102 protein-coding genes, 2 pseudogenes and 1 riboswitch (2 of these 105 cut by a window edge) are annotated in these 113,952 nt (G+C 71.0%); of the genes and pseudogenes, 49 read left to right on the top strand and 55 right to left on the bottom strand.

The window, feature by feature from the left end; all coding sequences use genetic code 11:
* A protein-coding gene (locus H9Y04_RS09955) for a recombinase family protein (protein WP_308800930.1) crosses the window boundary here: on the bottom strand, positions 1-484 show its 5' portion. The gene continues 404 nt to the left of window position 1, outside the view; the window shows 484 of its 888 coding nt (coding positions 1-484); it begins with the start codon at positions 482-484; its stop codon lies beyond the left edge, outside the window.
* A 325-nt stretch (positions 485-809) separates the two neighbouring features.
* On the opposite strand from H9Y04_RS09955, the gene H9Y04_RS09950 reads away from it, so the two are divergent.
* Positions 810-1,091: a metal-sensitive transcriptional regulator gene (locus H9Y04_RS09950; protein WP_010358257.1), complete on the top strand. Its 282-nt coding sequence runs from the start codon at positions 810-812 to the stop codon at positions 1,089-1,091.
* A 115-nt stretch (positions 1,092-1,206) separates the two neighbouring features.
* Here the strand turns inward: H9Y04_RS09950 and H9Y04_RS09945 are convergent, their stop codons facing one another.
* The 4 genes from H9Y04_RS09945 to H9Y04_RS09930 all read right to left on the bottom strand — a co-directional run bounded on the left by H9Y04_RS09945 (position 1,207) and on the right by H9Y04_RS09930 (position 4,431).
* On the bottom strand, positions 1,207-1,782 hold the full coding sequence (locus H9Y04_RS09945) for a rhodanese-like domain-containing protein (protein ID WP_187813368.1): 576 nt from the start codon (positions 1,780-1,782) through the stop codon (positions 1,207-1,209).
* Positions 1,783-1,919: 137 nt separating this feature from the next.
* Entirely contained in the window at positions 1,920-2,663 is a 744-nt protein-coding gene (locus H9Y04_RS09940; protein WP_187813367.1) for a sulfite exporter TauE/SafE family protein, read from the bottom strand.
* Entirely contained in the window at positions 2,660-3,025 is a 366-nt protein-coding gene (locus tag H9Y04_RS09935; protein WP_187813366.1) for a rhodanese-like domain-containing protein, read from the bottom strand. The genes H9Y04_RS09940 and H9Y04_RS09935 overlap by 4 nt, the downstream gene beginning before the upstream one ends.
* A 41-nt stretch (positions 3,026-3,066) precedes the next feature.
* Complete coding sequence (locus H9Y04_RS09930; protein ID WP_187813365.1) at positions 3,067-4,431, bottom strand: MBL fold metallo-hydrolase; 1,365 nt, start codon at positions 4,429-4,431, stop codon at positions 3,067-3,069.
* Positions 4,432-4,610: 179 nt separating this feature from the next.
* Between H9Y04_RS09930 and H9Y04_RS09925 the strand changes: the two genes are divergently transcribed.
* Entirely contained in the window at positions 4,611-5,003 is a 393-nt protein-coding gene (locus tag H9Y04_RS09925) for a DUF302 domain-containing protein (RefSeq protein ID WP_187813755.1), read from the top strand.
* Positions 5,004-5,053: 50 nt separating this feature from the next.
* Here H9Y04_RS09925 and H9Y04_RS46115 read toward each other — a convergent pair whose 3' ends face one another.
* The 4 genes from H9Y04_RS46115 to H9Y04_RS09915 all read right to left on the bottom strand — a co-directional run bounded on the left by H9Y04_RS46115 (position 5,054) and on the right by H9Y04_RS09915 (position 8,056).
* A complete protein-coding gene (locus H9Y04_RS46115) occupies positions 5,054-6,139 on the bottom strand; it encodes a Tn3 family transposase (RefSeq protein WP_438818092.1) in 1,086 nt (361 codons plus the stop codon).
* Between the two features lie 42 nt (positions 6,140-6,181).
* Positions 6,182-6,775, bottom strand: a complete 594-nt coding sequence (locus H9Y04_RS46110; protein ID WP_214661069.1) for a hypothetical protein — start codon at positions 6,773-6,775, stop codon at positions 6,182-6,184.
* A 135-nt stretch (positions 6,776-6,910) separates the two neighbouring features.
* Positions 6,911-7,060 carry a DUF4158 domain-containing protein gene (locus tag H9Y04_RS46105; RefSeq protein WP_214661068.1) on the bottom strand — a complete coding sequence of 50 codons (150 nt, stop codon included), beginning with the start codon at positions 7,058-7,060 and terminating at the stop codon, positions 6,911-6,913.
* 285 nt (positions 7,061-7,345) lie between these two features.
* Positions 7,346-8,056: a polysaccharide lyase family protein gene (locus H9Y04_RS09915; RefSeq protein WP_187813364.1), complete on the bottom strand. Its 711-nt coding sequence runs from the start codon at positions 8,054-8,056 to the stop codon at positions 7,346-7,348.
* A 119-nt stretch (positions 8,057-8,175) separates the two neighbouring features.
* Here H9Y04_RS09915 and H9Y04_RS09910 point away from each other — a divergent pair, with 119 nt between their 5' ends.
* The gene (locus H9Y04_RS09910; protein ID WP_308800929.1) at positions 8,176-9,468 is read left to right on the top strand and encodes an MFS transporter; all 1,293 of its coding nucleotides are present in this window, start codon (positions 8,176-8,178) and stop codon (positions 9,466-9,468) included.
* Here the strand turns inward: H9Y04_RS09910 and H9Y04_RS09905 are convergent.
* Together H9Y04_RS09905 and H9Y04_RS09900 are read right to left on the bottom strand one after the other, a co-directional pair.
* Positions 9,439-10,398: an aldo/keto reductase gene (locus H9Y04_RS09905; protein ID WP_187813754.1), complete on the bottom strand. Its 960-nt coding sequence runs from the start codon at positions 10,396-10,398 to the stop codon at positions 9,439-9,441. The genes H9Y04_RS09910 and H9Y04_RS09905 overlap by 30 nt on opposite strands.
* 70 nt (positions 10,399-10,468) lie before the next feature.
* Positions 10,469-11,431 (bottom strand): NAD-dependent epimerase/dehydratase family protein, encoded by a 963-nt coding sequence (locus H9Y04_RS09900; protein ID WP_187813753.1) that lies wholly within the window; start codon positions 11,429-11,431, stop codon positions 10,469-10,471.
* A 100-nt stretch (positions 11,432-11,531) separates the two neighbouring features.
* On the opposite strand from H9Y04_RS09900, the gene H9Y04_RS09895 reads away from it, so the two are divergent.
* Both H9Y04_RS09895 and H9Y04_RS09890 read left to right on the top strand, forming a co-directional pair.
* Complete coding sequence (locus H9Y04_RS09895; protein WP_187813362.1) at positions 11,532-12,458, top strand: LysR family transcriptional regulator; 927 nt, start codon at positions 11,532-11,534, stop codon at positions 12,456-12,458.
* A 190-nt stretch (positions 12,459-12,648) separates the two neighbouring features.
* The gene (locus H9Y04_RS09890) at positions 12,649-13,896 is read left to right on the top strand and encodes a TolB family protein (protein WP_187813361.1); all 1,248 of its coding nucleotides are present in this window, start codon (positions 12,649-12,651) and stop codon (positions 13,894-13,896) included.
* Positions 13,897-13,977: 81 nt separating this feature from the next.
* On the opposite strand, the gene H9Y04_RS09885 is transcribed toward H9Y04_RS09890, so the two are convergent.
* Positions 13,978-14,478 (bottom strand): hypothetical protein, encoded by a 501-nt coding sequence (locus tag H9Y04_RS09885; protein WP_236070702.1) that lies wholly within the window; start codon positions 14,476-14,478, stop codon positions 13,978-13,980.
* Between the two features lie 275 nt (positions 14,479-14,753).
* On the opposite strand from H9Y04_RS09885, the gene H9Y04_RS09880 reads away from it, so the two are divergent.
* Positions 14,754-23,879, top strand: coding sequence for a golvesin C-terminal-like domain-containing protein (locus tag H9Y04_RS09880; RefSeq protein WP_187813360.1), 9,126 nt, complete (start codon positions 14,754-14,756; stop codon positions 23,877-23,879).
* Positions 23,880-23,957: 78 nt separating this feature from the next.
* Here H9Y04_RS09880 and H9Y04_RS09875 read toward each other — a convergent pair whose 3' ends face one another.
* Positions 23,958-25,079, bottom strand: a complete 1,122-nt coding sequence (locus H9Y04_RS09875; RefSeq protein WP_236070701.1) for a hypothetical protein — start codon at positions 25,077-25,079, stop codon at positions 23,958-23,960.
* Positions 25,080-25,159: 80 nt separating this feature from the next.
* Here H9Y04_RS09875 and H9Y04_RS09870 point away from each other — a divergent pair, with 80 nt between their 5' ends.
* Entirely contained in the window at positions 25,160-25,765 is a 606-nt protein-coding gene (locus H9Y04_RS09870; protein WP_308800928.1) for an SUKH-4 family immunity protein, read from the top strand.
* Here H9Y04_RS09870 and H9Y04_RS09865 read toward each other — a convergent pair.
* The 6 genes from H9Y04_RS09865 to H9Y04_RS09840 form a co-directional block, all read right to left on the bottom strand.
* Complete coding sequence (locus tag H9Y04_RS09865) at positions 25,735-26,397, bottom strand: hypothetical protein (protein WP_187813359.1); 663 nt, start codon at positions 26,395-26,397, stop codon at positions 25,735-25,737. The two genes, H9Y04_RS09870 and H9Y04_RS09865, sit on opposite strands and share 31 nt — an antisense overlap.
* Before the next feature lie 206 nt (positions 26,398-26,603).
* Positions 26,604-27,371: a hypothetical protein gene (locus tag H9Y04_RS09860; RefSeq protein ID WP_187813358.1), complete on the bottom strand. Its 768-nt coding sequence runs from the start codon at positions 27,369-27,371 to the stop codon at positions 26,604-26,606.
* A 119-nt stretch (positions 27,372-27,490) separates the two neighbouring features.
* The gene (locus tag H9Y04_RS09855) at positions 27,491-28,408 is read right to left on the bottom strand and encodes a hypothetical protein (RefSeq protein WP_187813357.1); all 918 of its coding nucleotides are present in this window, start codon (positions 28,406-28,408) and stop codon (positions 27,491-27,493) included.
* Between the two features lie 139 nt (positions 28,409-28,547).
* Positions 28,548-30,980 (bottom strand): polysaccharide lyase 8 family protein, encoded by a 2,433-nt coding sequence (locus H9Y04_RS09850; protein ID WP_187813356.1) that lies wholly within the window; start codon positions 30,978-30,980, stop codon positions 28,548-28,550.
* Between the two features lie 95 nt (positions 30,981-31,075).
* A complete protein-coding gene (locus H9Y04_RS09845; RefSeq protein ID WP_187813355.1) occupies positions 31,076-33,529 on the bottom strand; it encodes a polysaccharide lyase 8 family protein in 2,454 nt (817 codons plus the stop codon).
* 98 nt (positions 33,530-33,627) lie between these two features.
* Positions 33,628-33,912, bottom strand: a complete 285-nt coding sequence (locus tag H9Y04_RS09840) for a hypothetical protein (RefSeq protein WP_187813354.1) — start codon at positions 33,910-33,912, stop codon at positions 33,628-33,630.
* Positions 33,913-33,917: 5 nt separating this feature from the next.
* Here H9Y04_RS09840 and H9Y04_RS09835 point away from each other — a divergent pair, with 5 nt between their 5' ends.
* The gene (locus H9Y04_RS09835) at positions 33,918-34,127 is read left to right on the top strand and encodes a LamG domain-containing protein (protein ID WP_187813353.1); all 210 of its coding nucleotides are present in this window, start codon (positions 33,918-33,920) and stop codon (positions 34,125-34,127) included.
* 27 nt (positions 34,128-34,154) lie between these two features.
* Here H9Y04_RS09835 and H9Y04_RS09830 read toward each other — a convergent pair whose 3' ends face one another.
* Positions 34,155-34,649, bottom strand: coding sequence for a DinB family protein (locus H9Y04_RS09830; RefSeq protein ID WP_187813749.1), 495 nt, complete (start codon positions 34,647-34,649; stop codon positions 34,155-34,157).
* A 94-nt stretch (positions 34,650-34,743) separates the two neighbouring features.
* Here H9Y04_RS09830 and H9Y04_RS09825 point away from each other — a divergent pair, with 94 nt between their 5' ends.
* From H9Y04_RS09825 to H9Y04_RS09810, 4 genes are all read left to right on the top strand, one after another.
* Positions 34,744-35,577, top strand: a complete 834-nt coding sequence (locus H9Y04_RS09825; RefSeq protein WP_187813352.1) for a hypothetical protein — start codon at positions 34,744-34,746, stop codon at positions 35,575-35,577.
* Positions 35,578-35,729: 152 nt separating this feature from the next.
* Complete coding sequence (locus H9Y04_RS46625) at positions 35,730-36,566, top strand: IS1634 family transposase (protein WP_308800927.1); 837 nt, start codon at positions 35,730-35,732, stop codon at positions 36,564-36,566.
* Complete coding sequence (locus H9Y04_RS46620; RefSeq protein WP_236070699.1) at positions 36,563-37,327, top strand: hypothetical protein; 765 nt, start codon at positions 36,563-36,565, stop codon at positions 37,325-37,327. Before H9Y04_RS46625 ends, H9Y04_RS46620 begins: the two co-directional genes overlap by 4 nt.
* 115 nt (positions 37,328-37,442) lie before the next feature.
* Complete coding sequence (locus H9Y04_RS09810) at positions 37,443-37,826, top strand: hypothetical protein (RefSeq protein ID WP_187813351.1); 384 nt, start codon at positions 37,443-37,445, stop codon at positions 37,824-37,826.
* A 162-nt stretch (positions 37,827-37,988) separates the two neighbouring features.
* On the opposite strand, the gene H9Y04_RS09805 is transcribed toward H9Y04_RS09810, so the two are convergent.
* Positions 37,989-38,849 (bottom strand): bifunctional 5,10-methylenetetrahydrofolate dehydrogenase/5,10-methenyltetrahydrofolate cyclohydrolase, encoded by an 861-nt coding sequence (locus H9Y04_RS09805; protein ID WP_187813350.1) that lies wholly within the window; start codon positions 38,847-38,849, stop codon positions 37,989-37,991.
* A 28-nt stretch (positions 38,850-38,877) separates the two neighbouring features.
* Positions 38,878-38,974, bottom strand: a riboswitch (ZMP/ZTP riboswitch).
* A 74-nt stretch (positions 38,975-39,048) separates the two neighbouring features.
* On the opposite strand from H9Y04_RS09805, the gene H9Y04_RS09800 reads away from it, so the two are divergent.
* Positions 39,049-39,810 carry a GNAT family N-acetyltransferase gene (locus H9Y04_RS09800; protein WP_187813349.1) on the top strand — a complete coding sequence of 254 codons (762 nt, stop codon included), beginning with the start codon at positions 39,049-39,051 and terminating at the stop codon, positions 39,808-39,810.
* A gap of 27 nt (positions 39,811-39,837) precedes the next feature.
* On the opposite strand, the gene H9Y04_RS09795 is transcribed toward H9Y04_RS09800, so the two are convergent.
* Complete coding sequence (locus H9Y04_RS09795; RefSeq protein ID WP_236070736.1) at positions 39,838-40,266, bottom strand: acyl-CoA thioesterase; 429 nt, start codon at positions 40,264-40,266, stop codon at positions 39,838-39,840.
* Positions 40,267-40,551: 285 nt separating this feature from the next.
* Positions 40,552-41,187, bottom strand: coding sequence for a hypothetical protein (locus tag H9Y04_RS09790; protein WP_187813347.1), 636 nt, complete (start codon positions 41,185-41,187; stop codon positions 40,552-40,554).
* Positions 41,188-41,495: 308 nt separating this feature from the next.
* Between H9Y04_RS09790 and H9Y04_RS09785 the strand changes: the two genes are divergently transcribed.
* Positions 41,496-41,957: a LysM peptidoglycan-binding domain-containing protein gene (locus tag H9Y04_RS09785; protein ID WP_236070698.1), complete on the top strand. Its 462-nt coding sequence runs from the start codon at positions 41,496-41,498 to the stop codon at positions 41,955-41,957.
* On the opposite strand, the gene H9Y04_RS09780 is transcribed toward H9Y04_RS09785, so the two are convergent.
* Positions 41,944-42,582 (bottom strand): cysteine peptidase family C39 domain-containing protein, encoded by a 639-nt coding sequence (locus tag H9Y04_RS09780; protein ID WP_187813345.1) that lies wholly within the window; start codon positions 42,580-42,582, stop codon positions 41,944-41,946. The two genes, H9Y04_RS09785 and H9Y04_RS09780, sit on opposite strands and share 14 nt — an antisense overlap.
* A complete protein-coding gene (locus tag H9Y04_RS09775) occupies positions 42,579-43,787 on the bottom strand; it encodes a pyridoxal phosphate-dependent aminotransferase (RefSeq protein WP_187813344.1) in 1,209 nt (402 codons plus the stop codon). Before H9Y04_RS09775 ends, H9Y04_RS09780 begins: the two co-directional genes overlap by 4 nt.
* 116 nt (positions 43,788-43,903) lie before the next feature.
* On the opposite strand from H9Y04_RS09775, the gene H9Y04_RS09770 reads away from it, so the two are divergent.
* Entirely contained in the window at positions 43,904-44,536 is a 633-nt protein-coding gene (locus H9Y04_RS09770; protein WP_187813343.1) for a winged helix-turn-helix transcriptional regulator, read from the top strand.
* 16 nt (positions 44,537-44,552) lie between these two features.
* Here the strand turns inward: H9Y04_RS09770 and H9Y04_RS09765 are convergent, their stop codons facing one another.
* On the bottom strand, positions 44,553-44,693 hold the full coding sequence (locus H9Y04_RS09765) for a hypothetical protein (protein ID WP_187813342.1): 141 nt from the start codon (positions 44,691-44,693) through the stop codon (positions 44,553-44,555).
* A gap of 8 nt (positions 44,694-44,701) precedes the next feature.
* On the opposite strand from H9Y04_RS09765, the pseudogene H9Y04_RS09760 reads away from it, so the two are divergent.
* Both H9Y04_RS09760 and H9Y04_RS09755 read left to right on the top strand, forming a co-directional pair.
* Positions 44,702-45,062 (top strand): annotated as a pseudogene (locus H9Y04_RS09760) (formylglycine-generating enzyme family protein); the annotation flags it as partial.
* A 22-nt stretch (positions 45,063-45,084) separates the two neighbouring features.
* The gene (locus tag H9Y04_RS09755; RefSeq protein ID WP_187813341.1) at positions 45,085-45,999 is read left to right on the top strand and encodes a HipA family kinase; all 915 of its coding nucleotides are present in this window, start codon (positions 45,085-45,087) and stop codon (positions 45,997-45,999) included.
* Between the two features lie 120 nt (positions 46,000-46,119).
* On the opposite strand, the gene aceB is transcribed toward H9Y04_RS09755, so the two are convergent.
* Positions 46,120-47,745, bottom strand: coding sequence for a malate synthase A (gene aceB, locus H9Y04_RS09750; RefSeq protein ID WP_187813340.1), 1,626 nt, complete (start codon positions 47,743-47,745; stop codon positions 46,120-46,122).
* Positions 47,746-47,980: 235 nt separating this feature from the next.
* On the bottom strand, positions 47,981-48,589 hold the full coding sequence (locus tag H9Y04_RS09745) for a nucleotidyltransferase family protein (protein ID WP_187813339.1): 609 nt from the start codon (positions 48,587-48,589) through the stop codon (positions 47,981-47,983).
* Positions 48,590-48,684: 95 nt separating this feature from the next.
* Between H9Y04_RS09745 and H9Y04_RS09740 the strand changes: the two genes are divergently transcribed.
* Complete coding sequence (locus H9Y04_RS09740) at positions 48,685-50,709, top strand: serine/threonine-protein kinase (RefSeq protein ID WP_187813338.1); 2,025 nt, start codon at positions 48,685-48,687, stop codon at positions 50,707-50,709.
* A gap of 155 nt (positions 50,710-50,864) precedes the next feature.
* Positions 50,865-51,176, top strand: a complete 312-nt coding sequence (locus tag H9Y04_RS09735; protein ID WP_187813337.1) for a DUF5955 family protein — start codon at positions 50,865-50,867, stop codon at positions 51,174-51,176.
* Positions 51,177-51,184: 8 nt separating this feature from the next.
* Here the strand turns inward: H9Y04_RS09735 and H9Y04_RS09730 are convergent, their stop codons facing one another.
* From H9Y04_RS09730 to H9Y04_RS09720, 3 genes are all read right to left on the bottom strand, one after another.
* Positions 51,185-51,571, bottom strand: a complete 387-nt coding sequence (locus H9Y04_RS09730; protein ID WP_187813336.1) for a VOC family protein — start codon at positions 51,569-51,571, stop codon at positions 51,185-51,187.
* Positions 51,568-51,861: an ArsR/SmtB family transcription factor gene (locus tag H9Y04_RS09725; protein WP_187813335.1), complete on the bottom strand. Its 294-nt coding sequence runs from the start codon at positions 51,859-51,861 to the stop codon at positions 51,568-51,570. The genes H9Y04_RS09730 and H9Y04_RS09725 overlap by 4 nt, the downstream gene beginning before the upstream one ends.
* A 298-nt stretch (positions 51,862-52,159) precedes the next feature.
* Positions 52,160-52,957, bottom strand: coding sequence for an IclR family transcriptional regulator (locus H9Y04_RS09720; RefSeq protein ID WP_187813334.1), 798 nt, complete (start codon positions 52,955-52,957; stop codon positions 52,160-52,162).
* A 388-nt stretch (positions 52,958-53,345) separates the two neighbouring features.
* Between H9Y04_RS09720 and allB the strand changes: the two genes are divergently transcribed.
* The 4 genes from allB to H9Y04_RS09700 all read left to right on the top strand — a co-directional run bounded on the left by allB (position 53,346) and on the right by H9Y04_RS09700 (position 57,961).
* Complete coding sequence (allB, locus tag H9Y04_RS09715; protein WP_187813333.1) at positions 53,346-54,683, top strand: allantoinase AllB; 1,338 nt, start codon at positions 53,346-53,348, stop codon at positions 54,681-54,683.
* A gap of 4 nt (positions 54,684-54,687) precedes the next feature.
* On the top strand, positions 54,688-55,809 hold the full coding sequence (gene alc / locus H9Y04_RS09710; protein WP_187813332.1) for an allantoicase: 1,122 nt from the start codon (positions 54,688-54,690) through the stop codon (positions 55,807-55,809).
* Between the two features lie 243 nt (positions 55,810-56,052).
* Complete coding sequence (locus tag H9Y04_RS09705; RefSeq protein WP_187813331.1) at positions 56,053-57,087, top strand: hypothetical protein; 1,035 nt, start codon at positions 56,053-56,055, stop codon at positions 57,085-57,087.
* A gap of 49 nt (positions 57,088-57,136) precedes the next feature.
* Positions 57,137-57,961 carry a hypothetical protein gene (locus H9Y04_RS09700; RefSeq protein ID WP_187813330.1) on the top strand — a complete coding sequence of 275 codons (825 nt, stop codon included), beginning with the start codon at positions 57,137-57,139 and terminating at the stop codon, positions 57,959-57,961.
* Positions 57,962-58,011: 50 nt separating this feature from the next.
* Here H9Y04_RS09700 and H9Y04_RS09695 read toward each other — a convergent pair whose 3' ends face one another.
* Positions 58,012-58,743, bottom strand: a complete 732-nt coding sequence (locus H9Y04_RS09695) for an SDR family oxidoreductase (protein ID WP_187813329.1) — start codon at positions 58,741-58,743, stop codon at positions 58,012-58,014.
* A gap of 267 nt (positions 58,744-59,010) precedes the next feature.
* Between H9Y04_RS09695 and H9Y04_RS09690 the strand changes: the two genes are divergently transcribed.
* A complete protein-coding gene (locus tag H9Y04_RS09690) occupies positions 59,011-60,000 on the top strand; it encodes a DMT family transporter (RefSeq protein ID WP_187813328.1) in 990 nt (329 codons plus the stop codon).
* Between the two features lie 68 nt (positions 60,001-60,068).
* Positions 60,069-60,392, top strand: coding sequence for a hypothetical protein (locus H9Y04_RS09685; protein WP_187813327.1), 324 nt, complete (start codon positions 60,069-60,071; stop codon positions 60,390-60,392).
* A 35-nt stretch (positions 60,393-60,427) separates the two neighbouring features.
* Here the strand turns inward: H9Y04_RS09685 and H9Y04_RS09680 are convergent, their stop codons facing one another.
* Together H9Y04_RS09680 and H9Y04_RS09675 are read right to left on the bottom strand one after the other, a co-directional pair.
* Complete coding sequence (locus tag H9Y04_RS09680) at positions 60,428-61,087, bottom strand: response regulator (protein ID WP_187813326.1); 660 nt, start codon at positions 61,085-61,087, stop codon at positions 60,428-60,430.
* Positions 61,084-62,277: a sensor histidine kinase gene (locus H9Y04_RS09675; RefSeq protein ID WP_187813325.1), complete on the bottom strand. Its 1,194-nt coding sequence runs from the start codon at positions 62,275-62,277 to the stop codon at positions 61,084-61,086. The genes H9Y04_RS09680 and H9Y04_RS09675 overlap by 4 nt, the downstream gene beginning before the upstream one ends.
* 160 nt (positions 62,278-62,437) lie before the next feature.
* On the opposite strand from H9Y04_RS09675, the gene H9Y04_RS09670 reads away from it, so the two are divergent.
* Complete coding sequence (locus H9Y04_RS09670) at positions 62,438-63,361, top strand: ABC transporter ATP-binding protein (protein ID WP_187813324.1); 924 nt, start codon at positions 62,438-62,440, stop codon at positions 63,359-63,361.
* Complete coding sequence (locus tag H9Y04_RS09665; RefSeq protein ID WP_187813323.1) at positions 63,358-64,218, top strand: ABC transporter permease; 861 nt, start codon at positions 63,358-63,360, stop codon at positions 64,216-64,218. Before H9Y04_RS09670 ends, H9Y04_RS09665 begins: the two co-directional genes overlap by 4 nt.
* 50 nt (positions 64,219-64,268) lie before the next feature.
* Here H9Y04_RS09665 and H9Y04_RS09660 read toward each other — a convergent pair whose 3' ends face one another.
* Together H9Y04_RS09660 and abc-f are read right to left on the bottom strand one after the other, a co-directional pair.
* The gene (locus tag H9Y04_RS09660) at positions 64,269-66,011 is read right to left on the bottom strand and encodes an ABC-F family ATP-binding cassette domain-containing protein (protein ID WP_187813322.1); all 1,743 of its coding nucleotides are present in this window, start codon (positions 66,009-66,011) and stop codon (positions 64,269-64,271) included.
* Positions 66,012-66,090: 79 nt separating this feature from the next.
* A complete protein-coding gene (gene abc-f / locus H9Y04_RS09655) occupies positions 66,091-67,725 on the bottom strand; it encodes a ribosomal protection-like ABC-F family protein (protein ID WP_187813321.1) in 1,635 nt (544 codons plus the stop codon).
* Between the two features lie 331 nt (positions 67,726-68,056).
* Between abc-f and H9Y04_RS09650 the strand changes: the two genes are divergently transcribed.
* Positions 68,057-68,437, top strand: coding sequence for a guanyl-specific ribonuclease (locus H9Y04_RS09650; protein ID WP_187813320.1), 381 nt, complete (start codon positions 68,057-68,059; stop codon positions 68,435-68,437).
* Between the two features lie 52 nt (positions 68,438-68,489).
* On the opposite strand, the gene H9Y04_RS09645 is transcribed toward H9Y04_RS09650, so the two are convergent.
* Entirely contained in the window at positions 68,490-68,690 is a 201-nt protein-coding gene (locus H9Y04_RS09645) for a hypothetical protein (protein WP_187813319.1), read from the bottom strand.
* Between the two features lie 148 nt (positions 68,691-68,838).
* Between H9Y04_RS09645 and H9Y04_RS09640 the strand changes: the two genes are divergently transcribed.
* Positions 68,839-70,131: a sensor histidine kinase gene (locus tag H9Y04_RS09640; protein ID WP_187813318.1), complete on the top strand. Its 1,293-nt coding sequence runs from the start codon at positions 68,839-68,841 to the stop codon at positions 70,129-70,131.
* Between the two features lie 130 nt (positions 70,132-70,261).
* Here the strand turns inward: H9Y04_RS09640 and H9Y04_RS09635 are convergent, their stop codons facing one another.
* The 5 genes from H9Y04_RS09635 to H9Y04_RS09615 all read right to left on the bottom strand — a co-directional run bounded on the left by H9Y04_RS09635 (position 70,262) and on the right by H9Y04_RS09615 (position 75,633).
* Positions 70,262-70,858 (bottom strand): TetR/AcrR family transcriptional regulator, encoded by a 597-nt coding sequence (locus tag H9Y04_RS09635; protein WP_187813317.1) that lies wholly within the window; start codon positions 70,856-70,858, stop codon positions 70,262-70,264.
* 8 nt (positions 70,859-70,866) lie between these two features.
* Positions 70,867-72,228, bottom strand: coding sequence for an outer membrane protein assembly factor BamB family protein (locus H9Y04_RS09630; RefSeq protein WP_187813316.1), 1,362 nt, complete (start codon positions 72,226-72,228; stop codon positions 70,867-70,869).
* A 161-nt stretch (positions 72,229-72,389) separates the two neighbouring features.
* Positions 72,390-72,533, bottom strand: a complete 144-nt coding sequence (locus H9Y04_RS09625) for a hypothetical protein (RefSeq protein ID WP_187813315.1) — start codon at positions 72,531-72,533, stop codon at positions 72,390-72,392.
* Positions 72,530-74,083 (bottom strand): outer membrane protein assembly factor BamB family protein, encoded by a 1,554-nt coding sequence (locus H9Y04_RS09620; protein WP_187813314.1) that lies wholly within the window; start codon positions 74,081-74,083, stop codon positions 72,530-72,532. The genes H9Y04_RS09625 and H9Y04_RS09620 overlap by 4 nt, the downstream gene beginning before the upstream one ends.
* Complete coding sequence (locus H9Y04_RS09615) at positions 74,080-75,633, bottom strand: outer membrane protein assembly factor BamB family protein (RefSeq protein ID WP_187813313.1); 1,554 nt, start codon at positions 75,631-75,633, stop codon at positions 74,080-74,082. The genes H9Y04_RS09620 and H9Y04_RS09615 overlap by 4 nt, the downstream gene beginning before the upstream one ends.
* 130 nt (positions 75,634-75,763) lie before the next feature.
* On the opposite strand from H9Y04_RS09615, the gene H9Y04_RS09610 reads away from it, so the two are divergent.
* On the top strand, positions 75,764-76,432 hold the full coding sequence (locus H9Y04_RS09610; RefSeq protein WP_187813312.1) for a response regulator: 669 nt from the start codon (positions 75,764-75,766) through the stop codon (positions 76,430-76,432).
* Positions 76,433-76,538: 106 nt separating this feature from the next.
* Positions 76,539-77,045 carry a GyrI-like domain-containing protein gene (locus H9Y04_RS09605; protein ID WP_187813311.1) on the top strand — a complete coding sequence of 169 codons (507 nt, stop codon included), beginning with the start codon at positions 76,539-76,541 and terminating at the stop codon, positions 77,043-77,045.
* Between the two features lie 3 nt (positions 77,046-77,048).
* Here H9Y04_RS09605 and H9Y04_RS09600 read toward each other — a convergent pair whose 3' ends face one another.
* Complete coding sequence (locus H9Y04_RS09600; protein ID WP_187813310.1) at positions 77,049-78,086, bottom strand: helix-turn-helix domain-containing protein; 1,038 nt, start codon at positions 78,084-78,086, stop codon at positions 77,049-77,051.
* Positions 78,087-78,203: 117 nt separating this feature from the next.
* Here H9Y04_RS09600 and H9Y04_RS09595 point away from each other — a divergent pair, with 117 nt between their 5' ends.
* Together H9Y04_RS09595 and H9Y04_RS09590 are read left to right on the top strand one after the other, a co-directional pair.
* Positions 78,204-79,103: an alpha/beta hydrolase gene (locus tag H9Y04_RS09595; protein ID WP_187813309.1), complete on the top strand. Its 900-nt coding sequence runs from the start codon at positions 78,204-78,206 to the stop codon at positions 79,101-79,103.
* A gap of 120 nt (positions 79,104-79,223) precedes the next feature.
* Positions 79,224-80,324: a serine hydrolase domain-containing protein gene (locus H9Y04_RS09590; RefSeq protein ID WP_438818097.1), complete on the top strand. Its 1,101-nt coding sequence runs from the start codon at positions 79,224-79,226 to the stop codon at positions 80,322-80,324.
* A gap of 45 nt (positions 80,325-80,369) precedes the next feature.
* Here the strand turns inward: H9Y04_RS09590 and H9Y04_RS09585 are convergent, their stop codons facing one another.
* Genes H9Y04_RS09585 through H9Y04_RS09570 form a run of 4 tightly spaced genes read right to left on the bottom strand, consistent with a single transcriptional unit; the run spans position 80,370 to position 84,938 of the window.
* The gene (locus H9Y04_RS09585; protein ID WP_187813307.1) at positions 80,370-81,734 is read right to left on the bottom strand and encodes a GH1 family beta-glucosidase; all 1,365 of its coding nucleotides are present in this window, start codon (positions 81,732-81,734) and stop codon (positions 80,370-80,372) included.
* Positions 81,735-81,764: 30 nt separating this feature from the next.
* Positions 81,765-82,634: a carbohydrate ABC transporter permease gene (locus H9Y04_RS09580; protein ID WP_187813306.1), complete on the bottom strand. Its 870-nt coding sequence runs from the start codon at positions 82,632-82,634 to the stop codon at positions 81,765-81,767.
* A complete protein-coding gene (locus tag H9Y04_RS09575) occupies positions 82,627-83,592 on the bottom strand; it encodes a carbohydrate ABC transporter permease (protein WP_438818096.1) in 966 nt (321 codons plus the stop codon). The genes H9Y04_RS09580 and H9Y04_RS09575 overlap by 8 nt, the downstream gene beginning before the upstream one ends.
* A 26-nt stretch (positions 83,593-83,618) precedes the next feature.
* Positions 83,619-84,938, bottom strand: a complete 1,320-nt coding sequence (locus H9Y04_RS09570) for an ABC transporter substrate-binding protein (RefSeq protein ID WP_187813304.1) — start codon at positions 84,936-84,938, stop codon at positions 83,619-83,621.
* 182 nt (positions 84,939-85,120) lie between these two features.
* On the opposite strand from H9Y04_RS09570, the gene H9Y04_RS09565 reads away from it, so the two are divergent.
* Genes H9Y04_RS09565 through H9Y04_RS09550 form a run of 4 tightly spaced genes read left to right on the top strand, consistent with a single transcriptional unit; the run spans position 85,121 to position 88,584 of the window.
* Positions 85,121-86,338 (top strand): ROK family transcriptional regulator, encoded by a 1,218-nt coding sequence (locus H9Y04_RS09565; protein ID WP_187813303.1) that lies wholly within the window; start codon positions 85,121-85,123, stop codon positions 86,336-86,338.
* 50 nt (positions 86,339-86,388) lie between these two features.
* Positions 86,389-87,570: a cytochrome P450 family protein gene (locus H9Y04_RS09560; protein ID WP_187813302.1), complete on the top strand. Its 1,182-nt coding sequence runs from the start codon at positions 86,389-86,391 to the stop codon at positions 87,568-87,570.
* Positions 87,571-87,623: 53 nt separating this feature from the next.
* Entirely contained in the window at positions 87,624-88,070 is a 447-nt protein-coding gene (locus tag H9Y04_RS09555) for a PaaI family thioesterase (RefSeq protein WP_236070696.1), read from the top strand.
* Position 88,071: 1 nt separating this feature from the next.
* Positions 88,072-88,584 carry a hypothetical protein gene (locus H9Y04_RS09550; protein ID WP_187813301.1) on the top strand — a complete coding sequence of 171 codons (513 nt, stop codon included), beginning with the start codon at positions 88,072-88,074 and terminating at the stop codon, positions 88,582-88,584.
* A 23-nt stretch (positions 88,585-88,607) separates the two neighbouring features.
* Here the strand turns inward: H9Y04_RS09550 and H9Y04_RS46615 are convergent, their stop codons facing one another.
* Complete coding sequence (locus tag H9Y04_RS46615; protein ID WP_187813300.1) at positions 88,608-89,204, bottom strand: SMI1/KNR4 family protein; 597 nt, start codon at positions 89,202-89,204, stop codon at positions 88,608-88,610.
* Positions 89,201-90,199 carry a Gfo/Idh/MocA family protein gene (locus tag H9Y04_RS09540; protein WP_187813299.1) on the bottom strand — a complete coding sequence of 333 codons (999 nt, stop codon included), beginning with the start codon at positions 90,197-90,199 and terminating at the stop codon, positions 89,201-89,203. The genes H9Y04_RS46615 and H9Y04_RS09540 overlap by 4 nt, the downstream gene beginning before the upstream one ends.
* A 34-nt stretch (positions 90,200-90,233) precedes the next feature.
* Between H9Y04_RS09540 and H9Y04_RS09535 the strand changes: the two genes are divergently transcribed.
* The 5 genes from H9Y04_RS09535 to H9Y04_RS09515 all read left to right on the top strand — a co-directional run bounded on the left by H9Y04_RS09535 (position 90,234) and on the right by H9Y04_RS09515 (position 95,353).
* Positions 90,234-91,082 (top strand): GntR family transcriptional regulator, encoded by an 849-nt coding sequence (locus tag H9Y04_RS09535; RefSeq protein ID WP_187813298.1) that lies wholly within the window; start codon positions 90,234-90,236, stop codon positions 91,080-91,082.
* 176 nt (positions 91,083-91,258) lie between these two features.
* Positions 91,259-92,254 (top strand): substrate-binding domain-containing protein, encoded by a 996-nt coding sequence (locus H9Y04_RS09530; RefSeq protein WP_187813297.1) that lies wholly within the window; start codon positions 91,259-91,261, stop codon positions 92,252-92,254.
* A 185-nt stretch (positions 92,255-92,439) separates the two neighbouring features.
* Entirely contained in the window at positions 92,440-93,450 is a 1,011-nt protein-coding gene (locus tag H9Y04_RS09525) for a sugar ABC transporter substrate-binding protein (RefSeq protein ID WP_187813296.1), read from the top strand.
* Entirely contained in the window at positions 93,447-94,478 is a 1,032-nt protein-coding gene (locus tag H9Y04_RS09520) for an ABC transporter permease (RefSeq protein ID WP_187813295.1), read from the top strand. Before H9Y04_RS09525 ends, H9Y04_RS09520 begins: the two co-directional genes overlap by 4 nt.
* A complete protein-coding gene (locus tag H9Y04_RS09515; protein WP_187813746.1) occupies positions 94,445-95,353 on the top strand; it encodes an ATP-binding cassette domain-containing protein in 909 nt (302 codons plus the stop codon). The genes H9Y04_RS09520 and H9Y04_RS09515 overlap by 34 nt, the downstream gene beginning before the upstream one ends.
* 187 nt (positions 95,354-95,540) lie before the next feature.
* On the opposite strand, the gene H9Y04_RS09510 is transcribed toward H9Y04_RS09515, so the two are convergent.
* On the bottom strand, positions 95,541-95,978 hold the full coding sequence (locus H9Y04_RS09510; RefSeq protein ID WP_187813294.1) for a CoA-binding protein: 438 nt from the start codon (positions 95,976-95,978) through the stop codon (positions 95,541-95,543).
* 119 nt (positions 95,979-96,097) lie between these two features.
* On the opposite strand from H9Y04_RS09510, the pseudogene H9Y04_RS09505 reads away from it, so the two are divergent.
* From H9Y04_RS09505 to H9Y04_RS09490, 4 genes and pseudogenes are all read left to right on the top strand, one after another.
* Positions 96,098-97,225, top strand: a pseudogene (locus tag H9Y04_RS09505) (ROK family glucokinase); the annotation flags it as partial.
* Between the two features lie 300 nt (positions 97,226-97,525).
* Positions 97,526-98,107, top strand: a complete 582-nt coding sequence (locus H9Y04_RS09500; RefSeq protein ID WP_187813293.1) for a sugar kinase — start codon at positions 97,526-97,528, stop codon at positions 98,105-98,107.
* Positions 98,108-98,316: 209 nt separating this feature from the next.
* Positions 98,317-101,145, top strand: coding sequence for an SCO1167/SCO6262 family helicase (locus tag H9Y04_RS09495; RefSeq protein WP_187813292.1), 2,829 nt, complete (start codon positions 98,317-98,319; stop codon positions 101,143-101,145).
* Between the two features lie 428 nt (positions 101,146-101,573).
* Positions 101,574-103,769 (top strand): SWIM zinc finger family protein, encoded by a 2,196-nt coding sequence (locus H9Y04_RS09490; RefSeq protein WP_187813291.1) that lies wholly within the window; start codon positions 101,574-101,576, stop codon positions 103,767-103,769.
* 600 nt (positions 103,770-104,369) lie between these two features.
* On the opposite strand, the gene H9Y04_RS09485 is transcribed toward H9Y04_RS09490, so the two are convergent.
* A complete protein-coding gene (locus H9Y04_RS09485; RefSeq protein WP_187813290.1) occupies positions 104,370-106,373 on the bottom strand; it encodes an elongation factor G in 2,004 nt (667 codons plus the stop codon).
* 308 nt (positions 106,374-106,681) lie between these two features.
* On the opposite strand from H9Y04_RS09485, the gene H9Y04_RS09480 reads away from it, so the two are divergent.
* Entirely contained in the window at positions 106,682-107,866 is a 1,185-nt protein-coding gene (locus H9Y04_RS09480; RefSeq protein WP_187813289.1) for a zinc-dependent alcohol dehydrogenase, read from the top strand.
* Positions 107,867-107,910: 44 nt separating this feature from the next.
* On the opposite strand, the gene H9Y04_RS09475 is transcribed toward H9Y04_RS09480, so the two are convergent.
* Together H9Y04_RS09475 and H9Y04_RS09470 are read right to left on the bottom strand one after the other, a co-directional pair.
* On the bottom strand, positions 107,911-109,521 hold the full coding sequence (locus tag H9Y04_RS09475) for a phytoene desaturase family protein (protein WP_187813288.1): 1,611 nt from the start codon (positions 109,519-109,521) through the stop codon (positions 107,911-107,913).
* The gene (locus H9Y04_RS09470) at positions 109,514-110,038 is read right to left on the bottom strand and encodes an SRPBCC family protein (protein WP_187813287.1); all 525 of its coding nucleotides are present in this window, start codon (positions 110,036-110,038) and stop codon (positions 109,514-109,516) included. Before H9Y04_RS09470 ends, H9Y04_RS09475 begins: the two co-directional genes overlap by 8 nt.
* A 197-nt stretch (positions 110,039-110,235) precedes the next feature.
* On the opposite strand from H9Y04_RS09470, the gene H9Y04_RS09465 reads away from it, so the two are divergent.
* Positions 110,236-111,231 (top strand): SDR family oxidoreductase, encoded by a 996-nt coding sequence (locus H9Y04_RS09465; RefSeq protein ID WP_187813286.1) that lies wholly within the window; start codon positions 110,236-110,238, stop codon positions 111,229-111,231.
* Between the two features lie 93 nt (positions 111,232-111,324).
* On the opposite strand, the gene H9Y04_RS09460 is transcribed toward H9Y04_RS09465, so the two are convergent.
* Positions 111,325-112,890 (bottom strand): FAD-dependent oxidoreductase, encoded by a 1,566-nt coding sequence (locus tag H9Y04_RS09460; RefSeq protein ID WP_187813285.1) that lies wholly within the window; start codon positions 112,888-112,890, stop codon positions 111,325-111,327.
* A gap of 88 nt (positions 112,891-112,978) precedes the next feature.
* The gene (locus H9Y04_RS09455) at positions 112,979-113,437 is read right to left on the bottom strand and encodes a DUF4383 domain-containing protein (RefSeq protein WP_187813284.1); all 459 of its coding nucleotides are present in this window, start codon (positions 113,435-113,437) and stop codon (positions 112,979-112,981) included.
* A gap of 166 nt (positions 113,438-113,603) precedes the next feature.
* On the opposite strand from H9Y04_RS09455, the gene H9Y04_RS09450 reads away from it, so the two are divergent.
* Positions 113,604-113,952: the start of a hypothetical protein gene (locus H9Y04_RS09450; protein WP_187813283.1), read on the top strand. The gene runs 857 nt beyond the window's last position; 349 of the gene's 1,206 nt are visible here — the first part of the coding sequence; its start codon is at positions 113,604-113,606; the stop codon falls past the right edge of the window.

Raw genomic sequence — 113,952 nt, 5'->3', positions numbered from 1 at the left:
CGGGCAGGGGCCCGGCGAGCATCTCCAGGACCAGGCCGTGGGCGGTGAGGTGGTCGGCGAGCGCGGTGAGCTCGGCGGCGTCGCGGCCGAGCCGCTTCATCTCGTACACGGTGAAGATGACCCGGCGGTGCGGGGCGTGCGCCTTGACCTCCCGCGCCGCCCGCAGCGCCTTCTCGAACTTCGGGCGGACTCTGACCCGGGTGCTGATCTTCTCGCTGAAGATCGTGTCCCTGGGGATGCCGTGCCCCGCGAGCGCGTCGAGCTGGGAGTCGAGTTCCTGCCCGAGGGTCGAGCAGCGTGCGTAGCCGATGCGGAGGTCCGCGCTCGGCAGGTCCGGGTCGATCGGCGCCGGCGGCGGGGTGCCAGGGCGCCACGGCCTGCCCGGGCCGCGGTCGGCACCCGCAGCGCCTCCTTCAGCCGGGGCGCCATGGTGAAGCGGCGGGTGTGGTAGGCGGAGGCGACCGCGCCGCCGCGCGAGCGGCACGGCGAGCCGGGCTGGGCGTCACACTTCGGACGTTCTGCGAACGAATCCGGTATCTGCGGGGGTCCGGCGGCTCGTGATTGATCTTGCTCGCGCAAAGGACCGTTTGTACGAGCACCGGAGAACTCCTCTGTGTACCTCGCTCGTGGCACTTCCGGTATCGCGGCTGTGCACACGTGTTCGCCGGGGGTGTGCACGTCGATGACGGTCAGCGCGTGCGGGCGGGCGTTGTGGGCGGTGGTGGGGCGACGGGGATTTTCCTTTGCTCGAATTGGGGTTACCCCCTTCGGTACGATACCCAAGGGGGTATCTCGAAGGAGTGTGGGCTGTGGAACTGGCGATGGCGGCTGAGGAACTGAAGACGGTGGTCAACCGGCTGCGCCGGGCGCAGGGCCAGATCGCCGGTGTGATCAAGATGATCGAGGAGGGGCGGGACTGCGAGGACGTCGTCACCCAGCTCGCCGCGGCGTCCAGAGCTCTGGACAAGGCCGGTTTCGCGATCATCGCCACCGGGCTGCAGCACTGCCTGACCGATGCGGACATGGCTGCTTCCGGTGACCGGGAGCAGATGCGTACTCGGCTGGAGAAGCTGTTTCTTTCTCTGGCCTGAGCTGTGGTGCCGCGGTGTCGGATCAACCGGCCCGGTTAGGAGCGGTTGGCCACATGGCCTGGCATGCGAAAGGGGAGGGATCCGGAGCCGGGTCCCTCCCCCTTTGTGGTGCGGTTCAGCGGTTACGCAGTGCGGCGAGCGTGTTGTCGAGGTCGGCGGCGCGGGGGCGGTTGTGGGGGAGCTTGGCGAGCATGGCGGCCATGCCGCAGGTGTTGGTCAGGGCGGAGAAGACCAGACCGCCCGCGATGCCGGCGGAGAGGAGCTGGAAGGCGGGGTGGACGACGAGTCCGAGCAGCAGGCCGAGCAGCACGATCGCTCCTGCGGTGAGCCTTACCTGCCGCTCCATGCCCCAGGTGGCGCGGGAGGCGCCGTGGGGGCGGTGGAGCTCTTGGCCGTCGGCCGCCCAGGCGCCGGTGCCTCCCGACAGGGTGGCGGCGGTGATGCCGTTCTCCGCGAGGATCTTGCAGGCGTTCTCGGAGCGGGCGCCCGAGGCGCAGACGACCAGGACGTCGCCGCGGTCGGTGGCGTGACGGATGTCGGGCAGCGCGCGCTGGACCTGGTCGAGAGGGATGTTGAGCGCGCCGGGGAGATGGCCGCCGGCGTATTCGCCCGGGGTACGCACGTCGATGACGGTCAGTTCGTGCAGGCGGGTGCGCGCCTCGTCGGTGGCGAGGGTTGTGGGTGTGGTCATGGCGGATGTCATCCTTGCGTGTCGCAGTGTGCTGGGGCTTGGTCCGACGGCAGCCGGACTGAAAACGGTCCTGAGATGCGCGGCCGGCCGGGGAAGCGCGCCTGGTCCCTGGTCTGAGCCGGTGGCGGCCCTCGTTTTCAGACGATCACGTCAACGAGCATGAAGGCCGCCACTGCCAGCAGGACACCGGCGAAGATCTTCTGAAGGGTGGTGCCGGGGATCTTCGTCGCGAGGCGTTTGCCGTCCCAGGCGCCTAGGATCGCGGCTCCGGTGAAGGGGCCGATGATCTCCCAGTGGAGCCCGCCACCGGTGCCGGTGCGAGCGGCGAGCGCGGCGAGTGAGTTCGCCGTGATGACGAGCAGGCTGGTGCCCACCGCCCGCCGCATGGCCAGTCCCAGGACGCTCACCAGGGCGGGCACGGCGAGGAATCCCCCACCGACTCCCAGAAAGCCCGTCACGGCGCCGAGTCCGGCACCCGCACCGGCCGCCTTGCCGGGACGGATCCGGTCCGGTGGCTCGGACGCGGACGGACGCAGCATACGCAGGGCCGCCAGCGCGGCGATGACCGCGAACGCCGCCGTCAGCACCGCTTCGGGCAGGCGCCCGGCGACAGCGCCGGCGAGGAAGGCGGGGACGATGCCCGCCGCGGCGAACAGCGCCCCTGTCTTCCATGCCACGTTCCCGTCGCGGGTGTGGGCGTACAGGGCGGTGGCGGAGGTGGCGGTGACGATGATCAGGCCGGCGGTGGTGGCGGCGGCCGGAGTGAAGCCGAGCAGGTAGATCAGTGCCGGTACGGCAAGGACGCTGCCACCGCCGCCGAGGGCTCCGAGGGCGAGACCGATGACGGCCCCGGCGATGAGGGCGAGAACGAGTACGGTCACGCTATCTGGCCGCTGTTTCCGCGTTCGTCGACGACCGGGTGCCCGGCGGCGGCCCACGCGTTCATGCCGCCCTCAACATCCACCGCCTGGGCTCCGCGCTCGGCGAGGAGCGTCGCGGCCTGCTGGGAGCGGTGACCGCTGCGGCAGATCACCACAAGCGGACGGCCCTGCGTCTCGGCGGGCAGGGTGGCGCCGGCGACCAGTTTCGTCAGCGGTAGGTGGACGGCGCCGGGGGCGTGGCCCGCGGTCCATTCGGGCTTCTCACGGACATCCAGCAGGACCGCGTCGGGCTGATCACCACTGGTACGGCTGCGTGCCTCGTCGACCGTGACACGGGGCCCGTTTCGGCGAAAGAGGAACATCACACGCTTCCTTCCTTGCGAGGGGGGGGGACGGCCGACATTCAGCCGGAGGCCAGGGACAGCCCGGCATCCGCCGCCGCGTCGAAGCCGTCATCGACGGCGACCACGGCGCGGCCGGCGGCATCCAGCAGGGAGGCGGCGATCGCCGCGCGCATCCCGCCGGCGCAGTGCACCCACACCGTCCCGTCCGGCACCTCGCCGATGCGGCCGTGCAGCTCGTGGATGGGTATGTGGACCGAGCCGTCGATGTAGCCGCCCGCGCGCTCCGAGTCCCGGCGCACGTCCAGGACGACCACCTCGTCGCCGCGCTCACGGACATCGGCGAGGTCGGCGAAGCGGGCACGCGGGAAGGAGGCGAGCTGCTCGCCCTCGCGGATCCAGCTGGCCGGGTCGCCGGTGGCGGCGGCGGCCGGGCGGTCGATGCCCACCCGCGCCAGTTCCCGCTGCGCCTCGGCGATCAGCTCCGGGGTGTCGGCGAGCAGGGTGACGGGCTTGCCCCACGGGATCAGCCAGGCCAGGTAGGTGGCGAGCTTGCCCTCGCCCTCGAAGTTGAACGATCCGGCCACGTGCCCCCCGGCGAAGGCCATGCGGCTGCGCAGGTCCACCACCCACTCACCCGCGGCCAGCCGCGAGGCGATCTCGCCTGCGTCCGCACGCCTCGGCGGGGTGAGGTCGACCGGTGCGGGGCCCGCGGCGTTGGCCGGGCCCATGTGCGCGTAGTAGGCGGGCACGTCCTCCAGTCCGGCAAGCATCCGCTGAACGAAGGTGTCCACGTCCAAAGTCAGCGCGTCGTTGGTCTTGCGCTCCTTGCCGATCGTGGTCGCGTCCCCCTCGGCCTGGGAGGAGGAACAGAAGCTGCCGAACCCGTGGGTGGGCAGCACCGGCACCTCGTCGTCCAGCTCGTCGGCCAGGCGGTGGGCGGAGGCGTGCTGGGCGCGGGCCAGCTGCTCGGTCAGCCTTGGTTCGACCAGGTCCGGCCGGCCCACGGAGCCGATCAGGAGCGAGCCGCCGGTGAACGCCGCCACACCCCGCCCGTCCTCTTCCAGCACGTAGGAGGTGTGGTGCGGGGTGTGCCCCGGGGTGGCGATCGCGCGCAGCACCAGGCCCTCGTCCACCGTCACCGTGTCGCCGTCGGCGACGGGGGTGCGGGCGAAGGCCACGTGCGCCCCGGCCGGCACCAGGTACTGGGCGCCGGTGACGCGGGCCAGCTCCAGGCCGCCGGTGACGTAGTCGTTGTGCACATGGGTCTCGGCCACGAAAGCGATGCGCACCCCGCGGCGGGCCGCCGCGGCGATGACCTGGTCGATGTCACGCGGCGGGTCGATGACCACCGCGGCACTGGGTCCGCCAGCCAGGTAGCTGCGGTTGCCCAGGCCCTCGAACTCCAGGGTGTCGACGAAGAACACGACTCACGACTCCTTTCGGATGCTGTACCCCGGGGGGTATCTGACGCTCACCCTAACAGCTATACCCAGGGGGGTATTCCGTGGACGGAAGGCACCCCGCCCAAAGCATTGCCTGACGCCCTTCGGGTACCCGGTGGGGTATGGAGGAATCAGCCGTTCCGCACTATCCGGGAGTGTCCGTGCCCTACGACCGCACCATCCGCCTCGACGCCGGCTTCGACACCGCCGTCACCGCCGTACGCAAAGCCCTGGCCGATCAGGGCTTCGGCATCCTCACCGAGATCGACGTCAAGGCCACCCTCAAGGCCAAACTCGGCCACGACATGGAGGACTACCTGATCCTCGGCGCCTGCAACCCGCCACTCGCCCACCAGGCCCTGGAAGCCGACCGCAGCATCGGCCTGCTCCTGCCCTGCAACGTCGTCGTCCACCGCGACGGCGACACCACGCTCGTCCAGGCCCTCGACCCGGGCGCCATGGTCACCCTCACCGGCCTCGACACCCTCAAGCCCGTCGCCGACGAAGCCACCACCCGACTAGACGCCGCACTCAGCGCCCTGGCCGTCACCTGACCCCTCCCCGGTTCAGCACCCGGCCGACCCCGGCACACGGTGCCGCAGTCTCATCTCCCGGCCGGTGCCGCCTGGCCCTGCGGACTGCGTGGACCAGGCACGGCCGTGGCGGACAGGTCCAGCTGCAGGCGGCTGTTCATGTCCAGCTCGAACCGGCCGTAGGGGTTCACGTGCGTCCAGAACAGCGGTGACAAGCCCCGCCGGTCCGCGTCCGCGAGCCGCTTCTGCCACTTCTCCTCGCTCGGGATGTCCTGGAGCAGCAGGGTGTTGACGTGCACCAGTGCGGCCTGGAACAGGTTCAGGGCGAGCATGGAGACCTCCTGGGACTCCTTGTCGGAGCCGGTCAGGTCACCGTCCTTGCCGTAGAACAGGTCGTGGTTGGCGGAGTTCCAGTTCTCCACGTCCTGGAGAGCGTCGTTGATCTCGCGGCGCAGGCCTGCGTCCGCGAGGTAGTCGCAGATGAACGCCGTTCGGACCGCCCGGCCCAGTTCCTCGACCGCCCGGTACGTCGGGTGCTTCGGGCCGCCGCGGGTGAAGCGGCGTAGGACCTGCTCGGCCTCGGCGGTGCCCAGGCGCAGGGCGGTGGTGCACTTCACGATCTGGTCGTACTGCTGGCGGATCAGGTCCCAGTCGATCGTCTTGGTCGACAGCACCGGCGCCAGGTGCGGCCACTTCTCGTCCTCCCCGGCCGACGGCCGGTACAGCCGCGCCGAGCCGACGTTCTTCAGCCGGGGCAGCAGGTTGAAGCCGAGCATGTGGGCGAAGGCGAACCCGACGATGGAGGGCCCGCGGTACCGCTGGTGCCACTCGGTCATGAAGTTCGAGGACCAGGAGCCGAACTTCTTGGAGTCGCTCGCGCAGGCTGTGCCCTCGCCCCACCACGCCGCATCTCGGGCGGCGAAGGTGGCGTTGACCAGCCGCACCAGCGCCGCGCGCAGATTGACCCGGTTGACGAACAGGTGCCGCACCCGCCGCAGCACGGCCTCGCTCTCGCCGTGCTTGCCGGTGAACGCGAGCGCAGCACCGTACGCACCCGGGCCCGGTAACGGGCCTCGTTCGCCGCAGCCTCCGCCGCCAGGGCCTTCAGCGTCGACTCCCCGGCCACCGGATAGATCACCTTGCGGACCGTGCCGCACGGCTCGGCGACCGCCGCCTCCGCCAGCCGCAGCAAGATGCCCTCATTGCCGCGGACCCGCTTCCTCTCCTTGTCGAACTCGCCCTCGACCTTCTTCTCCGCCCGCGTGTTGATCTTCTGCACGCTGGATGAACAGCTCCACCAGCGAGTCAGTGATCTCCGTCTCCCGCATATGGCACAGCGTGGCCAGCAGCGTGTACCGCACCGGGCCGGCTGCCGCCCGAAGGTCCGAGGGATAGTCCTTCGACGCCCGTGCCCGCCAGACAGCCACCAGCCGACACAGCCCGAACAGCTCCGGCGGCAGCTCCAGCGCGCGGACCCGCTGAACCCAGTTCACCTCCGCCAGAAGGCTGTCCAGCCCCAGCGCGCCTGGGTCGGCCTTCAACTCGGTGAAGAACGTGCCCCCGCCGCCCGCGCTGTCCTCGCTCGCATCGGCATCCTCGGCAATCAGGTTATCCAGCCGGGACCGGGTCGCCGCCGACAGCCGGCCCACCGTGGTCGCGCAGAACCGTTCCTCGAAGGCGCTGAGGGCCGATCCCACCAGGTGGGCGATACGCCCCGGCGTCGGCGGCTCCAGCCTGCCTTTGCGGCAGCGGGCCACCACCGCCTCCGCCAGCGGGTCACGGGACAGCCCCACCCCGCACAGCTCCACCGCCAGCTACTCGGCGAGCTGGGCCTGGTCCTCCTCCGTGCACTCGCGGAAGCCGAACGCGCCTCGGATCTCCACCCGGTGCCGCTTGGTCGCCCGCCCCGCCCAGTCGTACGCGGCCCACTACTCGACGGGCACCTTCACCTGCTGGGCGACGTACGCCACCGCCGGCGCCGGGATCCCCTCGGTGTTCTCCGGGAACCGGGCCTCCACCTCGAAGAACTTCAGTAACAGCGCGAACCCAAACCGGTTCGCCCCCGACTTGTTCCGCAACCCGCTCCTGGTCCTCCTCCAGCAGTGTCCAGACCTCGATCAGGTCCTCCGGTTCCCACTCCTGCCGCACCTCGGGCTCCTTCCGGTCGTCATGACCGGACCAACGTCGCCGAGCACGACCCCGATGAACCCAGAAGATCGAAAACGCTGACAAGCACACCCCAGATCCGCTACAGAGAGCTACTTGTCACTTCGCGGCAGCTTCGGGAGAACAGGGCCGTCTCCGGCGCCGATGACGAGGAGACTGACGGGGCGTGCGGCGAGCGGCTCGGTGCTGTTCATGTCCTAGTCCACATCTCCGTAGGTCGTACCGACCTTCAGGCCGTCGATCCAGTTGATGACGCGCTTGTCCTGCACCTCGGACCCGTACGTACCGAAGCGGGTGTCGTTGCCGAGGTCGTCCCAGGTACGGCCCGAGAAGGAGGCCACCTTGGTGCCGTTGTAGTACGCCTCGACCCAGCCGGACGAGGCGTCGGTCGAGGTGTGGATGCCGAGCACGATGCGCTTGTACGTGCTCACCGCGACCGGCGTGGACCACTTGAGCGTCCACTTCTCGCCGACCTCGATGTGGAACAGCTTGAGCACGCCGCCCTCGACCTTCATCAGGACCGGGTAGTTCTGCTGCTGCTGATCGCCGGTGCCGTACGACTTCCACTGGAAGATCGTGGCGGCGTCGTCGGTGTTGGTCGAGGTGTCCCAGCCGATGTAGTAGGTCGAGTTGTTCTTGAACGTGTAGCGCGAGCCGCCCACCGTGATGCCGTGCGCCTCGCAACGCTCCAGGCCCAGCGGCTTGTTGAACTTGAAGACCGTGCCGCGGCCGTCGTTGTTGTCCTGGGCGACGACGCTGCCGGGGGAGTCGCAGAGGATGGAGGAGAAGACTCCGGTGCCGCGTGAGGCGTCGCCGTCCCAGATGACGGAGGCGTTGGCGGGGGAGGAGGCGAGGAGGATCAAGGCCGATGCGGCGGCCGGAACTGCGGTGCCGAGACGTGTGCGCATACGTAGGCTCCTTCGTCGGAGGGGGCGACGAGCGGGCGCCATCTAACCGGTAGATGATTGAACGCTCAATACAGCAAACGGAATTGAGCGTTTCGATCGAAAGAGCGAGGAGTGTTTGCGTGCCGTCAGAGGACATATCCGGGACCCGCAAGAAGCCGCACGAGGGCGGAGGCGGGGGGAGCGGAGACTCACCGGGCCTGTGGCGGAACCCCTCGTACCGTGTCTTCCTCGGTGTGCAGACCCTGTCCGCGCTCGGCGACTCCTTCTCGTACGTGGCCCTGCCGCTCCTCGTCCTGCACACCACGGGCTCGGTCCTGCAGATGGGCCTGGTCACCGCGCTCACGGGTGTCGCCTCGATCGTGACGGGGCTGTTCGCGGGCGTGATCGCCGACCGTTTCGACCGCAGACGGCTCCTGATGCTCGCCGACGGAGCGCGCTGTCTGCTCTATCTGTCGATTCCGCTGGCCTGGCTGAGCGGGGAACCGGTCTGGCTGATCTACGCGATCGTCCCGGTCGCAGGCTGCTTCTCCATGCTGTTCCAGGTCACCTACGTGACCGTGGTGCCCTCCCTGGTCGGGCGCGATCAGATCACCAAGGCCAACGGGCATCTCTTCGCCACCTACGCGGCCGCCGGTGTCGCGGGCCCCGCGCTGGCCGGTTTCGTCGCCGCCTCCGCAGGGCCGGACGCGGCGATCGGCATCGACGCGGCCACGTTCGCGGTCTCGGCGCTCGGCCTGCTCTTCGTACGCTTCGACGGCAGGCCCAGGCCCGAGGGAGAGGGCGAGGACGCCCGGCGGGGCGGTGTGCGCGAGGAGTTCCTGGCCGGGGCCAAGTTCCTGTGGGCCCACCCCGTCCTGCGTCCCCTGACGCTGCTGCTCTCGCTCTACACCTTCCTCACGTACGGCCTGACGGATCTCGTGATCTACCTGCTCAAGAACGACCTGGACCGTCCGGACACCACGGTCGGCTATGTCCTGACGGCCGGCACCGTCGGCTCGTTCATCGCCGCGGCCGTCGTGGCCCGGGTCCGCAAGCGGCTCTCGTTCGGTGTGGTCTGGATCGGCGGAGTCACCGTTGCGGGTCTGGCCATCGCGGGCATCGGCCTCGCGCACAGCGTGCCGGTGGTCGGCGCGCTGATGCTGCTCACGATGATGTCCGGCGGTGTCGCGGGGATCAGCTCGATGTCCCTGCGCCAGGAAGTGACGCCGAGCCATCTGCTCGGCCGCGTCACCTCGTCGTTCTGGACCATCCACACCGCACTCGGCCCGCTGGGCGCCGGCGCCGTCACCGCGGCGGCCGCCGGCCTCGGGGTGACGGGCACCTGTCTCCTGATCGGGCTCGCGATCGTGGCCGTCGCATCGGCGGGCACCCGGACCGGACTGCTACGCCGGCGGGACGAGCAGGCCGCTTGAGGGCTCCTCGGCGGGGCGGTCGTCCGGGCTTTCCGCGCCGGGACGACCGCCCGGGCTCCAGGCGTCGAGCAGCGCCAACTCATCGGCCCCCAGGTGTAGTTGCGCCGCCTCGGCGGAGTCGCGGATCGAGGACGGCCGGCTCGACCCGGGGAGCGGAATCACCGTGGGCGAGCGGGAAAGCAGCCAGGCCAGCGCCACCCGGTGCGGGCTCACGCCGTGCGCGGCCGCGACGTGGTGGAAGGCCGTACCGGACGACGTCGTGCCCGACGGGCCGTCCAGCGAGCTGCGGGCGATCCCGCCCAGCGGGCTCCAGGGCAGGAAGGCGAGCCCGAGCTCGGCGCTGAGGCGCAGCTCCGCCTCGCTGTCGCGGACGGCGGGGGAGTACTGGTTCTGCACGGACACGAGACCGTCGCCCAGGAGGGCGTGCGCGGTGCGGATCTGCCCGGTGGTGACATTGGAGATCCCGGCCGCGCGGATCGTGCCCGCGTCGAGCAACTCGCGCAGCGCGCCCACGGATTCGGCCCACGGGACCGCGGGGTCCGGCTTGTGCAGCTGGTAGAGGCCGATGGCCTCGACACCCAGGCGGCGCGCCGAGTCCTGGGCGGCGCGCTTGAGGTGGCCGGGCGCACCGTTCACGGTCCAGCTGCCGTCGCCGGGCCGCCCGCGCCCGCCCTTGGTCGCGACGAGCACGGCGGAGGTGTCGCCGCCGTACGAGGCGAGGGCGCGGGCGACCAGGAGCTCGTTGTGCCCGCGTTCGTCCGCGTGCCAGTGGTAGCTGTCGGCCGTGTCGATGAGCGTCACACCGGCGTCGAGCGCGGCGTGCACCGTCGCCACGGCCCGCGTCTCGTCCGGCCGGCCCTCGATGGACAGCGGCATGGCGCCGAGCCCGATGGCCCCGACGGCGGTGCTCCCTATACGGCGGTACGGCATGGTGGCTGTACGGCGGTACTGCATGGTGGTTGTCCTTCCGGCGGTGCGAGTGGTCGGGTCGGCGGTCACGTCACCGGCCGCGCGCGGTGAGTGCTTCGCCGACCGCTTCCGGCAGCCAGTCGCTCGTACGGGAGAAGACGAAGCCCTCCTTCTCGGCGCGGGCGTTGCTCATCGCGTAGTGCCGGTCGAAGGAGAAGGGCGAGGCGGGCTGTCCGGCGGCGACGGTCTCGTACACCGGGGTCCGGCCGGCACGGGACGCGATCACCTCGACCAGGCCGTACACGTCGAGCGGATCGCCCGAGCAGGCGTTGAGCGGACCCGTGAACGCGGTCCCGGTGGCCGCCCAGTCCAGCAGCGCGGCCAGCTCCGCGTAGTGGACGAAGACCGTGGGCAGCGGCTCGGCGTGCACGGCGACCGGCTGCCCGCCGAGCACCCGGTCCACGTAGTGCGCCAGCCGGCCGGTGAACTCCAGGGCGCCGCCGCCGAGTACGTGCGCGCTGCGCACCACGGCGAACGCGAAGCCGCCGTCCTGGGTGAACACGGCCTCCGCCTGCCGCTTGCCCTCGGCGTAGTGCGACTCCAGATAGGCGGCGTCGTGCCAGGGCAGGTCGGACGCCACCCGCCACGACGCCGGGTCGACGGCCGACTCCGGCACGGGGACGTCCCGGCTCGGCTCCGGCAGGCCGGCGGTGGCCGGGTCGTACACCTCGATCGTGGAGGTCATCACATAGCGCCGCGCGCGGCCGCGGAAGGCGCGGGCCGCGATCGCCGCCTGCACGGGCGTGTAGCAGACCTGGTCGATCACCACGTCGAAGGTGCGCTCGCCGAGCGCCGCCACGAGCGCGGCCTCGTCGTCCCGGTCGGCCACGAGATGCTCCACCCCGGCGGGCGGCCTGCCCGAACCCCGGTTGATCACCGTCACCTCGTGTCCGGCCGCCTGGAGGCGCTCGACCAGGAGCCTGCCGAAGTACCGGCTGCCGCCGATCACGCAGATCCTCCGCGTCTCTGCCTTGCGTGTCCGTGCCGTCTGCATCTCGGCCTTCTGCATTTCTGTCTTTTGCATGGCTTCATCCTGGGGATCTACAGTCACCAGCAGAAGTGGTCACTTGCTGAATCTGTATTAAGGAAAACTGTTGATCGATGTGCAGCGGCTCCGTGTCCTGCGGGCAGTGGCGGAGCAGGGCAGCTTCAACCGGGCGGCGGCCGAGCTGCGCCTGACCCCCTCGGCCGTCTCGCAGCACATCGCCGCGCTCGAACGCAGCCTCGGTGCCGAGGTCGTGGCCCGCAGCACCCGCGGGGTCACCCTCACCGAGGCCGGCCGGATCATGGTCGAGGCCGCCGAGTCCGTGACCGCGGAACTCGCCCACGCCCGGCGGCAGATCGACCGTCTGGAGACCGGCCGGCCCCAGCTCACGATCGCCACCTTCAGCAGTGGCGGGCGCCTGCTGCTCCCCGGCGCGCTGGCCCGGCTCGCCGCGCGGCACCCCGGCACGGTGGTGCACGTACGGGAGGCCGAGCCCGAGGACAGCCTGCCGCTGGTTCGCCAGGGCGCCGTCGACCTGGCCCTGGCCTACTCGTTCGACGGTCCGCCGCCCGGCTGGTCGGGCCCGCGCGACCGCCTCGCCTGGAGCCCGCTGATGGAGGATCCGCTGCGGGTGGTGCTCGAACGACGCCACCCGCTGGCCCGCCGCGCGGAGCTCGATCTGGCCGAGCTCGCCGGGGAGCCCTGGGTGCTCGGCTGTCTCAAGACGGCTGATTTTCTGCGCCGGCATGCGGAACAGGCCGGCTTCGAGGCGGATGTGCGCAGCACCACCACCGACTACTTCTTCGCCCGCTCCCTGGTCGCCGCGGGCCTCGGCATCTCCTTGATTCCTTCGATCGCGCTGCTGCCGAAGGTCCCGGGCGTGCGGACCGTGCCGCTCCGGGCGCCCGCACCCGCCCGGCACCTCGGCGTCGCCACCCTCCGGGGCCGCCGTCACGCGCAGGCCGAGACTCTGATCGAGGCCCTGCGGGAGCAGGCGGCGGAAGAGGCGGGCAAGCCTGTTCCGGCCGGGAGTTGAGGCGTCTTTCGGTGAACCGGACAGGCCTGTTCCGGACGGGAACCGAGTCACCATACGGGACGCGTGGACGCACGAGTCGTCGTCTGGGTTGTACGTAAAGGTGCGTATTGACGTGTGACCTATGGTGGGTTTGCATCGAATTGAGCCCTCGGCGCAGGGCCGGGGGAACATCGAGGGCTTCGGGGGAAGCATGCCCAACGCACAGCGCGCGGTCGCCATGACCGCGCTGACCATCGCACTCGGCGCGACGGCCGCGCTCACCGCACCGCTCGCCGCCGCCGAAGAGCCGCAGCCGCCGTCGTACGAGCGGATCAGCACCGCCAGGAGCGGGGCGCAGGCGAATGGCGCGAGCGGGGACGCGTCCGTCAGCAGGGACGGGCGGACCGTCCTGTTCCATTCGACGGCCGGCAACATCGAGACCGGCAGGCCCACGGCCGGCCTGCCCTGGTTCGTGAAGAACCTCGCCGGCGGCACCGTGCGCCGGCTCGTGATTCCCGGTGTGCCCGCCGACGCGAGCATCACCGCCACGCTCAGCGGGGACGGGCGGCACGTTCTGTTCGAGGGCCAAGTCGACGGAGAATCGGGGCACTTCGTCCACCGCCTCGGCGCCACCGGGCGCCCCGAGCGCGTGGACGTTGGGATTCCCGAGGGCTATCAGGGCGCGACCGTATCGGACTTCGTGATCAGCGCCGACGGCCGCCATGTCGCCTTCACCGCCGCCTATCCGCCCGCCCCCACCGAGGACGAGGGCGGCCGGATCTACGTACGTGACCTGCGTGAGAACGTCACCGAGCGGGTCAGTCACGACCGCCCCGACTGGCAGCCGCGCGCCGCGCTGAACCCGACCATCAGCGACGACGGCCGCTTCGTGGCGTACCAGTACAACTACACCAACGGCCCGCGCGGCGACGACTGGGCGCAGGTCTATGTACGCGACCGCGGGACCGGCACCCTGACCAGGGCCGACGTCAGCCACGACGGCACCCCGATGAAGCGCGAGTCGACGAACCCGGTCATCAGCGGCAACGGCCGCCATGTGGCCTTCGAGTCCGCCGACGACCACATCGTGCCCGGCGACGACGACAAGAGCTGGAATGTCTTCGTGCGCGATCTGCGCACCGGCACCTCGGTGCGCGTGCACAGCGACCACGGCGGCGATGCGGACTTCTACACCCGCAGTCCGGCGGCGATCAGCCCCGACGGACGCCTTGTCGCCTACCGCACTTGGCGTGACGGCGGGATCCGTGTGCGCCCGGTGGACGGTTCCGGCCCGTCGCGTCTGCTGATCCCGGTGAGCGCGGACGGCCACGAGTACGGGGGCATCGCCCGCGCCGCGTTCACCCGGGACGGCAGGGTCGTCTTCGCCTCGGGCGCCACGGACCTGGTCCCCGGGGACACCAACGCGGTGGACGACGTCTTCCGGCTGCGGCTGCGCTGAGCAGCTGGGGCCCGGGCGAGGGCCACTGACGCAGACCCGGCGGAAGCAGCCGGACCGACCGGCCCGCCGTGCGCGGGCCGGTCAGTCCGCGCTGGGCTCCGGCGCGGGCAGCACGCCCGTGCAGGAGGTCCGCCCGTACGCGCCCTCGGCCGTGGCGCTCTGCACATGGCGGCCCTTGACCGCGAGCGCGCACTTGGCGTGGCCGCCGTCCGGACCGAGGACCACCGAGACCACCGGAGTGCGGCCGAGCGGCACCCGGATCTCCTTGCGCCAGGGCAGCTCGGCCCGGGTCACGCTCTCGCCCGTGCCCTTCTCGCTCGCCCCCTGGTAGGTGATGTCCACCCGGCCTTCGCCGGTCACCTCGTAGGTCACCGCGGCGGTCGGCACCTTGGCGGGCGGGTCGCTCTTCTCGCCCCGCAGAGCGCCGTAGGCGATGAGCCCGGCGCACAGCGCGAAGGCCACCACGGCCGCCACGAGGCCGGGGCGGTCGGCCGGCGAGCGCCGCGCCACGGGGGATCCGGCCGCCGGCGGGTGTGCCGAGTCCACCTGCTGCTCGGCCTGTTCATCGGTTGCATTCGTCATGGCGTCTCTCCGTATCGGGCGGCACGGCCCGGAGCCGGTGCGACGAGGCCAGATCCAAGAGCCATCGGCTGGTGCATGTCAAGGTGTCGGACGAATACGGCATGTGTCGGTCGTGGCCGGATTCCGTCCCCAATTCACCCTGTTTTTACGGACTTTGACGCCGCGTGCGTCTTATCGCCGAACGTTTGACATGTGCATATCGCATCGGTGTAGAAGATTCCGCCCCCAACTGCGATTCGGCGGTTGGGACTTGGTTCCTTCGCGAAGGGAAACCGATGTACAGACCGAGAGCCAGACGGCTCCTGGCCACCACGGTGGCGCTGGCGGTGGTCACCGCCCTCGCGCCCGCGACACCCGCGTTCGCACAGCCGCCGGACACCCGGCGGCTGGCAGCCGGCATCAAGAACTTCCTCGGCCTGACGGAGGACGAACGGGAGCCGGCCGAGCCGCCGAGCCTCCCCGACACCGATGTCACCGCCAATGAGCGCCTCCCCAAGGGCAAGGCCGCCGCCAAGCCCAAGCGGGTCAAGGAGCTCAAGGAGCGCCGCACCCCGCACGCCCGCTACTGGCAGCTGGCCGACGGACGGATCCAGTCCGAGGTCTCCGCCGTACCCGACGCGTACCCCACGGGCCGGGGCAAGGAGCGCACCTGGAAGGCCATCGACACCGCGGTCACCGACACCGGCCGCAAGGGTTTCGAGGCGGCCAACACCACCAACCTCGCCCGCACGTACTTCGGTTCGCGCCCCGGCGAGCTGGTGCGCTACGAGCTCGACCAGGGCCACTGGGTGTCCCTCGGGCTCAAGGACGCGAGCGCCGGCAAGCTCACCCCGGTGACCGACGGCAACACCGTCACGTACAAGAACGCCTTCGGTGAAGGCGCCGACCTCACGTACACCGTCGGCAACGGCAGCGTGAAGGAAGGCATCGTCCTGCGGGAGCGTCCTGCGACCGCTCCGGTGTACGAGTTCACGCTCGACACCCACGGCCTGCGGGCCGAGGCGCAGAAGAACGGCAGCATCGCGCTGTACAGCGAGGGTGCCGGGCCCGAGCGGCCCGAACTGATCATCCCCGCCCCGTTCATGACGGATTCGAAGAAGGACGCCTCAGCCCCTTACGGGACCAAGTCCTCCGACGCCGTACAGCAGAAGCTGACCGGCAAGGACGGTTCGTACGCGGTGAGTCTGAAGCCCGACGCCAAGTGGCTGACGGCACCCGCGCGCCAGTACCCGGTGACGGTCGACCCGACCATCACCATCGCGCCGACCCCGTCGCAGTCCGAGGACGTCATGATCTCCTCGGACGGTCCGGCGGACAATTACGACGGCAGCTGGCGCCTTTCCGTCGGCAATACGTCGACGGGTTCGAGCCGCGCGCTGCTGCGCTTCGGCCTGTCCGGGATCCCCGCCGGGACCAAGCTCGACAACGCCGAGCTGAAGCTCTACTACGACCAGACGCACACCACGTCCTCGGACGAGGTGGTCCTGGAGGCGCACCGCGCCACCGGAGCCTGGACCGAGACCGGCGCGACCTGGAACAACGCCAAGGACCTCACCGGCGAGCTGTCCGGCACCTCCGTCCTCGTCGACGACGGTGACGCGGGCACCACGGCCGCGCAGGGCGCCTGGCCCACCTCGGGCAACACCGCGTACACCCAGTACGCGACGGGCCTGGACTACCGCTACAACAAGGACGCCACCGCCGGCGACACCTACTCCTGGCAGCCGAACCTCCCCGAGGACGGCACCTACCAGGTCGACGTGCACTACGTCCCGGCCTCGGACCGCGCCACCAACGCCCCGTACACGGTGAACTTCAACGGCGGCAGCAAGGCGTACTCCGTCAACCAGCAGGCGGGCAGCGAGGGCGAGTGGAAGACGCTCGGCTCGCACCCGTTCAAGGCGGGCACGGCCGGCAAGGTCGTCCTCGGCGACGGTCCCGCGTCCACCTCGACCGCCGTCCTCGCGGACTCCGTCCGCTTCACCAAGGGCGGCGTGGTCACCAAGCGCGCCGACGAGGCCAACACCTGGCACAGCTTCCCGGTCACCAAGACCGTGCAGCAGTGGCTCGACGGCACCTACGCCAACAACGGCTTCGTGGTGAAGGCCTCCGACGAGTCCGCCACCGCGCCCAAGGGCGGTCCTCGCTACGAGGCCGCCGAGTACGCGTACAAGGGCGAGATCGCCAACTACCCCAAGCTCGTGCTCACTTACGGCACGCAGGGCGTGGACGTGAACCCGCCGCGCACCGTGCACTCCACGGGCGCCGAGCTGAACTGGCCCGCGTACACGGACCCGTCGGCCGCGAACACCGGCGACGACATCGTCGAGTACCAGGTGCACCGCAGCGTGTACCAGCACTTCACGCCGTCGTACCAGACCCTGGTCTCGCCGGTCGCCAAGGAGCTGCGGGCGTTCACGGACACCACGGCCACGCCGACACCGGCGGACTCCGCCGACCCGTTCGGCAACGCCTACTACTACATGGTCGCGGTCAAGCTGAAGGACGGCCGGGTACTGCCGTCCACCACGCAGCTCGTACGGCTTCCCAAGGCCGGCCGCACCACCGTCGTGCTGCAGAGCGGACAGAGCGACACCACCCTGTCCTCCGCGCAGCCCGCCACCGGCCACGACACCATCTCCGACTCCGGTGTGGAGCGGCCCTGGCTGTCGGTCGGCAACAACTCCGGTACGTACGGGACCACTCGGGCGCTGCTCGACTTCCCGGGCACCGAGAACATCCCGGCGAGCGCACGCGTCCTCGACGCCCAGCTCGACATGTGGGGCTTCACCACCACGACGGGCACGAACGGCGCGGTCTACGAGGCACGCGGTCTGACCCGCGACTTCGACGAGACCTCCGCCAGCTGGACCAAGGCGAACGCCACCACCAACTGGACCGCGGCGGGCGGTGACATGGACCCGGCCGTCTCCGACACGGTCGGCACCGTCACCAACGACCCGGCGCGCCAGAGCTGGTCGCTGACCTCCCTGGCCCAGAAGTGGATCTCGGACCCGACGAGCAACCACGGTGTCGCCGTACGCCTGAAGGACGAGTCGGCCGCGGGCCCGCAGGAACGCACCATGTTCCTGTCCTCGGAGGCCGAGGAGTCCGAGCTGCGTCCGCAGCTGGTCGTCACGTATCTGTCCAAGTCGACGGAGAGCACGTACTTCGCGCCGTACACCCCGGCGCGGATGATTCCCGGTGACGAGTACACGGTGGACGTCACACTGACGAACACCACGACCGCGACCTGGCCGGCCGGGACGCGCTCCCTGTCCTACACCTGGTCGCTGCCCGACGGCACGGACGCCACCACCGGCGGCAACCAGCTGGCGACCCCGCTCGCCACCGAGGTGCTGCCCGGTGACTCCATCACCGTCCCGGCGAAGCTCAAGGCGCCCATCAACTCGGACTCGGGCAACAAGCGCCTCGAGTACGTCCTGAAGTGGGACCTGAAGAACACCGCGAACAACACGTGGCTGTCCGCTTCGGAGAGCATCGCGCCGCTCGCGCAGAACGTGCGGACCGAGGACCCGACCTCCAACCAGCTGGGTCTGGAGAAGTTCTACTCGTACGCGGGCAAGAACACGGGTGCGGGCTCGTCGCTGATGACGAACCTGTACGCGGGCAACACGGTCTGGCAGTACAACGCGTTCTCCAACCCGGGCCGCGGTGTCTCCACCTTCGCCCGGTTCGCGTACAACACGCAGGACACCTCCGACACGGTGCTCGGCCACGGCTGGTCGGCGCAGCTCGCGATGCCGCTCAGGCTCGGTGCCGCGCTCGACTTCCACCCGAACCCCAACCCGACGGAGGTCACCCTCCCCGACGGTGACGGCACGGCGCACGTCTTCCGCAAGCAGGACGACGGCAGTTGGCGGGCCCCGGCGGGCGTGCACTACCTGCTGCGGCAGAACACCGCCGTGGACTGCAAGCCGAGCTCGGACGGCGACCCGCGTGCCTGGTCGCTGACCCGCCCGGACCGCAGCCAGTTCTTCTTCGACTGCGACGGCTATCTGACGTCGATCGTCGACAAGAACGGCAACACGCAGACGTACACGTACGCCGAGCGCAAGTCGAACAACAAGCCGGTCAAGTTCCTCACGTACATCGAGGACCCGGCGCGGCGCCAGTCGCTGACGGTCGAGTACTACACGAAGGCCGACACCAACAGCCCGAAGATCATCGACCACGTCAAGTCGATGACGGACATCTCGGGCCGCAAGGTCTCCTTCGAGTACTCCGACCAGGGCCTGCTCACGAAGCTCACCGACGGCGCGGGCTCGTCCCAGCCCAAGGTGTTCGGCTTCACGTACGACATGGAGCAGGGCAACAAGAACGCCAAGCTGGTCAAGGTCACCGACCCGCGCGGCAACTCCACCTCGCTCGACTACTACTACCCGAGCGAGGGCGACGATCCGAAGTTCCACTGGAACACGCAGACCCTGACGGACCGCCTCGGCGGGACGACCGGCTACGTCTACGCGGACCCGGACGGCACCTCGGGCTCGGTCGTCAACACCAAGGTCACCGACGCCGAGAACCACACGAGCGAGTACGTGATCGACGGCTACGGCCGGGCGACCGCGATGACCAACTCCAAGTCCGAGACCACCAAGATGGCCTGGGACACGGACAACAACGTGACGCGCCTTGAGGAGGCCAACGGCGCCGTCACCACTTGGAAGTACGACCCGAAGACCGGCTACCCGCTGGAGCAGAAGGACGCCGAGGCCAACAAGAACGGCACCGCGGCGAAGACCTTCACCTACTCCTTCGGACTCGACGGCCACATCGGGGACCTCTTCGAGAAGAAGTCCCCGGAGGGCCGCACCTACCGGTTCGGCTATGACGCCAAGGGCAACCTGACGTCGGTCACCGACCCGAAGGGTGTCGCCACGGCGACCGAGGGCGACTACACCTCGCGCACCGAGTACGACGCGTACGGCCAGGTCGTCAAGGAGACGGACGCCAACGGGAACGCCACGCACTACAGCGAGTTCGAGGCGGTCGGCTACCCGAGGACCATCAAGGACCCGGCGGGCCACGACTCGCACTTCGCGTACGACATCCGCGGCAATGTCACCGAAGTCGTCAACGCCAAGGGCGCCAAGGTCACCCAGGCCTACGACGCCTTCGGCCGGCCCCTGGAGAAGAAGGAGCCCGTCAAGCAGGCGGAGAACGACTTCGTCGTCACGCCCGCACCCGTCTACGACGCCAACGACAACATCACCAAGGTCACGGCGCCGAACGGAGCGGTGTCCAGCTCGGTCTTCGACAAGGCCGACCAGAAGATCGAGACGGTCGATCCGGGTGACGAGGCCACCGACCCGGGGCGTAAGACGACCACGGCGTTCGACAAGGTCGGCAACATCGTCAAGGTCACCGGTCCGCAGGGCAATCTGACGCCCGAGGAAGGCGACTTCACCGCCACCACCGTCTACGACGCGGTCTACCAGCCGGTCGAGATGGTGGACGCCGAGGGCAACAAGGCGACGGTGACGTACGACAACGTCGGCAACGTCGTCAAGGTCGTCGACCCGCGCAAGAACGCCAGCGCGGACCCCGACGACTACACCACGCGCTACGAGTACGACCTCAACCACCGTGCCAAGCGCACCGTCGACGCTCTGGAGTGGGCCACCTCGGTCCGCTACGACAAGGACGGTCTCCAGGTCGGCTCGACCGACGCGGAGGGCAACGAGTCGCTCGCCACGTACGACGAGCGCGGCGCCCTGGTGGAGGCCAAGGTGCCGGCCAAGGAGGACGGCTCCGGCGCCATCACCTACCGCACCACCAAGTACGAGTACGACCAGGTCGGCAACCGTACGAAGACGATCACTCCGCGCGGTGTCGAAACCACCGACGACGCGACGGACTTCACGTCGGAGACGGTCTACGACGAGCTGAACCGGGTGAAGGAGGAGCGCTCCGCCTTCGACAAGGACGACTCGACGTATGCCACGCCGGACTCGGTGTTCTACAACTACGACTCCGTCGGCAACCTGCAGTCGGTCTCCGCGCCCCCGTCCGAGGGCCAGACCGTCCGCAACGTCACCGAGTACACGTACTACGACAACGGCTGGACCGAGACGTCCAAGGACCCGTGGGACATCACCACGGCCTACGCCTACAACAAGCTCGGCCAGCAGACGAAGAACACGCTCACCTCGGCGGGCGGCTCCCAGCAGCGCACCATGACCTGGGACTACTACCTGTCGGGCAACGAGAAGGCCCGCTCGGACGACGGTGTGCCCGTCGGCAAGCAGGTCGTCCTCGTCGACAGCTCGGACTTCAACAACACCGCGCTCCAGGGCAACTGGGCGCGGACACAGGCCGAGCAGCAGTACGGCTACGACACCTACTCGCACCCTGCGGGTGACGGCAGCTCCTCGCTGTCGTGGCAGCTGAACATCCCGCAGAACGGCACGTACGAGGTCTTCGTACGGCACCCGAAGATGACCGGGGCCGCGAGTGACGCCTCCTTCAAGGTCGATCACGACGGCGGCAGCGCGACGAAGACGGTCGACCAGACCCAGCGCGCGGGCGAGTGGATATCACTCGGCAGCTACGCGTTCGTCGAGGACGGTCCGCAGAAGGTCACGCTGACCGACAAGGCGAACGGGACGGTCCTGGCCGACTCGGTGAAGCTGGTCCGCTCCAACTCCGCCGAGACGGACACGGAGAAGAAGGACTTCACCTACAAGTACAACGCGAACGGCAACAAGACCGAGGTCCGTGACCTCTCGCCGGGCGCGAAGATCGACACGTACAAGATCGCGTACGACGGTCTGAACCGGATCAGGACGGTCGAGGAGATCGCGGCCGGCACGGTCAAGAACACCACCGCGCTGACCTACGACGAGAACGGCAACCCGCTCACGTCGACCCACGATCTGACCTGGTCGAAGATCGAGTACGACGAGCGCGACCTGGTCAAGAAGGTGACCAACGCCGATTCGCCCACCGCGGGCAATCAGCAGATCACCTCGATGACCTACACCGGGCGCGGTCAGCTCCTGAAGCAGACCAAGCCCAACGGCAACACGCTCGACATGAAGTACTACCCCGACGGTTCGGTCCAGCAGTCGCTGGAGAAGACCTCGGGCGGTACGGTCGTCGCCCAGCACGACCTGGAGTACTCGCCCAACGGGCACCGCTCCAAGGACGTCCTGAAGCTGATGAACGCCGACGACAACTCGGCCTACATCAACAACACGTACTCCTTCACCTACGACCCGCAGGACCGCATCACCAAGGTCGGCAAGGCGGGCGACGCCCCGGCGACCGAGGAGTACCGCTACGACCGCAACAGCAACATCGTCGAGCAGACGGTCGACGGCATCAGCACCACCCAGCGCTACGACCGCAACCGGCTCCTTTCGGCGTCGTCGCAGGGTGCCACGTCCACCTACAACTACGATCCGCTGGGCCGGCTCGACACGGTCAGCACCGGTGGCCAGACGGCCGAGAAGTACACGTACGACGGCTTCGACCGCACGGTGAAGGTGCGCTCGGGTGTCGGTGCCACGGCGCAGACCACGAGCTATGTCTTCGACCCCTTCGACCGGACGGTCTCCCAGACCACGACGGGCGAGACGGGCAAGACGACCGCGTTCACCTACCTCGGTCTCGACACCACGCTCCTTCGCGAGACCGTGGACGGCAAGGCCGACAAGGACTACCAGTACGTGGCCGGCGGTCAGCGCGCCACGCAGATCAAGCACAAGGACGGCACCAAGGAGGTCTCGCAGTACGTCACCAGTCCGCGCGGCGATGTCGAGGCGATCACCAAGGAGGACGGCAAGACCCGCGCCACGTACGGCTACACGGCCTACGGCAGTGACGACGCGTCGCAGATGACCGGTGCGGACAAGCCGGGCTCCGGCGGCGCGGGGCAGGACTCGTACAACGCGTTCCGCTTCAACTCCTCGCGCTACGACGGTGCTTCGGGCACGTACGACATGGGCTTCCGCAATTACGACCCGGGGCTGAACCGCTTCCTGACCCGGGACTCGTACAGCGGCGCGCTCGCCGACATGTCCCTGGCCACCGACCCGTTCACCGGTAACCGGTACGCGTTCGCGGGCGGCAACCCGGTCAGCTTCGTCGAGCTCGACGGGCACCTGTTCGGGCTCTCGCTCTCCGACATCGGACACGCCGCGCTCGACGTGGTCGGCCTGATCCCGGTCGTCGGCGAGGTCGCGGACGTCGCCAACGGCATCTGGTACGCGGCCGAGGGCAACTACGCCGACGCCGCACTCTCGCTCGCCTCGGCGATCCCGCTGGTGGGCTACGGGGCGACGGCGGTCAAGGCCGGCAAGTACGCCGCCAAGGGCATCGAGGCGGCCGACACCGCCAACGACACCCGCAAGGCGGTCGACAACGCCGGTGACGCCGCGGACACGGCGAACGACGCCCGCAAGGCCGACGGAGCGGACGCGCCGACGACGAAGTCGCCGGACAAGCCCGATGCGAAGACCTGCAAGACCAACAGCTTCGTGCCCGGTACGCAGGTCGTCCTGCCGGACGGCAGCACCACGGCCATCGAGAAGCTGAAGGTCGGCGACCAGGTCGTGGCCACCGACCCGGAGACCGGTGCGACCGAGCCCCGGTACGTCACCAACGCCCGCAGCCACAAGGGCGAGAAGGCCCTCGTCACCCTGACCGTCGACCGTGACGGCAAGGACGGCGAGGCCAAGCCGGTCGAGATCACCTCGACGGCCGCTCACCTGTACTGGCTGCCGGACTTCGGCCGGTGGGTCGAGGCCGGGGACCTCAAGTCCGGCATGTGGCTGCAGACCTCCGCCGGTACCTGGGTCCAGATCACCGCGATCGACACAGCGCACCGTACGGAGCGCGTCTACAACCTGTCGGTCGAGGGCGTCCACACGTACTACGTGGGCGCTGGCCACACCGCTGTTCTCGTTCACAACTGTGGCTATGAGAACGAGGCGATCGCCGCGCAGAAGCGCGCGGACGACCTCAAGAAGCAGTGGGGCAAGGGCCACGACTACTCGACGGTCACCGTGATCGGTGTGCGGAACAAGATCACGGGCGAGATCAGCGAGAAGGTGGCACTCGCCGGCGGCAAGAACATCTCCGAGATCGGCCAGAACGTCCTCAAGAAGGGCGAGGAGTTCATCCAGGGCCAGCCGGTCCCCGGCCGCTTCACACCGAAGGGCAAGCAGGCCTACGAGCACGCCGAGGAAGCCGTGTTCAACTGGGTGAAGAAGAACTCGGACTACGAGGTCATCTACGGCGGCACCTCGCGCAACGTGTGCAAGGGCGTGTGTGAGCCACTCGTCAACCAGACGCTGAACCTGGGCGGCAAGAAGTTCCCGGGAAGGGGTGACAAGACCCAGTTCCGGATGTTCTGGCTCACCACGCGGTACTAGCCATGCGCTGACTGTGTGATGACAGCGGCCCGCCGGTCCTCGGACCGGCGGGCCGTTCCGCGTTCTCGGCGCAGGCGGTCAGCTCTCCTGCGCCAACTCCCATACGAGGACGGCCGTACGGTCCTCGGAGACCGTGTACCAGGCGCCTTCACCCGCCGCCCGCACCGGTCCTGACACGGGCCGCGGGTAGCTGATGAGGGCCCGCACCGCCATGTCGTCCGTGCCGATCAGCCAGTGGCGGCCCGGGCCGTATCCGGCGTCGCTGCCCGAGGTGCCCGCGACGGCGGTGCTCTCGTCGGTGAAGGCGGCCGCGAAGTCCCAGTAGACGCGGCCGCCTTGGGAATGCGGCGGTACGGCTCCGTCCGCGTCGAGGTCCCGCAGGATCGTGCCGTCCTCGGCCGCGTGCAGATACAGCGCGTCCTGCTGGACATCGGTGGCGAGGAGGTGGCGCCCCGACGGGCTTGCGTCGAGCAGTACGGTCTCGTCGTCGATCTTGCGTACGGACAGCACGCCGCCGTCGAGCCGGCCCCAGAGGGCCGGAGACCCCTCTTCACCCTCGCCGACGCTCAGACCCATCTGCGCCGGGTCGGGATGCACGGTGTGGAAGGAACCCGAGGCCACGGTGCCCGTGCTCGTGCGGGCGAGGACCCGGCCGTCGGCCGCGTCGAGGACCAGCCAGAACTCATCGGAGGCCGCGTCGTCCGCGGCACCGTCCGCCGCGAGCGGGCCGCGTACGTGGGCCCACAGCAGCTTGCCGTCGCAGGAGAAGGCCGCCGAGCCGCTGCCGGCGTACTCGTGCTCGCCGCCCTCGTCGCAGTCGTCGGCATAACTCCCGAACTCCTCGTGCATCTCGGGGCATTCATCGGCCCAGCACGCGTGGCGCAGCTCCCAGAGCGTGGCCCCGGAAGCGGCCACCGCCCGTACGGCGTGCAGCCCGGCGAAGACGGCGATGTCACCGGAGGGGGAGACCGCCACGGTGCCGAGGCTGCGCGGCCAGGGCGCGGGGAAGCGCACCACGTCGCCCGACGCGGTGTCGAGCACGGCGAGTTCGGTGTCCGCGCGCTGGACGACCAGCCGTCGGCCGCCCGTGTGCTGCAGGAAGGGGGCGTCGGCGGAACCGGGTTCGAGCGGAGCCGGGACGGTGGCGACGAGACGGGCCGCGCGGAGCACGGACCCTCCGTTCATAGGATCGGTGGACATGCACCGCATGCTGGCACACCTGCCGGGGTCGGTACGCTCCTGGGCGGTTCGTCGGTGCACTGTCAGCGAAGGGAACGTCCGTGGGATACGCACCTCAATGGCTGAACGCCTCCTCGTGGGAGGAGAGCGGGGTGCTTTCGCTCGGCGCCGATGGCCTCGCGGATACGGGGGCGTGGCCGGCTCCCGTGCGCCGGGCTCGCGACGTGGCCGAGACCTTCGGGCTCCCCCGGGAGGCCGCGCTGTTCCACCCGAACCCCGTCGCGGCCCCCTTCACGGAGATCTCCGACAAGGCCGGCGCCCGGTACTGGCGGCTCGGCCGGCCGAATCCCGAGCTGAGCCCTGGATCCCAGGACCCTGAGTACGTCCTCGACGACGAGGGAAGGGTGCTGGTGCTCGATCCGTCACTGCCGCAGCCGCGCTTCGTGAACTCCTCGCTGCTCGCGTTCCTCGACGCCCTCGCGGCGTGGGACCACCGGTGCGAGCACGTAGACGACTTCGACGACCTCGAGGACGACGATCCGGAGTCCGACGAGGGCGCGGACGACTACGTGGATCCGGCGGAAGCGGCCCGGGTGGCCTTCGGCCTGGAGATCAGGGACCGCCTCAGGGAACTCGACCCGCCCGCATTCGCCATGGACACCTGGTGGGACCGGGTCTACGAGGAAGTGGAACTGGACGCCATCTGACTGGGGCCGGCTCGGTACTCCTCGGCGAGGCTCCAGAAGTGCACCCGTGCGCCGCTCTCGCCGAAGGTCCACCACGGGCCGGGGCCGGCGGGGCGTGGGCCGCCGTGGGCCGGAACGGGGTAGGCGATCTGTCCGCGCAGGGACATGGTGCGCGGGTTCACCAGCCAGTGGCGTGGGGTCCCGGCGTCCTCCTCCGTGCAGACGACCGCGCCGTACTCGTAGGGACAGGCCCCTTCGTAGCCCCACCGGGCCATGTCGTGCCCCGGCACGGGCGGCACGGAGTCCGCTGCGTCGAGGCGTGCCGCCTCCCGTCCGTCGGAGCTCTCGTGGAGGTACAGGGCCCACTGCCCCGGGTCGGTGCACAGGATGCGGCGGCCGGACGGGCTGATGTCCTGGATGAGCACCCCGTCGATGCGCTCGAAGGTCAGGCGCCGGCCGTCCCAACTGCTCCACAGGGCAGGGGAGTCCTCGTCGCCCTCGCCCACGGAGAGGCCCATGTGCGGGCCGTGTGCGGGGGCGCACGTGACCGACGCGGACCCCACCGTGCCCGTACCCGCACGGCCGAGGACCGTTCCGTCGAGCGCGTCCAGGACCAGCCACTCCTCGTCCGGCCAGGACTCCGTGGACCGCACGTGGGCCCAGACCAGCTTGCCGTCCGCGGTGAAGGCGGCCGAACCCGGTCGGCGCGGGCGTGGTACGCGTCGTCCGCGTACTCGGCGAAGGAGCCATGGGCCGCCCCGCACTCGGCCGCCGACCAGCACCCGTGCCGCAGGACAGGCCGGCCGACACGTCGGCCAACGGCTCGGCCCGCAGCTCGGCCCACGGACCGGCCCCCAGCTCATCCCACAGGCCCCTCCACCGGACCCGCCCCTTGCGCCCGCAGCAGCCGCAGAAACGCCTTCAGGCCCACGATGATCTCCTCGTTGTCCGAGAGCCGGTTCACCTTCTCCTCGAACTCCCCGGCCAGCGCGGCATACCTGCGGTCCGCCTCGTCCGCGCGCCGATAGGACGAGTGCGCCAGGGCGTCGACGGTGCCGCGGAGCTGCGCGAGCGCCCGGTACTGTTCCTCGGCCTTCTCCTCCAGCAGCTTCGTCGCGGAGGCGAAGCGGTCCACGCGCAGCCGCAGCTCGGCGACGTCGTCCCGCGGGAAGCGCACGTCGCGCAGCAACAGGCCGAGGCGCCGCCGCAGTTGGGCGAAGTACGCGCCCGCGGGCCGGAAGGCCGTACTGAGCAGGAAGAAGCCCGCGGCCCAGTAGCCGAGGGCCCGGTCGGCGGCCAGGCCCGCGGCGAGCACGACGGCGGCCGTCACGACATGCCCGGCGACGGCCACCCGCAGCATCGTGCGGGCGATCCGGCGCGCCTCACCGTCCCGTTCCTTCGAGACGGTGAGGCCCTTCTCGCGGCTGACCGCGATCTCGGCGAGCACGGAGTGTGCGCGGAAGTAGAGGTTCCACGGCGCGGTGAGCAGGAGGAGCAGCCAGAGCAGTCCGAGCACCGCCGCCCCGACGCCGAGCACCAGCTCGGGCGGCGCGCCCACCGCGTAGGCGATGACGAGCGCGAGCACCGCGGCTCCCGCGACGGCGAACGCTCCCAGCACCTTGCCCATGACGCCTCCTCGGAGCCGGCCCCTTTCAGGCATGGTGGCGCGGGCGGGGCGGTCCGGCATGAGTACGGCTACTCAGTACGCTCCTGGGCCTTTTCAGGCCGGACCGACGGTCGGATCGCTCAACTCCAGCTCTTCGCCCACCCGTGCATCTCCCCGTACGGCACCGGCAGTCCCGTGAACGCGTCGAGCAGGACGCGGTCCCCGAGCGGCCGCTCCAGCTTCACCTGCACGCTTTCGACGAGGAGTTGACTGGTGCACAGGTCGCCCGGCGTCGCATCGGCGACGGAGGCCGAGAGCACCACGGTCCCGCCGTGTTCGAGCACGGCGACCCTCGGCCCGTCGTCGCAGGCTCCGTGCCGGGCCCGTGCCGTCATGGAGCGGCCGTCCACGGAGAAGTCCAACACGCCGTCCAGCTGGTCGAGTTCGGACTCGCCGGTCCTGGGCAGCGGCGCGATCGGGGACGCGGGCAGCTTCGACGGCACCAGGGCGGACCGCTTCAGCGGGGTGTCGTACCCCTTCAGGCCGAACAGCCATGCGGGCACCGTCACCGGACCGCGCTGGGATTCCAGCGTCATCTCGCCGAGCTCGACGCGCGTCACGATGAGGCGGTGGTCGTCGTTCACGGTCCCGGCGAAACTCTCGTACGCCGCGCGGACCGTGATGAGCGGGCGGGCGAGCGTGGCGCCGTCGGGCCAGCGCGCCTCGCCCGTCTTCGGCATCTCGACGGGCAGCTCGCCGCGCACGCCGAAGTTCTGTGTCAGGTAGGCCCGTTCGTCCGCCGCGTTGTGGAAGCCGCCTGCGGGGACCTGGATCACGGGCCCCATCGGGAAGTATCCCTGGCGCCACTGTTCGGCGGCCCGCGATCCGTTCCAGGCGTCGGCGACTTCCTGTGCCCTCGCCGGTACCCCCGAAGGGACGGGCGCGGGCTTGTGCCGGACGCCGGAATCAGCCGGCGGTGAGTCCCCGCACCCCGCGAGCGCGGTCAGCAGGGCGAGGGGCAGCAGGAGCCGGGTGCAGCGGGTGATGACGGTGCGCATGGAGTCCCCCAGGAGGCGGTGGCCGCACGCCGGGGTGCGGCGGAGTACCCCTGTGACGCCGCACCCCCGCGCCGCGTTCGGCCCGCTTCCGGGCGTGGCGCAACCGTTGCCCCGCGGTCACCCGCGAGGCGCCGTCAGGTCACCCCAGCTTCACCGTCACCTTCTGGGTGGCGCCCGCCGTACCGCTCAAGTCGCCGAAGACCAGCTTCAGGTGGGATCCCGTGGTCGCCGAGGTCACCGTCGACGGCTTGGAGGTGACCGAGGCGACGGCACGGTTCCAGGTCAGCGTCAGCGCGGTCTGCATGCGCATCGGATCGCTCACGCACACGACCGCCGTACCGTCGGACTTCTCCGTGATCATCACGGAGCAGGGCGCGCTCGCGGTCAGCGCACCCGCCGTGCCGCCGAACCAGAAGTTGACCGCGGTGAAACCCAGCGAGGGCACCCGTACGCCTTGCTGGTCATCGGTGTTGGCGAGGATCTGCAGCCAGCCGGTGTCCGCCGCGCGCGCCGAGGTCTGCGCGGTGGTCGCGCCCGGCATGACCAGATAGGCGTACGAGCCGTCGGTGGGGTTGTAGCCGTGGTCGACGTACATCGTCAGGTACTTGCGGTTGAGCGTGGTCGTGGAGCCGCCCTTGTTGATGTCGCTCCACTTGCCGTCGCGCGAGTCCCGCAGCGCCTTGACCGTGGCGCCGCCGGGGAAGACATAGCCGCCGTGCCCGCCGATGTGCGCCCATGTGGCGCTGGTCAGCGTTTGCGACCAGGGATACGTGGCGGGCTTGACGGTGCCGTCGACGGTGAAGGTGCTGCCGCCGGTGGGGCCGAGATTGCGGTTCTCGACAGTGGACTCGACGGTGGTGCCGTCGCTGCACTGGATGTTCGCGCCCAGGCAGACGATCGCGTCGTCCAGGCAGAACCACGACTTCTTCGCCATCAGCGTCGACTGCAGACCGCGCAGGTACTGCCCGACCGCCGCCCGCTGCCCGTCCGTCGCGCCGCCCACCCAGTTCACATCGGGCATCGACGCACCCCAGTCGCCGCCCGCCGCGTCGGCGAGCACCTTGCGCGAGGCCGTGATGCCCGGCAGGCGGTACGGGTCGACCGTGGGCCAGAACGCGTCGCTGTACTGCCCGTTGGCGAAGGTGTCGCCCCACCAGTAGAGCATTCCGGACCCCGTGTGCCAGCCGCGCAGATTCTCGCCGTTGCCGGTCTCGTAGTACGTGATCCGCTTGTTGGCCATGCTGAGGGACGCGGCCCAGCCGGGCCTGCGGTGCGTGGCGCGGGCCATGGCGGGGAACAGCCGGTGGCCGGTGGGCTCGGCGATCGCGGTCACCGCGGAGTCGTTCGCGATCGACTGCAGGCGCGAGAGGCCGACCACGCCCATCGACGGGTTCTGCAGCGGGGGACTGTAGTAGTCGCGCTGGATCCAGCCCTTCACCAGACCCCGCCAGCGCGCCTTCTCGGTCGCGCTCGCGCCCTCCGCGAGCAGCGCGATCGAGGTGAGGATGGAGTGGCCCCTCAGGTGGTCACTGGCCATTACGGCCTTGGGGTCGGTGGCGGAGATGCCCCGGCTGATGGCGCGTCCGGAGACGTTGTCCATGATCAGGCCGTTGAAGAGGAACGGCGCCCAGGCGTTCTCGACCGCGTCGAACACGATCTGCCGTTTGGGATCCGTCACCGCCCACGTGGATCCGGCGAGCAGGGCGAACAGCATCCCGAGGCCGCCGAGCAGCACCGAGCCGTAACTCCCGGTGTACGGAACGGTGGTGTGCTGGATGAACGAGCCGTCGGCGTACAGCCCGTCGCCGCTGGTGACGTACGGGAAGACAGGCGAGAGCGCGTCACGGCCGAGCGCGATCTTCGCCGAGTCGGCGCCCACGACCCCGCGCAGGATCAGGACCCGGCACAGGTCCACGCGGTTCGCCCCCGTCGAGGTCCCCGTGTAGCTGCCGACGGCGGAATCGGGGACGAACTTGTCCACGGCACGGCAGTAGTTGGCGAGCTGTGTCGCCGAGAGGTGCTCGTACATCAGGACGCAGGTGTCGAGCAGCGCCTGCGGGGCGCCTATCTGCCAGCTGTACCAGTTGCCGAAGCGGGTCCTGTTCTCGTTGTAGACCTGCGCGTAGAGGTGGTCGAGGCCGGTGACGATCGCCGTCTTCAGCGCCGCGTCACCGGTGAGGCCGGTGCCCTGCTGGCAGTACGCCTGGGCCATGGTCCCCAGGCGGTAGTAGCTCTCCGCCATCCGGCCCGAGTAGCCGTACGACTCCTGGTCGGTGTCCGGCTCCGGGTCGGCGAAGTTCAGATCGGGCCAGAGCGAACCGCTCGCCGGCGCCATCGCCGTACGGTATGCGGCCGCGCTCGCGCCCAGTTCGGCGAGCTTGGACTTGAAGGGCTCGGCGGTCGGGCTGAACCCCGAACCCAGCAGCAGCGTCCGCCACTTGGCGCGCAGGGTGTCGTGCTCCGTGGCGCCGTGGGCGACCCCGCCGAACAGCGGGGAGCCGAGCGCGAACGCGGTGAGGGATGCGGTGCCGGTGGCGGCGAGGAAGGAACGGCGGGACCAGGATCGCGTCATTGCGGTCTCCGGAGGGGGAAGGGAGGGGTGTGCCGCGCCCACCCGCGCCGCCCTGCGGCACGGGTGGGGCGGGGGAGGGGTGAACGGTCAAACGGTCAGACGGTACGGACCTGGATCTTGTGCGTGGCGCCGTAACTGCCGCTCAGATCCCCGAAGGTGAGCACCAGCTCGCGGCCCGTCTCCACCGAGGTCACGGCCCCCGGCTTGGCGGTCACGGACTTCACGGGCCGCTTCCAGGTGAGCGTGAGACCCGTGACCGTACGGGAAGGGTCCGCGACGCAGATCGTCGCCGTGCCGTCCCGCTTCTCACGGATCTGCACGCACACCGGTGCGCTCGCCGTGACCTTGCCGACGGTCCCGGCCGCCCAGAAGTTCACGCCGGTGAAGCCGAGCGAGGGCACCCGGATTCCCTGCTGCTGCGGGGAGTTGGCGGTGATCTCCAGCCAGTCGCGGTCCAAGGCGCGGGCCGCGGTGCGGGCCGCGCTCGCGCCCGGCAGCATGACGTAGGAGTACGAGGCGTCGGCGGGGTCGGCGCCGTGGTCCTGCCACAGGGTGAGATAGCGGCGGGTGAACTCCTTGGGCGAGCTGCCCCGGTTGACGTCCTTCCACGCGCCGGTGCGCTCCTCGCGCAGCACGTTCAGCACCGTACCGCCGGGGAAGACATAGCCGGCGTGCCCGGCGACATGGGCCCAGCCGGTCTTCCGCTTGGTGTTCCAGCCCTGCGTGGCGGGCTGCGGTACGCCGTCGAGCAGCAGCCGGGGCTCGCCCGACGCGCCGAGGTTGCGGTTGTCGACCACGGTCTCCACGCCCGCGCCGTCCGTGGACGTGATGCCGGCGCCGAGACAGACGATCGCGTCGTCCAGCCAGAACCACGCCTTCTTCGCGGTCATCGTCGAGAAGATCCCGCGCAGCTGCTGGCCCGTCGTGCCGAACTCGCCGTCCGTGACCCCGCCCACCCAGGCGAAGTCCGGCCGCGGGCCCGCCCAGTCGCCGCCCTGGCCGTCGGTCAGCGGCTTCTTGGAGACGGTGATGCCGGGCAGGCGGTACGGGTCGACGGTCGGCCAGTAGTGGTCGGAGTACTGCTCCAGTCCGTGGTCGGCGCCCCACCACTGCAGCCAGCCGGAGCCGGTGTGCCACATCCGCAGACCCTCGCCGTTGCCGGTCTCGTAGTGGGAGATCCGGGTCGAGGCCATGGACAGGGACGCGGCCCAGTCGCGGCGGCGGTGTGTGAGCCGGTCCATGTTGGGGAACACCCGGTGCTCGACCGGCTCGGGGGCCGGCTTGACCGAGTCGTCCGCCTCCAGCTCGTACAGCTGAGAGGTGCGCAGGAGGCTGAGCTTGGGGTTCGCCAGGGCCGTGCCGTAGTAGTCGCGGCGCATCCAGCCCTTGACCATCGCGTTCCAGCGGGCCTGCTGCTCGGGGCTCGCGCCCTTGCCGAGCAGCACGATCGAACCCATCACGCCGTGCGAGCGGTTGTGGTCGTCCTGCGGCAGCTGGAAGGGGTCGCTCGCGACCAGACCGCGGCTGACGCCCCGGCTGGACACGTTGTCCATCATCAGGCCGTTGTAGACGAACGGCGCGATCGCCATCTCGACCGTGTCGAGGAACTGCTGCGCGCCCGGGTCGGTGACCTGCCAGGCGGAGCCGCGCAGGAGGGCGAAGAGCCGGCCGAGGCCGTCGTTCAGCACGGCGCCGTAGCCGCCGATGTACGGGATCGAGGTGTGCTGGATGAACGAGCCGTCGGCGTAGTAGCCGTCGCCCTTGGTGACGAACGGGAAGACGGGGGAGAGGGAGTCGCGGCCGAGCGTGATCTTCTGCTCGCTGCCGCCGACGACACCGCGCAGGATCATCGCGCGGCACAGGTCCACGCGGTTGGCGCCGGTGCTCGTGCCGGTGTAGTTGTCCATCACGGAGTCGGGCACGAAGTGGTCGACGGCCCGGCAGTACTTGGCTATCTGCTCGGCCGTGAAGTGCTCGAAGAGCAGCACCGCGATGTCCATCAGGGACTGCGGGGCGCCGATCTGCCAGTTGTACCAGTTGCCGTAGCGGGCCTGGTTCTCGTTGTAGACCTGGGTGTACAGGTGCTCGACGCCGGTGATCACCGCGTCCTTGAGACCGGCGTCGCCCGTCAGGCCGGTGCCGGGCTGCGCATAGGCCTCGGCCATCGTGTAGAGCTTGCCGAAGCTCGACTGGATCTGGCCGGAGAAGCCGTACGACTCCTGGTCGGTGTCCGGCTCGGGGTCCTTGTAGACCATGCCGGGCCACAGCGAACCGTCGGCCGGGGCCATCGTGTCCCAGTTGGCCTTGGCGTTCGTGCCGAGCGTGGCGAGCTTGGACTTGAAGGGCTCCGCGGCCGGGCTGAAGCCCTCGCCGAGTATCAGCGTCCGCCACTTGGCGCGCAGCGCCGCGAAGTCCTCGGCAGCGGCCTCGGCGGGCAGCGCGTGCGCGCTGCCCGCGGTGAACGTGCCGGTGAGACCGAGAGCTAGCGCAGTGCCGCCGGAGGTGGTGAGGAAACCGCGGCGGGACCAGTACGTCGACGGTGCAGTCATGGGAGAACTCCGGGGGGACGCACGACTGGGGCAAGCGGTTTCTAGCACGCGTTCGCTCAAACGCTCAATAGAACGTACTCAGTTGATCGTTTCGATCGTCAGTGGGCGCTGCTCGGGTTGAACCCGAACGCGTCGTCCGCGGCATTCTTACGGAAGGTCTGTTCCGCCTGAGAGCTGCTGTCGATGCGCCAGTTGCTCTCTTTGTCGATGTTGAACCAGATGCAGCCGAGCACGTCATCGCGCGAGTCGACGCCCTGGAACAGGCTGTTGATGTCGGCCGGCTTGCGGCCGCCCGGCTCGGAGCCCGTCTCGGGGATGAGGAAGGGCTTCTGCGTGAAGGGCCGGCCGCAGTGGGGCGAGGTCGATGTGATGGAGCAGATCAACGGCAGTGCTCCACCACCGCGTCACCGAGGGCGAGTTGGGCGCACAGGCCTGGCAGGACGCGACACAGCACGGCGTGTTCCTGATCCTGAACGTCGTCATGGGCGGCACCTGGCCCGCCCAGCTCGGCGGCGGCCCCGACGCGGGCACCGTCAGCGGAAAGCCGATGCTGGTGGATGACGTGACGGTGTCGACGCGCCGACCTGCTGCGCGGTGAGCGGCGGCCACGGGGAGAGCTCCCCGGTCACCGTCCGGTCGCTCCGTCGATCTGCTCGCGCAGGATGTCCGCGTGACCGGCGTGGCGGGCCGTTTCCTCGATCATGTGGACCAGGATCCAGCGCATCGACGGGGGCGCCGTCTCGCGCAGGGAGCGGGCGCCCGGGCGGTCCAAGTCGGTGCAGGCGACGATGACTTCGTCGGCCCGCGCGATCGCCGCGCGGTAGGCATCCGCCAGGTCCGCGGCGGTGTCGGCTTCGGACACGGCGACCTCGTCGTCCTCCGGTTCGCGGCCCTCGCCCGCGTAGGCCCAGACGAACCAGTTGAGTTCGACGGCCGTCAGATGCTTGATCAGCTGCAGCAGGCTGGTCCCTGAGGGGACGCCGGGTGTGCGCACCGCGGGCTCGGGGACACCGGCCGCCTTCGCGAGGACCGCGTCGCGCAGATAGCCGAGGAAGGTCAGCAGGGTGGTCTTCTCGTCGGCGTTCAGGCCGGGCGGGCGCAGATCGGGTCGGGGCTTCATGGTCACCATGGCGGAACCGTAAGCCGTGGACGGCAGGCTCCGGAAGGTTCGGCCCTGCGCATGAACCGTCCGCGGGAGTGGATAGATTCCCCTTATGTCTTCGATACCCGGACCCGGCGGAGCGCCGCAGCCGAACCCCTATCAGCAGCCGTCCGCCCAGCCTCCGGTACAGCACAACCCGTATGCGCAGCAGGCCCCGCCGCCGTTCCCGCAGCAGACGCCGTCGGCCGCACCACCCGCGGGACCGCCCGGATTCGGGCCGCAGTACCCGGCACCCACGCCCACGCCGCGCAAGGGAATTCCCGGCTGGGTGTGGGGAATCGGCGGTGTCGTGCTCGCCTCGGCCGCCTGGGCCGGGACCCTGTTCGCCACCGGCCAGATGTGGGCGAGCGGTGACTTCGGCGGGCACGCGTACGAGAAGGACCTGTGCTCGGTCGCCCAGCTGTCCTCGTTCGAGGGCCGCTACGAGAAGGGGACCGAGAAGAACGACGTCACCAAGTACTCCTCGCAGCGCCCGACGGTCGACCAGAGCTACTGCAGCATCGACATGAAGGACAAGGAGTCCACGGACGAGTACGCGAGCACGTACATCACGTACAACGCCACCTGGCACAAGGCCACGGACCCGTCGGAGGAGTACGCGGACCTCGCCAAGTCCAACGAGGACTACGACTACGAGGGCTCCGAGACCGTCGTCACCCGCCTGGACGGGATGGGCGACGAGGCATGGCTGACGACGGAGACCAGCGACACGGACGACGAGCTCAACCGGATGGAGGTGAACGTCCGCGAGGGCTGGTTCACGTTCCGGATGAGCTGGAGCGACTACAGCGCCTCGTCGTCGGGCGACAGCAAGGTCCCGTCCGCCGAGGACGTGAAGAAGTGGCTGCTCGCCGACGCCAAGGCGACGCTGGCGGAGCTGCGCTAGACCCGTACTTCGCGGGTCGTTGATTCGTATGGTGTGACCGGTCCGGGGGTGTCCTGTGCCAGAGGTGTGGCGTTGGGTGGGGTGTGTCGATGACTTCCCGGTCCCCGCGGCCACGGTCTCAGCGTCAGCGCCTTGAAGTGGCGGTGACGTCCGTGGTGGAGAAGCGTCTGGGCGCTCTGCCTGTCGCTGCCGAGTTTCTGCGCCGGCTGGATGTCGCCGGGATCGTCGACGAGGTGTGTCCGGGTGGCGCGAGTGCGCTGGTGACGCACGGGCAGGTGATCGAGGCGCTGGTGGCCAACCGGCTGACCTCGCCCGCGCCGCTGGTGCGGGTGGAGGACTGGGCCCGGTGCTGGGCGGTTGAGGAGGTCTTCGGGATCGAGCCCCGTCTGCTCAACGATGATCGTCTGGCCCGGGCACTGGATGCGATCGCTCCGCACCTGGAGCACATCGCGGGCACGGTCGGGGCGCGGGCGATCGGTGAGTTCGGGATCGATGTGGCCCGGATGCACTGGGACATGACCAGCATGTCCGTGCACGGGGCCTTCCCGGCCCAGGGCCAGGACGAGGACTTCCCCGTCATCGGCTACGGGCATCCCAAGGACCGGTGCTTCGATCTGAAGCAGGTCCAGGCCGGGCTCGCGGTGTCGGCCGACGGCGGCCTCCCGCTCCATGCCCGGGTCTTCGGTGGTGGTGCGGCCGAGGTCAGCCAGGTCGTCGGCGCGATGCAGGACCTGCGGGCCATGGCCGGTGAGCGCGGCTTACTGATGGTCGCCGACTCCAAGCTGGTGTCCTACTCCAACGTCGCTGCCCTGCTTCAGGCGGGAGTGGAGTTCATCGCCCCGGCCCCGGCCGCGCAGGTCAAGGACGAGGTCTATGCCGTTCTCGATCTCGCGCAGGCCACCGTCGTGGACTGGACGCGGAGAGGGAGGCGGGCAAGCCGCCCGAGCTGCGCGAGACCTACCGCGTGCTGGAGGACACCCACACCTTGACCGGGCCCCGCAAAACCGATCCTCCGCTCACCGTGCGCCGGATCCTGGTCCACTCCACCGCGAACGCCGCCGGCCGGCATGCCGCCCGCAGCAAACGCCTGGCCAAGGCCACGGAAGACCTGGACAAGCTCACCGCTGCGGCCGGCGGACGCCACTACAGGAACCGGGAGAAGATCGTCGCCCGGATCGGTGTCATCGCCGCCAAGCGCCGTGTCACCTCTTGTCTGGGCTGGACCGTCACTGACAACGAGGACGGCGTCCCTGCCCTGGCCTGGCACTTCGACCAGGATGTGCTGGACGGCGAAGCCGCCGTCGACGGCTGGTACGCACTGCTGATGTCGGTCCCCGCCGACCAGACAGGCCCGGCCGAGGCCCTGATCCACTACAAGGGCCAGGGCGCGGTCGAGCGCAGATACCACGACTTCAAAGGGCCCCTCGCGGTCGCGCCGGTCTTCGTGCAGCACAACCGGCGCGTCGCCGCCCTGATCCAGGTCATCTGCCTGGCCCTGCTCGTCTTCTGCCTGATCGAGCGGCAGGTCAGACGGGCACTCGGTCCCGAGCAGACCATGAGCGGCCTCTACCCCGACAACCGCCGCGTCCGCCCCACCGGCCGCATGATCTTCTACCACCTCGGCGAACTGACCCTGCGGATCGGCAGCATCACCGACCCGCCCACCGTCCAGATCACCCGCGGCGTCCAACTCCACCTCCTCGATCTCCTCGACACCGACATCGGACAAACCCGCTGGCCCCAGATGTGACGGAGCGCTTCAAACAGCCCGTGAGCGTGAGAGCCGGCCCTTTAACCGGGCACGGTTTCTGTCATTGATGGAGGCAGGAGCACCGCCCGACACTGGGCGGGGGCAGACTACGCACATGAGGCTCCCCGCCGAAGCCGTGGCCGCCGCTGCGCTGCTCGAGGTCGTAAGGATCTCCGAACTCCCGACAAAGCGGGGCACCCCGTATCCCGGCAGTGTGGGCGCCCACTGGATCGGGAGCGAGGCCGTCAGCGCCCTGGCCTTGATCGAAAGCTTGCCCGGCAGCGAGCAGCACCGCTGCGGCTTCTCGCCGGGCTGGAGTGTCCGGGCGTACGCGGACACTCTCGACCTGGTGCTGTTCGAGGCGGCGTTCTGCTTCAGCTGCCATGAGGTCCGCATGCATGGAACCGCCGTGCCCCCCGCACTGGCCACGCAGTTCTTCGACGCGGGCGCCCCGCAGGCGCGCGCCCTCCTGGCGCTCTTCCGCGAGGCAGCCCCGTAACCGGCCGACCCCCGAACTTAGCGCTCCAGTCGGCCAAAATGGCCAACTGGAGCGGTCGGCCACAACAGACCTGAAACGGTGACCCGCGAAGTCCGGGGCTAGACGGGATGCCGTGAGGGGCGCGGGAGTTGACGGCCCGCGCCCCCTCACGTTGCCGAGGGCTCAGGCAGCCGTCTGACGCTCCGCCGCATCCACGGTCTGCTCGAGCAGCACCGCGATCGTCATGGGGCCGACGCCGCCCGGCACCGGCGTGATCAGACCGGCGCGCTCGGCCGCCGATTCGAAGTGCACATCGCCCACGTTGCCCGGGTTGTAGCCCGCGTCGATGACGACCGCGCCGTCCTTGATGTCCTCGCCGCGGATGAACTCGGGCTTGCCCACGGCCGCGACCAGGATGTCCGCCTCGCGGATCACCTCGGAGAGATTCTCCGTACGGGAGTGGCAGTACGTCACCGTCGCATTGCGCCCGAGCAGCAGCAGGCCCACGGGCTTGCCGAGGATCGCGCTGCGCCCGACGACCACGGCGCGCTTGCCGGTCGGGTCCACGCCGTACGCGTCGAGCAGCCGCATGATGCCGCCGGGGGTGCAGGACTCGAATCCCGGCAGACCGAAGCCCATCGCCGCGAAGGACGTCATGGTCACGCCGTCGACGTCCTTCTCGGGCGCGATCGCCTCGAACGCGGCCCGCTCGTCGATGTGCTCGCCGACCGGGTGCTGCAGCAGGATGCCGTGCACGTCGGGGTCCTCGGAGAGCTCGGTGAGCGCGGCCACGAGCTGCTCGGTGGTGATGTCCGCCGGGAGCTCCACATGGCGGGAGGTGATGCCCGCCTTGGCGCAGCGGTTGCGCTTCATCTTCACGTACGTGACGGAGGCGGGGTCCTCGCCGACGAGGACGGTGGCCAGGCAGGGAGCCTTGCCGGTGCGCTCGGTGAGGGCTGCGGCCCGGGCCGCGGTACGGTCGCCGATCTCGCGGGCGAGGGCGGTGCCGTCCATGAAATTGGCGGTGCGCGGGGTGGTGGTCATGGGGTGCTCCTGTGGCGTCGGATACGGTCTCGATCGCCCAGGCGCGCGGCAGGTGCTTCGGCGTCCTGAAACGCCGGGCCGCTCCCCGGTGGTACTCCACCTCAGCGCCAGTCACGGCCGCCTCCAGGGTAGTCGACGGCCCGGAGAGCGGTCCCCGCAGGGCGCCGGGCCTTGCCACACCTCCGTCTACACTCCGGGCATGTCCACTCCCGTGCTGCAGCAGGTCGACGCATTCCTGTCCGGTTTCGCCCGCCGTCAGGCGGAGCGCATCGTGGAACTGCCGGGCGGGTTCGCAGTGTTGGACGAGACCTTCGGTCACTCCCGGATGAACAACCAGATTTACATCGACGCGCCCGTCGCCCCTGAGGCGCTGCCGGCCGTCGCCGACGAGGTTCTGGGGCATCTGCCGCACCGACTGATCACGGTCCTCGACGACGCGATCGCGGAGGCCTGCGCGGAGGAACTGGCCCGGGCCGGGTACAGCCGCTCCGCCTACCTGGTCATGGTGCACGAAGGCCCTGTGCCGCCGGATGGCCGGGCCGCGGAGCGGGTGGACCTCGACGCGCTGCGCACCCCTCTCACCCGGCTGTGGCGCGCGGCGCTTCCGGACGTGGAGGACGAGGTCGTACGCCACCTGGTCGACCGGCGGGCGGCCCGTCGCCGCGGCGGCATCGTGCACTTCCTCGCTGCCCGCACGCCGGAGGGCGAGATCGCCTCATGGGCCGACTTCTACCTCGATCCCGAGCGGGGCATCGCCCAGATCGAGGATCTGTGCACGGCGCCGGACCAACTCAGGAAGGGCTACGCCGACGTGGTCCTGGGCACGGCTCTGCGCCTGGCCGCCGACGGCGGCTGCGGTACGCGTTTCCTGACCGCCGACGCTGCGGACTGGCCGCGGCGCTGGTACGAGCGACGGGGCTTCTCCGCCGTCGGCCGCTTCAGCTGTTTCGAACGGGACTGAGGCACGGCCGGTGTCCCGCCGGCGGTCTCAGAGCCCGAACCGGGACGGATCCTTCGCGAGGGCGCCGATGCGTGCCGCGGGCTCGGCGATCAGGCGCCGCTCCTTGAGGTCCAGGAAGCCGCCCAGGGCCGTCACCTCGGCCGAGACCGTCCCGTCCGGTTTCCGGATGGTCTGCGTGAGCCGGAACGTCTTGCCCGTGCCCCATGCGAACGCGCAGGTGACCTCGACCTTGTCGCCCGCGCGCAGCTCCCGCTTGTAGCGGATCGTCGTTTCCAGGACGACCGGGCCGAGGCCCGCCGCCTGCAGGTCCTGCTGACGGATGCCCGCCGCCTCGAACAGCTCCCAGCGTGCGTGCTCCGCGTACTGGAGATACACGGCCTGGTTGAGGTGGCCCTGCACATCGGTCTCGTAGCCGCGAACGGTCACCGGCACGAAGAATTCGTCCGCCACGATCATCCCCTTCACGTTCACGTACCCGGTCGCTCCCGCTTGCTCCAACTGCCGTGTCCGGCACGGCATTCCGCCTGCCGCGGCCCGCGCCGCGCCCGCCCCTCCCATACGCCGCCGCCCACCCTGGACGTCGTTTCGCCCGGCCCGCGCCGCGCCCGCCCCTCACAGATATCGCCGCCCGCCCTGGACGTCGTTTCGCCCGGCCCGCGCCGCGCCCGCCCCTCCCATACGCCGCCGCCCCGCCCCGGACGTCATTTCGCCCGGTCCGGCCCGGCCCGCGCGGGGCCCCGCTCACACCCGTCGCGGCGAAGCAAGGAGCACCCTGCCGCGGCCGCGCGCCCGGTGTTCGCCCACGTGCCATCCCGCCTTGGCCAGCACATCGGCATACGACGCCAGCTCGGCCTCCTCGCCGCCGGACCGTATTTCGACCGCGTCCGGCTGGGGCGTGTCCGCCACCACGTAGCCCCCGTCGCCGGCCACGCCCGGCAGGCAGTCGCCCGCCTCAAGGGCGAGGGCCGCCGCCTGGACGAGATGACCGCGCTCCCAGGCGCAGGGCCGGTCCGTGGAGCCGTCCGGATTGGTCATACGGCGCAGTTCGACCAGCCCTTGCCAGGCGCTGTGCACCTCGCGCAGCCGGGCCGGTCCGTCCGCCACCGGTTCGCTCTCCGCTCCCGTACGCGCCGTGAACACCCCGCCGGGCGTCGCGGCGGCCCGTGCCGTCGGCGGCGGCGCCGCGGTGAGCAGCTCCTGGCGCAGCCGGTGTCCCGCCGGCGTCAGGAAGTACGCGCGCGGCGGCCGCGCGTGCCGGAAGGCCAGACCGTGCCGCGCCAGCGTCTCCAGCTGGGCCTCCGTCCCGCTGAGCCGTCCCGTCACGTCCTCGGCCTCCGCCAGCACGCGTCGCAGCGGTGCCGTCAGCCGCCCTGTCATCCGGGCCCCCTTCCCGATCGAACGCATCGCGGCCGACGCCCTCGCCCGGACGCCCAGCCGCCTTCCACTCCCCGCCGACCATGCTGCCGCGCCCCACTGACAATCGCGCCCCGGCACTCCTGCCCCCGGCGCCTTTGCTCCCAGCCCGCCCGGTCCTCCGACCCAGCGCCGCAGCCCCCGCCCTCAGACACCCCTCACCCAGCGTGGAAACCCCCACGCCCAGCGCGCCCCGGCCCCCGCTCCCCGCGCGCAGCCCCCCGTTCCGCGCGACAGTGGGGCACAGGGGGATACGACCCCCAGGAGGATCCATGGGAATCTTCGATGTGTTCAAGGGCGGCAAGGACAAGGCCGAGAAGGCCGGCGAGGCCGTCAAGGAGCAAGTGCAGGAGCAGGCGTCCGCCGGTGTGAGCGCGCCCGAGTCCCCCGTCAGGACCAGCGCGGAGGCGAACTCGAAGTTCACCGAGGAGGCGGCCTCCGCCACCCAGGCGGCGGCGGACCGGCTGATGGCCGACGCCAAGATCACGCCGCCCGCCCCGCAGGCCGCTCCGAAGCCCGCCGCCCCGGCCGGGCAGGCCGCCGAGCCCGCCGCCGCGCCGAAGGAGGAGAGCGCCCGTACGTACACCGTGAAGTCCGGCGACTCGCTCTCCGCCATCGCCGAACGCGAGCTCGGCGACATGGGCCGCTGGCAGGAGCTCTACACGCTCAACAAGCAGACGATCGGGAACGACCCCGACATGATCCAGCCGGGCATGAAGCTCAAGCTCCCGTAGCCGTGACGGCGAGCGACATCCCCCGCCCGGCGAAGTAGTCCGCGAAGCGCGAGGCCGGCAGCTCCGCCATCCGCGTCGCGGCGTCCGTGCCCGACGGATTGTGGAAGTGGAAGCCGTCCGCCGTCCGGCCGGTGACGAGCACCAAGTGCCCGCCCCGGCCGGGCGAGGGCTCCTGCGGCCGCCGGATCGCATAGTGCACGGAAGCGATCACCACGCGGCCCGCGTCGAGCAGCTCGCCGATCCCTGCCACGGTCAGCGACCGGTGCACCTCGCCCTCGACGCCGTACACCTCCCGTACGAAATCCACCGCGGGCGCATAGATCATGCCGCGGATCTCACCTTCGCCGTCCACCGTGTAAGCGCCGAACTTCACGGCTCCGTCCCGGAGTTCGAAGAGCGAGGGCGCCGACGGGCCAAGCGCCATCCGCAGACAGGTCGCACCGCACAGATGCCCGCACCACCGCGCGTAGTCCTCGGCATCGGCCGCGCCCGACTCCGGCCATGCCGGATCGAGCCGTGCGTTGAGTTCCCCGGTCGCGATCTGCTGGACCGACTCGGGCGAGGCGAACTGCGTATGGCTGGGAAATCCGCAGGTGGTGCAGACGTGGCCCGTGGACGTGCTCACTGACGGTATCCGCTCAGGAACCGCCCGATCCGGCTGATCGCGGCGTCGAGATCATCAGCGTAGGGGAGCGTGAGGATCCGGAAATGGTCGGGGCGCGGCCAGTTGAAGCCCGTGCCCTGGACCACCTGGATCTTCTCGCGAAGCAGCAGGTCGAGGACGAACTTCTCGTCGTCCACGATGTTGTGCACCTTGGGGTCGATCCGCGGGAACGCGTACAGCGCGCCCTTGGGCTTCACACAGCTCACGCCCGGGATCTCGTTGAGCTTCTCCCAGACCACGTTGCGCTGCTCGTACAGCCGGCCGCCGGGCGCGGTCAGCTCGTTGATGGACTGCCTGCCGCCGAGCGCGGCCTGGATCGCGTACTGGGCGGGGGCGTTGGGGCACAGGCGCATGGAGGCCAGCATGGTCAGGCCCTCCAGGTAGTCCTTCGCGTGCTGCTTCGGACCGGTGATCACCAGCCAGCCCGAGCGGAATCCCGCCACGCGGTACGTCTTGGAGAGGCCGCAGAAGGTCAGCACGACGAGGTCGGGGGCGAGGGCCGCGGCACTGTGGTGGACGGCGTCGTCGTAGAGGATCTGGTCGTAGATCTCGTCGGCGAACACCATCAGGCTGTGCCGGCGGGCGAGGTCGAGCATGCCCTCGACGATCTCCTTCGGATACACCGCGCCCGTCGGATTGTTGGGGTTGATGATCACCATGGCCCGGGTCCGGTCCGTGATCTTCGACTCCATGTCGGCCAGATCCGGGTACCAGTCCGACTGCTCGTCGCACAGGTAGTGCACCGCCTTGCCGCCGGAGAGCGTGGTGACGGCGGTCCAGAGCGGGAAGTCCGGGGCGGGGATGAGGATTTCGTCGCCGTCCTCGATCAGCGCCTGCACCGCCATCGACACCAGCTCGGAGACGCCGTTGCCGAGGAAGACGTCGTCGACATCCACTTCGAGCCCGAGCGTCTGGTAGCGCTGGGCGACGGCCCGCCGCGCGGACAGGATGCCGCGCGAATCCGTGTAGCCATGGGCCTGCGGGAGCATCCGGATCATGTCCTGGACGATCTCCTCGGGCGCCTCGAACCCGAACAGGGCGGGGTTGCCGGTGTTCAGACGCAGCACGCTGTGGCCTGCCTCCTCGAGCGCGTTGGCGTGCTCGATGACCGGGCCGCGGATCTCGTAACAGACCTCGCTCAGCTTGCTCGACTGCCGGAACTCCATGCGCGTGCCCCTCCAAGCGGACCGGGCGACCCTTGCGTCACCAGGCGACTCTTGTGTCACTTGGTTTTACCAAGTACCCGCTTGGAAAGTCCAACAACTTACGTAGACTGCCGTTCATGGCACGCCGTCGAAGCTACGACCAGTACTGCGCCGCAGCGCGGGCACTCGACCTCGTGGGGGACCGCTGGACGCTCCTGATCGTCCGTGAACTCCTCGCGGGGCCGCGCCGCTACACCGATCTGCACGCCGACTTGCCCGGCGTCAGCACCGACATGCTGGCCACGCGCCTGAAGGACATGGAGCGCGACGGCCTCGCCCTGCGCCGCAAACTGCCGGCGCCCTCCTCGTCGTACGTCTACGAACTCACGCCGCGCGGACAGGACTTGCTCCCGGTCCTCCAGGCGCTGGGCGAGTGGGGCGCCCCCGAGCTGGCCGAGCGCCGGCCCACCGATGCCGTACGGGCGCACTGGCTCGCGCTCCCGCTGCTGCGGCAGCTGACGGCCCTTGGCGAGCCGGGAGTGGTCGAAGTCCGGCTCGACGAGGGCCTGTTCCACGTACGGGTGGAGGCGGGCGAGCCCTTGTACGGGGAGGGGGCCGTGGCGCAGGCCGACGCGCGCATCGCACTCCACGGCGACCTCGGGGAGCGTCTCGCGCGCGGCGAGACCGACCTGGCGCGAGCCGTCCGGGAGGGGACGGCCCGCGTCAGCGGCGACGGGCCCTTGGCGAAGGCTCTCCTGGGCGAGGCCTGATCCTCGTACCGGTGGATCACGCCTGCTGCAGCGCCCTGAAACTGTCGAACCAGGCGTTGCGTCCGGGCGTGCCGTCCGCGTGCGGGCGCACGGTCCGGTTCGCGTAGACCGGGTTGAGGATCCACGGCTTCTTGTCCGGGCCGTAGTCCTGCGCCATGGACGACCGCGTACGCGCGATGGGCCGGGAAACGGCTGCCCACGGAGGCCGAGTGGGAGTTCGCCGCCCGCGGCGGTCTCGCCGGGAAACGCTACGCCTGGGGCGACGAGCTCACCCCGGACGGCCGCTGGCGCTGCGACATCTGGCAGGGCCGCCTCCCCGACCACAACACCGCCGAGGACGGCCATCTGGGGAGTCCTCGCCCGACGCCCGCGCGGCCCGTCCACCGGCACGACCCGCGTCCTGCGCGGCGGCTCCTACCTGTGCCACGACTCGTACTGCAACCGCTACCGGGTGGCCGCCCGCTCCTCGAACACCCCGGACTCGTCCTCGGCCAACCTGGGCTTCCGCTGCGCGAACGACGCCTGAAGGAGCCGTATAGCCTGATCAGGTGCTCAGAGAAGTCACCGCAACCCGCTACCTGAACCCGCTGCGCACCGGCGGCTCCGTCCCCGGAGTCGTCGAGGCCGACGATCTGGGCACGTACGTGCTGAAGTTCACGGGGGCCGCACAGGGTGTGAAGGCGCTGGTGGCGGAGATCCTGGTGGGGGAGCTGGCGCGCCGGCTCGGCCTGCGGTTCCCCGAGCTGGTGCTCGCCCGGTTCGATCCGTCGATCGCCGCGGACGAGCCCCACCAGGAGGTCCAGGACATCCTGAAGGCCAGCGCCGGAGTGAACCTCGGCATGGACTTCCTGCCGGGCGCGGCCGACTTCACCCCGGAGGTCGCCGCCGACTTCCCCGTCGACCCGCTCGAAGCGGGCCGGATCGTCTGGCTGGACGCCCTCACGGTCAACGTCGACCGCACGGTGCACAGTTCGAACCTGATGGTCTGGCCCACCTTCGGCACCGCCCCGGCCAAGCTCTGGCTGATCGACCACGGCGCGGCCCTCGTCTTCCACCACCGCTGGGACGACTCGGCCCCCGACAGGACGTACGACTTCAAGCACCACGCGCTGGGCGGCTACGGCCCCGATACGAGGGCGGCGGACGCGGAGCTCGCACCGAAGGTGACCGAGGGGCTGCTGCGCGAGGTGGTCGCGCTGATCCCGGACGCGTGGCTGGCGCAGGAGCCGGGCTTCGCCACACCCGATGACGTACGGGACGCGTACGTCGCGTACCTCCTTGCCCGCGCCCGCAGTTCGGCGTCCTGGCTGCCGACGGACTTCCCCACGCGCGACGAGCTCGCGGCGGCGGACGCACGCCGTGCGGCCGCGACCCGGCGGGGGCGCCCGGACTGGCTCAAACAGGTCCCGAACCTGCACGGCAAGCCATCCGCCGAGCGCGACTGGTCTCTGCGCACGGAGTGATGATTCGGCCCCGCCGGGGTTCGAGGCGATCCGAACGAAGTCCGGATGCGGCGGGACAGCCGTAAACGACGAGGGGCCCAGGGAAGCTCCCAGGGCCCCTCGGACCGGACATGGTGAGGCTCAGCCGGCGAGCTGCTCGTACGCCGGCAGCGTCAGGAAGTCCGCGTAGTCCGCGTCGAGCGAGACCTGGAGCAGCAGGTCGTGGGCCTGCTGCCAGTGGCCGGCCGCGAAGGCCTCCTCGCCGATCTCGGCCTTGATGTTCGCCAGCTCCTCGGCGGCGACCTCACGGGCCAGTTCGGCCGTGGCGGTCTTGCCGTTCTCGAAGACCACGCCCGCGTTGATCCACTGCCAGATCTGCGAGCGCGAGATCTCCGCGGTGGCCGCGTCCTCCATCAGGTTGAAGATGGCGACGGCGCCCAGGCCGCGCAGCCAGGCCTCGATGTAGCGGATGCCGACCTGGACGGCGTTCTGCAGACCGCCGAACGTGGGCTTCGCGTCCAGCGAGTCGATGGCGATCAGGTCGCCCGCCGCCACCGCGACGTCCTCGCGCAGGCGGTCCTTCTGGTTGGGCTTGTCGCCCAGGACCTTGTCGAAGGACTCCATCGCGATCGGGACCAGGTCCGGGTGCGCGACCCAGGAGCCGTCGAAGCCGTCGCCGGCCTCGCGGTCCTTGTCGGCGCGGACCTTCTCGAAGGCGACCTTGTTGACCTCGGCGTCACGGCGGGACGGAATGAACGCCGCCATGCCGCCGATCGCGTGCGCACCGCGCTTGTGGCAGGTGCGCACGAGCAGCTCGGTGTACGCGCGCATGAACGGCGCGGTCATCGTGACCAGGTTGCGGTCCGGCAGGACGAACTTCTCGCCGCCGTCACGGAAGTTCTTGACGATCGAGAACAGGTAGTCCCAGCGGCCCGCGTTCAGCCCCGAGGCGTGGTCGCGCAGCTCGTAGAGGATCTCCTCCATCTCGTACGCGGCCGTGATCGTCTCGATCAGGACGGTGGCGCGGACGGTGCCCTGCGGGATGCCGACGTAGTCCTGGGCGAAGACGAAGATCTCGTTCCACAGGCGCGCTTCGAGGTGCGACTCGGTCTTCGGCAGGTAGAAGTACGGGCCCTTGCCGAGCTCGATGAGGCGCTTGGCGTTGTGGAAGAAGTACAGGCCGAAGTCGACGAACGCACCCGGGACCGGCTTGCCGGTCTCGTCCACCAGGTGGCGCTCGTCGAGGTGCCAGCCACGCGGACGCATCACGACGGTGGCGAGCCGGTCGGCGTCCTTGAGGGCGTACGACTTGCCGGACTTCGGGTCGGTGAAGTCGATGTTCCGGTTGTACGCGTCCATCAGGTTGACCTGGCCGAGGACCACGTTCTCCCAGGTCGGCGCCGAGGCGTCCTCGAAGTCCGCGAGCCAGACCTTCGCGCCCGAGTTCAGGGCGTTGATGGTCATCTTGCGGTCGGTCGGACCGGTGATCTCGACACGGCGGTCGTTCAGGGCGGCCGGAGCGGGGGCGACCTTCCACGAGTCGTCACCGCGGATGTGCGCGGTCTCGGGCAGGAAGTCGAGGGAGGAGGTGCGGGCGATCTCGGCGCGGCGCTCTCCGCGGCGGGCAAGGAGCTCGTCACGCCGCGGCGTGAACAGGCGGTGCAGCTCGGCCACAAAGGCGAGGGCCGCATCCGTGAGGACCTCTTCCTGCCGGGGCAGGGGCTCGGCGTCGACGATGGCCAGCGGGGACGGCGCTGGTGCGGACATGAGCTGTCACTTCCTTCAGCGGGGGAGCCTTGCGCGGCACTGAGTGCCGTCAGGCCCTTGGTCGGGTCCTGGGGCCGCCGGCCACCGGGTGATTGGGGCGGGGCGCTTCTGACCAGTGGATAGTAGTTTCCTCATGGTGGAAGTTCAATGGTTTGTTGATGTCGAGATTCTCCGGGTCGAGCGACCATGGCTCTGAGTGCCATGGCGATCACTTCCCGCGATCGGCTTCCGCGGCCTACGGTTCGAGGTGCGCCAGATCCGCCTCGGTGTCGATGTCGTACGGCTGCGCCACATCGCCGCACTCGACGGTGGTGATCTCGCCCGCATGGGCCTTCAGGTACGCCCGCGCACCCTGGTCGCCGGTCGCACCGGCCGCGATGTCCGTCCAGTGCCGACGTCCGAAGAGCGTGGGATGTCCGCGTACCCCTTCATACACCGCAGTCACCAGCGAACCCTCATCGTCGTACGAGCCCACCACCCGCGCCACCGCCTGCGCCCCGATTCCCGGCTGATCCACCAGCGATACGAGGGCGGCCCGCGCGTCCGTGTCCGCGAGCGAGGCGAGGCCGGCCCGCAGCGAGGAGCCCATGCCGTCGGCCCAGTCCGGGTTGTCGACCAGGACGCAGCCGGGCAGCTCCGCCCGCTCCCGCACATCGGCGGCCTGCGCGCCGAGCACCACATGGACCCGCTCGATACCGCCCGCGCGCAGGACCCCGACCGCGTGCTCCACCAGCGGCCGGCCCCGGTGGGTGAGCAGGGCCTTGGGCCGGCCGCCGAGCCGGCGTCCGCCGCCCGCCGCGAGCAGCAGTCCGACGACCGGGGCGCTTTTGTGTGTAGGTGCCATACCAAAGGCATACCGCACGGCCCCCGCGCGGCCCGGTTCGGATAGGGTTCCGCTCGTCTCGGGTGGAGCAAGTGCACGGTGGGGAACGGGAATTGATGCGCAATCACGAAGCCGACGGCGTGTTCAAACCGCTGGAGGGCGACGATCCACAGGCCGTCGCCGGCTACCGGATCAGCGCGAAGCTCGGCTCCGGCGGTATGGGCAAGGTCTATCTCTCCTATACGCCGGGCGGCCGGCCGGTCGCGATCAAGGTCATCAGGCCGGAGCTGAGCGAGGACGCCGAGTTCCGCCGCCGCTTCCGCCAGGAGGTGCAGTCGGCCCAGCGGGTGCAGGGTCTCTACACCGCGCCGGTCATCGACAGCGACGCCGAGGGTCACAACCCCTGGCTGGCCACGGCCTATGTGCCCGGGCCCGCGCTGTCCGCGGCGGTCGTCGAGCACGGGAAGCTGCCCGTGGAGACGGTGCTGCTGCTCGTGGCGGGGATCGCGGAGGCGCTCCATGTGATCCACGGCGCCGGGATCGTGCACCGCGACCTCAAGCCGTCCAATGTGCTGCTCGCCGCCGACGGGCCGCGCGTCATCGACTTCGGGATCGCGCGCGCCGCGGACGCCACCTCGCTCACCGGCAGCGGCGTCACCATCGGCACGCCCTCGTTCATGGCGCCCGAGCAGGCGGCGGGGCGGCCGTGCACCCCGGCCACGGATGTGTTCGCGCTCGGCCAGGTCGCGGCGTACGCCGCGATCGGGAAGCCCGCCTTCGGCGAGGGCACCTCGCACGGCGTCCTCTACCGCATCGTGCACGAGGAGCCGGATCTCACCGAACTCCCCGAGGACCTGCGGGAGTTGGTGACCCGCTGCCTGGCCAAGGGCCCGGCGGCGCGGCCCTCCGTGATGGAGGTCATCGCGCTCTGCCAGGCGGCGAACGCGGAGACGGTCCTGCGCCGCCCGGAGGACTGGCTGCCGCACGCGGTCGCGGCGGACATCACCCAGCGCGCGGCGGCCCCGGCCCCGGCACAGACCCCGCCGCCGCCCGTCGCGCAGACCCCGCCGGCGGTCGCGCCCGCCCCCGCCCCGCCGGCCCAGGCGCCGGCCCAGCCGCCCGCGTATCTGCCGAACACCCCGGTGCAGCCGCCGGTCGCGGCTCCGGTCCAGGCGCCGGCAGCCGCCCCGGCGGCTCCGCCGCACCAGCCCGTGGCTCAGCAGTCCATGAACCCGGCTCAACACGCGCCGGGGGAGCACACCCCGCCGCCGGTGGCCCAGCACCAGCAGCCGCCCGCGGACCCTGCGCCGACGCCCCCGCCGACCCGGCAGGCCGGCCCGTCCACCCCGCCGCCGGGGTTCGGGCCCAACGCCTACGACACGGCGGCGCTGCGCGAGCCGGCGCCGGCCTCCCACCACGCGGCACCCCCGCCGGCGGCGTACCACGGGCAGGGCGGGGTGCCCGCGGCTCAGACGCCGTCCGCCCCGGCGAAGAAGAAGCGCGGGTTCCTGCCCCTCGCGATCGCCGCGGTCATCGTCCTGGCCGCCGGTGGCGCGGGCGGCGCCTACTTCGCGCTGAAGAACGACGACGGAAAGAAGGAGCAGGCGTCCTCGGACGGCAACAACCAGCCGTCGGCGCCGTCGGCCGATCCGGCCACCGACGAGCCGACGGCTTCGGACACGCCCTCGCCGCAGGAGAGCACCGTCGACGGCGGACAGGCGGTGCCGAACCCGACGCCCGTGGACTACAAGGACATCGAGGTCCCCTACGACTACGAGCTGTTCTTCTCCGCCGACGATCTGAAGCCGGTCAATCTCAACGACGGGGAGGCCGATCTCGAGTACAGCGAGGAGGACAGCAAGCGGTCGCTGGAGATCGGCGACTACACGGGCAACAAGCTCATCCTGCTCAACAACGCACAGGAAGGGACCCTGCAGACCTGCCGTGACGAGACGCGCTACGCGGAGGTGGTGACCTTCGACCGCATCTCCAAGGGCTCCCGGATCTGCGTGCGGACCTCGTCCGGGCACATCGCACTCGTCACCTACAAGGGCAGCTCACCGCAGTCCGACCCGAGCGACTACGTCACGCTCGACGTCACGCTGTGGCGCAACGCGCTCGACGCCCAGCCGACGAACTGACACGATCTGCGCGACCGCGGTGGCGCCCTGCGCGCCCGGTGGCGTTCACCGGCCCGCGCCGGGGTGGCTGACCACCACCCGGACGCTCGGCGAAGACGAACACGAACGCGTACAGGCAGGAAAACCGCACAACGGCGTGCGATGGGGGATCGACTGTGTTGAAGAGCGTGGGGCAGAGGCGGCCGGTGACGGACAGCGGCGAGGACGCGCGGGTGGGCGAGCTGCTCACCGCCGTGTCCAGGCTGCGCCGTGAACTGGTCGGCCATCCGGCGGAGTTCCCCGACCGGGGGATCGCCGAGGACGAACTCGCGACGCTGCACGCGATGGCGCTCGGCGGCGCACCCGAGCCCGCCCGGCTGCGCCGCTCCCTGCTGCTCGTCGTCGGCTCGATCGGCTCGGTGAGCGCACTCGCGCCCGCCCTCGCCGCGGTACGGGAAGCGGTGGAGCGCCTCGGTTCGGGTGACTGAGGAGCGCCTCAGTTCATGTGGATGATCTGGATCAGGTTCCCGCAGGTGTCGTCCAGGACGGCCGTCGTGACCGTGCCCATCTCGGCCGGCTCCTGCGTGAACGTGACGCCGAGCTCGCGCAGCCGCCTGTACTCGGCGTGCACATCGTCGACCAGGAACTGGGCGATCGGGATGCCGTCCGCGACCAGCGCGTTCTTGTACGGGGGTACGGCGGGGTGCTTGCCGGGCTCGAGCAGCAGCTCGGTGCCCTCGGGTGCCTCGGGCGAGACCAGGGTGAGCCAGCGGTCCTCGCCGAGCGGAATGTCGTGCTTCTTCACGAAGCCGAGCTTGTCCACGTAGAAGCGCTCGGCCTTGGCCTGGTCGTCGACGAAGACGCTGGTGATGTGGATCTTCATGGGGTGCTCTCCGGGGCTCGGGGCCTGAGCCATCGCGTGACGATCTGCTCAAGGGGCTGTGTATTGAGGTCGTGGAACTTGTAGCGACCTTCGCGCCGCGAGACGACCAGACCCGCCGTCTCGAGGACGGCCAGATGCTGGCTGACCGCCTGGCGGGTGAGCGCGAGCTCGTGCTTCATGGCCAGGCGCGAGCAGATCTCGAACAGGCTCTGTCCGTCCCGTTCCGCCAGCTCGTCGAGGATGGTCCGACGGGTGGGGTCGGCCAGTGCCTTGAAAACATCCTCCGACATGACCGCCACGATAGGCAAGTTGTCACTTGCCTATCAAGTCGGGGGGTGAGCCCGGGTGTCCGGACATGACTGAGGGGTACGCCGACTGATCGGCGTACCCCTGAGAGCCTGTCTTTGAACCCCCGCCTGCGCCCCGACGCCCGGCACGCACTCTCGGCGCACGGCGCCCCAGGACAGGTGGCTCCGCCACATGACCTGTGACGCCGCACGCCGAGAGCACGCACCGAACGCCGCTGCGCCGCGCTTCGCGCGAACGACGGGGGTTCAAAGACAGGCTCTCAGGGAGAGTGCGCGCGGGTCAGGAGCCGTTCGTGTTGGCCAGGGCCACCGAGAGTTCCGCGGCCACCTGCTGCAGGATCGGGACGATGCGGTCCGTGGCCGCCTCCGTCACGCGGCCCGCCGGGCCCGAGATGGAAATGGCCGCGGCGGTGGGGGAGTTGGGTACCGAGACCGCGAGGCAGCGGACCCCGATCTCCTGCTCGTTGTCGTCCACCGCGTATCCCGTACGGCGCACCTCTTCGAGCGCGTCGAGGAAGGTGTCGGGCGTGGTGAGGGTCTTCTCGGTCGCGGCCGGCATGCCCGTGCGGGCGAGCAGCGCCCGTACCTCCTCGGCGGGCGTGTGCGCGAGCAGCGCCTTGCCCACACCGGTGGAGTGCGGCAGGACCCGGCGGCCGACCTCGGTGAACATCCGCATCGAGTGCTTGGACGGCACCTGCGCCACGTACACGATCTCGTCGCCGTCGAGCAGCGCCATGTTCGCGGTCTCGCCGGTCTCCTCGACCAGGCGCGCGAGGTAGGGGCGCGCCCAGGTGCCGAGCAGGCGCGAGGCCGATTCGCCGAGGCGGATCAGACGGGGGCCGAGCGAGTAGCGCCGGTTGGTCTGCTGGCGGACATAGCCGCAGGCCACCAGGGTGCGCATCAGGCGGTGGATGGTGGGCAGGGGCAGTCCGCTGCTGGCGGAGAGCTCGCTGAGGCCGACCTCGCCGCCGGCGTCCGCCATCCGCTCGAGCAGATCGAAGGCGCGCTCGAGGGACTGGACACCGCCGCTAGCTGCGGTGGCCTTGGAGTCGGTGGTGCTGGCGTTGGACGTCGGCACGGCGCGGTCCTTTCGTACGCTGAATCAAGGGGTGCATCCCGTAGGGATTCAGCTAGGGCGGCGGAGGGTGACGGGCGGGCAATGCTGCAGCTTATCGGTCTCGCCTGGCGCCCGAGGTTTGGGTGTCACACGGATAGCGGCCGGTCAGGACCTGTTTGTCCGGCTGCGGGCGATGCCTTCGTACGACCAGGTCCTCTCTTGATTGTGCCTTGATCCATTCTGTAGTCTGAAATTCAGTTTCCGCTCTATGGAAACCTCCAATTGGCCTGCGGCTCCGCGTCCGCCCCACAGGGAGGGGGTTGACGGGCCGCAATCCCGGGGCGAGACTCCGTTCAACAGACCGTTGAATTCCGCTCTACGGAAATCGTCTACGGAAGTGAGGGTGAGGGTGTCCGACGTGGAACTGGTGGTGCGCTCGACCAGAGTGGTCGCCCCGGAAGGGACGAAGGCCGCCTCGGTCACCGTCTCCGGCGGGAAGATCGTCGCCGTCGAGGCTTACGACGCCGAGGTACCGGCCGGCGCGCGGCTCGAGGACTTCGGGGACCTTGCCGTCCTCCCCGGCATCGTCGACACCCATGTCCACGTGAACGACCCGGGCCGCACCGAGTGGGAGGGCTTCTGGACCGCCACCCGCGCGGCCGCGGCCGGCGGCATCACCACGCTCGTGGACATGCCGCTCAACTCCCTTCCGCCGACGACCACGACGGACAACCTCCGTACGAAGCAGGACGTCGCACGCGCCAAGGCGCACATCGACGTCGGCTTCTGGGGCGGCGCCCTGCCGGACAACGTCGCGGACCTCAAGCCGCTGCACGACGCCGGGGTCTACGGCTTCAAGTGCTTCCTGTCCCCGTCGGGCGTGGACGAGTTCCCGCACCTGAACGGTGAGCAGCTCGCCGCCTCCATGGGCGAGATCGCCGGCTTCGGCGGCCTGCTCATCGTGCACGCCGAGGACCCGGGGGAGCTGGACGCGGCCCCGCACCTCAGCGGCCCGAAGTACGGCGACTACCTGCAGACCCGTCCCCGTATCTCCGAGGACGTGGCCATCAAGGGTCTGATCGACACCGCGAAGCGTCTGAACGCCCGCGTCCACATCCTGCACCTGTCCTCCTCCGACGCGCTGCCGCTGATCGCCGCCGCGAAGGCAGAGGGCGTGCAGCTGACCGTCGAGACCTGCCCGCACTACCTGACGCTGACCGCCGAGGAAGTCCCGGACGGCGCCAGCGAGTTCAAGTGCTGCCCGCCGATCCGCGAAGGCGCCAACCAGGATCTCCTGTGGCAGGCGCTCGCCGACGGCACCATCGACTGCATCGTCACCGACCACTCGCCGTCCACCGCCGACCTCAAGACGGACGACTTCGCCACCGCGTGGGGCGGGATCTCCGGTCTGCAGCTGAGCCTCGCGGCCATCTGGACCGAGGCGGCCAAGCGCGGCCACTCCCTCGACGACGTGGTGCGCTGGATGTCCGCGCGCACCTCCGCCCTGGTCGGTCTCGACCAGAAGGGCGCCATCGAGGCGGGCCGCGACGCCGACTTCGCGATCCTCGCGCCCGAGGAGAACTTCACGGTCGACGCGGCCGAGCTGCAGCACCGCAACAAGGTCACCGCGTACGCGGGCAAGACCCTCAGCGGTGTCGTCAAGTCGACCTGGCTGCGCGGCGAGCGCATCTACGCGGACGGCGCGTTCACCGAGCCCGCCGGCCGCCTTCTCGAAAGGAACAACTGACACCGTGGCGTCCATACCCTCGTTCACCGGCAACGCGAACCCGTACGGCGGCGGCGACCCCTGGGCCGACTACCGCAGCGCGGACTTCCCGTTCGCCCACTACGCCAACCTCGCCGACCGCACCCTCGGCGCCGGTGTCATCGCCGCCAACGACGAGTTCTTCGCGATGCGCGAGAACCTGCTCGTGCCCGAGGCCGCCGAGTTCGACCCCGAGCACTTCGGCCACAAGGGCAAGGTCATGGACGGCTGGGAGACCCGCCGCCGCCGCGGTGTCTCGGCCGAGCAGCCCTGGCCGACCGCCGACGACCACGACTGGGCGCTGGTGCGCCTGGGCGCCCCGGGCGTCATCCGCGGCATCGTCGTGGACACCGCCCACTTCCGCGGCAACATGCCGCAGGCCGTCTCGGTCGAGGCCACCAACTGGGAAGGCGCCCTGGCGCCGACCCCGGAGGAGCTCCTCGCCGACGACGTGAAGTGGACGACCATCGTTCCCCGTACGGCAGTCGGCGGCCACGCGGCCAACGGCTTCGAGGTGACGGCCGAGCAGCGCTTCACGCACCTGCGCGTCAACCAGCACCCCGACGGCGGCATCGCCCGTCTGCGCGTGCACGGCGAGGTCGTGCCGGACCCCAAGTGGCTCGCTGCGCTCGGCTCGTTCGACGTGGTCGCCCTGGAGAACGGCGGCCAGGTGCTCGACGCCTCCAACCGCTTCTACTCCTCGCCGGTCAACACCATCAACCCGGGCCGCTCCCGCAAGATGGACGACGGCTGGGAGACCGCCCGCCGCCGCGACAACGGCAACGACTGGATCAACTACCAGCTCGTCGCCGAGTCCTCGATCCGCGCGATCGAGATCGACACCGCGTACCTCAAGGGCAACTCGGCCGGCTGGGCCTCGCTCTCGGTGCGCTCCTCCGAGGACGCCGAGTGGCAGGAGTTCCTGCCGCGCACGCGCCTGCAGCCCGACACCAACCACCGGTTCGTCCTGGACGCCCCGGTCGTCGGCTCGCAGGTCCGTATCGACATCTACCCCGACGGCGGCTTCTCGCGCCTGCGCCTCTTCGGCTCCCTGACCGAGGACGGCACCGCGAAGCTGGCGGCCCGCCACCAGGAGCTGGGCGGCTGACGCCCCTGCCCTGACCAGGCTTGAGGCGCACCGGGAGGACAGCCCCGGTGCGCCTCATCTGTTGCGCGGGCAGGACACGCCGCCGTACGCGTGCGCAGGCGGGGCGCGCCACCCCTTGGTTCGCCTCCAGGCCGGCGGTGCCATCGGCGGCCCCCGTCCCTCGTTCGGGGATACGGAGGTGGGTCGCGTCGCCGCTCGGCTAGCGTTGATCGCCGGTTGTCGGTGCGCACATGGGGGACCGCTGTGGCCGTCCTGCTCTACTACCCGTTGGTCAACCCGCCGACGGAAGTCGTCCACCAGTCGCTTCTGTACTGGGACGGCATCGCCTCGGTGGTGCCCGCGGATCCGGAGATCCGTGCGGCGGCGGTGGGCCGGGAGCTGAGGGAGCTGGAGCAGCGGGAGCTCTACACCCCGCTCTGCCTCGACCAACACCTCCTGCTCGGAGTGGCCGCCCCGGACCGCGCGAACCTGGCCATGCCCGACCAGCAGCACGCCACCGTCCTGCTCGCCGAGATGGACCGCCTGGCCGCACGCCCGGCACCTCCGCGCCCCACGGTGCCGCCCGAAGCGATCCTCTACTGTACGAAGGTCGGCCGCTGGTTCGAGGACGAGCTGGTCCGGCGCGGGCTCGCCGCGCGCATGCCCGGTCACCCCGGGATGTTCTCGGTGTCCCAGGAGGTGCAGAACCTCACCGTGTCGGCGGTTGCGCGCGAACTCTCCCACCGGGCGGGCCGGGATGTGCCCCACGGCCGCTCTTTCGTTCCGTACACCGACAGCACGAACGCCTCGCGCACGATGCTCCGGCCCGCGACCCGATCAGCCGCGCTGGCCTGGGAGATGGAGCTCGGCAGGCTGCTGCCGGTCCCTGCTCCGGGTACCCCGACGGCCGTCGTGCTGGCCTTTCGCGAGCAGTACGCCGACGAGCGGCTGCGGCTCATGCGTGCCCTGCATCGGCTCCTCGGCGACCTGCGACGCGACTACGAGCACCCCGCCGACGTCTTCGCACAGCTGCGGGTGGAACTCGAACAGGCCGTCGCCGGCTATCAGTCGGCGGTACGCGCAAGCCGCGCGGCCTGGCTGCACCGCTCGGTCACCGTCACCGTGGCCCTGGCGGCCGCGGCCGGTGGCGCGCTGTTGCTGCCGGACCTCGGCTGGCTGCTCGGCACCGTCGGCGGCTATGCGCTCAATGTCGCGACGAGGGAGATCCGCCCGGCCGGCATCGAGCGGGACGCACACGACTTCAGCTACCTGCATCGCGTACGCAGCGCACTGGCGTGAGGCCGGAAAGGACACGATCCATGTCACGTGACCGCCATGGAGCCCGGCGATGCCCCTGAAGCGCTACGAAGCCCGGCTCGTCGCGGGCGACCCCTGGACTGCCGAGGTCGCCGTGCCCGGTGCCCGATGGCCCGACCGCTGCCGGATCGAACGCGAAGGCGACTCCATCCTGCAGCGGGAGGGCCCGCCCTCGGCCGCGCCCCCATTGCGCGACATCGACCGTGCTCTCGGAAGGGCCGGATACGTACGGGCGGCCGGTGCGCTGACCGGAGAACCGGTGGACGGGGCCGGATTCGAAGTCATCGACTTCCGCTCCGGCGGGGCCGACCCGGACGGCGCGGCCGCCGAACAGGCCGCCACCGAGCTGGCGTTGGCCCGCGGTGCGAGTGCGGTCGTCATGACGCTGCCGGCGGCGGAAGTGCCCCGGCTGCGCGCGGCCCTGGCCGAGGCGCTCCCGGCCGTGCGCGGTGACGCGATGGCCGCGTATGTCCGGTACGTGGACCGCCGTCTGGATGCTGCCACGACGGACGTCCGGATGACGGCCTGGGTGCACGAGTTGCTGCTCATGGCCTTGACCGATGCGATCCCGCCGCGGGCCGGGGACGCAACCGAAACGGACACCGCGGCGGAGGTCCGGCGCCTGATCGAGCACGCACAGCAGGCCCGTTTCACCACGGGCCCCTGGCCCGCGCCGCGCGAGGCCCTGCAGGCAGCCCTCCGCCAGGCCCTCGCCCAGCCCGGAGCCGAAGGTCTGGCTGCCCGGGACGAACTGCTCGACGTCGTCGGCCGGTTCGTCGCCGCCCACAGGACGGCGACCCGTGCCGACGACGCCGAGCAGCAGCGCCTCCAGGCCGAGCGGGACGGCCACGCGTGATTGTCAGGCCGCGTCCTGACTGTCAGGCCGCGCGGCCCGTCCGCTGACCGTCAGGCCGCATGGCCCCCGTCCACCGCGAACTCCGCCCCCGTGACGTACGAGGCCTCATCGCTCGCCAAGTACCGCACCATGGAGGCGATTTCGGCCGTCGTCCCGTAGCGGCCGAGTGCCGTCATCGCCGCCTGCGGCTCCGCGTACGGGCCGTCGGCCGGGTTCATGTCGGTGTCGACGGGGCCGGGGTGAACCACGTTCGCCGTGACACCACGCCCGCCCAACTCGCGTGCCAGCGCCTTGGTCAGCCCGGTCATCGCCGCCTTGCTCATCGCGTACAGCGTCCCGCCGGGACCCGGCACCCGCTGTGCCATGCAGCTGCCGATCGTGATGATCCGCCCGCCTCGGCCGAGCCGGACCGCGGCGGCCTGGGTGGTGAGATATGTGGCGCGGATGTTGATGTCGATCAGCTGCTGCACCGTCTCGAGTGACAGCTCTTCCATCGGTGCGATCGCGCCGACACCCGCGTTGTTGACCAGGATGTCCAGCCGTCCGAACGCCGCGCAGGTTTCCTCGACGGCTCCGACCGCCGCCGCCGGATCCGCCGCGTCGGCCCGTACCGCGAGCCCGCGCCGGCCGGTCGCCTCGATCTTGGCGACCACCTCGCGGGCGGCCTCCTCGCCGCGCACATACGTGATCGCCACATCGGCACCCGCCTCGGCGAGCGCCATCGCGATCGCCGCACCGATACCGCGGCTGCCGCCGGTCACAAGCGCCACCTTGCCGTTCATGTCCATCTCCTCCGTATCGCCCAACTGGTAACGCGTTCAATCAAACCCGTCGCGGCCCTCGTGCACTGGCGGTGATCGGACATCGACTCCACGGCGGGGACCAGGCAACAGCAGCCGCCCTGTGACCGCCCGGCGGGCGACCGCAAGGGTGGCGACCGCCCTGTGAGATCCCCCTACCGGCAGCGATCTTGCGCCGCTACCGTGGGCGCGCCCCTGTGAGAGCCGCCGTTGTCTCCACTTCCCCCGAGCCGCTGGAGACCTGGACCCTTGTCGACCCTCACCGCGACGCCGGTCGCCGCACCCCGCCGCGCCTGGCTCACCGATCTGCCCCTGCTGCTCGTCGCCGTCTTCTGGGGCGCGAGCTATCTCGCCGCCAAGGGCATCACCACGACGCACACGGTCATCGCGGTGCTCGTGCTGCGCTTCGCACTCGTTCTTCCGGTCCTGGTCATCGCCGGGTGGCGCAGGCTGCGCGCCCTGCAGGCGGCCCAGTGGCGCGGCGCCGGGGTGCTCGGGCTGATCCTCGGCGGGATCTTCCTCCTGGAGACATACGGCGTCGTCCATACGTCGGCGACCAACGCGGGCCTGATCATCAGCCTCACCATGATCTTCACGCCGCTCGCCGAGGCGGCGGTCACGCGGCGCCGCCCGTCCGGGGCCTTCGTCGGAGCCGCGGCCCTGTCGGTGCTCGGGGTCGTCCTGCTCACGCAGGGCGGCGGGTTCACCGCGCCCTCGCTCGGCGACCTCCTGATCCTGCTCGCCGCCGTGGCCCGTACCGTGCACGTCCTCGCGATGTCCCGTATCCGCGCGGTCCAGGACGCCGACTCGCTCTCCCTCACCACGGTCCAACTCGGCACGGCGGTCCTGCTCTTCGCGCTGCTCGCCGCGGCCGGTACCGGTGCCTCGCCGTGGTCCGCGGCCGTGGACTTCGGTCCGCGCGAATGGGCGGGCCTGGCCTTCCTGTCGGTCTTCTGCACGCTCTTCGCGTTCTTCGTCCAGATGTGGGCCGTCCGCAAGACCTCCCCGTCCCGCGTGAGCCTGCTGCTCGGCACGGAGCCGTTGTGGGCGGCGGCGGTCGGCATCTCCCTGGGCGGTGAACGGCCGGGCGCGCTGGGGTATGTGGGGGCGGTGCTGGTTCTGGTGGGTACGGCGTGGGGGCGGCAGGCCGTACCGGAGCGACGGGACGACGCGCCCCGCACGCGACGTACCGGCTCCGCCGCGGAGCAGCGCGAGCGATCCGAACCTGCAAGGACCTGACCGCCCTGCGGGAACCACCGCACCCGCCGCGCGCATCGTTCAAGGGACGGCTCACGGGGGAGGGTGCGGTGGACGCCGACTACGAGCGGTTCCGGGAGAGGGCCCGTTGGTGGCGCGACACGGGGCTTGTGCTGCTGGTCATGGCCGGCGGCTTGTGGCTGTGGGCCGGGGTGTCGGTCGTGACGTCCGTTCCCGGGGTCTTCGGGCGGTGCACGGACGGCGACTTCTCCGCGGCGCGGGACTGCGATGCCGACGCGATCGGGCTGCCGCTGCTGCTGCTCGTCCTCAGCCTGCCCCTCGCCGTGGGCGGCGCCATGCTGTTCGCCACGTTCGCGCAGCGCCTCGTCCTGCGGGAGCATCTCGTCACGCGGCACGAGCCCGAGGACGTCTGACGCTCATACGGTGGCCATGCGGGCAGCGGCACTGGTCACCCCGACGCAGAGACCAGACCCGTCTCGTACGCGATGATCACCAGCTGGACGCGATCCCGGGCCGAGAGCTTCGCGAGGAGGCGGGCCACGTGCGCCTTTGCCGTGGCGATGCTGATGAAGAGCTCGGCGGCGATCTCGGCGTTGGACAGGCCGCGGCCGACCAGCGTGAGCACCTCGCGCTCACGCTCCGTGACGCCGGCCAACTCCCGCTGCGGTCGCGCCTGCCGCGGGCGGGACGCGAACTCGGCGATCAAGCGGCCCGTGACGCTCGGCGCGATCAGACCGTCCCCACCGGCGACGACCCGGACCGCGTCGAGGATCGCGTCCAGCTCCATGTCCTTGACCAGGAACCCGGACGCCCCGGCCCGCAGCGAGCCGTAGACGTACTCGTCGTCGTCGAAGGTCGTCAGCATCAGGACCCGGGTGGCCGGGTGCGCGGCGGTGATACGGCCGGTGGCCTCGATGCCGTCCATGCCCGGCATCCGGATGTCCATCACGACCACGTCGGGCGCCAGTTCGGCCGTCAGACGGACCGCGTCCGCGCCCGTGCCCGCCTCGCCGGCCACCTCGATGTCCGGTGCGTCGGCGATCAGGACGCGCAGACCGCTGCGGACCAGCGGCTGGTCGTCGGCGAGCAGTACGCGGACGGTGGTCATCGTTCCTCCGTGGAGCAGGAGAGCGGGCCGGGTGGAACCGGAAGCCGGGCCGACACCCGGAAGCCGCCCTCGGGACGGGGGCCCGCCTCGAACGAGCCGCCGAGCAGGGCGACCCGCTCCCGCATCCCCACGATTCCGTACCCTTCGTCGGCGAGCACCGCGCCGCGGCCCTTGTCGGTGACGGTGACGGCGAGCGCGTCGACGCCGTAGTCGAGGCTCACCTCGCAGGCCGGGATCCCCGCGTGCCGTACGACGTTGGTCACCGCCTCCTGCACGATGCGGTACGCCGAGAGCTCCAACTCCGGGGCGAGCGCGCGTTGTTCACCGGTGCGCCGCAGCTCCACCCATACCCCCGCGTCCCCCGCCGCCGCGACGAGCCGGTCGAGGTCGGCGAGTGCGGGAGCCGGTTCCAGCGGGGCGCCCTCCGACTGGCGCAGCGCGCCCAGCATCCGGCGCAGCCCGGAGAGCGTCTCGCGGCTGGTCGACTCGATCGCGCCCAGTGCGTTACGGGCTTCGGCGGGCTGGGTGTCGATGACGCGGCGGCCCACCCCGGCCTGGATCGCGATGATGCCGATGCTGTGCGCCACCATGTCGTGCAACTCGCGCGCGATCCGCAGCCGTTCGGCCGTCACCGCCTGCGCGGCCGCCTGCTCGCGCAGGGCGTGGGCGTGCCGGCTGCGCTCGGCCACCGAGTGGCCGACGAGCCAGGCCGTGGCGAGCGCCAGGATCAGTGTCAGGACCGTGCTCACGGTGTTGTCGGCGCCCGAGCGGTAATACGGGACGGCGGCGATCTGCGTGCACAGGGCGAGCGCCGCCGCCACCACACCCGTGCGCCGGGAGCGTGCGGCCGCGACGTACCCCACCACGAGATCGGTGAACAGCGCCTGCAGATAGGCGATCTGCCAGCCCTGCGGCCAGTCGGGATAGACGTCCCTGGCCAGCACCGTCGCCGCGAACGAGCCGGTCACGAGCAGCACGAGCGCGGGCAGGGGACGGCGCAGGACCAGCGGGACGAGCAGGACCGCGAGCAGCGCGGACGGGAGCAGACGGGCACCCGTGAGCTCCGGTTCGTTGATCGCGGCGATCGCGAGCAGCACCGGGTAGACGACCCCCGCACACCAGGCAAGGACCTCGACGGCCACCGGGCGCCGGGCCCGCAGGGCGGCAGGGCTCGGCGGGGTGCCGCTCATGCGGTGCCGGGTGAGGGGGTGGCGCTCATGCCGCGATCATAGGCAGGCCGTATCCCGGCGGGCATCGGCCCGTGGGCGTACGCCCACGGGCTACCCGGCCGGGGCGAATGTGCCCGGTGGCCCGATGCCGGGCGGGGCGCCGCTCGGCGACCTTGGTCCCGTGATTGAAGTCAGAGAACTCTCGAAGCGCTACGGCACGACCACCGCCGTCCGCGCCCTGTCCTTCACCGTCCGGCCGGGGCACGTCACCGGCTTCCTAGGCCCGAACGGCGCCGGCAAGACCACCACCCTGCGCATGCTCCTCGGCCTGAACACCCCCACGGCGGGCACGGCCACGATCGACGGCCGTGACTTCGGTGCGGTGGACCGGGGACTGCGCCACGTCGGCGCGCTCCTGGACGCACAGGACGTACACGGCGGCCGCACCGCCCGCGCCCATCTGTCCGCCGTCGCCGCGAGCAACGGCATCCCGCGCGGCCGGGTCCGCGACGTGCTCGACGAGGTGGGCCTCGCGGACGTGGCGGGCCGCCGGATCGGCGGCTTCTCGCTCGGCATGAAGCAGCGCCTGGGCATCGCCGGCGCCCTGCTCGGCGACCCGCCGGTGCTGATCTTCGACGAACCCCTCAACGGCCTCGACCCCGAGGGCGTCCAGTGGCTGCGCGCCCTGCTGCGCCGCCTCGCCGCCGAAGGCCGTACGGTCTTCGTCTCCAGCCACCAGATGTCCGAAATGGAGCTGTGCGCCGAGCAGTTGATCGTGATCGGCCGCGGGGAGCTGATCGCCGCCGAGAGCCTTACGGAGTTCGCGGCCCGCGGCACACGTCAGGGCGTACGGGTGCGGGCCCGCGCGGCCGAACGGCTGGCCCGGGCGCTGCGCGCCGAGGGAGCCGAGGTGCTGTCCGGCGAAGAAGCCCTGACCGTGACGGGCATGGACGCCGAGCGCATCGGCGATCTCGCCCTCCTGTACGAGGTCGCCCTCGCCGAACTCACCCCGCTGACCGCCTCGCTGGAGCAGGCCTTCATGGAACTGACCGCCGACAGCGTCGACTACGCCACGACGCCGCGTACCGGGGAGGAAACCCGATGACGACCACCCTGCCCGCCGCGACCGCCCGTACCGGCGTCGTGGCCGCCCCCGCCCGCTTCCGTCATCTCCTCGCCGCGGAGTGGATCAAGTTCTGGTCCCTGCGCTCCACTTACTGGGTGCTGGGCGTGGGAGCACTCACCGTCGTCGGCATCAACGCCAACTCGGCCCGCTCCAACGCGGACCGGCTCTCCGAGCAGGCCGCCCAGCCGCCGGACGGTCTCGGGCCCGACCCGGCGTTCGCCTTCGACGCGATGCACACCGCCTTCCTCGACCCGGCCTGGCAGATCCTGATGATCGTGGCGTGCAGCGTCGGTGCGATCGCCGTGTTCGGCGAGTACACGAGCGGCCTCGTCCGTACGACGTTCACGGCCGTCCCCGACCGGCGCGGCGTGATCCTCGCGAAGGTCGCCGTGGTCGGTGCGGTGACGACCGCCGTCGGAGTGGTGGTCGCGGGGGCTTCGTTCGGTCTGACACAGGCGTGGCTGCGGGACCACGGGGGAGTGTCGATCGCCGACTCGGGCGCGCTGCGCGCGGTCGCCGCCTCCGCGCTGCTCGCCCCGCTCAGCGCGCTGATCGGCATGGCCATCGGCGCCGTCGTACGGCATGCCGCGGGCAGCATCGTCGGCGCGATCGTGACGCTGCTCCTGCTGCCCGCACTGTTCCAGGGCGAGACGTATCGCTGGGTCGCGGAGATCGGCAACGCGATGCCGCTCAGCGCCTGGGAGGCCTTGACGGGGACGCACTGGGGACCGGGGAAGTACCCGGTGAGCGTCACCGAGGCGTGGGTGGTGTTCGGCGCGTGGGCGCTCGGGGCGGCGCTGACCGCGGTGGAGGCGGTGCGGCGCAGGGACGTATGAGCCGGCGGGCGCGCGGTTCGCCGGCGTCCTCGTCCCTGCGTCGGCAGACCTCACTCCGCGGTGAGCCGGACCTCCCGCCCCTGCCACCGTCGCCGCAGCCACCGGTCGTGGCTCGCCACGACGACGGCGCCCGGGCCGGGGCCGAGCGCCTCCTCCAGCTCGTCGCAGAGCACGGGCGAGAGGTGGTTGGTGGGCTCGTCGAGGAGCAGGAGGCGGGGCGGGCGGGCCACGAGCAGGGCCAGCGCGAGGCGTCGGCGCTGGCCCACGGACAGCCGGCCGACCGGTCTGCCCAGGTCCGCCGCGGCCAGGAGTCCCAGCGAGGACAGGGGCACCTCTTCGGCGCGCCGCAGGCCCAACTCCCTTACGTAGATGTCCTGAGCGCTGCGGTCGGGCCGCTCGAACACCGTGTCCTGCGTGAGCAGCCCGACCGTCAGGCCCGGCCGCCGCCGCACCTCGCCCTCGGCGGCGAGCTGTCCGGCGAGTACGGCGAGCAGCGTGGACTTGCCCGTCCCGTTGCCACCCGTGACGAGCAGCCGGTCCGTCACCCCCACGTCGAGGCCGACGACCGCGAGCCGGCCGGGGACGCGCACAGCGGTCAGCGACACGAGGGGGGCGCCGGGAGAATTATCAGGCGAGCTCGACGAGTTCGCCGGGTTCGCCGACTCCGCCGCGCTCTCCGCACGGGCCCCGGCAGCCCCCTCCCGACCGGCCGTCGGCGCCCTCTGCTCCCCCTGCTCCCCGTCCACCTGCACCACCAGCCCCGCCCCTACCGACTCCCCGCCCAGGAACCGCAGCGGACGCGGCGGCCGCCCGACCTGGGTGCGCTCCAGCTCCTCCAGCCTGCGCGCCGCATTGCGCACCCGGCGCGCGATCTGGCTCTGCACCCGTCCGGCCCGATGCCCGTACCCCATCTTCTCGTTGTCCCTCGGGCCCCGGTCCGGCGCGACCCGCCGGGCGGTCACCCCGGTCGCGTGCCGCAGCCGTTCCAGCTCCTCCTGCTCCTCGGCGAACTGCTGCTCCCAGCGCGCCCGTTCGGCCCGTTTCTCGGCCGCATACGCGCTGTACGCACCGCCGAAGCGGACAGGACCGTCCACCGCCGGATCGAGGTCGACCAGATCGGTGCAGACGGCGTCGAGGAACGCCCGGTCGTGGCCGGCGACGACCACGGCCCCGGGCAGCGCCCGCAGCTGTTCCTCGAGGAAGGCGGCCGCGGAGTCGTCCAGATGGTTCGTCGGCTCGTCGAGCAGCAGCGCGGAAGGGCGCCGCACCAGGAGCGCGGCCAGGGCGAGCCGCCCGCGCTGCCCGCCGGAGAGCGAGCCGAGGGTGCGCCCGTGGTCGAGCCCGCCGAGCCCGAGTCCGTCGAGCACCAGGGCCGCGCGGCGGTCCGCGTCCCAGGACTCGCGCTCCTCGGCCTGTTCGAGGCGCCGGCCGTATGTGCCGAGGAGCGCGGGATCCTGCGGGGACAGGGCCAGTTCCGCGCCGAGCCGCTCCAGCTCGGCGAGGTCCTCGCGCGCCTCGCGCAGGGCCTCGTCGAGGACCGCGGTGATGCGGGTGCCGCTCTCGTACGGCAGTTCCTGGTGCAGGAAGCCGAGGTCGGCGGGACGTGTGACGCTGCCGGAGTCGGGCTCGTCGGCCCCCGCGAGCAGCCGCAGGAGAGTCGACTTGCCGGCACCGTTCTCGCCGATCAGGCCGATGCGGCGGCCGGGCGACGCGGTCAGGGAGATGCCGTCGAGGACGCGTCGTCCGCCGAGGGTGCGGACGAGGTCGTGGGCGAGCAGGGCGGGTTGAGGCATGGGGAACCGTCCGATGGGAGAGGGGAACGGCCCGCCGGGCACGAGGCCACGGACGCGGGCCACCGCACACACCGACGGTTCACATCCCGGGAGCCCCCGTTTCCGTGAGCGTTCCGTCGGCCAGACGCAGCCAGCGGTTCACACCGATCGCGGCGAGGAAACGCTCGTCGTGGCTGATCACCAGGAACGCGCCCTGGTACGAGGTGAGCGCGCTCTCCAGCTGGCCCACGCTGACCAGGTCCAGGTTGTTGGTCGGCTCGTCGAGCAGCAGCAACTGCGGCGCGGGCTCGGCGCACAGCACGCAAGCGAGCGTGGCGCGCAGCCGCTCGCCGCCGGAGAGCGCACCGACCGGCAGATGGGCTCCCGCGCCGCGGAAGAGGAAGCGGGCGAGGAGGTTCATCCGCTCGGCGGGCGGCCGCTCCGGGGCGAACGCGGCGAAGTTCTCCGCCACCGTGAGGTCCGTATCGAGGAGGTCGAGCCGCTGGGAGAGATAGGCGATCCGGCCGTCGCTCCGCTTGATCTCCCCGCGCTCCGGGGCGAGTTCGCCGGTGATCAGCCGCATCAGGGTGGTCTTGCCCGCACCGTTGGGCCCCGTGAGCGCGATCCGCTCCGGCCCCCGTACGGTCAGATCCAGACCTTCCTGCGCGAACACGTCCTCGTCCCCGAGCCGGGCCTGCATCCCCTCGCCCAGGAAGAGCGTGCGGCCCGCGGGCACCTGGGTGTCGGGCAGATCGAGCACGAGGCGCTGCTCGTCCCGCAGCGCACGCCCGGCCTCGTCGAGGCGCGCCTTGGCCTCACCGACCCGGGACGCGTGCATCTGCCCGGCGCGCCCCGCGGACTCCTGCGCGCCGCGCTTCATGGTGCCCGCGAAGATGCGCGGCAGTCCGGCGCTCTTGAGGTTGCGGGCGGCGTTGCTCGCCCGCCGTTCGGCGCGTTCCCTGGCCTGCTGCAACTCCCGCTTCTCGCGCTTGAGTTCCTGTTCGGCGCTGCGCACGTTCTTCTCGGCGACCTCCTGCTCGGCCCGCACCGCTTCCTCGTACGCGGTGAAGTCGCCCCCGTACAGGCGCAGTTCGCCGCTGCCGAGTTCGGCGATACGGTCCATCCGGTCGAGCAGCGCGCGATCGTGGCTGACCAGGAGCAGGGTGCCGGAGAAGTCCCCGAGTACGTCGTGGAGCCGGTGGCGTGCCTCGGCGTCGAGGTTGTTGGTGGGCTCGTCGAGCAGGAGGACATCGGGGCGCTTGAGCAGCTGGGCGGCGAGGCCGAGCGAGACGATCTGCCCGCCGCTCAGTGTGCTCAGGCGGCGGTCGAGGGCGAGTCCGGTCAGGCCCAGGCGGTCGAGTTGGGCGCGGGTGCGCTCCTCGATGTCCCAGTCGTCGCCGATGGTGGTGAAGTGCTCCTCGGCCACGTCCCCGGACTCGACGGCGTCCAGGGCGCGGATCACGTCGGCGATGCCGAGCACCTCGGCGACGGTGAGGCTGCCCGTGAGGGGCAGGCTCTGCGGAAGGTAGCCGAGGGTGCCGCCGACGGACACCGAACCGGCGGTCGGCTTGAGTTCACCGGCGATCAGCTTGAGCAGGGTGGACTTGCCGGAGCCGTTCGGTGCCACGAGCCCGGTACGGCCGGGGGTGACGGTGAACGACAGGTCCTGGAAGGCCGGGGTGTCGTCCGGCCAGGCGAAGGAGAGCTGCGAGCAGACGACGGATGCGTCGGACATGGAGAGAAGACCTCATGCGGGGCACGGGCAGAAGACGGACCTCTGCCCTGGGCAGATGCGGGGAAAGGGGTACGACGAGACAGGCCCGCCTCGGCAGCGCTCCTGAGCGCCGGCCGGGGGCCGTCAGATCCGGATCTCACCCGGAGATGTCGTCGTCACCCGCCACGTCTGCCACTCCTCATCACACGGTCAACGTCTCCACGAGCGTAACAGCCGGGCGCGTGGCCCTGCCATGTATTTCGGGAGCACCGGTCAACTCCCGGAAAATTCACAGGAGTTCACCCTCCTTGACGTTGACACGTCAGGGTCTACGCGCGTCATCCTAAGGGGCATGCGAATCCCCCCACGTGTCACCGCAGCCCTGACCCTGACCACCGCGCTGCTCCTCGGCGCAGCGGCCCCCATGGCGACCGCCGCCCCCTCGGCCGTCGGCGACATCTGCTACTCGGCCCTGCCGAGCCAGGCCCACGACACCCTCGATCTGATCGAGTCCGGCGGGCCCTTCCCGTATCCGCAGGACGGCACGGTCTTCCAGAACCGCGAGGGCATCCTGCCGGGCCAGTCCACCGGCTACTACCACGAGTACACGGTGAAGACCCCCGGCTCCTCGACCCGCGGCGCCCGCCGCATCGTCACCGGCGAGGAGCACCAGGAGGACTACTACACCGCCGACCACTACGCGTCGTTCGACCTGGTGGACTACGCCTGCTGACCGCCTGCTGACCGCCTGCTGACCGCCCGGTGACGGCGGCCGGGAGCGCGACTCAGGACTTCGCGCTCTCGGCCGCCGCGAACAGGGCCAGGGCCAGGACGATGGCCGAGACACCGGCGTAGAGCTCCCAGCCGTCGAAGAGGCTCAGCTTCTGGATGAAGCCCCAGCGCGCCCAGCCGAACAGCTCGTGGACGACCGCTCCGGCGCCCTGTACCAGCAGGATGAATCCGAGGAAATGCAGCAGACCTTTCATGGGGACGAGCCTGCCGCCGAGCGCGGGGCGCGGGCATCGGCCGACGGGCGAGCGCCCGATGACCGAAGGTCGGCGCTGCGGCGACTTTGGTCTACGGCAGGCGCCGAGAGGCTCCTGAGGCACCGGTACCTGCGTAAATTGGTCGGCTATGAGCCGGACCAACAGCAGGCCGCAGCCCGCGGACGCACCCTCGCCGCGTGACTACCGCTGGCCCACCCTGCTGCCCTCGGCCGTCGCCGCCGAGTTCGACCCGGACCGCGCCGCGCGGGGCAGCGGCCGGCCGCGCAGGACCGTACGGGACTGGATCGTCGACTTCCTCTGCTTCCTCGTCGCCGTCGTCATCGGGATGATCGGCGCGGACGCCATCGGCAAGAACCCGAACGTCTCCGAGAACGTCGCCCACCTCGACCAGCTGATCGGCGCCGTCGCCTGCGCCACGGTCTGGCTGCGCCGCCGCTGGCCGGTCGGCCTCGCGATCGCGATGATCCCGGTGGGCGTGCTCTCGGACACCGCGGGCGGCGCCGCGGCGGTCGCCCTGTTCACGCTCGCCGTGCACCGCCCCTTCCGGTACGTGGCGTGGATCGGCGGCATCACCACCGCACTCGCCCCGGTCATCTATCTGCTGCGCCCCGACCCCGACATCCCGTACGGCGTGACCGTCGCGCTGTCCGTGATGCTCGGCCTGACCGTCGTGGCCTGGGGCATGTTCGTCCGCTCCCGGCGCCAGCTCCTGCTCTCCCTGCGCGACCGCGCCCTGCGGGCCGAGACCGAGGCCGGGCTGCGGGCGGAGCAGGCCCAGCGCCTCGCGCGCGAGGCCATCGCCCGCGAGATGCACGATGTGCTCGCCCACCGGCTCACCCTCCTGAGCGTGCACGCCGGAGCCCTGGAGTTCCGGCCCGACGCACCGCAGGCCGAGATCGCCCGGGCCGCCGGCGTCATCCGCGACAGCGCGCACGAGGCGCTGCAGGATCTGCGGGAGATCATCGGCGTGCTGCGCGCGGGCGAGCACGCTGAGGAGTCGGGACGCCCGCAGCCCACACTCACCGAGCTCGACCAGCTCGTCGCCGAATCCCGCGAGGCGGGGATGGCGGTCCGCCTCGACAACCGGGTCGACGACCCCAAGGCCGTGCCCGCCGCCACCGGCCGCAACGCCTACCGCATCGCGCAGGAAGCTCTGACCAACGCCCGTAAGCACGCACCCGGCGCCGAAGTGGCCATCAGTGTGACCGGCAGCCCGGGCCAGGGCCTCACCCTCGACATCCACAACCCCGCGCCGACCGGCGAGGTGCCTCATGTCCCCGGCTCGGGCCAGGGACTGATCGGCCTCACCGAGCGGGCCGCCCTCGCCGGCGGCCGTCTCGACCACGGCGAGGAGGCGGACGGCGGCTTCCGGGTCCACGCGTGGCTGCCGTGGCAGGAGCGGTCGACTGCCCGGCCGTGAACGACCGAGCTTGTTCACTCGGTGGATACGGCTTTGCTCATGCTCCCGGCTGCCCGCTACGGCAGGACCAGGCTGGAGCACGGGTGCCCGTAGCCGCGGCAGGAGCGCCGAACCACCCACCACGGTCCGGCTACGGACGCACCGACCGCCAGATCCGGTCCGGCAACTCCCGTACCGCCTCGTCCAGATCGATGTCCACGAAGGTGTGCGTCAGCGACCGCCGCGCCGTCTCGATGACCGGCCCGAGCACCAGGATCTCCAGGAGCGGCGCCGGCAGCGGCGCGATCTCCCCGGCCTCGATCCGCGGCGCCATCCACGCGGCGATCCGCCCGAACTTCTCGTCCTTCAGAGCCCTGATCTCCTCGGCGTGCGCGGCCAGATGACCCGAGTACGACGAGGCGTGCAGGAACAGCGCGGCGTCCCGATGCTCCTGGATGAAACGCAGATACGTGCGCACCAGCGCCTGGATCCCGGTGCGCGTGGTGCGCGTACGGTACAGCGCGTCGATCATCTCGTCGCAGACCTGCGCCATGCAGCGGCAGTACAGCGCGGCCGCCAGACCGCCGAAGCTGCCGAAATGGTGGTAGAGACTGCCGAGGCTCACCCCGCTCGCCGACGTGACGGCGCCCACCGTGAAGCCTTCCTGCCCGCGCTCGGCGTACACGCGCAGGGCGCTGGTCAGGAGGTGCTCCACGGTGGCCGCGCCACGCTGCTGCTTGGGGGACATCGGCCTGCTCAGCCGCCGTCCGGTGCCGCGCCGAACGCGGCGGCCAGGTAGGGCGGGTCGTCCGTATACGGGTCCGGCGGCCTCACATGCAGCTCGGACACGAACAACCGGCCCTTCACGTACCGGTATTCAGTCGTGTCCTTCGTGAAATACCGCTGCACGGAGGCTCCTTCGGACGACGGCGGCACGCTCAGATACACGGTCTCCTTGAACGTCCGCGGATCGATCTTGATCACCTGCCCGGGGCTGCCGGCCATCGGCAGCCGGTAGGCGAGCAGGTCCCGGCCGTCCATGCGCAGGATCTGCAGCGTGGCCTTGCCGCCGGAGTCGGCCTTCTGGCCGGTGGCCTTCCCGGTTTCCAGGTCGTACGCGACGATCTCGTTCGCGGACTCCGAGTCGTTCTTCACGGTGCGGCTCTTGGTCGTCACGTACAGCCGGTCGTTCCCGACGGCGATACCGTCGCACCGGACGTACACCAGAACAGAGCAGGCGTTGAGGGTCCGCTCCGGATCCACGGAGATCTTGCTGCGCAGCGTGCCCTTGCGCCCGTCGATCGAGAAGTAGTCCGTCACCCTCCCGCCCATGATGCCCGCGATGACCAGGGGCTCTGACGACACGATCTGTGCGAAGTCCAGGTTCTTCGGCAGGTCGTACGTGGAGCGGGGCTTGCCGGAGCCGTGCAGGAGCTGGACCCGTGCGTGGGAGTTGTCCTCCTGTCCGCAGTTCTGCAGGGCCACGAGGTCCTCGCCGCTTCCGTACGCCATGTCGTAGCAGGGCTCCGTCGGGCGCGGCTCCCACAGGAGCTTGCCGCTGTCGAGGGCGAAGGCGGCGCCGCCCTCGTCGCCGGCCACGGCCACCTTGCCCGCGCCGAGACCGATCTGCCGGAAGGGGATCTTGGCGCCGGACCGTTCGACGCTCGCCTTCCACAGCAGCAAGCCGGCGTTCAGGTCGAGCGCGGCGATCTCGGTGCACGGCGTGGCCTTGCCGTCCGTGCCCGGCATCCCGTCCCGGTGGAGAACGCCGGTGCGCCCGTCGTCCAAGTACTGCGTATAGCCGCACACTTCGCCGCCCAGGGCGATCTCCCACACCTGCCGGCCGCTCTTCAGGTCGTAGCCGGCGATCGTGCCGAGACCGCTCTTCACATACGTCTCCGCGGTCACCCACGAGCCGGGTACGGAGTGGAACGCGCCCTTGCCGACCTTGGGGTCCGGCACATGGAAGAGCAGGTCCGCCTTTCTGCTCGCGGGCTTCTCCGTGCCGGGCGCGTCGTATCGAGGGCCCTCCTGCTTGCCGTCGGCAGCCGACCCGTCGTCACCTCCCGCGACCCCGAGCCAGATCCCGCCGCCCGCGAGCAGCGCGAGCGCGACCACGGCCGCGAGGATCCACCGCAGGCGGCTCCGGGGCGGGCGGCGGCCCGGAGCGGGGGTGGGCGGAGTGGGAGGGCCGGGCGGCGTGGGCGGGTTGGCGAGAAAGGGGGGAGGAGTGACAGGAGGTCCGAACCCCGGGGGCGGGGGTGGGGGAGTGGGCTGGGTCATTTCGCACCTCCATAGGACAGCAGCTGCGCCTGTTCCCGTACGTCGTCGCTGCTGGACTGCGCGATCGGAAGGTAGAAGGTGTCCTTGCCCGCGATGCCACCGGGGCAGTTCTGCACACCGCGCTCCGGAGGCCCGCTCATCGGGGTGCTCCTGCCTCGAACGCCGCTGCCAGATAAGGCGGTTCGGTCGCCGAGTACGGCTGCCTGATATACAGCTCCGCCAGGAAGAGCCGACCGCTCGTGTACCGGATCTCCACCTTGTCCGAGGCGAAGTGCCGCTGTACGGGGGCTCCTTCACTGTCCGGCGGCACGCTCAGGAACACCTCCTGCTCGAAGGTCCGCCCGTCGATCCGCACCACCTGCCCCGGGCTGCCGTGCAGCGGCGTCCGGTACGCGAGCACGTCCCGGCCGTCCATGCGCAGCGGGAACAGCATGGCCTTGCCGCCCGAGTCGGCCCGCTGCCCGGTGGCCTTCCCGGTTTCCAGGTCGTACGAGACGATCTCGTTCACCGACTCGGATGCGCCGGTCTTCGCCCGGGGCGCGGTCGCGAGATAGAGCCGGTCGTTGCCGACCGCGAGCGAGGAGCACTCGGTCTGGGCCTCCATCCGGCAACCGCTCTTCGTCCGTGCCGGATCCACCGCGATCTTGCTGCGCAGGGTGCCCTTGCGCCGGTCGATCGCGAAGTAGTCCGTGACCGCCATCTTGTCGTTGAACCCCGCCACGACCAGGGGGTCCGAGGACACGATCTTCGCGAAGGCGAGGCCGCGCGGCAGGTCGTACGTGAAGCGGGGCTTGGCGCCCCGGCCCAGGTGCTGCAGGCGGATCCGCTCGTTGCCCTCCTGGCCGCAGTGCTGCAGCGCGACCAGGTCCTCGCCGCTCCCGTACGCCATGTCGTAGCAGGGTTCCGTGGGCTTCGGCTCCCACAGGAGATCGCCGCCGGCGAGGTCGAACGCGGCCCCGCCGTTGTCCCCGGCGACGGCCACCTTCCCCGCGGCCATCCCGACCTGATGGAAGGCGATCTTGGTGCCCGAGCGCCGCACGCTGCCGCGCCACAGGAGCATGCCGGCGTTCAGATCGAGCGCCGCGACCTCCGTGCACGGCTTGACCTTGCCGTCCTCGCCCGGCAGCGCGTCCTGGAAGAGGATCCCGGTCCGGCCCTCGTCCACGTGCTGCGTATAGCCGCAGATCTGGCCGCCGAGCGCGATCTCCCACAGCTGGCGGCCGCTCTTCAGGTCGTACGCGACCACCTTGCCGACGCCGGTCTTCACATACGCCTCGTCGGTGACCCAGGAGCCGGGAGCGGGGTGGAAGTCGCTCTTGCCGACCTTCGGATCGGCCACGGAGAAGAGTAGACCGGCCTTCGTGTCGGCCGGCTTCTTCTCGGTGCCGGGCGCGTCGAACCGTACGTCCTGCTGCTTGCCGTCGGCAGCCGACCCGTCGTCACCTCCCGCGACCCCGAGCCAGATCCCGCCGCCCGCGAGCAGCGCGAGCGCGACCACGGCAGCGAGGATCCACCTGAGGCGGCTGAGGGGCGGGCGGGGGTCCGGTCCGGGTGGCGGAGGTGGTGCGGCGAGGAAGGGCGGGGGCGTCACCGGGGGCCCGAATCCTGGCGGCGGGGTGACCGGCGGGCCGAACCCGGACGGCGAAGTCTCCGGCGGGCCGAACCCCGGCGGCGGAGGCGGCTGGCTCATGAGGCATTCCCGTAGGACAGCAGTCGTGCCTGTTCACCCGTGTCCTCGCCGGACAGCAGGCTGCTCGCCAGGAAGAACCGGCCGCCGCGGTAGGCGTACTCGCCCGCCATCGCCTCGTATTCGAGCGGCTGGGCCGTCTTGCCGAACTGCAGCACCGTCGTGGGCTTGCCGCCCTTCGGCCCGATCCGCACGATCCGGCCGGGCACCTCCGAGGTGCCCTTCACATACGCGATCAGCGAGGAACCCTCGGCCGCGACCGGCAGGTACTCCCGCTTTCCTTCCGGCACCGAGGCCCACTTCACCTTGCCGCTCTTCAGGTCGAACGCGACGATCCGCGTCGGGCCGAGCGCTTCGGGGTCCGCCGACTTGGTGGCCAGGTAGAAGGTGTTCTTGCCGGCGACGCCGCCGGGGCAGTTCTGTGTGCCGCGCCCCGAGTCACCGGCGCCCGCGCAGACATCGAACTTGAACTTGCCGCCGTTCAGCGACGACCGCAGCTTGCCCTTGCCGTCGAGGGCGATCACCGACCAGTTGAACTGGTCGTCGGACGCGTGGACGGACACCACGAGCGGGTCCACGGAGTAGACCTTGCCGAACTTCCAGGGCATGACCTTCTTGGTCTTCCTGTCCTTCAGCTGGTAACGCCATCTGATCTTGCCGGACTTGGGGTCGACCTCCTTGATCTGCCCGATCACGTCCTTCTTGCCCATGCACCAGTCGAGGACCAGGAGCTTGGGGCCGCCTGCGACGTCATTCGGGTGGCAGCCGCCGGTCTTCTCCTCGCCGAGCTTGAACAGGGGCTTGCCGTCGGAGACTTGGTAGGCGTCGGCCGTCATGTTGCGGCCCACCGTCACCGTGTTCCCCGTGATGGCCAGGTGGATGATGATCGTGCTGTCCTCGGAGCCCTTCTCGTCGAGCTTCTTGCGCCAGCCTCCCGCACCCTTCTTCAGATCGATCATCTGCAGGTGGTTGCAGGTGCCCTCGGACTTGCCGGGATCGCGGTACGCGACGACCACCCTGCCGTCCGGCGTGGGGTTCACCGGGGTGTCGCAGACCGCGGCGGGCAGCGGAATGCTCCAGGCCTTGGTGCCGTCGGCGACCTTGTACGCGGTCACCTCCCGGTACAGGGTCTGGATGACGAGGCCGTCGACGAACCACAGGTCGTGGACCAGGGTGTTGTCGCCCGGCAGATCCTGCTCGTTCTTCGCGTACCAGGCCTTGGCTTCCCCCTTCGCCAGGCCCGCGTTGATGTCCTGGGGCAGCGCGGGACCTGTCGGTTTCTGCCGGCCCGGTGTGGCCGACGCGGACGGCTTCTTCGGGTCCCCCGCCTCAGTACGGGCCTTCTTGTCGCCCTTGTCGCCGCCGAGCGCGTACACCCCGGACCCGACGAGCAGCAGCGCCGCGCAGGCCGCGGCGGCCACGAGCACGGTGCGGCGCTCCCAGCGCGGCAGCCGCGAGGCCAAGGGGCGCTTCGGCCGGCTGTTGCTGTGCGAGAACTGCGACAGCGGCTGTGCGTCCGGACTGCGCTCCGGAGGCTGCGGCGGCTGGCTCATGGATCGGTCCCCCACGTGGTCAACTCCCCGTTTCTGGAAGCAATTTCCAGAAATCTGTTCTGGTCGACGGTCAGGGTAGCGATCTCCGGCGGCCCAGGTGGGGTGTTCGCCAGGGGATACCGTGGGCTCCATGAACGTGATCCGTCTGCTCCTTGTCGACGACGACCCCCTGGTCCGCGCCGGGCTCTCCTTCATGCTCGGCGGCAGCGAGGACATCGAGATCGTCGGCGAAGCGGCGGACGGCAGCGAGGTCGCGGACCTCGTGGACCGCACCCGCCCCGATGTGGTCCTGATGGACATCCGGATGCCCGAGGTCGACGGTCTCGCCGCCACCGAGCAGCTGCGGGCCCGTCCGGACGCACCCGAGGTCGTGGTGCTCACCACGTTCCACGCCGATGAGCAGGTGCTACGGGCGCTGCGCGCGGGCGCCGCCGGTTTCGTGCTCAAGGACACCGCGCCCGCCGAGATCGTCGCGGCCGTACGCAGGGTCGCGGCGGGCGAGCCGGTGCTCTCGCCCGCGGTCACCCGGCAGCTGATCACGCGGGCGGCGAGCCCGGACGCGTACGGCGGACGGCGGCAGAAAGCCCGTGAACGGATCCTGGAGCTGGCCGAACGGGAGCGGGAAGTGGCCGTCGCGGTCGGGCAGGGCAAGGCCAACGCGGAGATCGCCGCGGAGCTCTTCATGAGCGTGGCCACGGTCAAGGCCCACGTCAGCCGCATCCTCACCAAGCTGGACCTGAACAACCGCGTACAGATCGCGCTGCTCGCCCATGACGCGGGGCTGCTGGGCGACGACTGACGGACGGCGGCGGGTCCGGCTGACGGCCGGCACCGCGTCGGCACCCGGCGTGAAACGCTCGGTACGCCGGGGTGCGGTGCGCCAGGCGGCCCGGCAGTATCGGCGCATGGGGACTCAACCGCGCATCGTGGAGCGGACCGAGCAGCCGTTCGTCGGCGTACGGGGCCGCGTGACCTGGTCGACCTTCGGTCTGATCGCCGACCGGCTGCCCGAGATCGTCGGCCTGCTCGCCGAGCGGGGCATCGCACCGGCCGACGGGCCCTTCTTCAAGTACGAGCTGATCGACCCCTCCGACATGGAGCGCGAGCTCCACGTGGTGGCCGGCGTACCCGTCGACGAACGGGTCCGTATTCCGTCCGCCGATGTGTTCGCGGGCACCCTGCCCGCAGGGCAGTACGCCACGGTCCACCACGTCGGCCACCCCGACAAACTCCTCGGCGTCGCCGCGTCCCTGCTCAAATGGGGCCACGCCAAGGGCCTGAAGTGGGACATGGCCCGCACCGACGAGGGCGAGGTGTGGGGCTGCCGCCTTGAGAGCTATCACACGGACCCGCGTCTGGAGCCGGACCTGGAGAAGTGGGAGACAGAGCTGTCGTTCCGGCTCGCGGACTGACGCTCATCCCTCCGTGGTCAGCCGCCACGCCGTGACCGCGAGCCGGGCCCGCACCAGGCCGCCCGGTTCGGCCAGTCCGATGCCCAGGGACTTCCCGATCTGCTCGATGCGCCGGGCCACGCTGCTGTGGTGCAGATGGAGCACCTCGGCGGCCCGGCGCAGCGAGGCCGTGTCGAGGTAGGCGTCCAGCGTGGCGAGGTCCTCCGGATCGGCGGCGAGGGCGGCGACGGCGGTCACGTCGGCGTTCGCGAGCAGGGCGTCCCGCGGTGTCTCGGCGAGCAGGGCCAGGGCGCCCAACGCGGCGTACTCCACGACGGGCCGGTCCGCGGTGGTGAACCGCAGTGCGCTGCGGGCCTGCCGCCAGGACAGCTCGGGGCCCACGGCGGCGCCGACTCCCGCCCGTACGTCCGAAGGCAGTCCGGATGTGTCCACGCCGGTGGCGAGCAGCACTCCCGCGTCCGCGAGCGGCGCCGCCTTGACCTGGCCCGCGGGGCAGATGAGCGCGCCGACCCGGTCGAGCGGGAGCCGGGTCCGCACGGCGACCGCGCGGACCGGCCGCCCGGCGGGGAATCCAAGGAGGCGCAAGGCCCGCGCCCGAGCCGCGTCATCGCTGTCGGCGCTGATCACCAGCTCGACGAGTGCGGGGTCGGCCATGGTCGTACGGGCCGGACCGTAGCGCTCGACGACGGCGGCGACGGCGAGCGCGAGCCGCTCCAGGAGCACGGGGTCGAGCAGGGCGGGCGACCCCGGGCGCTCCAGCCACACCGTGCCGATCTCCTCCTCGTCGAGGACGACCGGCAGTGCGGAGGACGGGGCCGAGGGCGGCGTGGTGGCAGCGCGGCCGTCGGCCGCCATACGGAACGTGCGCCCCGTGCCGCCGAGCCGGATCCCGGCCACGCACTGCGCGAGCCCGGCCGAGGCCCGGGCGAGCGCGGGAAGGTCCACGCGGCGCCGCATGAGCGTGTCGTAGAACAGCACGACACGGACCACCTCCTCGGCCCGCGCGTCGAGCCGGGACAGATGTACCGCCAGCGCCTCCATGCGGGGAGCATACGATCCCGTTCTCGCGGGCGGCACCGACGAACGGCGCGCAACAGGCGCCGGACGAACGACAGTTGGCGGAAGATCGGGCGGCCGATGACCATGAGGATGGTCGTCATGCATCCCGAACTCGAAGCCTTCATCCCGTTCTTCCCACGGCTCGACCTGAGCGACCCGGACGCCGAGCGCAAGAACTTCGCCGCGACCGCCGCCGCGAAGCCGCCGCCGGACACCACCGGACTCGACGTGGAGGACCGCACGGTGCCCGCCGAACCGGCCGTGCCCGTACGGATCTACCGGCCGCACGACACCCACGGCGGCGCAGTCGTCTGGCTGCACGGCGGCGCGTTCGTCATGGGCGACCTGGACACCGAGCACCCGTGGGCCACCCGGGTCGCACAGGACTCCGGGGCGACCGTGATCTCGGTGGGCTACCGCAGGGCGCCCGAGCACCCGTTCCCCGCCGCCCTCGACGACGCGTACGCGGTGCTGACGTGGGCCGCCGGGAACGCGGCGGCACTCGGCATCGACCCGGAGCGGATCGCCGTCGCGGGACACAGCGCCGGCGGCTGCATCGCGGCCGCGACGACGCTGAAGGCGCGCGACGAGAACGGCCCCCGTATCTGCTTCCAACTCCTCAACGAAGCCGGGCTCGACGACCGCCAGGACACCTGGTCGCAGCGGAACTTCACCGACACCCCGTGGATGACCCGCGAGGTCATCGCCCACTCGTGGCGGCACTACCTGGGCGGCGCCCCCGCCACGCCGTACGCGGCCCCCGCACGGGCCGCCGATCTGTCCGGGCTGCCCCCGGCCCATATCGCCACCGCCGAGTTCGACCCGAACCGCGACGAGGACATCGCCTACGCGCTGCGCCTGCTCCAGGCCGGTGTCTCCGTCGAACTGCACCAGTGGCCCGGCACCTTCCACGGCTCGCAGGCCATCACCTCCGCGGAGATCTCGCAGCGGCAGATCGAATCCCTGGGCACGGCCCTGCGCCGCGCCCTCACCCAGTGAAAGGCCACCCACCCCATGAAGCGACGGATCATCGCCCTCGCAAGTGCCGCCGCCCTGAGCGTGGTCGCGGTCCCAAAAGCACCCGCGAGCACGGCCCGTACGACAGAAGAGTCCGCCGCGCTGGACGCGGCCCTCGACGCCGTGCACCGCGCGGGAATACCCGGTGTCTTCGCGCAGGTCCGTGCCGACGGCCGTACCTGGCAAGGCGCGTCGGGCGTCGCGGATCTCGCGACCGGCCGCCCGGTGCGGGCCGGTCTGCACCACCGCGTCGGCAGCGTCACCAAGACCTTCACCGCGGCCGCCGTCCTGCAGCAGGTCGAGCAGGGCCGGATCCGGCTCGACGCGCCCATCGGCGACTACCTGCCGCGGCTGGTTCCGGGGGAGCGCGGCCGGAAGATCACCGTGCGGATGCTGCTCAACAACACCAGCGGCATCCCCGACTACCTCCCGTACGCCTTCCCCTCCCTGGCCGGGTTCCCGTCGATCCCCGACATGTCGCCGGAGAGCATCGAGGACAACCGGTACCGGGAGTTCACCCCGCACGAGCTGATCAGGATGGGTCTCGACGCACCGCCCACCGGCGAGCCCGGCGGCCCCACCGGGGTGTACTCCAACACCAACTACCTGCTCATCGGGCAGCTGTTGGAGCTGGTCACCGGCACCACGGCGGAGGACTACATCACCCGGCACGTCATCGAGCGGGCCGGACTGCGGCACACCTCGTTCCCGTCGGGGCCGCGCATCAAGGGCCCGCACGCGCGGATGTACGAGGGCTTCTACGGACTGATCGATCCGCCGCGGGACTTCAGCGTCTACAACATGTCCTGGGTGGGCCCCTCGGCCGCTCTGGTCTCCACGATGGACGACCTCAACCGTTTCTACGCACGCCTCCTGGCCGGCGACATCGTCAGCCGCGCGTCGCTCGCGCAGATGCAGCGGACGGTCCCCGTGGTGGCGCTCGACGGTTCGACGATCCAGTACGGCCTCGGCCTGCACAAGGTGGTCGTGCCGGGCTGCGGCACCTTCTGGGGGCACGACGGTTCGGCCTGGGGCGCGGGGGCCATCTCCCTGACCCGGGACGACGGCCGGCGTCAGATGTCCGTCGCCGTCAATCTCCAGCGCTGGAACAGGCCCGACGCGTCGGGACAGCCGCAGCCGCACGCCATCGACGGCGCGCTGAAGTCCCTTTACGGGCTGGCGATGTGTGAGGACGAGCACTGACGCGGGGTGAAGGGGCCGGGGCGTCATGAGCCCCGGCCCCTTCGGCTAGGCCGCCTGCCGGCCCCGCGCCCGGTGCCCGGCGATCAGCTCCGCGTACCGGCGTCCGCTGCCCTTGACCGTGCGCCGCTGCGTCGCGTAGTCGACATGGACGAGCCCGAAGCGCTTGTCGTAGCCGTACGCCCACTCGAAGTTGTCGAGCAGCGACCACGCGAAGTACCCGGCCAGCGGCGCACCGCCCGCCGCCGCACGGGCGCAGGCCGCGAGATGGTCCTCCAGGTAACGGGTGCGCTCGGGGTCGAGCACACTGCCGTCGGGGCCCGGGGTGTCCACGTACGCGGAGCCGTTCTCCGTCACGTACAGGCGCTCGGGTCCGTACTCGCGCGTGACCCTCAGCAGGATGTCCTCCAGGCTCTGCGCGTGCACCTCCCAGTCCATGTGCGTGGTGGGTGCGCCCTCGACCGGCACCTGCCGTGCGAACGGGGCGGGTCCGGTGGGGTCGTCCTCGACGACCTGGCGGAAGTAGAAGTTGACGCCCAGCCAGTCGAGCGGGGCGGAGATCAGCTCCAAGTCCCCTTTCTGTAGGGGGAGTTCGACCCCGTACACGTCCAGCATGTCCTGCGGGTAGCCGCGCCCGGAGATCGGGTCCAGCCACCAGCGGTTGGTGTGCCCGTCCGCGCGCCGGGCCGCCGCGAGGTCCTCGGGGCGGTCGGAGGCGGGGGCGATCGGGCTGAGGTTGTTGACGATGCCCACGCGCGCGCCGGGCACGGTGGCGCGCAGCGCCTGCACGGCGAGGCCGTGGCCGAGGTGCAGGTGGTATGAGGCGCGCACGGCCGCCGTCAGATCGGTCAGGCCGGGGGCCATCCGGCCCTCCAGGTGACCGATCCACGCCGAGCACAGCGGCTCGTTGAGCGTGCACCAGTCCTTGACGCGGTCGCCCAGCTTCTCGCCCACCACGGCCGCGTACTCGGCGAACCGCTCGGCCGTGGCGCGCTCGGGCCAGCCGCCGCGGTCCTGCTGCGCCTGGGGCAAGTCCCAGTGGTAGAGCGTGAGATGAGGGGTGATGCCCGCCTCGCACAGGCCGTCCACGAGCCGGTCGTAGAAGGCGAGGCCCTTGGCGTTCACCACTCCGTCCGCCTGCGGTACGACGCGCGGCCACGCCACCGAGAACCGGTAGGCGTCCGTGCCGAGTTCACGCATCAGGGCGAGGTCCTCGCGCCAGCGGTGGTAGTGGTCGCAGGCCACGTCGCCGTGGTCGTTCCCGTCGATCTTCCCCGGCGTATGGGAGAAGGTGTCCCAGATGGAGGGGGAGCGGCCGTCCTCGGCGACGGCGCCCTCGATCTGGTACGCCGAGGTGGCCGTACCCCAGACGAAGTCCGCGGGCAGGGGGCGAAGGTCGTCAGCCGAAGTCACGAAGTGCCTTTCCCAGATGGTCGGTCGGTGTCATTTGACGGCCCCGGCGGTGAGGCCGGCGACGAGATAGCGCTGCAGGAGGAGGAACCCGGCGACCACGGGCACGCTGACGACCAGCGAGGCGGCCATCACCTGGTTCCAGTACACGTTGTTCTCGGTGGCGTACGCCTTGAGGCCCACGGCCAGCGTGCGCGTGGTGTCGTTGGTCATCACGGAGGCGAAGAGCACCTCGCCCCAGGCGGTCATGAACGCGTACACCGCGACCGCGACGATCCCCGGCACCGCGGCCGGGACCACGACGCGGAACAGGGCCCCGAGCGGGCCGCAGCCGTCGACCAGGGCGGCCTCGTCGAGGTCGCGCGGGATCGAGGAGAAGTACCCGATCAGCATCCAGACCGAGAACGGCAGCGAGAAGGTCAGATACGTGAGGATCAGACCGCCGCGCGAACCGTAGAGCGCGATGCCCGTCTGGTTGCCGATGTTCACGAAGATCAGGAACAGCGGCAGCAGGAAGAGGATCCCGGGGAACATCTGCGTGGACAGGATGGTCACCGTGAACACCCGCTTGCCGCGGAACTGGTAGCGGCTGACCGCGTACGCGGCGAACACCGCGATGACCACCGAGCAGACGGTCGCCGCGCCCGCCACGATCAGCGAGTTCATGAAGTACTTCGCGAGCGGCACCGTCTCCCAGATGTCCACGTACGGCCGCAGCGTGAAGCTGCTGGGGATCCAGCTCCACTCGCCCAGGGTGTCCTCGAGGGGCTTCACGGAGCTGGAGAGCATCACGTACACCGGAAGCAGCGCGAACAGGGCGAGCAGTGTCAGGACGATCCGCCGGGTCCAGACGAAGGACTGCGGGGGCGCCATGGGGCTCTTGGCCAGGGGTGTCCTAGGCATCGGCGCCCTTCCTTCCGCGCGAGGTGATCACGAGATACACCGCCGTGACGAGCAGCAGGAACAGCAGCAGGAGCACGGACATGGCGGATCCGGAGCCGAAGTTCCAGGTGATGAACGACGAGTCGTAGATATGGATCGAGACCAGGTCGGCGGCCTCGGGCGCGCCCTTGCCGAACAGCAGGAACGGGGTGTTGAAGTCGTTGAACGTCCATAGAAACAGGACGAGGACCAGGACCTGGTTGACGGGACGCAGCGAGGGCAGGGTGATCCGGCGGATCTGCTGCCAGATACCGGCACCGTCGATCGAGGCGGCCTCGTACAGCTCCTTGGGGATGTTCTGCAGCCCGGCCATCAGCATCAGGAACGCGAACGGCCAGGTTTTCCAGACCGCGACGGTGGTCAGGGCCCAGAAGGCGTTGTCGCCGATCAGCCAGAAACTGTCGCCGCCGAGGACCGAGTTCACCAGGCCGTTGTCCCGCTGGAACATGAACGCCCAGGTGATCACGGCCGCGTAGGCGGGCAGCGCGTACGGCGTGAGGAACACCGCGCGCAGCAGTCCGCGGCCCCGGAAGCTCTCCTGCATGAGGATCGCGGCGCTCACCCCGAACAGCCAGGAGCAGCCGACGGTGAGGACCGTGAAGGAGCAGGTCACCCAGAACGAGTGGAGGAGTTCGGCGCCGATCGGGGCGTCGAAGTCCACGGCGACACGGAAGTTCTCCAGACCGGCCCAGGGCGCGCGGCCCCAGTCCCGTATGTAGAACTGCGTGAGTTCCTTGAAGGCCATCACGATGCCGACCACCATCGGCACGAGATGGATCAGGAGCTCGAACAGGAGCGCGGGGAGCAGCAGCAGATACGGCAGGCCACCGCGGCGGATCCTGGCGGGGATCCGCAGCCGGCGGCGGGGCGGACCCCCGGCGGGGGAGCTCGGGGCTTCCCCCGCCGCGGGCGCCTTCACATCGAGCGAGGTCACGGTGGATTGCCTCAGCTCTTGGTCATCTGCTGTTCGGCCTTGCCGAGCGCGGCCTTCACGGACTCGGTGGTCACGGGCCGGCCCGCGGCCGCGTCGGCGAACAGGTCCTTGATGGCCGTGCCGACCACGGTCTCGAACTGCGACTCCTCCGGGACCTGCGGCAGCGGCGCCGCGCTCGTGCCGAGCACGTCGCGCAGGACCGCGGTGTCCGGCTTGTCGAAGGCCGCATCCTGCTGCGCCGCCTTGACCGGCGGGATCGAGCCGTACGTGGAGTTCAGGATCTTCTGCTCCGCGTCGGAGGTCATGAACTTCACGAACTGCAGGGCGCCGTCGAGGTTGTCGGTGTTCTTGAACACCGAGATGTTGATGCCGGCCACCATCGAGTTGATCTGCTTGCCCTGGCCGGGCGTGCCCGACTGGACCGGCACGGGCGCGACGCCGTACTCGCTCTCGTCCATGCCCTGGGACTTGAACGTGGACGCGGCGGCCTGCCACAGGACCATCGCCGCCTTGCCCTTGGAGAAGTCGCTCAGGGACTGGTTCTGGGCGTACTCGGCGGCCGACTTGGACGTGATCTTGTCCTTGGCCATGAAGTCGACCCACTGCTTCACACCGGCGACCGCGCCGTCCGAGGTGAAGTCCGGCTTGCCGTCCGCGGTGAAGAAGTCGGCGCCGTGCTGCTTGGCGAGCACGAAGGCCTGGTGGATGTGGTTGGAGAGGTTGCTGCCTTCGAGCGCGAGACCGTACGTGTCGCCCTTGGTGACCTTCTTGCCGGCCTCGACCAGCTCGTCCCAGGTGGCCGGGGGCTTCGCTATCCCCGCGTCCTTGAAGATCTTCTTGTTGTAGTAGAGCGCGTACGACAGCGAGTACAGCGGGACCGCCGCCGGGTCCTTGCCTTCCGCGCCGGCCGCCGCGACCGCCGACTCGGTGAAACGGTCGCGGCCGCCGATCTTGTCGAAGGTCTTGTCGTCCCAGGGCAGCAGCGCGCCCGTCGCCTGCAGCGAGGCCGACCAGGTGTTGCCGATGTTGAGGATGTCGGGGCCCTGGCCCGAACTGGTCGCCGCCAGGATGCGGTTGAGCAGGTCCGACCACGGGACGACCTCGAGCTCGACGTCGATCCCGGTCTGCTTCTCGAACTTCGCGATCTCCTTGGTCAGGATCTCCTTGTCGGCCTCGATGCTCGGGCCCTGGTTCGAGGCCCAGTACGTGAGCTTCTTGGGGCTTTTGTTGCTGCCCTCGCCATTCGTGGCCGTACCGCCACCGCACGCGGCGGCGGTCGCGGTCAGGGCGATGACGAGGGCGGTGGCTGCGGCGGCTCGCATGGTGCGCATGAGGGCCCCTCTCCGGGGGTGGCCCCGTTCAACTCCTGAACGGGCGTCACGGCTAAATTCAAGGCGTGAGTTAAGTAGTAAGAGAAGTGGGCGTCAAGAGGTCGCGCACGAGTTGACCAGCACGTTATGGTCACGCTCGTAGGGGAGCCGATCCCCTGTCCGCGGTGCCGAGGGGAGCGACGATGGCGGAACCACACCGGCGCACGGTGCGTGACCTGCGGCGCAGCAATCGTTCGACGGTGCTGACCAAGCTGTACTTCGAGGGTCCGCTCAGCCGTCAGGAGCTCGGCCCGCTCACCGGGCTCAGCTCGGGGTCGATCAGCAATGTCGCCGGCGAACTGATCGCGGACGGCCTGGTCGAGGACGCCGGCTCGGTGGACTCCGACGGCGGACGGCCGCGCACCCTGCTCCGGGTCGCGCCCGGCAGCGGGCAGCTCGTGGGCGTGGACGTCGGCGAGACCCGGGTACGGGTCGAACTCTTCGACCTGACCCTCACCGAACTCGCCCGCGCCGACCTGCCGTTGCCCCCCGACGGCCACGATGTGGAGCGGGTGGTACGGCTCATCGGCGAGGGGCTGCAGCAGGTGATGCGGCAGGTCCCCTCGGCCACCGGGCTGCTCGGCATCGGCGTGGGCGTCCCCGGCATCGTGGACTCCGGATCCGTCGTGCACGGCCAGACGATCGGCTGGGACGCGGTACCGCTCGGCTCGCTCCTGCGCGCCTCGGGCCAACTCCCGCTGGACATACCGCTGTTCATCGACAACGGTGCGAAGACGCTCGGCCGCGCAGAGATGTGGTTCGGTGCGGGCCGTGGCGCGCGCAACGCCGTGGTCACCCTGATCGGCTCGGGCGTCGGCGCCTGCGTGATCGCCGACGGAGTCCCGTACCAAGGAGCGAGCAGCAGCGCGGGGGAGTGGGGACACACGGTCCTCCAGGTGGTCGGCGGCCGTCCCTGCCGGTGCGGCTCACGCGGCTGCCTCGAGGCGTACGTGGGGGCCGAAGCGCTCCTGGAGCGGTGGCGCGAACGCGGCGGGACCTGGGCGGCGCCGGACGAAGAGGGCGCGCTGGCCGAGCTGTTGGCGGCCGCCGACGCGGGGCCGCTGCTCGACGAGACGGCCGAGTACCTGGGCGCCGGCCTCGCCGACCTCGTGAACCTCTTCAACCCCGAACGCATCGTGGTCGGCGGCTGGGCGGGCCTGCTGCTCGGCCCCCGGCTGCTGCCCGCGGTCCGCGAGGCGGCCGCCTCGTACGCGCTGAGGCATCCCTTCGCGGGCACCTCGCTGGTGCTGGGGCAGCTCGGCCCCGACGCCGTCACGGTGGGCGCGGCGACGCTGCCACTCGCGCGCTTCCTGGAGGCCGGGGGTGCGGTGCGCGGCAGGGTCGCCACCGCGTCGGGTTAGCCTCGCTGGTGGGACGACCTCGGGGACTGCTGCTGGGAGGCACGCTGCATATGGACTTCGTCGATCTGGGCACATACGGCGAGCAGTTCACCAAAGACCCGTATCCCGTCTACGCGGAACTGCGCGACCGGGCCCCCGTCCACTTCGTACGGCTCGCGCCGCCGTACGAGGACATGTACACCTGGCTGATCGTCGGCTACGAGGAGGCGCGGGCGGCGCTCAACGACCCCCGGCTCGCCAAGAACCCGTCGGTGCTGGACAGTTCGGCCATGGACGGCGACCTGATCGGCACCCATCTGCTGATCGCCGACCCGCCGCAGCACACTCGGCTGCGCAAGCTGGTGGCGCGGGAGTTCACCGCCCGCCGGGTCGAGGCGCTCGCGCCGCGCGTGCAGGCGATCGCCGACGGCCTGCTCGACGCGTTGGGTTCGCGGGGGCGGACGAACCTCATCGACTCCTTCGCGTTCCCGCTGCCCCTCACCGTGATCTGTGAACTCCTCGGTGTGCCGGACATGGACCGCGAGGCCTTCCGTGCCATGTCCAACGAAGTGGTCGCCCCCACCGGCGTCGAAGCGGAGCAGGCCGCGGTCGGTCAACTCGCGACGTACCTGGATGAGTTGATCGAGGACAAGCGCTGCACGGCCCCCGCCGACGACCTGCTCAGCGCCCTGATCCGCACCACGGCCGAGGACGGCGACCAGCTCTCCGCCGACGAACTGCGCGCGATGGCCTTCCTCCTCCTGATCGCCGGCCACGAGACCACGGTCAACCTCATCGGCAACGCGGTCCACGCGCTCCTGGCGCATCCCGATCAACTCGAAGCCGTACGGGCCGACTTCGGTCGCCTCGACGCGGTGATCGAGGAGACGCTGCGGCACGAGGGGCCGGTGGAGAACGCCACGTACCGCTTCACCGCCGAACCCGTCACCATCGGCGAGGTCACCATCCCGCAGGGCAACGCGGTGCTTGTCTCGCTCGCGGCGGCCGCACACGATCCCGCCCGCTTCCCCGACCCCGGCCGCTTCGACCCGGACCGCTCCACACAGGGGCATCTGGCCTTCGGGCACGGCATCCACTTCTGCATGGGCGCACCGCTCGCCCGGCTCGAAGCCCGGATCGCGCTGCGCACACTCCTGGAGCGCTGCCCGGACCTCGCGCTCGACGGTACGCCGGGGCCCTGGCTGCCCGGGATGCTGGTCAGGGGGGTGCGCAACCTCCCGGTCAAGTGGTGAAATGCGGCTCGAGACCCAGACGGCCGCAGCCGCGGGAAAGCCAGCCGTGCACCATGGAGGACGCCGCAATGCCGGATCCGACGCCGGAGTTCGATCTCGCCGTCGCCGAACAGGTCCTGGACGCCCAGCCGTTCAGCCGCCTCCTGAAGACACGGATCACCACCTTCGGTGACGGCGAGGCCGTGCTCGAACTGGACATCCGCGAGGAGCTCGAGCAGCAGAACGGCTTCCTGCACGGCGGAGTCCTCGCCTATGCGGCCGACAACTCCCTCACCTTCGCGGCCGGTTCGGCCATCGGGCCTTCCGTCCTCACAGCGGGCTTCTCCATCCAGTACCTGCGCCCGGCCCGTGGCCGCACCCTGCTCGCCCGCGCCTCGGTCGTGCACGCGGGCCGCCGCCAGGCGGTGGCCCGATGCGATCTGGTCTGCGTCGACTCCGAGGGTACGGAGACACTGTGCGCGGTCGCGCAGGGAACGGTCCTCAACACCTCCGGCAGCTGACGTGCAGCGCCAACTGGAGATAGCGGCCGAACTCACCGCCCGCCTCGGCGGCGGTGAGGGCTTCCACCACGTCCACTGGCGCTCGAAGCTCGAACTCGCCCTGGACTGTTTCATCTGCGAACGCACCGGCCGTACGACCGTCCTGGAACTGGGCGCGGAACGCGCCCTGTGCTCGGGCAGCACCAGCAGCGGCTACCCGAGCCACTACACCGCCGCCCGTATCGCGGCCTTCGACGTCACCTCGGGCGACGACCGCCTGGCGCTGCGCGCCGTGGTCAGCTTCTGGTGGGCGCCCTTCACGGACTCCCGTACGGGCCTGCGGGGCGCGGCCCCCACGCTCCAGCCCTGGGTCCGCCTCCACCTCGGCTACAACTGCCCCGACGAGGAGGCGAAGGACCCCCACCACTTCACGACGCAGACCAACGCGATCCGCCCCACCAGCGAGTCCTGCACCCACTGCGCCCGCCCGGTGGCGACCAGCACACGGGCGCCGACGATACGGCTGATGGACTGACCCGCGTCTCGGTGCCCGCCGCGTCAGTCCTCGCCCCGGAAGCTCCGGTACTCGCTGTCCATCAGCTCCCAGAAGGAGCGATACCGCACCGCTCCAGGCAGCCAGTGCGCGAGATACCAGGCTTCCCATTCGCCCTCGGGCGTCACCACGCACGGATTGAGCAGATACACATCCGTGGCGTCCGGAGTGTGGCTGATCTTCAGCGTGCGGGCCAGGTACTCGGGACGGTAACTGAAGGTGGCCTGCTGCTCGCCGTAGACGAAGTACTCCTCGTCGGGGACCGCCACGTCGTCGATGCGGTCCTCCACGAGGTCCGGATCCAGGTCCCGCGCCCAGCCCACCTCCCGTACGGGAAGCAGTCGTCGGATTTCGCTCGTCGTGTCGAGCCAGCCGTCGCTGGTGAGCAGGAACTGCCGGTAGCTCGGCGGCAGTGCGGTGCCCAGGCGTGACTCGAGCGCCGCGACCTCGGCCTGCGTGGCCCCGGCCGTGCCGAGCCAGCGCGCCGCACGGACCGCGGCAGGGAACGGCTCGGCCCGTTCCTGTTCGTGCAGGACCGGGTCGAGCCAGTCGTCGCTCCATCGCTGGAGGAACTCGCGCCAGGCGAAAGCCTTCTCGCTCACCCGATCTCCGCCACCCGTACCACCCGGCCCTGCCTGCGGGAGACCTCGCAGGCCTCCGCCACGCGCAGCGCGGCCAGGGCCTCGTGGCCGTCGCAGGGGTTGGGATGCTCGCCGAGCAACACCGAGACGAACGCGGCGAGTTCGGCCTCGTACGCCGGGGCGAAGCGTTCCAGGAAGCCCGGCCAGGGCTTGGTGGCGGCGGGGGGTCCCTGGGGTTCCGTCGAGGCGATCGGGGTGCGGTCGTCCAGGCCGGCGGCGATCTGGTCGAGTTCACCGGCCAGCTCCATGCGGACGTCATAGCCCGCGCCGTTCAGGCGGGTTGCCGTCGTCGTGGCCATCACCCCGTCCGAGAGCGTCAGCACCGCCGCCGCCGTCGACACGTCGCCCGCCTCGCGGAACATCGACGGCCCCGCATCCGATCCGGTCGCGTACACGGACTCGACCTCGCGCCCCGTCACCCAGCGCAGCATGTCGAAGTCGTGGATCAGGCAGTCGCGGTACAGACCGCCGGAGAGCGGCAGGTACTCGGGCGGCGGGGGAGCCGGGTCCGAGGTGATCACGCGCACCGTGTGCAGCCGGCCGAGACGCCCCGACCGCACCGCCTCACGCGCCGCCGTGTACCCCGCGTCGAAGCGGCGCTGGAACCCGATCTGCAGCACGGTCCCGGCCTCCTCCACCTCCGCGAGGGCCGCCAGCGTGCCCGGCAGGTCGAGCGCGATGGGCTTCTCGCAGAACACCGGGAGCCCCGCCCGCGCCGCCTGTCCGATCAACGTCGCGTGGGCCGAGGTCGCCGCCGTGATCACCAGGGCGTCGACGCCCCAGGTGAAGACCTCCCGTACGCCTGGAGCGGCTGTCTCGCCCAGCCGCTGGGCGAGTTCGGCGGCCCGCGCGGCATCCGCGTCCGCGATGAGGAGTGATCCCACATCGCGGTGGCGGCTGAGCGCGGCGGCATGGAAGGAGCCGATCCGGCCGGCTCCGATGAGTCCGATACGCATGGCCCCAACGTGACAGGCCCGCCGGACTCTGTCCATGGTTTGTCAGGACAATCGAACCTCACCACTTCCTGTCAAACGGACACGGGACTACGCTCGCCCCGTGTCCAAGCCAGCAGGGCGAGTCGAGGGGAGAACGGCGGGCAACGCTTCGCTGCAGCTCGGAGTCGACCGCAGCAGCCCCGTCCCGCTGTACTACCAGCTGTCCCGGCAGCTCGAGGAGGCCATCGAACAGGGCAAGCTCGCCCCCGGCAGTCTGCTCGGCAACGAGATCGATCTCGCCGGGCGCCTCGGCCTGTCCCGGCCCACCGTGCGCCAGGCGATCCAGTCGCTCGTGGACAAGGGACTGCTCGTACGCCGACGCGGCGTCGGCACCCAGGTCGTGCACAGCCAGGTCAAGCGCCCGCTCGAACTCTCCAGCCTGTACGACGACTTGGAGAGCGCCGGCCAGCGCCCGGCCACCCACGTCCTGCACAACGTCCTCGAACCCGCGTCCGCCGAGGTCGCCGCCATGCTCGGCGTCGCCGAGGGCGCCGACGTCCACCGCGTCGAGCGGCTGCGGCTCGCGCACGACGAGCCCGTGGCGTACCTCCGCAACCATCTGCCCGTAGGCCTGCTGCCGCTGGAGACCGCGGACATGGAGGCCACCGGCCTGTACAAGCTGATGCGCAACGCGGGTGTCACCCTGCACAGCGCCCGCCAGGCCATCGGCGCCCGGGCGGCGACCGCCGCGGAAGCCGCCCGGCTCGGCGAGAACGAGGGCGCGCCCGTGCTCACGATGGCCCGCACGACGTACGACGACATGGGGCGCGCGGTCGAGTACGGCTCGCACATCTACCGCGCCTCGCGCTACTCCTTCGAGTTCCAACTGCTCGTACGTTCCTGAGCGTTGGCCTCTTCCTTCACGCCTGCCGTGCCCGAGCGGCTCTCTGCCCGGGCGCCTGTCGACGCGACTGCGTAACGAAGTCCTAATGTTCTGACAAACGCATTGACGACGCTCGGCGCCCCGACTACAAACCCTGAAGCCGCACCCCGGCGGCCAGGGAATGAGGTGGGTCCACCATGCGTACAAGCCGCTCTGCCACAGGCGTAGCAGCCTTCGCAGCCGCTGCCGTACTCCTCGCCGGGTGCAGCAGCTCCGGAGGCAAGGATTCCGAGGAGAAGCCGGAGGAGGCGGGCGGAGGCAAGGTCTCCGGACCCCGGCTGACCATCGCGATGGTCACGCACTCCGGCAAGGGCGACGCGTTCTGGGACATCGTGCAGAAGGGCGCCAAGGCGGCCGCGGCCAAGGACAACGTCGAGTTCCTGTACGCCAGCGACGACCAGGCCAAGGAACAGGCCGCGCTCGTCCAGTCGTACATCGACAAGAAGGTCGACGGCATCGTCGTCACGCTGGCCAAGCCCGAGGCCATGAAGGACGTGCTCGGCAAGGCCAAGACAGCCGGGATCCCGGTGATCACCATCAACTCCGGCGGACAGTTCGCCAAGGAGTACGGCGCGCTCAACCACGTCGGCCAGGACGAGTCCGTGGCGGGCGAGGCGGTCGGCGCCGAACTGGAGCAGCGCGGCCGCAAGAAGGCCCTGTGCGTGATCCACGAGCAGGGCAACGTCTCCCTCGAAGAGCGCTGCGCCGGCGTCAAGAAGGCCTTCGGCGGCGACACCGAGAACATCAACGTGCCCGGCACCGACATGCCCCAGACCCAGTCGCAGATCGCCGCGAAGCTGCAGGCCACCGAGGACATCGACACCATCGTCACGCTGAACGCGGGCATCGCCGAGGCCGCGATCAAGGCCAAGGGCGACGCCGGCAGCGAAGCCGAGGTCTCCACGTTCGACCTGAACGAGGCCGTCACCGAGCAGATGAAGGCCAAGGAGATCGTCTTCGCCGTGGACCAGCAGCCCTACCTGCAGGGATACCTCGCGGTGGACGGGCTGTGGCTCTACAGGAACAACCTCAACGTCATCGGCGGCGGCCAGCAGGTCCTCACCGGCCCGGCGATCGTCACCGAGAAGGATGTCGCGCAGCTCGAGAAGCTGACCAAGAACGGCACGCGATGACCGCTGCGGCCCTCGGGCCTGTCCGCCGACAGGCCCTCGCCGTGCCCGGCCGCTCGACCGTATGGCCGAGCGGCCGCCCGGTACCTGACCGGTGGACTGGATCACCAGTCGGTAATACTGGGGCGTTCGCAGCCGCATACGCGGCCGCGGCGCACCGAGCAAGGCAGCAAGAAGGGCACGGCTTCGTGGCAAGGGTTCAAGCCTGGGTGGGCATCGCGATGGCGGCGGTGCTCGGAGCAACGATCACCGGGTGCAGCAGCACGGGCGGCAAGCGGGCCGAGGACGCCCGCAAGGCCTCGGCGGCGGCGGCACAGGGCAAGGCAGCCGTGAACACGCCCAAGTGGACCTTCGCCATGGTCACCCACTCGGGCGACGGCGACAGCTTCTGGGACATCGTGCAGAGCGGTGCCAAGCAGGCGGCCGTGAAGGACAACATCAACTTCCTGTACGCACACAGCGACCAGGCACAGGAGCAGGCGCAGCTCGTCCAGTCGTACATCGACAAGAAGGTCGACGGCCTGATCGTCACGCTCGCCAAGCCGGACGCCATGAAGGGCGTCATGGCCAGTGCGAAGAAGGCCGGCATCCCCGTGATCACGGTGAACTCCGGCTCCGCCGAGTCCAAGGAGTTCGGCGCGCTCAGCCATATCGGCCAAGACGAGGAGATCGCGGGCGAGGCCGTCGGCACCGAGCTCAACAAGCGCGGAAAGAAGAAGGCGCTCTGCGTCCTGCACGAGCAGGGCAACGTGGGCCACGAGCAGCGCTGCGCCGGCGCCAAGAAGACCTTCGACGGCGAGATGCAGAACCTCTACGTCGACGGCACGAACATGCCCGACGTCCAGTCCGGCATCGGCGCCAAGCTCCAGGCCGACGGCGACATCGACACCGTCGTCACCCTCGGCGCGCCCTTCGCGGACGCGGCCGTCAAGGCCAAGAAGGACGCGGGCAGCGACGCCGAGGTGGACACGTTCGACCTCAACCAGGACGTCGCGCAGGGCCTGCAGGACAAGACGTACGGCTTCGCGGTCGACCAGCAGCCCTACCTCCAGGGCTACGAGGCCGTCGACCTGCTCTGGCTCTACCGCTACAACGCCGACGTCCTCGGCGGTGGCCGGCCCGTCCTGACCGGGCCGCAGATCATCGACCAGAGCGAGGCCGGCGAGCTGCTCTCGTACACGGAGCGGGGGACCCGATGACCACAGCCACCGTGGACGAGCGGCTGCTGCGCACCTCCCTGTGGCGCAAGCTGCTCGCCCGGCCCGAGCTCGGCGCGGTCATGGGCGCCGTCGCCGTCTTCGTCTTCTTCTCGTTCGCCGCGGACAGCTTCCTGCGCGTGTCCTCGCTGAGCACCGTCCTGTACGCGGCGTCCACGCTCGGCATCATGGCCGTGCCGGTGGCTCTGCTCATGATCGGCGGCGAGTTCGACCTCTCCGCGGGCGTGCTCGTGACGTCCTCGGCGCTGGCCTCCTCGATGTTCAGCTACCAGATGACGGCCAACGTCTGGGTGGGCGTCTTCGTCTCGCTGCTCGTCACGCTGGGCATCGGCGTCTTCAACGGCTTCATGCTGACCCGCACGAAACTGCCCAGCTTCATCGTGACGCTCGGCACGTTCCTGATGCTGACGGGCCTGAACCTGGGTCTGACCAAGGCGATCAGCGGCACCGTGCAGACCAAGTCGATCGCCGACATGGAGGGCTTCTCCTCGGCGCAGAGCGTCTTCGCCTCGGAGATCTCGATCGGCGGGGTCGACTTCAAGATCACGATCCTGTGGTGGCTCGTCCTGGTGGCCTTCGCCACCTGGATCCTGCTGCGCACCCGCTGGGGCAACTGGATCTTCGCGGTCGGCGGCAACGGCGACGCGGCCCGCGCCGTCGGCGTCCCGGTCACCAAGACCCGTATCGGCCTCTACATGGCCGTCGCCTTCGGCGCCTGGATCTCCGGCCAGCATCTGCTCTTCTCCTTCTCCCGGGTGCAGTCCGGCGAAGGTGTCGGCAACGAGCTGATCTACATCGTCGCGGCCGTCATCGGCGGCTGCCTGATCACCGGCGGATACGGCTCCGCGATCGGTTCGGCCTTCGGCGCACTGATCTTCGGCATGGTCAGCAAGGGCATCGTGTTCGCCGAGTGGAACGCCGACTGGTACAAGTTCTTCCTCGGCGCGATGCTGCTGCTCGCCACGCTCTTGAATCACTGGGTACGCAAGCGGGCGGAGGCCACGAAATGACCGACGCTTCCGAGGCGCGCGAGGCTCCCGAGGCCGACAAGGCTCCCGAGGCCGGCCGGGCTCCCGCTCTTGTCGAGCTCGACGACGTCAGCAAGTACTACGGCAACATCCGGGCGCTCGAAGGGGTCTCCCTGGAGGCGCACGCGGGTGAGGTCACCTGTGTGCTCGGTGACAACGGCGCCGGCAAGTCCACCCTGATCAAGATCATCGCGGGGTTGCACCAGCACGACGCGGGCACGTTCCGCATCGAGGGCGAATCGGTTCGTCTCTCCAAGCCCCGCGAGGCCCTGGACCGCGGGATCGCCACGGTCTACCAGGACCTGGCGGTCGTGCCGCTGATGCCGGTGTGGCGGAACTTCTTCCTCGGCTCGGAGCCGACGAAGGGTGTGGGTCCGTTCAAGCGCATGGACGTCGAGTTCATGCGCCGTACGACCCGCGAGGAACTGCTTCGCATGGGCATCGACCTGCGCGACGTGGACCAGCCCATCGGCACGCTCTCGGGCGGTGAGCGGCAGTGCGTCGCGATCGCGCGGGCCGTCTACTTCGGCGCCAAGGTCCTGGTCCTCGACGAGCCGACGGCGGCGCTCGGCGTCAAGCAGTCGGGCGTCGTCCTCAAGTACGTGGCGGCCGCGCGGGACGCGGGCCTCGGCGTGGTCCTCATCACGCACAACCCGCACCACGCGTACCTGGTCGGCGACCGCTTCATCCTGCTCAAGCGCGGCACGATGGCGGGCAGCTACGTGAAGTCCGGCATCGAGCTCGACGAACTGACCCGCCAGATGGCGGGCGGCTCGGAGCTGGAGGAACTCAGCCACGAGCTGGAGCGTGCGCCGGAACCGTTGCATTTGGGCGGGGAGCCCACGGACAGGTCGTGACGGCCGGCCTCGGCTGCGGCCCGGTGTGACGGCCGGCCTCGGCTGCCGCCCGTCGGGATGGCAGCCGAGGCGACGGCTGTGCGGGTATCGGCAGGCGAGCCTGGCTGGGCGTCGGAGGAAGGGCCGGCCGGGCGCGGCCGAAGGGGCCGGCCGGGCGGGTGTCGGGCAGGCGAGAGCCGTGCGGGCGTCAGCCCAGGCCGAGTCGGGGAATCTCGCGTCCTGGGGAGCGGTCCATCACCATCAGCAGGCCCGCCGCACGCGTCCTGCGGAATGCCTCCTCGTCGACGACGTCCAGCTGGAACCAGACCGCCTTGGCGCCGATGGCCACCGCCTGGTCCGCTATCCCGCCCGCAAGGGCGGAGTTCACGAACACGTCCACGACGTCGACGGGGAACGGGATCTCCGCAAGCGAGGCATAGCCCTGCTCGCCGTCCACGGCCTCGGCCTTCGGGTGCACGGGCACCACCCGCTTGCCGAGACGCCGCAGTTTCGCGGCCACGCGGTAGGCGGCCCGTTCCGGGTTGTCCGACAGACCCACGACGGCCCAGGTGTCTCCGGCCGCGGTGAGAATCTGCTCGATGGTGGCGTCATCGCCGTATGCGGGGACTGTCGCGTCAGTTGGCATAGGCAGAAGCTAGCCAGACTGAATACTGTATGCAATACCCGGGGCGTCATCGGTGACGGCCCGTGGATCACACGGGCCAAACCGTCCCGCGGGCGCCCGCCCCCATAGAATCGCCACCGATGAGCACCTACCGCGATCTCACCCACCGAGGCTCGGCGCGAGCGACCCTCCGTACAGTTGGGACGCGCGAGCGCCGCTCCCATCTCACCGCCCCCCGCGTGCCCACCGTCGGCATCGACATCGGCGGTACGAAGGTGATGGCCGGCGTCGTCGACGCGGACGGCGTCATCCTGGAGAAGCTCCGTACGGAGACCCCGGACAAGTCCAAGAGCCCCAAGGTCGTCGAGGACACCATCTGCGAGCTGGTGCTCGACCTCTCCGACCGCCACGACGTGCACGCCGTCGGCATCGGCGCCGCGGGCTGGGTGGACGCGGACCGCAACCGCGTCCTGTTCGCCCCGCACCTCGCCTGGCGCAACGAGCCCCTGCGCGAGGCCCTCGAGGGACGCCTCGCCGTCCCGGTCCTCGTCGACAACGACGCCAACACCGCCGCCTGGGCCGAGTGGCGCTTCGGCGCGGGCCAGGGCGAGGACAACCTCGTCATGATCACGCTCGGCACCGGCATCGGCGGCGCCATGCTGGAGAACGGCCAGGTCAAGCGCGGAAAGTTCGGCGTCGCCGGCGAGTTCGGCCATATGCAGGTCGTCCCCGGCGGCCACCGCTGCCCCTGCGGCAACCGCGGCTGCTGGGAGCAGTACAGCTCCGGCAACGCCCTCGTGCGCGAGGCCCGCGAACTGGCCGCGGCCGACTCCCCGGTCGCGTACAACATCATCGAGCGCGTGGGCGGCCAGGTCTCCGACATCACCGGCCCCCTGATCACCCAGCTCGCCCGCGAGGGCGACGCGATGTGCGTGGAGCTGCTGCAGGACATCGGGCAGTGGCTCGGCGTCGGCATCGCCAACCTCGCGGCCGCGCTCGACCCTTCCTGCTTCGTGATCGGCGGTGGCGTCAGCGCCGCCGACGATCTCCTGATCGTGCCCGCGCGCCACGCGTTCCGCCGCCAGCTCACCGGCCGCGGCTACCGTCCCGAAGCCCGTATCGCCAAGGCGCAGCTCGGACCCGAGGCCGGCATGGTCGGTGCGGCCGATCTGGCCCGCCTGGTCGCCCGCCGCTTCCGCCGCGCCAAGCGCCGCCGCGTCGAGCGCCACGAACGGTACGAGCGCTACGCCCAGGCCATCCGCAACGGCCGTATCCCCCCGCTCACCGACCTCATGGCGGACGGTCCCGCCGCCGACCGGGCTGCGGCCGACAAGGGCACGGCCGACAAGGGCGCGATCGAGCGGAGCGCATCCGGCTCGAACTCCAGGGGCTCGAGTGCCAGGGATGCGAACTCGAAGGACGCGAACGCCAAGGACACGAACGCCAAGGACGCCAGCCCCACAGAGGCCGGCTCCAGAAACACCAGCACCACCGAACCCAGCACCACCAACTCCAGCACCACCAACTCCAGCACCACCAACTCCAGCACCACGCAAGGAAATCCGTAAATGCCGTCCGTGCCCCGCCAGTCCACGCCGCCGGACGAGCCGCCGCGTCAGCCCGAGGAGGACCGCCGGCATATGATCCGGCGCCGCTGGATCACCGCGATCATCATCGTGCTCCTGATCGGGGTCCCGGCCGGCTATCTCGCGATCTCCGCAGGCCAGAGCAGGGACAGCGGACGGGACAAGGAGAAGAAGTACTCGGCGACCGGGCTGACCGCGGGCTGGCCGTCACGGGTGCAGCGGCGCATCTACGAAGTGCCGATTCCGACGGGGTCCACGAAGGTCGCGTACTACGAGACCAACAACTGGCGCACCAGCCGGCTCTACGTGCAGTTCGAGACGAGCCCGGCCGGTCTGGACGGGTTCCTGAAGGGCATCGGCGAAACCACCGCCGACCTTCAGGAAGGCGAGATCACCATCAGCAAGCGGGACCAGAGCGTCGTCGGCTGGGAGTTCACGGGCCCGGGCCCGTGGTCCGGCCTGACCCACAAGCAGAAGGACCCCCGGCCGACCCAGACCGTCACGGTGAACACCGCGAACCCGGCCAGGCCGATGGTGTACGTGGTCTCCACGGCGACTCCGTAGACAGTCGGCCGCATGGGCCGCGGACAGCAGGTGGCATGCCCGCAGCCGTCCGCGGCAGGCGTGCCGAGACATGGGTGAAAACGCGTCCGACCTGCGCCGATGCCCGATTGTCAGTCCCGCTCCGTAAAGTCTTCGGCAGCTGACCGGACCGCGTCGGCACGACCGCGACGGACCGTCCGCCGGGGCAAGGAGAGGAGGTGCGGCCCGCCATGACCACTGCCGCGCTCGCGCGCCTCGCGCCCGTCTTCCTGCCCGCACCCCTGCCCCGCGACGGCCGGCTCGCCTTCTGGTCGCCGGACGGCTCACCCCTGCCCGCGGACATCGGCTCGGCCACCGAGCTCGCCGTCGTCCGCAGAAGAGGCGCCGTGGTCCGTACGGTCACGGTGCCCGCCCTCTCCGTCGAGGTGGAGCAGGCGCTGCCGGCCCTGCTGCAGGCCCGCACCACGCCGCAGGCGCATCCCGCCGCCGCCTGCTGGGGCGCGGCCGCCCACTTCGCCCTGCACCTCGTCGCGCGCGGCCGGCTGCTCCCCGGTCTCACCGGCGACGACCTCGACGCCTGGCGCGCGGGACCGCTCGAAGCGGACGACATCCGCTATCTCCGCGCGGTCGCGGACGCGCTTCCGTACGAGGGACATGCGAGCCCGCTGCCCGACAGCAAACCGCTCCGACTGCCGGCACCCGAAGCCCTCGTCCGCTCCTTCCTCGACGCGGTCGCCGACACCCTGCCCCGTACGCCCGCGGCCGCGCACGCGGTCGGAGCGCCGTTCGCCGCACGCGCCGCGCAGCGGCTGCCGCAGGCGCGGGACTGGGCGGCGGAGGCCGCGGCCGGGATGGACACCGGCGTGCGGATCTCGCTGCGGCTCGACCTCAGCGGATACCACCTGTTCGACCGCGGGGACGACGAGCGGAGCCAGGGCGCCGCCGCGATCGTCCAGGTGCACAGCCTCGCCGACCCCACGCTCGTGATCGACGCGGCGGCGCTGTGGGCGGGGGAGGGCGACGCGATGTTCGGACCGCGCGCCCGTGTCGACGCGGCCCTCGCGCTGCGCCGCGCCGCGCGCGTCTGGCCTCCCCTGGAGCGGCTCGGCGAGCGGGACACGCCGGACGTACTGGCCCTGACCGAGGAGGAGTTGTACGACCTGCTCGGCGTCGCGGCCGCCCGCCTCACCGCCGCCGGAGTCGGTGTCCACTGGCCACGCGATCTCGCCCAGGACCTCTCCGCCGCGGCGATCGTCCGTCCGGCGCCGGGGTCGGCCACGGACGGCACCGGGTTCTTCGAGGCCGAGCAACTCCTCGAATTCCGCTGGCAGTTGGCCCTCGGCGGCGACGCGCTCAGCGAGGCCGAGATGGATGTGCTCGCCGAGTCCCACCGCCCTGTGGTGCGGCTGCGCGACCAGTGGGTTCTGGTCGACCCCGCGCTCGTACGCAAGGCGCGCAAGCGGGAGCTGGGGCTGCTCGACCCGGTGGACGCGCTGTCCGTGGCGCTCACCGGCGAGGCCGAGGTCGACGGCGAAGCGGTCGAGGCCGTGCCCATCGGCGCGCTCGCGGCCCTGCGGGAACGGCTGACGGGCGCCCCGGCCCCGGCCGTACCGCCCCCCGGTCTGCGGGCCACCCTGCGCGACTACCAACTGCGTGGCCTCACCTGGCTCGACCAGATGACCTCACTCGGCCTCGGCGGCTGTCTCGCCGACGACATGGGCCTCGGCAAGACCATCACCGTCATCGCGCTGCATCTCAAGCGCGCCCGCAGCGAGCCCACGCTCGTCGTCTGTCCGGCGTCGCTGCTCGGCAACTGGCAGCGCGAGATCGAGAAGTTCGCCCCCGGCGTCCCCGTGCGCCGCTACCACGGCACGGGCCGCACCCTCGACGACCTCGACGGCGGCTTCGTCCTCACCACGTACGGCACGATGCGCTCGGCCGCACCGCGGCTCGCACAGCAGTCCTGGGGGATGGTCGTCGCCGACGAGGCGCAGCATGTGAAGAACCCGATGTCGGCGACCGCCAAGGCGCTGCGCACCATCCCGGCGCCCGCGCGCGTGGCGCTCACCGGCACCCCCGTGGAGAACAACCTCTCCGAGCTGTGGGCCCTGCTCGACTGGACGACTCCCGGTCTGCTCGGCCCGCTCAAGGCGTTCAGGTCCCGGCACGCCCGTGCGGTCGAGGGCGGTGAACACCCGGACGCGGCCGAGCGGTTGGCGCGGCTTGTCCGGCCGTTCCTGCTGCGCCGCCGCAAGAGCGATCCCGGGATCGTGCCCGAGCTGCCCCCGAAGACGGAGACCGACCACCCGGTGCCGCTCACCCGCGAGCAGGCCGCGCTGTACGAGGCGGTGGTCCGCGAGTCAATGGCCGCGATCGAGGCCGCCGAGGGCATCGCGCGCCGTGGCCTGGTCCTCAAGCTGCTCGGCGCCCTGAAGCAGATCTGCAATCACCCGGCGCAGTACCTCAAGGAGGGCTTCGCTCAGGGCGAGAGCCGCTCGGGGCCCGAGCTGAGCGGGGTGCGCCTGGACGGCCGCTCCGGCAAACTCGCCCTGCTCGACGAGCTGGTGGACACGATCCTCTCGGAGGACGGCTCGGTGCTCGTCTTCACGCAGTACGTGGGGATGGCCCGCCTCATCGCCGCGCATCTCGCGACGCGTGCGGTGCCGGTCGAGGTGCTGCACGGGGGGACGCCGATCCCCGAGCGGGAGAAGCTCGTCGACCGTTTCCAGGCCGGTGCCACGCCGGTGCTCGTGCTGTCCCTGAAGGCCGCGGGCACGGGTCTGAACCTGACGCGGGCCGGCCATGTCGTGCACTTCGACCGCTGGTGGAACCCGGCGGTCGAGGAGCAGGCCACCGACCGCGCGTACCGCATCGGCCAGACCCAGCCGGTGCAGGTCCACCGTCTGATCACCGAGGGCACCGTGGAGGACCGCATCGCGGAGATGCTCGCCGCGAAGCGGGAGTTGGCGGAGGCGGTGCTCGGTTCGGGGGAGTCGGCGCTGACGGAGCTGACGGACCGGGAGCTCGGTGATCTGGTGTCGTTGAGGAGGTCGGCATGACCCCCAAGGGCAGCCCGGCGGACCGGGCACGCGAGGCGCTGCGGGCGGCGCGGGCGGAGCGGGAGCGGTTGTCGGCGGGCCCGGAGGCCGGGGCCGCTGAGGGTTCGGGCTCCGCAGCGGATGCGGCTGCGGTGGCTGATGGGTCCACGGCGTCCCCGTCGGCGCCCTCCTTGGGCGCCCTCTCGCCCCTACCTGCGCCGCCTGGGCCAAGTGCCGTTCTCTCGGGCGGGGTTGTTCGCGGTGAGACGGACGCGGGTGCCTCCGTGGCGTGGGAAGCGGCTGAGGCTTCGCGGGGTGCGGATGAGCCTGGGTCGCCCGATGGCGGGGGCGCTGCTGATCGGTCGGGTTCCTCGGGTGAGGTGGGGACCGCTGATCCGTCGCGTCCTTCAGGCGGGGTGGGGACCGCTGGTCGGTCGGGCGCATCGGGGATGTCGCGACCGGCTGACGTCGCGCGGGCCGCCCTCCGCGCGGCGCGCGCTGCTTCGGCGGTACGAGGGTCAAGTGGCGTCGGCGTCGGCGGTGTTGAGGACGCGGCGGCTTCGGAGCAGGCGGGATCCGACGCGCGCGGTGATCACTCCTGCGTGGTGGGCACCGCGGCGGGCGAGGCCGAGGGGGAGCCGGCAGGTGTCGGCGCGGAGTGTCCTGCGGGGCGGGTCGGCCTCGGGGCGGATCGTACGGAAGGGGCGGGGGCTGATCGAGGAGCAGAGGGAGTCGAGGGAGCATCGGCGGAGCAGGGAGAGGCAGGCGCTGAGGGGGCGTCGACGGAACGGGGAGAGGCGGGTGCCGAGGGGGTAACCGCGGGGCGTGATGCGGATCGCGTCGATGGGGCACAGGCAGGGCGTGGATCGGCTGGTGCCGAGGGGGCGAAGAAGGGGCGCGAGGCGGACGCCGCGCGAGCCGCGCTGCGTGCGGCCCAGGCCCGCCGTGACGCGGAGCGCAAGGAGGCGCGGGAGGCGCCTGCCGCAGGCAGCCGGCCCGTCCGGCGTGCCCGTGTTGAACAGGCTGATGAACAGGGCGTACGGGAGACGAATCCGTCGCATGGCACTGGATCCGGTGGCCGGGCGGGCCGGTCCGTGCGGCGGGCTCGCGCCGGTCGAGCCGCGGAGCAGGGTGACGTGGGCGCGAGCGGGCGCAGGGCCGCCGGTTTCGGTGGCCCGCGCGGGGTGTCGGAAGATGTTGCCCACTTGTTGCGCACCATGGGCCGCGGGGGGAGCGCTGGCGCCTCGGCAGGTGCCGACCCCGCCGACGCCACAGGGTCCGCAGCCGGCAGCGCGCGCCCGGCGCAGGCGCGGACCGGTTCCGCGTCGGCGAACGATGATGCACCGGATCCGTCCGGCGGTCCCCGCTCCGACCGGATCGCCGAGCGGAGCCCCGCCGCCCCTCCGGCCACCGCTCGCCCCCACCTCGCCCAAGACCTTCGCCGTACGTTCTCCGCTCTGCCCCAACGGCCCACCGCCGACGGGGACTTCGCGGACACCTGGTGGGGGAACGCCTGGGTGCGGGCGCTGGAAGAGGTCGCCGCCGATCCGGCGAGGCTCAAGCGCGGGCGAGGGTACGCGGATCAGGGCCACGTCGAGGCGATCACGGTGACGCCGGGCAATGTGCTCGCGTACGTACAAGGCAGCCGGCAGCGCCCCTACCGCACCCGGATCCGGCTGCGGACGCTGGACGACGCCGAGTGGGAGCGTTTCCTCGACGCTGCCGCCGACCACCCCGGCCACCTCGCCGCCCTGCTCGACAAGGAGCTGCCGCAAGGGCTCGCGGACCTCGGCGTGAACTTGCTGCCGGGCCCCGGCGACCTCCAACCCGACTGTTCCTGCCCGGACTTCGGCCACCCCTGCAAGCACGCAGCCGCCCTCTGCTACCAGACGGCCCGGCTGCTCGATGCCGACCCCTTCGTCCTGCTGCTGCTCCGCGGCCGGGGCGAACACTGGCTCCTCGACACCCTCGCCCGCCGCAACGCCCACCGCGCCGCCCGCGCCGCATCGGCAGCGCCGCCGATGCCCGGTGTCCGCGCCTCCGAGGCGATGGAGCCCCGCGCCCTGCCCCCGCTCCCGGCGCCCTTGCCGCGGCCGGCGCATCCGGGTCCGCCTCCCGCGTACCCGGCCGCGCCCGGCGGCCCGGACCCGTTGGCGCTCGACCAGTTGGCGACCGACGCGGCCGCGCGGGCCCACACACTCCTGGGCACCGGCGAGGACCCCCTCGCCGGTCTCACGCTCTGGCAGGACGCGGTCCGTATCGCCGCCGCCCAGCCCGGCTCGGGGCTCACCGGCGCGACCCGGGCGCTGTATGCGCAGTTGGCCGCGGCGGCGGACCGTTCCCCGACGGACCTCGCGCGCGCCGCTGCCGCCTGGCGGCAGGGTGGTGCGGAAGGCCTTGCGGTCCTCGAGGATTCCTGGAACCCGCCGGCCGGCCCGTTCGACCAGGCTCGTCCCGCGCTGATGGCTGCGGAACACCCGCCGTTCCGGCCGTCCGCCAACCACCTCACGCACCCCGACGGCCACCTCCAGCTCCGCTACGGACGCGACGGCTACTGGTACCCGTACGAATCCGAACCCGGCCGCGAGGACTGGTGGCCCCGGGGCACGAGGGACCTGGACCCGGTGGGCGCACTGACCGGGTAAGGGCTCGCCCGAGCCCACCTGGCCACGCGCTCCACGCAGGCTCTCAGCCCCGCTTGCCGAAACCGGGCCGCGCGGTCTGCCGCATCGCCCCGCTCAGCCCCGCGGGCTGAAGCCTCGCCCCCGTTCAGCTCGGTGGTCCGAAGCCTGGCTCCGCTGCCGTTCTGCACGGTGGTCCGAAGCCTGGCTCCGCTGCCGTTCTGCACGGTGGTCCGAAGCCCGGCCCCGTTCCCGTTCTGCACGGTGGTCCGAAGCCCGGCCCCGGCCGACTGATGCCCGCCCCCACGGCGCCCTGCTCGTCGCGGCCGGGTTCGCCATCGGCCTGCGGGCCTCGGTGGCACCCCGCCCAGCCATCGAGGGCGATGTACAGCGCTCCGCCCTCGACGCCCGCTCACCCCGCCAAGCCATCGAGGCTGACGCACCCCGCCCGCCCTCGACGCCCGCTCACCCCGCCTCGCCATCGAGGGCGACGCGCAACGCTCCGCCCTCGCCCGCTCACCCCGCCCCATCGAGGACCGCTCACCCCACCCCACCCCCGCCACCCACTCACCCCCGCCACTCGCTCACCCCACCCCGTCACCGAAGCCCGCTCACCCCACCCCGTCACCGCAGCCGCGTGACCGTCAGCAGGTACTCCTTGCGGTTCAGTGGGTTGTGATCCGTTCGCGTCCGCGCGGGTGGTTCGCCGGCGGCCGGGCGGTAGCCGGCGAACGCCGACTCCACGACGCCCTCGCCCCGCGTCAACCCCGGCAGCAACTGGCCCAGTTGATGGAGACTCGCCGCCGGGATCTCGCCCTCCAGCGTGCAGGCCGCACCCCGGATGTCCGGCGGCCTCGGTACGGCCCGCAGCCGGCCGAGCAGCGGAAGCACCGGACCGAGCGTGTCCGCGGGCAGGTCGAGGCGGAAGTGGTGCACCGGTTCCTCGGCCCGCGTGCCGGCCTCCCGCAGCGCGTCCATCAGGACGAGCGGCGTGACCAGCCGGAAGTCGCCCGCCGTACTCGACATGCTCTTGTCGAAGGTGGCGTGCGAGTGGCTCTGGCGCGGCCAGTACCCGCAGTGGGTCATCGTCACCTTGCAGTCGAGGACCCGCCAGCCGAGCAGCCCCTGGCCCAGCGTCTCGTACACCGTCTCCTCGACGGCCTTGAAGAACGCGTAGGGCATGGAGCCGAGTTCGACCTCGAGGCCGAACGACACCCCGCTGCCGGGCGGCGCCGGCTCGACCCGCAGCCCGACCGTGCCGAGGAACGGGAGCAGGTCCTTCTCGTACCCGTACCCGACCCCCAGCGGCCGCTCGACGCAGATCGTGGTCGTCTCACGGAAGGCGACATCGAGTCCGAACTCCTCGGCCAGCGTGGTCTGGATGACCTCCTTCTGCACCTCGCCGTAGAGGGAGAGGTGGACCTCGCCGCGTACCTCGTCCTGGCGCAGGCCGATCAGCGGGTCCTGCTCGGCGAGTTGGGCCAGGGCCAGGTGCAGCGCACCGCGGTCCGTGCCCGCGCCGGGGACCACCAGGGTCTCCAGGGTGGGCGGGGCGAAGTGCTGGTCGGCGGAGTCCTTGCGGGCCGCGCCGACCCAGTCCCCGATCCGTACCTCACCGAGCCCCCACACCTTCGCGATCTCACCGGACCGTACGGAGGAGCGGCGCTCCCCGGCGCCCTCGTGGAAGACCTCGACCGCCGTGACCTTGCCCTCGTGCGCCGCGCCGTCGCGGCCCACCGGGACACGGTCGCGTACACGCAGGGAGCCGGAGAACATCCGTACATACGCGATCTTCTCGCCGGCACCGCCGCGCTCGACCTTGAACACATTGCCCGAGAGCTCGCCGTCCCCCTCGGTCGCGGACGGCAGCAACGTGCGGATGCCGTCCATGAGTTGGGGCAGCCCGGTGCCGGTCACCGCCGAGCCGAAGAACACCGGGTGCACCAGGCATTCCCGGGTCTGCGCCGCGAGCGCGGCGAGCAGCCGCTCGTACGGGACGGCCGCGTCCGATACGTAGGCGGCGAGGAGTTCGTCGTCCTGCTCGGCCAGGACCTCGGTCAGCCGGCGGCGGAACGCGGCGTCCCCGGGACCGTGCGGGAGCGCGCGGGCCCCGCGGGTGCCGATGGCCTCCACCCGGCCCATCGCGGGCGCCGCCGGAGCGAGGCGGCGGGTGATCTGGTCCAGGGTGCGGGCGTACTGCGCACCGCCACGGTCGATCTTGTTGACGAAGACCAGCGTGGGGATGCCGAGGCGGCGCAGCGTCCGCAGCAGGATCCGCGTCTGCGCCTGTACGCCCTCGACGGCCGAGACGACGAGGACGGCGCCGTCGAGCACGCCGAGCGCCCGTTCCACCTCGGCGATGAAATCCGGGTGTCCCGGGGTGTCGATGAGATTGACGGTCACCAGGTCCTCGGGCGGCCCGAGCGGGAACGAGACGACCGCGGACTTGATGGTGATGCCGCGGCGCCGCTCCAGGGCGAGCGAGTCCGTCCGTGTGTTTCCTTCGTCGACGCTGCCGGGAGCGTCGATCACACCGGCGGCGTGCAGGAGCCGCTCGGTCAGGCTGGTCTTACCTGCGTCGACGTGGGCGAGAATGCCCAGATTGAGCGACCGGGTCGGTGATGACACGTAGCGTCATGTCCTTCGAAGAGGGGGTCGGGGTCTGCGTGCGGGACATGAATGTCTGGCGCATTGCCGTTACCTCCTCCGGGGCCGCTTCGTCGCGGCGGACGTCTGCGAGTACAGCAGGGCGTGCAGGGCCGGGCAACTGATTAAGCGGGGGCGACGCATCCGTCCGGCGGGCTCCCGTCGGATCCCGCCTGCTCCCGCCGCGTAACGCGCCGCTCGGCGGGCACCCGGTGCGGACGGGCCCCGTCGGCGGGGCCGTGCCGGTTCCTGAGCCGGCTTACCCACTGCCTCCCGAGGGGATGCGAACCATGCGCGCACTGACCTGGCAGGGCAAGCGGGACGTCCGGGTGGAGACCGTCCCGGATCCGCGGATCGAGGATCCGACGGACATCGTCGTCCGGATCACCTCCACAGGGATCTGCGGTTCCGACCTGCATCTGTACGAGGTGCTCGGCCCCTACCTCGACCCCGGCGACATCCTCGGCCACGAGCCCATGGGTGTCGTGGAGGAGGTCGGCCCCGAGGTGACCTCGCTGGTCCCCGGCGACCGGGTCGTCATCCCCTTCAACGTCTCGTGCGGGGACTGTTTCATGTGCGGCCAGGGCCTGCAGTCCCAGTGCGAGACCACGCAGGTGCGCGAGCGCGGCACCGGCGCCGCACTCTTCGGCTACACGAAGCTCTACGGCCAAGTACCGGGAGGACAGGCAGAGTTGATGCGGGTGCCCTTCGGGGACCGGCTCCCGATCAAGGTGCCGCACGGTCCCGCGGACGACCGGTTCGTGTACCTCTCCGACGTCCTGCCGACCGCATGGCAGGCCGTCGAGTACGCGGCGATCCCGCCCGGCGGCTCGGTGACCGTCCTCGGGCTCGGACCGATCGGCGCGATGGCCGCCCGGATCGCACGGCACCGGGGCGCGGGCCTGGTGGTGGGCGTCGACCTCGTGAACGCGCGCCTCACGCGCGCGGCCGAACACGGAGCGACCGGCCTCGACCTGCGCCGGCACGGCAAGGGCCTCGGCGACGCCATCCGCGACCTCACAGACGGACGCGGCACCGACGCGGTGATCGACGCGGTCGGCATGGAGGCGCACGGCGCACCCATGGCGAAGACCGCACAGCACGCCGTGGGACTGCTGCCCGACGCTCTCGCGGAACGCCTCATGGAGACCGCGGGCATGGACCGCCTCGCCGCCCTGCGGGTGGCGATCGACGTCGTGCGCAGGGGCGGCACGATCTCGGTGTCCGGTGTGTACGGCGGCGCGGCCGACCCGCTGCCGATGCTGACCCTGTTCGACAAGCAGATCCAGCTCAGGATGGGACAGGCCAACGTCAGGCGCTGGGTCGATGACATCCTGCCGCTGCTCACCGACGAGGACCCGCTGGGCGTCGACGCGTTCGCCACGCACCGGCTGCCGCTCGAAGAGGGGCCGCAGGCGTACAAGACCTTCCAGGAGAAGCAGGACGGGATGATCAAGACGCTGCTGATTCCCTGAGATCTGCTGTTTCCCCGGAGCCCCTGGTTCCAGTTCTCCTCGCGCTACCCGCGGCGTCGGCCCGGCCCCCGGTGCGCCGCCACGGCCGCACGGCGCACCGGGCCCCACGCCCGCAGCGCGGCCCGGGCGGCGTTCGCCCCCGGCGCGCCGTGTACACCGCCGCCCGGGTGGGCGGAGGCCGAGGCCAAGTAGAGGCCGCGTACGGGGGTTTCGGGGCGGCCTGTACCCGGCACGGGCCGGAACATCAGCTGCTGGTGCAGCGCGGCCGTACCGCCGTTGATCGCGCCGCCCCGCAGATTGGCGTCCGCCGCCTGGAGTGTGGGCGGCGCGAGGACGCGGCGGGCGCGGATCCGGTCACGGAAGCCGGGGGCGTACCGCTCGACCTGCGCCTCCATCCGCTCGGCCATCGCCTCCTGTTCGGCCTTGTCCCAGCGGCCGGTGATCCGCCCGCCGCCGGCGTCACCGCGGACGTTCTGCGGTACGTGGGTGTACGCCCAGGCGGACTCCGTACCGGCGGGGGAGCGGCTCGGGTCCGCGGTGGTCATCTGGCCGAACAGCAGGAACGGCTCGTCGGGCACCTGCCCCATGGCAAGTTGGGCGGCGTACCGGGTCAGCGCGTCGACCCCGTCGGCGAGATGCACGGTCCCCGCACCGGCCGCTTCGGGAGCGGTCCACGGCACCGGCCGGTCGAGCGCCCAATCCACCTTGACGGTCCCGAAGTCCCAGGCGAAGCGCCGCAGATCGTCGTGGACACGGGAGGGGAGGTGGGACGCGGCGACCAGCTCGCCATAGAGCTGCGGCGCGCTGACGTCGGCAAGGACGGCCTGCCGGGCGCGCACAGCGTCCCCGTCGGCGGTGCGCACGCCCAGCGCCTTGCCGCCGCGCACCACCACCTCGGTGACCCGCCGCCCGCAGTGCACGCTCCCGCCACGGTCCCGCAACCGCGCCACCAGCGCATCGGTGAGCGCGCCCGCGCCCCCGACCGGCACCGGGAAGCCATGGCTCTGGCCGAGCATGCACAGGAGCCAGCCGTACCCGCCGCTGCCCGCGGCCTCCGGGGCGAGGTCCGCGTGCAGCGCATTGCCGGCGAGCAGCAACCCGCCCCCCTCGCCGGCGAACTTCTCCTCGCCCAACCGCCGTACCGGCAGCAGCAGTTCCCGTACGAACCGCAGTCCGCCCGCGGCCCGCACCCGCGCGGCCAGGGCGGCGGCCGGCCGGACCGGGGGGAACGGGGTGAACAGCGCGTCGAGCACGGGCCCGCCCACCCGGTCCCAGCCCCGGCACAGCCCCAGCCACGCCTCGCCGTCGCCCGGCGCGAAGCGGTCGAGGTGGGCGGCCGTCACCGTCCGGTCGCGGTCGAGGACCGCGCACCGGCCGTCGGGCAGCGGATGGGCGAGGACGTGCGAGGCATGGCTCCAGCGCAGCCCGTACCGTTCCAGGCCCAGCGAACCGATCACCGGGGAGGCGGCGGCCAGGGGGTAGAAGGCGCTGAACACGTCGCTCACATAGTCCGGATGCACGTCGCGGTCGCTGCGCACCGCTCCGCCGGGCTCCTCCTGCGCTTCCAGGACGGTGACGCGCAGACCCGCTTCGGCCAGCAGGTTCGCCGCGACAAGACCGTTGGGACCGCTGCCGATCACCACGGCGTCAGGCATCGACGGCTGCCCCCTTCCGGTCCGGCGCCGCGTCCTGCCTGTTCTTGCCTTCCGGCTTGTTCTTCCCTTCCTTCTTCCCTTCCGGCGTCGAGGTCTCGACGACCCGGGCGAGCCTGCTGAGCAGGCGCCGGTGCCGCAGGTGCAGCAGGGTGTCGAGGGCGCTGTTGTGCAGGGCGCCACCCAGGCCGCGCAGCGGATGCTCGTCCAGGACGACCAGGGTGTGCTCGCCCCAGGGGCGGATGTCGAAGGCGATCCGCGCGGTGCCGAAAGGACCGCTGTGGGCCTCGAGTTCGAGCACGCGCGGCGGTTCGTGCCGGCGTACGACCGTGAAGCCCTCGACCTCCTTGGGGCCGAGACGGACCGTGTAGCGCAGCGACGAACCGGGGGCGGGCCAGTCGCCGTCGCCCGGGCAGGTCGAGTGCGTGCCGACCACCCAGTCGCAATAGCGCGCCTCGTCCCGGAGCACCTCCCACAGGGCGTCGGGAGGGCGTCGGATGAGCTGGTGCCGTATGGCCACGGTTGCCTCCAGGCGACTCGGCCGGACTCTGACCGTTCGGTGCTGATCACCGCACGGCTGCCGAGTGACCGCCTGCGCCCGGGCTACACCCGCCGCGCCCGCGCCCAGTGCTGAGTGGTCCGGATCCGTCCGGGTACCCGGCGCACGCGTCGGGGACAACCGGGACCCGGCGCCCCGAACGGAAGGAGCCGGGTCACGTGGCTGCCGAACCGGACCAGGTCGTCGTGATCACCGGAGCGTCGAGCGGAGTCGGCCGTGCCTGCGCGCGGGAGTTCGCCGGCCGCGGGTACGCCCTCGTGCTCGCCGCCCGCCGCGCGGAGGCACTGGAAGAATGCGCCGACGACGTCCGCGGTCGCCACGGCGCCCCGGTGCTGGTGGCGCCCACGGAGGTGACGGACGCCAAGGCGGTGGACGACCTGGCCCGCCATGCCGTCGCCTGCTTCGGGCGGATCGACGTCTGGATCAACAGCGCCGCCGTGGCGGCCTTCGGCCCCCTTGAGGACGTACCCCACGACGTCTTCCGGCACGTACTCGACGTGAACGTGCTCGGCTGCGTCAACGGCGCACGCGCGGCCCTGCGCGTGATGCGCGAGCAGGGGCACGGCACGGTCGTCAACGTGTCCTCAGTGGTGGGCGCCGCCGTCGTCCCGTACAACACCCCCTACGTGCTGTCGAAGGCGGCGGTCCGAGCTTTGGGCGGCAGTCTGCGGCAGGAACTCAGGCTGGCCGGACAGTGCGACGTCCACGTCTGCACCGTGCTCCCGGCGACCATGGACACACCCTTCTTCCGCGACGCGGCCAACTACTCGGGCCGCGCCGTGACTCCGATGGCGCCCGTCTACACCGCACAGCGCGCCGCCAAGACCATCGCGCGCCTCGCGCGGCATCCCCGCAGGGAGGCCTACGTCGGTCCCGCGGGCCGGGTCCTCGGCATCCAGGCAAAGCTGATGCCGGGCTTCGTGGAGCGTGTCATGGCGCATCAGATGGACCGCTCGCACCTCTCCCATACGCGGACGGCACCACCCACCGACGGCAACGTGCTGCGGCCGTCCCCCGAGCCTGCCGCGGAGACAGGAGGCTGGCACGGCCGCAGGCGCACGGCAGTGCGCAGGGCCGGCGCCGCGACCGTGGCATCGGCGCTGGCAGCGGGGGTGTACGCACGGTGGTCGGCCCGGAGGAGGGGCCCCGCCTGACCGTCACGCCCGGCCCTGACTGCCCCTGGTGCGACGCCGGCCCCCCGGCGGCGGGTGCGCAAGTGACAGGCGGACGCACCCGAACGCCCGCCCTCACGTGTCCTGTTCCTTCGGCACCTCCCGCGGCGCGAGCGGCCGCGTGGCCGGACCCTGGAGCACCGAGCCGTCCGGCGCGAAGCGCGAGCCGTGGCACGGGCATTCCCAGGCCGTCTCCGCCGCGTTGAAGGAGACCAGGCAGCCGAGGTGGGTGCAGCGCGCCGAAACGGCGTGCGCGCTGCCCGACGCGTCGCGGTAGACGGCGCAGCGGCTGCCGTCGAGCCGCACCACCGCGCCCGTACCCGGCGCGATCTCGGCGACCGAGTCGACATGTGTGGTACCGATGCGGCCGCCCACGAAGTGCCGTGCCACATCGACCTGTTGCTTCAGGAGCGCGGGCGCTTCCCGTACGGCGATCCACAGCCTGCGCGGGTCGTACAGCGCCGTCCACGGTGGCTCCTCGCCGTGCAGGAGCCGGGTCAGGAGCTGGCCGGCGAGTACGCCGCCGCTCATGCCCCAGCCGCCGAAGCCGGTGGCGACATAGGTGTGGCGGGCGCCCGGATGGTACCGGCCGATCATCGGGACGGTGTCGGTGACGTCGTTGTCCTGCGCCGCCCAGCGATAGGCGGTCGGTCCGACGGAGAAGTGCGCGCCCATCCACTTGTCGAGCCGCGCGAAACTGGCGGCCGGATCGCCCTCCCCCGGCGTGAAGCTCTCACCTGTCACGATCAGGAGCCGTCCACCGTCGCCGAACGGGGCGGTCCGCACAGACCGCTTGCCGTAGTCCTCGGTGAGGTACATGCCGGCCGGATCCTGGCCCGCGGCCAGGGGCGCGGCGACGACGAGTTCACGGCGGGGCGAAAGGCGTGCGAACAGCAGCGCACGGTCGAAGACCGGATAGTGCGTGGCGACGACCACGTCGCGCGCGGTCACGGTGTGCCCGGTCTCGGTCGTGACCCGGCACGGGGAACCTTCGTGCAGTCCGGTGACCCGGGTCCGTTCGTGGATCACTCCGCCGCGCGCCCGGAGGTCCTCGGCCAGGGCGAGGAGATAGGCGCGCGGATGGAACTGGGCCTGGCCCTCCACGCGTACCGCCCCCGCCACGTCGAAGGGCAGCCCTGTCTCCTCGACGTAATGGGCGTCGAGCCCCGCGGCCCGTGCGGCGTCCGCCTCCGCCCGCAGCACGGAACGGTTCTCCGGCCGGGTGCTGTACGTGAAGGCCGGGCGCCTCTCCCACGCGCAGTCCACCTTCAACTCGGCGCTGACGGTGGCGATGCGCTCGACGGCGCCCACCTGGGAACGGGCGTACAGGCGCGCGGCCTGCTCGCCGCGCGTGCTCAGGAGCCGGTCGTAGAGCAGCCCGTGCAGGGCGGACACCTTGGCGGTGGTGTGGCCGGTGACCCCGGCGGCGATGCGGTCGGCCTCCAGGACGACGACGTGCAGCCCGGTGCGGGCCAGCTCCCAGGCGGTGCTGAGCCCGGCGATACCGGCGCCGATGACCACGACGTCCGTCTCGGTGTCGGCGGTCAGCGGCGGCAGGTCCGTCGTCGGGCTCGCCGCCATCCAGTACGACTCGTCGCGGCCGGGCAGCGTCTCTTCGGCGAAGGTGTGGTGTGCGCTCATCCGGACTGAGTGCCTCGATTGCCGCAGAAGATGCCCGCAACCGGCGTACGGGCGTGTCCTCGGGCCTGTGACAAAGGTGACGCGTCGGTCACCGCGCCCGGGCCGCGGACGTGCGGCCCCGCGTCAGCAGCGCGCCGAGCGCGATCATGCCGAGCCCGAGACCGAAGTGCAGCCAGTCGTCCGCCGTGTTCACGGGCACGAAGTTGGCGCTGTCGCCATGGCCGACGAACAGGCCGTACAGCCACAGGACGAGGTAGACGGCGCCTCCGGCGAGGAGGTAGGTGCGGGCACCGGAGGCGGTGCGGGCCAGCGCGACCCCCGCGACACCGAACAGCAGATGGACCAGATTGTGCAGGACGGACACCTGGAAGATGCCGAGGAGTTCGGCCCCCGACTCGTGCGAGGCGAACTTCATGGTGTCGTAGTCCGTGGTGATCCCCGGAATGAAGCCGAGGATTCCGACCAGCAGGAATACCGCGCCGACAAGGAGCGCCGCCTGCTGGACGGGAGTACGGGCGCCGCCGGTCGCGGGCGCGTGCGAAGCCATCACAACTCGTTCCCTTCCTCGGGGACGCTCCGGCGAGCGCCCGGGCCCACGAGTACCCCGGTGCGGCCGTGGCATGGGCACCCGGGCGGCGGGTACCCGGCGGCTTCCGCCGTCCCGTCGTCCCGTCGTCCTGTCGTCCCGTCGTCCGTCGGCCGAGGAGGCCCGCATGACGTTCAACCCGCTGGAGCAGCGGGGCATCCCGCTGGACCGCCAGTTGCGCAACTGGCGCGAAATGGATGTCGAGCCGATCGACCCCGACCACTGCGACCCGTACACCAGGTGCCGGATCATCGCCATGAACGGGATCGAGACCGAGGCGGTGATGTTCAGTCACCAGTTCGCCCGGCACTGTCCCGATCCCGAGGTCAAGAGGCAGCTGGCGCAGGTCCGTTACATCGAGCAGCAGCAGCAGAAGGTCGTCAACTGGCTGCTGCCCGGCCTCTCCTCGGTCCTGGAGACCACCATCGCCTACGAACAGGTCGCGGTGGACCTGACCGCGTGGGTGGCGAGGGCGG

The organism is Streptomyces polyasparticus (assembly GCF_014493765.1).
Taxonomy (GTDB): domain Bacteria; phylum Actinomycetota; class Actinomycetes; order Streptomycetales; family Streptomycetaceae; genus Streptomyces; species Streptomyces polyasparticus.
This window is presented reverse-complemented; position numbering and strand designations above follow the sequence as displayed.

Excerpts from the sequence above, each read along its gene's own strand:
- H9Y04_RS09945 (WP_187813368.1), bottom strand. The coding sequence starts at position 1,782 with ATGACCACACCCACAACCCTCGCCACCGACGAGGCGCGCACCCGCCTG.
- H9Y04_RS09935 (WP_187813366.1), bottom strand. The coding sequence starts at position 3,025 with ATGTTCCTCTTTCGCCGAAACGGGCCCCGTGTCACGGTCGACGAGGCA.
- H9Y04_RS09915 (WP_187813364.1), bottom strand. The coding sequence starts at position 8,056 with ATGCGCACACGTCTCGGCACCGCAGTTCCGGCCGCCGCATCGGCCTTG.
- H9Y04_RS09905 (WP_187813754.1), bottom strand. The coding sequence starts at position 10,398 with ATGCCGTACCGCCGTATAGGGAGCACCGCCGTCGGGGCCATCGGGCTC.
- H9Y04_RS09900 (WP_187813753.1), bottom strand. The coding sequence starts at position 11,431 with ATGCAGACGGCACGGACACGCAAGGCAGAGACGCGGAGGATCTGCGTG.
- H9Y04_RS09890 (WP_187813361.1), top strand. The coding sequence starts at position 12,649 with ATGCCCAACGCACAGCGCGCGGTCGCCATGACCGCGCTGACCATCGCA.
- H9Y04_RS09885 (WP_236070702.1), bottom strand. The coding sequence starts at position 14,478 with ATGACGAATGCAACCGATGAACAGGCCGAGCAGCAGGTGGACTCGGCA.
- H9Y04_RS09880 (WP_187813360.1), top strand. The coding sequence starts at position 14,754 with ATGTACAGACCGAGAGCCAGACGGCTCCTGGCCACCACGGTGGCGCTG.
- H9Y04_RS09875 (WP_236070701.1), bottom strand. The coding sequence starts at position 25,079 with ATGTCCACCGATCCTATGAACGGAGGGTCCGTGCTCCGCGCGGCCCGT.
- H9Y04_RS09860 (WP_187813358.1), bottom strand. The coding sequence starts at position 27,371 with ATGGGCAAGGTGCTGGGAGCGTTCGCCGTCGCGGGAGCCGCGGTGCTC.
- H9Y04_RS09855 (WP_187813357.1), bottom strand. The coding sequence starts at position 28,408 with ATGCGCACCGTCATCACCCGCTGCACCCGGCTCCTGCTGCCCCTCGCC.
- H9Y04_RS09850 (WP_187813356.1), bottom strand. The coding sequence starts at position 30,980 with ATGACGCGATCCTGGTCCCGCCGTTCCTTCCTCGCCGCCACCGGCACC.
- H9Y04_RS09845 (WP_187813355.1), bottom strand. The coding sequence starts at position 33,529 with ATGACTGCACCGTCGACGTACTGGTCCCGCCGCGGTTTCCTCACCACC.
- H9Y04_RS09830 (WP_187813749.1), bottom strand. The coding sequence starts at position 34,649 with ATGAAGCCCCGACCCGATCTGCGCCCGCCCGGCCTGAACGCCGACGAG.
- H9Y04_RS09825 (WP_187813352.1), top strand. The coding sequence starts at position 34,744 with ATGTCTTCGATACCCGGACCCGGCGGAGCGCCGCAGCCGAACCCCTAT.
- H9Y04_RS09810 (WP_187813351.1), top strand. The coding sequence starts at position 37,443 with ATGAGGCTCCCCGCCGAAGCCGTGGCCGCCGCTGCGCTGCTCGAGGTC.
- H9Y04_RS09805 (WP_187813350.1), bottom strand. The coding sequence starts at position 38,849 with ATGACCACCACCCCGCGCACCGCCAATTTCATGGACGGCACCGCCCTC.
- H9Y04_RS09800 (WP_187813349.1), top strand. The coding sequence starts at position 39,049 with ATGTCCACTCCCGTGCTGCAGCAGGTCGACGCATTCCTGTCCGGTTTC.
- H9Y04_RS09795 (WP_236070736.1), bottom strand. The coding sequence starts at position 40,266 with ATGATCGTGGCGGACGAATTCTTCGTGCCGGTGACCGTTCGCGGCTAC.
- H9Y04_RS09790 (WP_187813347.1), bottom strand. The coding sequence starts at position 41,187 with ATGACAGGGCGGCTGACGGCACCGCTGCGACGCGTGCTGGCGGAGGCC.
- H9Y04_RS09785 (WP_236070698.1), top strand. The coding sequence starts at position 41,496 with ATGGGAATCTTCGATGTGTTCAAGGGCGGCAAGGACAAGGCCGAGAAG.
- H9Y04_RS09775 (WP_187813344.1), bottom strand. The coding sequence starts at position 43,787 with ATGGAGTTCCGGCAGTCGAGCAAGCTGAGCGAGGTCTGTTACGAGATC.
- H9Y04_RS09770 (WP_187813343.1), top strand. The coding sequence starts at position 43,904 with ATGGCACGCCGTCGAAGCTACGACCAGTACTGCGCCGCAGCGCGGGCA.
- H9Y04_RS09765 (WP_187813342.1), bottom strand. The coding sequence starts at position 44,693 with ATGGCGCAGGACTACGGCCCGGACAAGAAGCCGTGGATCCTCAACCCG.
- aceB (WP_187813340.1), bottom strand. The coding sequence starts at position 47,745 with ATGTCCGCACCAGCGCCGTCCCCGCTGGCCATCGTCGACGCCGAGCCC.
- H9Y04_RS09745 (WP_187813339.1), bottom strand. The coding sequence starts at position 48,589 with ATGGCACCTACACACAAAAGCGCCCCGGTCGTCGGACTGCTGCTCGCG.
- H9Y04_RS09740 (WP_187813338.1), top strand. The coding sequence starts at position 48,685 with ATGCGCAATCACGAAGCCGACGGCGTGTTCAAACCGCTGGAGGGCGAC.
- H9Y04_RS09730 (WP_187813336.1), bottom strand. The coding sequence starts at position 51,571 with ATGAAGATCCACATCACCAGCGTCTTCGTCGACGACCAGGCCAAGGCC.
- H9Y04_RS09725 (WP_187813335.1), bottom strand. The coding sequence starts at position 51,861 with ATGTCGGAGGATGTTTTCAAGGCACTGGCCGACCCCACCCGTCGGACC.
- H9Y04_RS09700 (WP_187813330.1), top strand. The coding sequence starts at position 57,137 with ATGCCCCTGAAGCGCTACGAAGCCCGGCTCGTCGCGGGCGACCCCTGG.
- H9Y04_RS09695 (WP_187813329.1), bottom strand. The coding sequence starts at position 58,743 with ATGAACGGCAAGGTGGCGCTTGTGACCGGCGGCAGCCGCGGTATCGGT.
- H9Y04_RS09680 (WP_187813326.1), bottom strand. The coding sequence starts at position 61,087 with ATGACCACCGTCCGCGTACTGCTCGCCGACGACCAGCCGCTGGTCCGC.
- H9Y04_RS09675 (WP_187813325.1), bottom strand. The coding sequence starts at position 62,277 with ATGAGCGGCACCCCGCCGAGCCCTGCCGCCCTGCGGGCCCGGCGCCCG.
- H9Y04_RS09665 (WP_187813323.1), top strand. The coding sequence starts at position 63,358 with ATGACGACCACCCTGCCCGCCGCGACCGCCCGTACCGGCGTCGTGGCC.
- H9Y04_RS09660 (WP_187813322.1), bottom strand. The coding sequence starts at position 66,011 with ATGCCTCAACCCGCCCTGCTCGCCCACGACCTCGTCCGCACCCTCGGC.
- abc-f (WP_187813321.1), bottom strand. The coding sequence starts at position 67,725 with ATGTCCGACGCATCCGTCGTCTGCTCGCAGCTCTCCTTCGCCTGGCCG.
- H9Y04_RS09650 (WP_187813320.1), top strand. The coding sequence starts at position 68,057 with ATGCGAATCCCCCCACGTGTCACCGCAGCCCTGACCCTGACCACCGCG.
- H9Y04_RS09645 (WP_187813319.1), bottom strand. The coding sequence starts at position 68,690 with ATGAAAGGTCTGCTGCATTTCCTCGGATTCATCCTGCTGGTACAGGGC.
- H9Y04_RS09640 (WP_187813318.1), top strand. The coding sequence starts at position 68,839 with ATGAGCCGGACCAACAGCAGGCCGCAGCCCGCGGACGCACCCTCGCCG.
- H9Y04_RS09635 (WP_187813317.1), bottom strand. The coding sequence starts at position 70,858 with ATGTCCCCCAAGCAGCAGCGTGGCGCGGCCACCGTGGAGCACCTCCTG.
- H9Y04_RS09625 (WP_187813315.1), bottom strand. The coding sequence starts at position 72,533 with ATGAGCGGGCCTCCGGAGCGCGGTGTGCAGAACTGCCCCGGTGGCATC.
- H9Y04_RS09620 (WP_187813314.1), bottom strand. The coding sequence starts at position 74,083 with ATGAGCCAGCCGCCTCCGCCGCCGGGGTTCGGCCCGCCGGAGACTTCG.
- H9Y04_RS09615 (WP_187813313.1), bottom strand. The coding sequence starts at position 75,633 with ATGAGCCAGCCGCCGCAGCCTCCGGAGCGCAGTCCGGACGCACAGCCG.
- H9Y04_RS09610 (WP_187813312.1), top strand. The coding sequence starts at position 75,764 with ATGAACGTGATCCGTCTGCTCCTTGTCGACGACGACCCCCTGGTCCGC.
- H9Y04_RS09605 (WP_187813311.1), top strand. The coding sequence starts at position 76,539 with ATGGGGACTCAACCGCGCATCGTGGAGCGGACCGAGCAGCCGTTCGTC.
- H9Y04_RS09600 (WP_187813310.1), bottom strand. The coding sequence starts at position 78,086 with ATGGAGGCGCTGGCGGTACATCTGTCCCGGCTCGACGCGCGGGCCGAG.
- H9Y04_RS09595 (WP_187813309.1), top strand. The coding sequence starts at position 78,204 with ATGCATCCCGAACTCGAAGCCTTCATCCCGTTCTTCCCACGGCTCGAC.
- H9Y04_RS09580 (WP_187813306.1), bottom strand. The coding sequence starts at position 82,634 with ATGCCTAGGACACCCCTGGCCAAGAGCCCCATGGCGCCCCCGCAGTCC.
- H9Y04_RS09570 (WP_187813304.1), bottom strand. The coding sequence starts at position 84,938 with ATGCGCACCATGCGAGCCGCCGCAGCCACCGCCCTCGTCATCGCCCTG.
- H9Y04_RS09565 (WP_187813303.1), top strand. The coding sequence starts at position 85,121 with ATGGCGGAACCACACCGGCGCACGGTGCGTGACCTGCGGCGCAGCAAT.
- H9Y04_RS09560 (WP_187813302.1), top strand. The coding sequence starts at position 86,389 with ATGGACTTCGTCGATCTGGGCACATACGGCGAGCAGTTCACCAAAGAC.
- H9Y04_RS09555 (WP_236070696.1), top strand. The coding sequence starts at position 87,624 with ATGGAGGACGCCGCAATGCCGGATCCGACGCCGGAGTTCGATCTCGCC.
- H9Y04_RS09540 (WP_187813299.1), bottom strand. The coding sequence starts at position 90,199 with ATGCGTATCGGACTCATCGGAGCCGGCCGGATCGGCTCCTTCCATGCC.
- H9Y04_RS09535 (WP_187813298.1), top strand. The coding sequence starts at position 90,234 with ATGGTTTGTCAGGACAATCGAACCTCACCACTTCCTGTCAAACGGACA.
- H9Y04_RS09530 (WP_187813297.1), top strand. The coding sequence starts at position 91,259 with ATGCGTACAAGCCGCTCTGCCACAGGCGTAGCAGCCTTCGCAGCCGCT.
- H9Y04_RS09520 (WP_187813295.1), top strand. The coding sequence starts at position 93,447 with ATGACCACAGCCACCGTGGACGAGCGGCTGCTGCGCACCTCCCTGTGG.
- H9Y04_RS09510 (WP_187813294.1), bottom strand. The coding sequence starts at position 95,978 with ATGCCAACTGACGCGACAGTCCCCGCATACGGCGATGACGCCACCATC.
- H9Y04_RS09500 (WP_187813293.1), top strand. The coding sequence starts at position 97,526 with ATGCCGTCCGTGCCCCGCCAGTCCACGCCGCCGGACGAGCCGCCGCGT.
- H9Y04_RS09495 (WP_187813292.1), top strand. The coding sequence starts at position 98,317 with ATGACCACTGCCGCGCTCGCGCGCCTCGCGCCCGTCTTCCTGCCCGCA.
- H9Y04_RS09490 (WP_187813291.1), top strand. The coding sequence starts at position 101,574 with ATGTCGCGACCGGCTGACGTCGCGCGGGCCGCCCTCCGCGCGGCGCGC.
- H9Y04_RS09480 (WP_187813289.1), top strand. The coding sequence starts at position 106,682 with ATGCGCGCACTGACCTGGCAGGGCAAGCGGGACGTCCGGGTGGAGACC.
- H9Y04_RS09475 (WP_187813288.1), bottom strand. The coding sequence starts at position 109,521 with ATGCCTGACGCCGTGGTGATCGGCAGCGGTCCCAACGGTCTTGTCGCG.
- H9Y04_RS09460 (WP_187813285.1), bottom strand. The coding sequence starts at position 112,890 with ATGAGCGCACACCACACCTTCGCCGAAGAGACGCTGCCCGGCCGCGAC.
- H9Y04_RS09455 (WP_187813284.1), bottom strand. The coding sequence starts at position 113,437 with ATGGCTTCGCACGCGCCCGCGACCGGCGGCGCCCGTACTCCCGTCCAG.